The 85,578-nt window shown below is 71.9% G+C and carries 73 protein-coding genes, 3 tRNA genes and 1 riboswitch (1 of these 77 only partly in view); of the genes, 45 read left to right on the top strand and 31 right to left on the bottom strand.

All coding sequences use genetic code 11. The features are described 5' to 3' along the window. Positions 1-2,221 (bottom strand): DEAD/DEAH box helicase (locus ACZ62B_RS05220; protein ID WP_469689308.1); only part of this gene is annotated, 2,221 nt, incomplete at its 3' end. A 480-nt stretch (positions 2,222-2,701) separates the two neighbouring features. Between ACZ62B_RS05220 and ACZ62B_RS05215 the strand changes: the two genes are divergently transcribed. Then, positions 2,702-3,460 (top strand): ferritin-like domain-containing protein, encoded by a 759-nt coding sequence (locus ACZ62B_RS05215; RefSeq protein ID WP_073932340.1) that lies wholly within the window; start codon positions 2,702-2,704, stop codon positions 3,458-3,460. 312 nt (positions 3,461-3,772) lie between these two features. Here ACZ62B_RS05215 and ACZ62B_RS05210 read toward each other — a convergent pair whose 3' ends face one another. From ACZ62B_RS05210 to ACZ62B_RS05195, 4 genes are all read right to left on the bottom strand, one after another. Next, entirely contained in the window at positions 3,773-4,039 is a 267-nt protein-coding gene (locus tag ACZ62B_RS05210; protein WP_344562999.1) for a hypothetical protein, read from the bottom strand. A gap of 178 nt (positions 4,040-4,217) precedes the next feature. Further along, a complete protein-coding gene (locus tag ACZ62B_RS05205) occupies positions 4,218-4,445 on the bottom strand; it encodes a DUF3107 domain-containing protein (RefSeq protein ID WP_019522837.1) in 228 nt (75 codons plus the stop codon). A gap of 153 nt (positions 4,446-4,598) precedes the next feature. Continuing rightward, positions 4,599-5,243 carry a TetR/AcrR family transcriptional regulator gene (locus ACZ62B_RS05200; RefSeq protein ID WP_085574399.1) on the bottom strand — a complete coding sequence of 215 codons (645 nt, stop codon included), beginning with the start codon at positions 5,241-5,243 and terminating at the stop codon, positions 4,599-4,601. A gap of 199 nt (positions 5,244-5,442) precedes the next feature. Continuing rightward, the gene (locus ACZ62B_RS05195) at positions 5,443-5,670 is read right to left on the bottom strand and encodes a hypothetical protein (protein WP_344562994.1); all 228 of its coding nucleotides are present in this window, start codon (positions 5,668-5,670) and stop codon (positions 5,443-5,445) included. A gap of 254 nt (positions 5,671-5,924) precedes the next feature. Between ACZ62B_RS05195 and ACZ62B_RS05190 the strand changes: the two genes are divergently transcribed. The 7 genes from ACZ62B_RS05190 (at position 5,925) to moeZ (ending at position 15,079) form a co-directional block, all read left to right on the top strand. Next, positions 5,925-6,980 carry an alpha/beta fold hydrolase gene (locus ACZ62B_RS05190; protein ID WP_344562992.1) on the top strand — a complete coding sequence of 352 codons (1,056 nt, stop codon included), beginning with the start codon at positions 5,925-5,927 and terminating at the stop codon, positions 6,978-6,980. Positions 6,981-6,988: 8 nt separating this feature from the next. Then, complete coding sequence (locus ACZ62B_RS05185; RefSeq protein ID WP_469689307.1) at positions 6,989-8,737, top strand: DUF3152 domain-containing protein; 1,749 nt, start codon at positions 6,989-6,991, stop codon at positions 8,735-8,737. A 172-nt stretch (positions 8,738-8,909) separates the two neighbouring features. Then, a complete protein-coding gene (locus ACZ62B_RS05180) occupies positions 8,910-10,607 on the top strand; it encodes a DUF3492 domain-containing protein (protein ID WP_344562988.1) in 1,698 nt (565 codons plus the stop codon). Continuing rightward, complete coding sequence (locus ACZ62B_RS05175) at positions 10,604-11,728, top strand: hypothetical protein (RefSeq protein ID WP_469689306.1); 1,125 nt, start codon at positions 10,604-10,606, stop codon at positions 11,726-11,728. The genes ACZ62B_RS05180 and ACZ62B_RS05175 overlap by 4 nt, the downstream gene beginning before the upstream one ends. 337 nt (positions 11,729-12,065) lie before the next feature. After that, the gene (locus ACZ62B_RS05170; RefSeq protein WP_344562984.1) at positions 12,066-13,094 is read left to right on the top strand and encodes an NAD-dependent epimerase/dehydratase family protein; all 1,029 of its coding nucleotides are present in this window, start codon (positions 12,066-12,068) and stop codon (positions 13,092-13,094) included. Beyond that, positions 13,082-13,837 (top strand): spherulation-specific family 4 protein, encoded by a 756-nt coding sequence (locus tag ACZ62B_RS05165; RefSeq protein WP_469689305.1) that lies wholly within the window; start codon positions 13,082-13,084, stop codon positions 13,835-13,837. The genes ACZ62B_RS05170 and ACZ62B_RS05165 overlap by 13 nt, the downstream gene beginning before the upstream one ends. A gap of 63 nt (positions 13,838-13,900) precedes the next feature. After that, positions 13,901-15,079 (top strand): adenylyltransferase/sulfurtransferase MoeZ, encoded by a 1,179-nt coding sequence (moeZ, locus tag ACZ62B_RS05160; protein WP_030835051.1) that lies wholly within the window; start codon positions 13,901-13,903, stop codon positions 15,077-15,079. Between the two features lie 71 nt (positions 15,080-15,150). Here the strand turns inward: moeZ and ACZ62B_RS05155 are convergent, their stop codons facing one another. The 3 genes from ACZ62B_RS05155 to ACZ62B_RS05145 form a co-directional block, all read right to left on the bottom strand. Beyond that, positions 15,151-16,659, bottom strand: coding sequence for an alpha/beta hydrolase (locus tag ACZ62B_RS05155; RefSeq protein WP_469689304.1), 1,509 nt, complete (start codon positions 16,657-16,659; stop codon positions 15,151-15,153). A gap of 138 nt (positions 16,660-16,797) precedes the next feature. Further along, the gene (locus tag ACZ62B_RS05150) at positions 16,798-18,348 is read right to left on the bottom strand and encodes an alpha/beta hydrolase (protein WP_468886877.1); all 1,551 of its coding nucleotides are present in this window, start codon (positions 18,346-18,348) and stop codon (positions 16,798-16,800) included. A 69-nt stretch (positions 18,349-18,417) separates the two neighbouring features. Then, positions 18,418-21,093: a lysylphosphatidylglycerol synthase transmembrane domain-containing protein gene (locus ACZ62B_RS05145; RefSeq protein ID WP_468719341.1), complete on the bottom strand. Its 2,676-nt coding sequence runs from the start codon at positions 21,091-21,093 to the stop codon at positions 18,418-18,420. Positions 21,094-21,278: 185 nt separating this feature from the next. Between ACZ62B_RS05145 and ACZ62B_RS05140 the strand changes: the two genes are divergently transcribed. The 6 genes from ACZ62B_RS05140 (at position 21,279) to ACZ62B_RS05115 (ending at position 31,481) form a co-directional block, all read left to right on the top strand. After that, a complete protein-coding gene (locus ACZ62B_RS05140; RefSeq protein WP_451834970.1) occupies positions 21,279-21,665 on the top strand; it encodes an MGMT family protein in 387 nt (128 codons plus the stop codon). A 257-nt stretch (positions 21,666-21,922) separates the two neighbouring features. Beyond that, positions 21,923-25,231, top strand: coding sequence for an ATP-dependent helicase (locus ACZ62B_RS05135; RefSeq protein WP_469689303.1), 3,309 nt, complete (start codon positions 21,923-21,925; stop codon positions 25,229-25,231). A gap of 100 nt (positions 25,232-25,331) precedes the next feature. Continuing rightward, positions 25,332-28,805 carry an ATP-dependent DNA helicase gene (locus tag ACZ62B_RS05130; RefSeq protein ID WP_344569082.1) on the top strand — a complete coding sequence of 1,158 codons (3,474 nt, stop codon included), beginning with the start codon at positions 25,332-25,334 and terminating at the stop codon, positions 28,803-28,805. A 10-nt stretch (positions 28,806-28,815) separates the two neighbouring features. After that, positions 28,816-30,228 (top strand): dipeptidase, encoded by a 1,413-nt coding sequence (locus ACZ62B_RS05125; RefSeq protein WP_344569080.1) that lies wholly within the window; start codon positions 28,816-28,818, stop codon positions 30,226-30,228. Positions 30,229-30,377: 149 nt separating this feature from the next. Continuing rightward, positions 30,378-31,322, top strand: a complete 945-nt coding sequence (gene nudC, locus ACZ62B_RS05120) for an NAD(+) diphosphatase (protein WP_344569078.1) — start codon at positions 30,378-30,380, stop codon at positions 31,320-31,322. Between the two features lie 84 nt (positions 31,323-31,406). Continuing rightward, positions 31,407-31,481: transfer RNA gene (locus tag ACZ62B_RS05115), tRNA-Gly, on the top strand. Positions 31,482-31,556: 75 nt separating this feature from the next. On the opposite strand, the gene ACZ62B_RS05110 is transcribed toward ACZ62B_RS05115, so the two are convergent. Then, the gene (locus ACZ62B_RS05110) at positions 31,557-31,814 is read right to left on the bottom strand and encodes a mycoredoxin (protein WP_073932358.1); all 258 of its coding nucleotides are present in this window, start codon (positions 31,812-31,814) and stop codon (positions 31,557-31,559) included. Between the two features lie 103 nt (positions 31,815-31,917). Here ACZ62B_RS05110 and ACZ62B_RS05105 point away from each other — a divergent pair, with 103 nt between their 5' ends. The 5 genes from ACZ62B_RS05105 to ACZ62B_RS05085 all read left to right on the top strand — a co-directional run bounded on the left by ACZ62B_RS05105 (position 31,918) and on the right by ACZ62B_RS05085 (position 35,889). Next, entirely contained in the window at positions 31,918-34,209 is a 2,292-nt protein-coding gene (locus ACZ62B_RS05105; RefSeq protein ID WP_468719338.1) for an ATP-dependent DNA helicase UvrD2, read from the top strand. A 163-nt stretch (positions 34,210-34,372) separates the two neighbouring features. Then, the gene (locus tag ACZ62B_RS05100; protein ID WP_085574754.1) at positions 34,373-34,687 is read left to right on the top strand and encodes a hypothetical protein; all 315 of its coding nucleotides are present in this window, start codon (positions 34,373-34,375) and stop codon (positions 34,685-34,687) included. 167 nt (positions 34,688-34,854) lie between these two features. Then, positions 34,855-35,223 carry a WhiB family transcriptional regulator gene (locus tag ACZ62B_RS05095; protein ID WP_311709085.1) on the top strand — a complete coding sequence of 123 codons (369 nt, stop codon included), beginning with the start codon at positions 34,855-34,857 and terminating at the stop codon, positions 35,221-35,223. Continuing rightward, a complete protein-coding gene (locus tag ACZ62B_RS05090; RefSeq protein ID WP_344569070.1) occupies positions 35,220-35,543 on the top strand; it encodes a hypothetical protein in 324 nt (107 codons plus the stop codon). Before ACZ62B_RS05095 ends, ACZ62B_RS05090 begins: the two co-directional genes overlap by 4 nt. A 136-nt stretch (positions 35,544-35,679) precedes the next feature. Next, positions 35,680-35,889 (top strand): hypothetical protein, encoded by a 210-nt coding sequence (locus ACZ62B_RS05085; protein ID WP_344569068.1) that lies wholly within the window; start codon positions 35,680-35,682, stop codon positions 35,887-35,889. A 31-nt stretch (positions 35,890-35,920) separates the two neighbouring features. Here the strand turns inward: ACZ62B_RS05085 and ACZ62B_RS05080 are convergent, their stop codons facing one another. Both ACZ62B_RS05080 and ACZ62B_RS05075 read right to left on the bottom strand, forming a co-directional pair. Then, positions 35,921-37,288: an ABC1 kinase family protein gene (locus tag ACZ62B_RS05080; protein ID WP_344569066.1), complete on the bottom strand. Its 1,368-nt coding sequence runs from the start codon at positions 37,286-37,288 to the stop codon at positions 35,921-35,923. Continuing rightward, positions 37,281-38,507, bottom strand: a complete 1,227-nt coding sequence (locus ACZ62B_RS05075; RefSeq protein ID WP_469689302.1) for a TOMM precursor leader peptide-binding protein — start codon at positions 38,505-38,507, stop codon at positions 37,281-37,283. The genes ACZ62B_RS05080 and ACZ62B_RS05075 overlap by 8 nt, the downstream gene beginning before the upstream one ends. 215 nt (positions 38,508-38,722) lie before the next feature. Between ACZ62B_RS05075 and ACZ62B_RS05070 the strand changes: the two genes are divergently transcribed. From ACZ62B_RS05070 to ACZ62B_RS05055, 4 genes are all read left to right on the top strand, one after another. Further along, a complete protein-coding gene (locus ACZ62B_RS05070) occupies positions 38,723-39,319 on the top strand; it encodes a M48 metallopeptidase family protein (RefSeq protein WP_344569060.1) in 597 nt (198 codons plus the stop codon). 137 nt (positions 39,320-39,456) lie between these two features. Continuing rightward, the gene (locus ACZ62B_RS05065) at positions 39,457-41,181 is read left to right on the top strand and encodes a TerD family protein (RefSeq protein WP_469689301.1); all 1,725 of its coding nucleotides are present in this window, start codon (positions 39,457-39,459) and stop codon (positions 41,179-41,181) included. Between the two features lie 12 nt (positions 41,182-41,193). Continuing rightward, complete coding sequence (locus ACZ62B_RS05060) at positions 41,194-41,874, top strand: AIM24 family protein (RefSeq protein WP_073932368.1); 681 nt, start codon at positions 41,194-41,196, stop codon at positions 41,872-41,874. Positions 41,875-41,891: 17 nt separating this feature from the next. Next, a complete protein-coding gene (locus ACZ62B_RS05055) occupies positions 41,892-42,647 on the top strand; it encodes an AIM24 family protein (RefSeq protein ID WP_344569056.1) in 756 nt (251 codons plus the stop codon). A 49-nt stretch (positions 42,648-42,696) separates the two neighbouring features. Here ACZ62B_RS05055 and ACZ62B_RS05050 read toward each other — a convergent pair whose 3' ends face one another. Both ACZ62B_RS05050 and ACZ62B_RS05045 read right to left on the bottom strand, forming a co-directional pair. Next, entirely contained in the window at positions 42,697-43,218 is a 522-nt protein-coding gene (locus ACZ62B_RS05050) for an NUDIX hydrolase (RefSeq protein WP_344569054.1), read from the bottom strand. Next, the gene (locus ACZ62B_RS05045) at positions 43,215-44,645 is read right to left on the bottom strand and encodes a zinc-dependent metalloprotease (RefSeq protein ID WP_344569053.1); all 1,431 of its coding nucleotides are present in this window, start codon (positions 44,643-44,645) and stop codon (positions 43,215-43,217) included. Before ACZ62B_RS05045 ends, ACZ62B_RS05050 begins: the two co-directional genes overlap by 4 nt. Before the next feature lie 192 nt (positions 44,646-44,837). Between ACZ62B_RS05045 and ACZ62B_RS05040 the strand changes: the two genes are divergently transcribed. The 4 genes from ACZ62B_RS05040 (at position 44,838) to ACZ62B_RS05025 (ending at position 48,075) form a co-directional block, all read left to right on the top strand. Continuing rightward, entirely contained in the window at positions 44,838-46,001 is a 1,164-nt protein-coding gene (locus tag ACZ62B_RS05040; protein ID WP_344569052.1) for an SDR family oxidoreductase, read from the top strand. A 126-nt stretch (positions 46,002-46,127) separates the two neighbouring features. Further along, a complete protein-coding gene (locus ACZ62B_RS05035; protein WP_344569051.1) occupies positions 46,128-46,589 on the top strand; it encodes a molybdenum cofactor biosynthesis protein MoaE in 462 nt (153 codons plus the stop codon). A gap of 126 nt (positions 46,590-46,715) precedes the next feature. Continuing rightward, the gene (locus ACZ62B_RS05030; protein WP_344569050.1) at positions 46,716-46,880 is read left to right on the top strand and encodes a hypothetical protein; all 165 of its coding nucleotides are present in this window, start codon (positions 46,716-46,718) and stop codon (positions 46,878-46,880) included. A gap of 100 nt (positions 46,881-46,980) precedes the next feature. Then, a complete protein-coding gene (locus tag ACZ62B_RS05025; RefSeq protein ID WP_469689300.1) occupies positions 46,981-48,075 on the top strand; it encodes a YlbL family protein in 1,095 nt (364 codons plus the stop codon). Positions 48,076-48,084: 9 nt separating this feature from the next. Here ACZ62B_RS05025 and ACZ62B_RS05020 read toward each other — a convergent pair whose 3' ends face one another. Beyond that, positions 48,085-48,627: a PPA1309 family protein gene (locus ACZ62B_RS05020; RefSeq protein ID WP_073932594.1), complete on the bottom strand. Its 543-nt coding sequence runs from the start codon at positions 48,625-48,627 to the stop codon at positions 48,085-48,087. Between the two features lie 164 nt (positions 48,628-48,791). Here ACZ62B_RS05020 and ACZ62B_RS05015 point away from each other — a divergent pair, with 164 nt between their 5' ends. The 4 genes from ACZ62B_RS05015 (at position 48,792) to ACZ62B_RS05000 (ending at position 54,295) form a co-directional block, all read left to right on the top strand. Next, positions 48,792-51,731, top strand: coding sequence for a UPF0182 family membrane protein (locus ACZ62B_RS05015; protein ID WP_344569158.1), 2,940 nt, complete (start codon positions 48,792-48,794; stop codon positions 51,729-51,731). A gap of 55 nt (positions 51,732-51,786) precedes the next feature. Further along, positions 51,787-51,860: transfer RNA gene (locus ACZ62B_RS05010), tRNA-Met, on the top strand. A 223-nt stretch (positions 51,861-52,083) separates the two neighbouring features. Next, positions 52,084-53,901 (top strand): tetratricopeptide repeat protein, encoded by a 1,818-nt coding sequence (locus ACZ62B_RS05005; RefSeq protein ID WP_344569044.1) that lies wholly within the window; start codon positions 52,084-52,086, stop codon positions 53,899-53,901. A gap of 320 nt (positions 53,902-54,221) precedes the next feature. After that, positions 54,222-54,295 (top strand) — tRNA-Met (locus tag ACZ62B_RS05000). 101 nt (positions 54,296-54,396) lie between these two features. Here the strand turns inward: ACZ62B_RS05000 and ACZ62B_RS04995 are convergent. Beyond that, positions 54,397-54,813 (bottom strand): Fur family transcriptional regulator, encoded by a 417-nt coding sequence (locus ACZ62B_RS04995; RefSeq protein ID WP_344569042.1) that lies wholly within the window; start codon positions 54,811-54,813, stop codon positions 54,397-54,399. A 145-nt stretch (positions 54,814-54,958) separates the two neighbouring features. Here ACZ62B_RS04995 and ACZ62B_RS04990 point away from each other — a divergent pair, with 145 nt between their 5' ends. Next, on the top strand, positions 54,959-56,410 hold the full coding sequence (locus ACZ62B_RS04990) for a catalase (RefSeq protein WP_344569040.1): 1,452 nt from the start codon (positions 54,959-54,961) through the stop codon (positions 56,408-56,410). Positions 56,411-56,481: 71 nt separating this feature from the next. Here the strand turns inward: ACZ62B_RS04990 and ACZ62B_RS04985 are convergent, their stop codons facing one another. Together ACZ62B_RS04985 and hisN are read right to left on the bottom strand one after the other, a co-directional pair. After that, positions 56,482-56,883, bottom strand: coding sequence for a CBS domain-containing protein (locus ACZ62B_RS04985; protein ID WP_344569039.1), 402 nt, complete (start codon positions 56,881-56,883; stop codon positions 56,482-56,484). 170 nt (positions 56,884-57,053) lie between these two features. After that, positions 57,054-57,854, bottom strand: a complete 801-nt coding sequence (gene hisN / locus ACZ62B_RS04980) for a histidinol-phosphatase (protein ID WP_468719335.1) — start codon at positions 57,852-57,854, stop codon at positions 57,054-57,056. Between the two features lie 128 nt (positions 57,855-57,982). Between hisN and ACZ62B_RS04975 the strand changes: the two genes are divergently transcribed. Continuing rightward, on the top strand, positions 57,983-58,594 hold the full coding sequence (locus tag ACZ62B_RS04975) for a TetR/AcrR family transcriptional regulator (protein WP_344569036.1): 612 nt from the start codon (positions 57,983-57,985) through the stop codon (positions 58,592-58,594). Between the two features lie 7 nt (positions 58,595-58,601). Here ACZ62B_RS04975 and ACZ62B_RS04970 read toward each other — a convergent pair whose 3' ends face one another. The 4 genes from ACZ62B_RS04970 to ACZ62B_RS04955 form a co-directional block, all read right to left on the bottom strand. Further along, complete coding sequence (locus ACZ62B_RS04970; protein WP_048455705.1) at positions 58,602-58,925, bottom strand: DMT family transporter; 324 nt, start codon at positions 58,923-58,925, stop codon at positions 58,602-58,604. A 119-nt stretch (positions 58,926-59,044) separates the two neighbouring features. Next, positions 59,045-60,055, bottom strand: coding sequence for a ribosome small subunit-dependent GTPase A (rsgA, locus tag ACZ62B_RS04965; protein WP_344569034.1), 1,011 nt, complete (start codon positions 60,053-60,055; stop codon positions 59,045-59,047). Positions 60,056-60,064: 9 nt separating this feature from the next. After that, entirely contained in the window at positions 60,065-61,381 is a 1,317-nt protein-coding gene (aroA, locus tag ACZ62B_RS04960) for a 3-phosphoshikimate 1-carboxyvinyltransferase (protein ID WP_468719334.1), read from the bottom strand. Between the two features lie 185 nt (positions 61,382-61,566). Beyond that, the gene (locus ACZ62B_RS04955) at positions 61,567-62,289 is read right to left on the bottom strand and encodes a M50 family metallopeptidase (RefSeq protein ID WP_344569031.1); all 723 of its coding nucleotides are present in this window, start codon (positions 62,287-62,289) and stop codon (positions 61,567-61,569) included. Between the two features lie 60 nt (positions 62,290-62,349). On the opposite strand from ACZ62B_RS04955, the gene ACZ62B_RS04950 reads away from it, so the two are divergent. From ACZ62B_RS04950 to ACZ62B_RS04905, 10 genes are all read left to right on the top strand, one after another. Further along, positions 62,350-63,165, top strand: a complete 816-nt coding sequence (locus tag ACZ62B_RS04950; RefSeq protein WP_344569029.1) for an SOS response-associated peptidase — start codon at positions 62,350-62,352, stop codon at positions 63,163-63,165. A gap of 1 nt (position 63,166) precedes the next feature. After that, positions 63,167-63,844: an alpha/beta hydrolase family protein gene (locus ACZ62B_RS04945; protein WP_468880086.1), complete on the top strand. Its 678-nt coding sequence runs from the start codon at positions 63,167-63,169 to the stop codon at positions 63,842-63,844. Between the two features lie 312 nt (positions 63,845-64,156). Then, entirely contained in the window at positions 64,157-64,843 is a 687-nt protein-coding gene (sigR, locus tag ACZ62B_RS04940) for an RNA polymerase sigma factor SigR (protein ID WP_037937802.1), read from the top strand. Beyond that, complete coding sequence (gene rsrA / locus ACZ62B_RS04935) at positions 64,840-65,151, top strand: mycothiol system anti-sigma-R factor (protein ID WP_344569025.1); 312 nt, start codon at positions 64,840-64,842, stop codon at positions 65,149-65,151. Before sigR ends, rsrA begins: the two co-directional genes overlap by 4 nt. Before the next feature lie 156 nt (positions 65,152-65,307). After that, positions 65,308-66,786, top strand: a complete 1,479-nt coding sequence (locus ACZ62B_RS04930) for an HD-GYP domain-containing protein (RefSeq protein WP_468880081.1) — start codon at positions 65,308-65,310, stop codon at positions 66,784-66,786. Further along, positions 66,783-68,084 carry an HD-GYP domain-containing protein gene (locus tag ACZ62B_RS04925; RefSeq protein WP_468719331.1) on the top strand — a complete coding sequence of 434 codons (1,302 nt, stop codon included), beginning with the start codon at positions 66,783-66,785 and terminating at the stop codon, positions 68,082-68,084. Before ACZ62B_RS04930 ends, ACZ62B_RS04925 begins: the two co-directional genes overlap by 4 nt. A gap of 102 nt (positions 68,085-68,186) precedes the next feature. After that, positions 68,187-69,167, top strand: coding sequence for a tetratricopeptide repeat protein (locus ACZ62B_RS04920; RefSeq protein ID WP_344569019.1), 981 nt, complete (start codon positions 68,187-68,189; stop codon positions 69,165-69,167). Between the two features lie 151 nt (positions 69,168-69,318). Then, the gene (gene def / locus ACZ62B_RS04915; protein WP_344569017.1) at positions 69,319-69,969 is read left to right on the top strand and encodes a peptide deformylase; all 651 of its coding nucleotides are present in this window, start codon (positions 69,319-69,321) and stop codon (positions 69,967-69,969) included. Positions 69,970-70,188: 219 nt separating this feature from the next. Next, on the top strand, positions 70,189-71,274 hold the full coding sequence (cyc1, locus tag ACZ62B_RS04910; protein ID WP_344569015.1) for an epi-isozizaene synthase: 1,086 nt from the start codon (positions 70,189-70,191) through the stop codon (positions 71,272-71,274). Further along, on the top strand, positions 71,271-72,641 hold the full coding sequence (locus ACZ62B_RS04905) for a bifunctional albaflavenone monooxygenase/terpene synthase (RefSeq protein ID WP_344569014.1): 1,371 nt from the start codon (positions 71,271-71,273) through the stop codon (positions 72,639-72,641). The genes cyc1 and ACZ62B_RS04905 overlap by 4 nt, the downstream gene beginning before the upstream one ends. Positions 72,642-72,666: 25 nt before the next feature. Here ACZ62B_RS04905 and ACZ62B_RS04900 read toward each other — a convergent pair whose 3' ends face one another. Then, the gene (locus ACZ62B_RS04900; protein ID WP_469689299.1) at positions 72,667-73,629 is read right to left on the bottom strand and encodes a GlxA family transcriptional regulator; all 963 of its coding nucleotides are present in this window, start codon (positions 73,627-73,629) and stop codon (positions 72,667-72,669) included. Between the two features lie 93 nt (positions 73,630-73,722). Here ACZ62B_RS04900 and ACZ62B_RS04895 point away from each other — a divergent pair, with 93 nt between their 5' ends. Next, complete coding sequence (locus ACZ62B_RS04895) at positions 73,723-73,962, top strand: hypothetical protein (protein ID WP_344569011.1); 240 nt, start codon at positions 73,723-73,725, stop codon at positions 73,960-73,962. Between the two features lie 30 nt (positions 73,963-73,992). Here ACZ62B_RS04895 and ACZ62B_RS04890 read toward each other — a convergent pair whose 3' ends face one another. The 7 genes from ACZ62B_RS04890 to nagB form a co-directional block, all read right to left on the bottom strand. Next, positions 73,993-75,006, bottom strand: coding sequence for a ribonucleotide-diphosphate reductase subunit beta (locus ACZ62B_RS04890; protein WP_344569009.1), 1,014 nt, complete (start codon positions 75,004-75,006; stop codon positions 73,993-73,995). Beyond that, positions 75,006-77,366, bottom strand: a complete 2,361-nt coding sequence (locus ACZ62B_RS04885) for a ribonucleoside-diphosphate reductase subunit alpha (RefSeq protein WP_344569005.1) — start codon at positions 77,364-77,366, stop codon at positions 75,006-75,008. Before ACZ62B_RS04885 ends, ACZ62B_RS04890 begins: the two co-directional genes overlap by 1 nt. A gap of 123 nt (positions 77,367-77,489) precedes the next feature. After that, positions 77,490-77,660: riboswitch (cobalamin riboswitch) on the bottom strand. Positions 77,661-77,672: 12 nt separating this feature from the next. Further along, on the bottom strand, positions 77,673-78,179 hold the full coding sequence (locus tag ACZ62B_RS04880) for a GNAT family N-acetyltransferase (protein ID WP_468719329.1): 507 nt from the start codon (positions 78,177-78,179) through the stop codon (positions 77,673-77,675). A 76-nt stretch (positions 78,180-78,255) separates the two neighbouring features. Beyond that, positions 78,256-79,866 carry a monocarboxylate uptake permease MctP gene (gene mctP / locus ACZ62B_RS04875; RefSeq protein ID WP_344569001.1) on the bottom strand — a complete coding sequence of 537 codons (1,611 nt, stop codon included), beginning with the start codon at positions 79,864-79,866 and terminating at the stop codon, positions 78,256-78,258. After that, positions 79,863-80,129: a DUF3311 domain-containing protein gene (locus tag ACZ62B_RS04870; RefSeq protein ID WP_344568999.1), complete on the bottom strand. Its 267-nt coding sequence runs from the start codon at positions 80,127-80,129 to the stop codon at positions 79,863-79,865. The genes mctP and ACZ62B_RS04870 overlap by 4 nt, the downstream gene beginning before the upstream one ends. 224 nt (positions 80,130-80,353) lie before the next feature. After that, the gene (locus ACZ62B_RS04865) at positions 80,354-81,118 is read right to left on the bottom strand and encodes a GntR family transcriptional regulator (RefSeq protein ID WP_073932397.1); all 765 of its coding nucleotides are present in this window, start codon (positions 81,116-81,118) and stop codon (positions 80,354-80,356) included. A 157-nt stretch (positions 81,119-81,275) separates the two neighbouring features. Then, on the bottom strand, positions 81,276-82,061 hold the full coding sequence (gene nagB / locus ACZ62B_RS04860) for a glucosamine-6-phosphate deaminase (protein WP_344568995.1): 786 nt from the start codon (positions 82,059-82,061) through the stop codon (positions 81,276-81,278). A 508-nt stretch (positions 82,062-82,569) separates the two neighbouring features. On the opposite strand from nagB, the gene ACZ62B_RS04855 reads away from it, so the two are divergent. Continuing rightward, positions 82,570-84,036: a sensor histidine kinase gene (locus ACZ62B_RS04855; protein ID WP_468719374.1), complete on the top strand. Its 1,467-nt coding sequence runs from the start codon at positions 82,570-82,572 to the stop codon at positions 84,034-84,036. A 175-nt stretch (positions 84,037-84,211) separates the two neighbouring features. Here ACZ62B_RS04855 and ACZ62B_RS04850 read toward each other — a convergent pair whose 3' ends face one another. Continuing rightward, positions 84,212-84,469, bottom strand: a complete 258-nt coding sequence (locus ACZ62B_RS04850; RefSeq protein WP_030219886.1) for a WhiB family transcriptional regulator — start codon at positions 84,467-84,469, stop codon at positions 84,212-84,214. Between the two features lie 320 nt (positions 84,470-84,789). Continuing rightward, positions 84,790-85,578: the 3' portion of a diacylglycerol/lipid kinase family protein gene (locus ACZ62B_RS04845; protein WP_469689298.1), read on the bottom strand. Its footprint extends 180 nt past the window's final position; the window shows 789 of its 969 coding nt (coding positions 181-969); its start codon lies beyond the right edge, outside the window; it ends in the stop codon at positions 84,790-84,792.

The raw sequence follows: 85,578 nt of genomic DNA, 5'->3' as shown, positions 1-85,578 counted from the left end.
GTTCGACCGCGGGCTCGGCCTTCTTGGCCGTGGCCTTGCGGGTGCGGCGCGGCTTGGCCTCTTCGGCCGTCTCGGTGCCACTCTCGACCGTGTCGACGGCGGTTTCGGCCTTCTTGGCGGCGGTCTTGCGGGTGCGGCGGGGCTTGGCCTCTTCGACTGCCTCGGTGGTGGCTTCGGCGGTGTCGACCGCGGGCTCGGCCTTCTTGGCCGTGGCCTTGCGGGTGCGGCGCGGCTTGGCCTCTTCGGCCGTCTCGGTGCCACTCTCGACCGTGTCGACCGCGGTTTCGGCCTTCTTGGCGGCCGTCTTGCGGGTGCGGCGCGGCTTGGTCTCCGCCGCCTCGGCCGGCTCGGTGCCGCCCTCGACGGTGTCGACCACGGTCTCGGCCTTGGCCGCGACCTTGCGGGCGCGGCGCGGCTTGCTCTCCGTCGCCTCGGCCGGCTCGGTGGTCGCCTCCGCCGTGTCCACCGCTGCGGTGTCCGCGGTCTTGCGGGTGCGGCGGCGGCGCGGTTCGGTAGCCGGAGCCTCGGGCTCCGTGACGACCGGCGCCTCCGTGACGACCGGCGCCTCCGTGACGACCGGGGCCTCCGTGACGACCGGGGCCGCCACGGCTGCCGTGGTCTCCTCGGCCACCGGGGTGACGGCGGCCGTCGCCGTGTCCGCCGCGCCTCGGCGCGTCCGGCGGCGGCGCGGCTTCGCGGGAGCCGTGGCGGCCTCCGCCGCCGTGCTCTCCGCCGTGTCGACGGCGGACTCCACCGCCTCCACCGCCTCCACCGCGGTCGCCGCCCCGGCCGTGACCCCGCCGCGCGTGCGGCGACGGCGGCGCGGGGTACGGGCGGCCGTGTCGGCCTCCGCCGCCTCGCCGGTGCCTTCGGCGGCCGGGTCCACGGGCCGCTGCGCCGCCTCGTCCAGCGCCGCACCGCCCCGCGTACGGCGGCGGCGTCGCGGCGTACGGGGCGAGGTCTCGCGCTCGGCGGAACGGGAGCCGTCGCGCCCGCCCCGGCCACCGCGCCCGCGCGGTGCGCGCCCGCCCGGCTCGCCCAGGTCCTCCAGCTCCTCCGCGTCCAGCCCGGCGCGCGTACGCTCCGAGCGCGGCAGGATGCCCTTGGTGCCCTCGGGGATGCCGAGGTCCGTGAACAGGTGCGGGGAGGTGGAGTACGTCTCCGCCGGGTCGCCGAAGCCCAGGTCCAGCGCCTTGTTGATCAGCTGCCAGCGCGGGATGTCGTCCCAGTCGACCAGCGTGATCGCCGTACCCTTCGCCCCCGCGCGGCCGGTGCGGCCGATGCGGTGCAGGTACGTCTTCTCGTCCTCGGGGGACTGGTAGTTGATGACGTGCGTCACGCCCTCGACGTCGATGCCGCGGGCGGCGACGTCGGTGCAGACCAGTACGTCCACCTTGCCGTTGCGGAACGCGCGCAGCGCCTGCTCGCGGGCGCCCTGGCCGAGGTCGCCGTGGACCGCGCCGGAGGCGAAGCCGCGCTGCTTGAGCTGGTCGGCGAGGTCGGCGGCGGTGCGCTTGGTGCGGCAGAAGACCATGGCCAGGCCGCGGCCCTCGGCCTGCAGCATCCGCGCGACCATCTCGGGCTTGTCCATGTTGTGCGCGCGGTAGACGAACTGCGTGGTGTTCGCGACCGTCGCGCCCTCGTCGTCCGGCGCGGTGGCGCGGATGTGCGTCGGCTGCGACATGTAGCGCCGGGCCAGACCGATCACCGCGCCCGGCATGGTGGCCGAGAACAGCATGGTCTGGCGCTTGACCGGAAGGAAGTTGATGATCTTCTCGACGTCGGGCAGGAAGCCGAGGTCGAGCATCTCGTCGGCCTCGTCGAGGACGAGGGCCTTCACGTGCTTGAGGTCGAGCTTCTTCTGCCCGGCGAGGTCGAGCAGCCGGCCCGGGGTGCCGACGACCACGTCGACGCCCTTCTTCAGCGCCTCGACCTGCGGCTCGTAGGCCCGGCCGCCGTAGATCGCGGTGACGCGCACATTGCGCACCTTGCCGGCGGTGAGCAGGTCGTTGGTGACCTGCGTGCACAGCTCGCGCGTGGGGACGACGACCAGCGCCTGCGGCGCGTCGGTGAGGTCCTCGGGCTTCGCGCGGCGGGCCTCGACATCCGCGGGGACGGTGACGCGCTCGAGGAGCGGAAGGCCGAAGCCGAGCGTCTTTCCGGTGCCGGTCTTGGCCTGGCCGATGACGTCCGTGCCCGACAGGGCCACGGGGAGCGTCATCTCCTGGATGGGGAAGGGGGTGATGATGCCGACGGCCTCCAGGGCCTCGGCGGTCTCGGGGAGGATTCCGAGCTCTCGGAACGTCGTAGTCAGGGTGCTGCCTCTTCTGTGTGCGCGGTGCGAGGCGAGCGCGGGGGTCGTGTCGGGACCGTGCCGGGGACGTCGGCTGCCTTACGGGCGATGCCGTAGGGCACGGGACCACTGCCGACGCTCGAGCGCTCGTACCGCTGAGGGTCCCCCTCCGGAATCCGCACGCAGTGTGGCGTACGGCAAGGAGGGCTGTCGGGTCGGAGCCGATCGGGCCTCCGACCGGGCATCCTCATACATGCGGCCTGTCGAGTACGTCAGAGTGCTCAGCAGGCGCATTACCACCATACCCCGGATTCGCGCACACGCCATGGCCGATTTGGTCACGTAGTCGTCGTCACACTGATTGAGCGGGGCCTTCCGGGGCGCGGCAGGCGGGCTATTGTGCGCTTCATGACGAGCTCTGACAAGCCTGACAACGCCGCGGACACCCCCGACACCTCCGCCGCCGGACCCACCGGCGTCGCCGCCATGGACTGGGCGGCCGCCTCCGCCGACCCCCAGTACCGGGCCGCCGTCGTGGATCTGCTCGGCGCGCTCGCGTACGGCGAGCTGGCGGCGTTCGAGCGGCTCGCGGAGGACGCCAAGCTGGCGCCCACGCTGGCGGACAAGGCGGAGCTGGCGAAGATGGCGTCGGCCGAGTTCCACCATTTCGAGCGGCTGCGCGACCGGCTCGCCGGGATCGGCGAGGAGCCAACGCTCGCGATGGAGCCGTTCGTCGCCGCGTACGACGGTTTCCACAAGCAGACGGCGCCCTCCGACTGGCTGGAGGGGCTGGTCAAGGCGTACGTCGGCGACTCCATCGCCAGCGACTTCTACCGCGAGGTCGCGGCCCGCCTGGACTCCGACACCCGCGCCCTGGTGCTGGCCGTGCTCGACGACACCGGCCACGGCGGCTTCGCCGTCGAGAAGGTGCGCGCCGCGATCGACGCGGACCCGCGCGTGGGCGGACGGCTCGCGCTGTGGGCGCGGCGGCTGATGGGCGAGGCGCTGTCGCAGTCCCAGCGGGTCGTCGCCGACCGGGACGCGCTGTCGACCATGCTCGTGGGCGGCGTCGCGGACGGGTTCGACCTCGCCGAGGTCGGCAAGATGTTCTCCCGCATCACCGAGGCGCACACCAAGCGCATGGCGGCACTGGGTCTGGCGGCGTAGGCCCGCCCGACGGCGTGGGCGCGAAGGGGCTCTGGGCATATAGGGGCGCGGGGCTGTGCCGATATGCGGCTCCGTCGCGCGGGCGCGAAGGGGGTCCGGGGGCGAAGCCCCCAGGGACGGGACGGGAAGGGGCGGCGGGGGCGAGAGAACGTTCAGCCGCCCGGGCAACGCGCGGCGCCACGGTCAAGCCGGGCGGATTCCGGTGCCGCCGTGCACCGAAGTGCCGGGGCCGCGCACCAGGCAGGGGCCGAACGACGCCTCCGGGCACCGCACCCGGCCGGTTTCACCCCCGCCGCCACCGACGGCGACCGGTCAGGCGGTCGCCGACCGGCGCAGTCTTCCCGCCGGGCGCAGCAGCAGCGACAGGGACGCCACGGCCACGATCACCGCGCCGAGCAGGACCGTCAGCATGTTCCCGGCGTCCAGCGCGGTGTGCATGAGGAAGGCGCCGAACAGCGCCCCGGCCACACCGGTCGGCAGGACCAGGGCGCGGGCGGGAAGACGATGCGGCAGACGGCGGACGGCCACCCACGCCAGAGCCAGGCCGAGGATCGCGGAGCTGAGCGCTTCCAAGAGCATGTCGGGGTCCCTCCCACATGGCCGGCCTGCTCACATCGGTCGTAGCCCGGTTTACCCCTGACCTGCGGAATCCAATCCTCCCCTGTGGAGGACCCGTGAGCCGTCCGTGAACACGCGAGGGGCCCGGCGGTCTCGCACCGCCGGGCCCCTCACACGACCACTCGACTGCCGGTCGCGCCTACAGCGCGCCGAAGCCCACCTTGCGCGGGGCCGGCTCGCCGATCTCGACGTAGGCGAGACGGTCGGCCGGGACCAGGATCTTGCGGCCGTGCTCGTCCACGAGGCTCAGCAGCTGCGACTTCCCGGCCAGCGCCTCGGCCACCACGCGCTCGACCTCCTCGGCGCTCTGACCGCTCTCCAGAACGATCTCGCGGGGCGCGTGCTGCACGCCGATCTTGACCTCCACGGCTATGTCCCTCCGACGGTCAGTGAAGTGCGCGACCTTCCGCGCCGTACCAGCACACATTAGCCCGGTGAGGGGACGTACACGCTGCGCCCGGCAACGCCAGGAGCGAACAGCCGGCGGGAACAAACGGCCGCCGGCGTCCGCCCGCCTTCCTCAGTGGTGCTGTTCGTTGCCGTGCAGCGGGAATCCCGCGATGCCCCGCCAGGCCAGCGAGGCCAGCAGCTGCACCGCCTGGTCGCGCGGCACGCTGCGGTCGCTGTGCAGCCAGGAGCGCGCCACCACCTGGGCGAGACCGCCGAGCCCCGAGGCGAGCAGCATCGACTCCGCCCGCGACAGCCCGGTGTCCTCGGCGATCACGTCGCAGATCGCCTCCGCGCACTCGTTGGTCACCTTGTCGACGCGCTCGCGCACGGCGGGCTCGTTCGTCAGGTCCGACTCGAAGACCAGGCGGAACGCGCCGCCGTCGTCCTCGACGTACGTGAAGTAGGCGTCCATGGTCGCCCGTACGCGCTGCTTGTTGTCCGACGTCGACGCCAGCGCGTGGCGCACCGACTGGATCAGGGCCTCGCAGTGCTGGTCCAGCAGGGCGAGGTACAGATCGAGCTTGCCCGGGAAGTGCTGGTAGAGCACCGGCTTGCTGACGCCCGCGCGCTCGGCGATGTCGTCCATCGCGGCCGCGTGGTAGCCCTGCGCGACGAAGACTTCCTGGGCGGCGCCCAGCAGCTGGTTCCGCCGGGCACGGCGTGGCAGGCGTGTACCCCTCGGGCGTACCGCGTCTGTCTGCTCGATGGCTGTCACGCCGCCTCCCATTGTCGTCCACGTGCGGTGTGAGCCGCGCCGCCATCGTACTTTTCGGTAACCGTGGTGTGCGCGGTGAGAGCGCAGAATTTCACGGACCGGACGGCGGTGAAAGCCATACGGACGGTTTCAAAAGCTGTCAGAGCGGGCAAGAAGTTTCCTCCTCACTGCTCGGCGACGGTCCTTGCCGGTGCGCTCGTCACCGGTAGTCGTCCTCGTCGAGGGAGACGATCCTGGCCTGTTCCACCAGGTCCGCCTCGTTGGCGCGGTCGGGGTCGACGTCGGTCATCGGGTCGTCGCGGTCCGGCTTCACCTCCGCGTGCTGCTCGGCCGCGTCGACCTCGGGCGCCTCGACGTCGAACTCCTCGCCCTCACGGGCGTCCTCGTCCTCCGCGAACGTCTCGGGGTCGGTCGGATCTACGGCCATGCCGGGCTCCCTTCCTGCGAACGTCTGCTGCGAACGCCCCCGAGGACTGCGGGGGCGATATGCGGGTGCCCTCCCTACGAGCCTAGGAGACACCCGATCCGGACGCTATGCGATCCGCGACCGGGACGTGACGGGGAGCACACGGCGGGGCCCGCTCCTCGTGGTGGTGCGGAACCCGTCCCTCGCGACGGCTCGTGACTGCTTGTGACGGCGAACACATGAGCCAGTGCGTGATCGTCTCGTAACATTGCCGCATGTCTTCGACCGAGCTGCCGTCCGTGCCGCCCGCAAACGTGCTTCCCGAGGTGGCGGCGGTCAGGGTCGCGGAGGGCGAGCGGCTCAGGTCGGTGGAGCTGCCCGGGGTCACCCTGTCGGTACGGTCCCGGCCGCCCGCGCGGGAGGGGCTGCCCCCCGCCCTCCACGTCCACGGACTCGGCGGTTCCTCGCTGAACTGGTCGGCGCTCATGCCGCTGCTGGAGGACGTCGTCGACAGTGAGGCCGTCGACCTGCCGGGCTTCGGCGACTCCCCGCCCCCGGACGACGGCGACTACTCCATCACCGCGCACGCACGCGCGGTGATCCGTTATCTCGACGCGACCGGCCGCGGCCCGGTGCACCTCTTCGGCAACTCGCTCGGCGGCGCGGTCGCGACCCGTGTCGCCGCCGTACGCCCGGATCTCGTCCGCACCCTCACGCTCGTGTCACCGGCCCTGCCGGAACTGAGGGTGCAGCGCACCGCCGTCCCCACGGGACTGCTGGCGGTGCCCGGCATCGCACCGCTGTTCACCCGGCTCACCCGCGAGTGGACGGCGGAACAGCGCGTCCGGGGCGTGCTGCGGCTCTGCTACGGCGACCCCGCGCGGGTGTCGCCGGAAGGGTTCCGCAACGCCGTACAGGAGATGGAGCGGCGGCTGCGGCTGCCGTACTTCTGGGACGCGATGGCCCGTTCCGCGCGGGGGCTCGTCAACGCGTACACGTTGGGCGGCCAGCACGGACTGTGGCGCCAGGCCGAGCGGGTGCTCGCGCCGACCCTGCTCGTCTACGGCGGCCGGGACCAGCTCGTCGGCTTCCGCATGGCCCAGCGGTCGGCGCGCGCCTTCCGGGACTGCCGGCTGGTGACGATCCCGGACGCGGGGCACGTCGCGATGATGGAGTATCCCGAGACGGTGGCCCTCGCCTTCCGTGAACTCCTCGCGGGTACAAAGGATTCGGCGGATCAGGTGGATACTGGTGAGCCGGACGCGCAGGGCGCTCCGGGTCCACCCGCCGACACCGGTGGGGGAACCACCGCCGAGAACATGAGGGGCTGAGGCGCGACGTGGGACGCCACAGCCGCCGTGGACCCGCCCCGAAGGGCGACGCCGCGGACAAGAGCGCCGTACGGGGAGGCCGTTCGGCGCCGGACGGTTCGACAGGGCCCGGACAGGCGGGCGGACCGCGGCAGCCGAACGGCCCGACCCCGCGCCGGACGCCCTCGCCCCCACCCCAGCAGGGCCCGACCCAGGGGTACGGGACTCCTCCGGCGTACGGAACGGCGGGATACGGAACACCGGCCGGCGGAGCACCGCGCTTCCCGGACGGGACACCCGCACATGGCGTCCCGCGTTTCCCTGACGGGACACCCGCACATGGCGCCTCGCGTTTCCCGGACGGGACACCCGCACATGGCGCCTCGCGTTTCCCTGACGGGACACCCGCACATGGCGTCCCGCGTTTCCCGGACGGGACACCCGCGCACGGCGTCCCGCGCTTCCCGGGCGGCACGTCCGCGCACGGCGCCCCGCGCCTGCCGGACGGATGGCTCCCGGACGGTGCGCCCGCGCAGGGCGGCGTCCCGCGTCTGCCGGACGGAACCCCGGCGCACGGCTTTCCCCGGCTTCCCGACGGGACTCCCGCGCACGGCGTCCCCCAGGCCCGTGGCGGGCATCCGGAGCAGCGGGAACCCGGGGGCGGCTGGGGGACGCCGGACGGTCGTACGGCGGCCGGGGCCGGAGCCGGGTACGGCATGCCGGCGGGACCGGGCGCGCCCCTCCCGCGGCAGCGGCAGGCACCTCCCGGAGGACCGCGCCAGGACTACCTCGACGCCTTCGGCGAGGCCACCGACCGCTTCTCACCGGGCCCGTCCGTCTCCGCGCCGGGCCCCGCGGACCCCTACGCCGCCGTCACCGACTGGAGCGCCGCCCCGGCCACCGGCATCCCCGCCGACCTCGACGATGACGACGACGCGCCGCCGACCGGGCGGCCCGCGCCGGCCAAGGGCGGCAAGGGGCGGACGTTCACCGGGATCGCGGCCGCCGCCGTCACGACCGTGCTGGCCGTCGTCGTGGCCGGACAGGTCGCCGACGAACGCGACGGCACCGACGGCGGCGTACGGACGCAGGCCACCGGCGAACAGGCGCGCGACGTCCGGGACTCCGCCTCGCGCGGGGACGACCGGGAGACACCCTCCGCACCCAGCGCCGAACCGCTGACGTACGAGCAGAGGATGGACAAGAAGTACCCGCTGAGCGCCGCGCGCGGAGGCACGGGGAAGTTCGACGCGATCCCCGGCATCGACAAGGCTCCGGGCGAGGGGGAGAAGATCACCTACCGCGTCGACGTGGAACAGGGACTCGGCCTCGACGGCGAACTCTTCGCCGAAGCGGTCCAGAGGACGCTCAACGACAACCGCAGCTGGGCGCACAACGGCGCGCGCACCTTCGAGCGCGTCCACTCGGGCGAGGTCCGGTTCGTGATCACCCTCGCCAGTCCCGACACGACCGCGGACTGGTGTGCCAAGTCCGGCCTGGACACCACCGTGGACAACGTCTCCTGCGACTCGGCGGCCACCCAGCGTGTGATGATCAACGCGGACCGCTGGGCGCAGGGAGCGGACACCTACGGCGACGAGATCCACGCCTATCGCCAGATGCTGATCAACCACGAGATCGGCCACCGCCTGGGCTTCAACCACGTCACCTGTGACAAGGACGGCGACCTGGCCCCGGTCATGCAGCAGCAGACCAAGTTCCTCGACCACGACGGAATCAGCTGCCGCCCGAACGCGTGGGCGTACCCGAAGAGCTGATCGCCCAGCACGGCGAAACGCGCCCCGCGCGGGAAAGTTACGCCCGTTCACCCCTTTTGATGGCGTGATGGACAACCGTCCATCACGCCACCTCCTTGTCCGCATACGTTCGTCCCGCTGCGAGCCGCCGGACCAACGACGGCTCCTCATACGGGAGATCGGGGGTGCACACGTGCGCATCGGACTGCTTACGGAGGGTGGGTATCCGTATGTGGGCGGTGAGGGCGGGCTCTGGTGCGACCGCCTGGTACGCGGACTCGACCGACACGAGTTCGACGTCTACGCGTTCAGCAGCGGCGAAGCACAGGAGGACGCGGGCTGGGTCCCGCTGCCGCCCCAGGTCGGCCGGGTCCGCACCGCACCGCTGTGGACGGCCGAGGACGACGGGGTGGTGTACGGCCGCCGCGCGCGCCGGCGCTTCTCGGAGCACTACGGCGAACTGGCCGCCGCCCTCTGCGCCGCGACGGACCCCACCGCCCCCGGCCCGGGTCCCACCACCCCCGACCCGGAGCCCGCGACACCCGAGGCGGACCGTTTCGCCACCGCTCTCCGGGGCCTCGCCGAACTCGCCCGCGACGAAGGCGGTCTGGTGGCCGCACTCCGCTCCGAGACGGCCGTACGCGCCCTGGAGCGCGCCTGTCGCGCGCCCGGCGCCCTGCGCACGGCGCGAGAGGCCCGCGTACCCGATCTGCTGGCCGTCGCCGCACACCTGGAGCGCGCCCTGCGCCCCCTCTCGCTCGACTGGTACGAGGAGGACGGGCTGGGCGCGGTGGACCTGTGCCACGCCGCCGCCGGCGGGGTGACGGCCCTTCCCGGCCTGCTCGCCCACCACTTCTTCGGCGTCCCCCTCCTCGTCACCGAGTACGGCGTACGCCTGCGCACGCACTACCTCACCCGCCCGGACGCCTCACCCGCGGTCCGCTCCCTGCTCGCCGCCTTCCACGGCAGGCTCGCCGCCGAGACCTACCGCCGGGCCGCGTTCATCACACCGGGCAACACACACGCCCGCCGCTGGCAGGAGCGCTGCGGCGCCGACCGGGCGAAGATCCGCACGGTGTACCCCGGCATGGACGCCGCGCCCTTCGCGGAGGCGGGGGAGTCCCCGGAGAGCGCGGACCCGCACACCCTCGTCTGGGTCGGCCGGGTGGAACCCGCCAAGGACCTGGTCTCGCTGCTGCACGCCTTCGCGGAGATCCGCAAGAAGGAGCCGAAGACCCGGCTGCGGATCATCGGCGGTCCGGCGGACCCGGAGGGCGCCGCCTACCTCGGCCACTGCGAGGCACTGGCCGCGCAGCTCTTCCCGGACGAGGCCGATGGCCCGCACTCCGTGGGCGCCAACCCGGTGTCCTTCGAGCGGATCGGCGGCCCGGAGCTGCCCACCCCCGCCGACGCGTACGCCTCGGGCGCCGTGACCGTCCTCTCCAGCGTCGTCGAGGGCTTCCCGGCCGGCCTCGTCGAAGCGATGCTCTGCGGACGCGCGACGGTCTCCACGGACGTCGGCGCGGTCGTGGAGGCCGTCGGCGGCACCGGCCTCGTCGTACCACCGCGCAATCCGCGGGCGCTCGCCGAGGCGTGCGTCTCCCTGCTGCGCGACCCCGAGCGCCGCGTACGCCTCGGCGCCGCCGCGCGCGCCCGCGCACTCGAACTGTTCACCGTCGACCAGAACATCTCCGCCTTCCACGGCATCTACTTGGAGATCGTCGCGCGCACACCGGTCCGCCGTCCCCTCCTCGACGGCACCGGCGATCCCCTGCCCTTCGCCACCCCCGCCGAGGCCCACGTCCCCGGCCACTGGACCGACCCCGCCCCCCGCGCCGTCCCCACCTGGGCCATGGACACCCCGGTACCCGCGACGGAGACGGCCCGATGACCGACCTCGGCGAACTGAACCGCAGCACTCCGCCCGGCGCGGCCGACCCGGTCAAGGCGTTGCTGCACCGCCACCACGACCTGTGCGAGCAGGCGGTGGACCCCCTGGAGATCGCGGCGGGCCTGGAGGCCCACGGCATCACCGACCGGACCGCCGCCCGCTTCCGTCACCGCGACGTCTTCTCCCTCGCCGAGGAGCTCTACGCCAGGGTCCCCCGCGACGACGCACCACCCCGGCCCGCCCCGGCCACCACGGGGCCGGGGCCACGCGCCGGCTGGACCGTCCTCACCCTGCTCCCCGGCGCCCTGTGCGTGGCGACGGTGATCGCCCTGCGCCTCACCCACGGCCAGACCCGCCTCTACGCGGCGGCCGCCGGCATCCTGGCCGTCACCCTCGCCCTGCGCGCGGCACTGCGCCGGGGCCCGCTGAGCGCCCGGTCCGACATCCCGCCCCGCTCCGCCGCGGCGTCCTGGACCTGCTGGCTCCTCGGCTACGCCCTCCTGGGCGACGGTCTGCTCGGCACGGCGGTCACCGGCGGCCCCGACGGTCTGCCCGACGGCACGGCGGAGGGGGACTGGCCGCTCACCGTCGCCCCGGTCGTGGCGCTCGCCCTGTCCTGCGCGCCCGCCGCCTGGACGGCCCACCTCTTCGCCGCCCGGGTCCGCCGCAGGCTGGCGTCGAGCCGTGGCCTGGAGGACTTCTCGGCTTCCGTGCGGCCCGCACTCATCGGCGTGTTCGCCCTGTTCCTGGGCGCGGTGGCGGTTCTGCTCACGGTGACGTCCGAGCTCCTCGACGAGCCCCTCGCCCTGCCCCCGACGCTCGCCCTGGGCGGCCTCCTCTTCCTGGCCCGCCTCCTCACGGTCCACGGCTTCACCCACGCGCCGAGGGTGATCCTCACGGTCACGGCGACCGCTCAGGCGACGGCCCTGGCCACGCTCTTCGCGGCCCGCCTCCCCGGCTGCGACGCCCTGGCCACCCCGCTCCAGACCCTGACCGAGGCATGGAACCCCACCGCCCTTCCCACCCTCACCTGTGGGGCAGCGGCACTGATCCTGCTGATCCACGCCTCCCGCAAGCTCCCCCGAGCCTCGGCGCACATCAGCCCGGAGCAACCACGGTGACAACGCGAGACCAGCCCCCGCATGCCGCCGTGCCGCCGTTCCCGCGGGCAGTCGTGCCGCTGGGGCGATGGGGGTCCCCCCGCTCGAGCGAAGCCGAGAGTGGGGGAGGGCGGACGCGACGGCACCCCGCAAACGCCGGGCCGCGCGGCACCCCCCGGCCCACACCCACGCCGGGCACCCCACAAGCGCCGGCGCCCCCGAACCGCGCCGACACCGGGCTGCGGTCACCGACGACCCAGCCCCACCCCACTCCACCGGCACCAGGCGCTAGTGCCACAGGACCCGCACCAGAAGGAGAGCCCCACATGACCACCCCGGACGCCGAAGGAGTCGCCCGATGAGAGTCCTCCTGATCGGAGCCAACGGCTACATCGGCCGCTTCGTGGCCGACCGCCTCCTCGCCGACCCCGCCGTTCAGCTCACCGCCCTCGGCCGCGGCGACGACGCCGACGTCCGCTTCGACCTCGCCACCGGCAGCCCCGGCGCCCTCACCCGCTTCCTCGACGCCGTCCACCCCGGCGTGGTCGTCAACTGCGCCGGCACCACGAGAGGCGGCGCCCGCGAACTCACCCGGCACAACACCGTCGCCGTGGCCACCGTCTGCGAGGCCCTCCGCCGCAGCGGCTGCGGCGCACGGCTCGTACAGGTCGGCTGCGGTTCGGAGTACGGCCCCAGCCAGCCCGGTTCGTCCACGGCGGAGGACGCCGTCCCCCGCCCCGGCGGCCCCTACGGCGTCAGCAAACTCGCCGCCACCGAGCTGGTCCTCGGCTCCGGCCTGGACGCCGTGGTCCTCCGGGTCTTCTCACCCGTCGGCCCCGGCACCCCCGCCGGCTCCCCCCTCGGCCGCCTCGCCGAGGCGATGCGCCGCGCCATGCAGTCCGGCGACAGCGAGCTGAAGCTCGGCGGTCTCGGCGCGCAACGGGACTTCATCGACGTCCGCGACGTGGCCCGTGCCGTCCACGCCGCCTCCCTCTCCGCCGCGCAGGGCGTCATCAACATCGGCTCGGGCCGCGCCGTCCGCCTCCGCGACGCCGCCGGAATCCTCGCCAGGGTGGCCGGCTACGGCGGCGCCCTCAACGAACTGGACACCCCCCCGGGCCTGCACCTACCGCACGTACCCCACCCCACCCACGCATCCCACGCAGCCCACGCCACCACCCCCATCCGCACCACGATCGGCCACCCCCGCCCCGACATCGACCACCACTCCGCCACCACCCCCGTCGCCTTCCCGTACCCCGACGGCTGCGGAAGCTGGCAGCAGGCCGACGTCCGCACCGCCCGCGACCGCCTCGGCTGGCGCCCCCGGATCAACCTCGAGGAGTCCCTCGCCGACATCTGGATGGAGGCGGCATGCCGTATCTGACCAGCGTCAAAACCGGTACGGCGAGCACCGGCGTCCGTACGGGCTTCGGCGTCCCCGGCCTCGCGCACCCCCTCGTCGCCCCGACCGAGTGGAGCGAACTCACCCGCCCGGGCATCCCTCTGCACTGGGTCGTCCTCGACGTGGCCGACGGCCCCGGCACCCAACCCGACCCGCGGTGCCTGGAGGCGGCCGGCCGCCTCCGCAACGCCGGTGTCCGCGTCCTCGGCCACCTCGACACGGCGTACGGCCTCCGTACGTTCGGCGAGGTGCTCTCGGACGCCCACCGCTTCATGGACTGGTACCAGGTCGACGGTTTCCTGTTGGACCGCTGTCCCGCCGACCGAGCCGCACTCCCCGAGGTCCGGCGCACGATCACCACACTCCGGGCGCTCCATGACGCCCACATCGTCCTCGGCCACGGCACCCACCCGTACCCGGGATACGCCGAACACGCCGACCAGCTGGTTACCTTCTCCGGTCCGTGGAACGACTACCGCTGGTCGCAGGTGGCGGAGTGGACCGCCGACCACCCGCCCGAACGCTTCTGCCACTTCGTGCACGGAGTGCCCCGCCCGCACCTGGACGAGGCCCTGCGCATCGCCCGCTGGCAGGGCGCCGCGACGATCTACTTCACGGACCACACCCACCACGCGGACCACCGTGCCCGCACTGCTCCCTGGGAACCCCTGCCCGGCTACTGGGACGACATCGTCTCGCTTATCGGAACGGGTGTCTCGGAATGAAAAAGGCCATGGCACTGTTGGGCGAAGAACAACCGTAGTGATTGACCGACCAACGGAGTCCCCGTGTCGCTGCCACCCCTGGTCGAGCCGGCCCCCGAGCTCACCGTAGACGAGGTCCGCAGGTACTCCCGCCACCTGATCATCCCCGATGTGGGGATGGACGGGCAGAAGCGGCTGAAGAACGCCAAGGTGCTCTTTGTGGGCGCCGGTGGCCTGGGCTCGCCGGGTCTGATGTACATGGCCGCGGCGGGCGTGGGCACGCTCGGCATCGTGGAGTTCGACGAGGTCGACGAGTCGAACCTGCAGCGCCAGATCATCCACAGCCAGTCCGACATCGGCCGCCCCAAGGCCGAGTCCGCGCGTGACACGATCAAGGGCATCAACCCGTACGTGAACGTGGTCCTCCACGAGGAGCGGCTCGAGGCCGACAACGTGATGGACCTGTTCAGCCAGTACGACCTGATCGTCGACGGCACGGACAACTTCGCGACCCGCTACCTGGTCAACGACGCCTGCGTGCTGCTGAACAAGCCGTACGTGTGGGGCTCGATCTACCGCTTCGACGGCCAGGCGTCGGTCTTCTGGTCCGAGCACGGTCCCTGCTACCGCTGCCTCTACCCGGAGCCCCCGCCCCCCGGCATGGTCCCCTCCTGCGCCGAGGGCGGCGTCCTGGGCGTGCTGTGCGCGTCCATCGGCTCCATCCAGGCCAACGAGGCGATCAAGCTGCTCGCCGGCATCGGTGAGCCGCTGGTCGGCCGGCTCATGATCTACGACGCCCTGGAGATGCAGTACCGCCAGGTCAAGGTCCGCAAGGACCCCGACTGCGCGATCTGCGGCGACAACCCGACCGTCACCGAGCTCATCGACTACGAGGCCTTCTGCGGCGTCGTCTCCGAGGAGGCCCAGGCGGCGGCGGCCGACTCCACGATCACTCCCAAGCAGCTCAAGGAGTGGATCGACGACGGCGAGAGCATCGAGCTCATCGACGTCCGCGAGCCGAACGAGTTCGAGATCGTGTCCATCCCGGGCGCCCGCCTGATCCCCAAGAACGAGTTCCTCATGGGCAACGCCCTGGAGAGCCTCCCGCAGGACAAGAAGATCGTCTTGAACTGCAAGACGGGTGTCCGCAGTGCGGAAGTCCTCGCCGTCCTGAAGTCCGCGGGCTTCGCCGACGCCGTCCACGTGGGCGGCGGCGTGATCGGCTGGGTCAACCAGATCGAGCCGGAGAAGCCGGTCTACTGACCGGCCCCGGTACGAACACGGGCCGACGCGGGGGCTCCGGGCACCACGAGTGCGCGGAGCCCCCGTCGTCGTCATGAGCAGATCTTGCCGTCCTCGGGCACCGTGCCGTCCAGCAGGTACGCGTCCACCGTGGAGTCGACGCAGTCGCTCCCGCTGCCGTACGCGCCATGGCCCTCGCCCTTCCAGGTGAGCACCACACCGACGTCCTCGCCCAGCTCGTCCGCCATCTTGCGGGCGCCCTCGTACGGTGTGGCCGGGTCGCCGGTGTTGCCCACGACCAGGACCGGTGCCGCGCCCGGCGCGCTCACCTCCGGGGTGTCGAACTGGCCGGGAACCGGCCAGTCGTGGCACCAGCCGGCCGTGTCCCAGCCGAGGAAGGGCCCGAACACGGGCGAGAGCTCCTCGAACTCGGGCAGCAGCTCCTTCGCCTCCTCCAGGGTCGGCCGCTGCTTGTCGTCCAGGCACGATATGACCCGCTGGGAGTGGGTCGTCGTGCCGTAGTTCCCCGAGACGTCGCGTTCGTTGTAGCCGTCGGCCAGTGCCAGCAGCTCCGTGCCGTCGCCCTCCTCGGCCGCCTCCAGCGCGCCGGTCAGCACCGGCCAGCTGGTCTTGCTGTACAGCGGCAGGATGATGCCGGTCAGTGCCAGGGTCTGCGTCAGCTCGCGCCCGGACGACGACGTCGGCAGCGGGTCGGAGTCGATCCGCTCCAGCAGCTCCGCGATCTCCCGCGAACCCTCCTCGGGGTCCCGCCCGGTGGACTTCAGGTAGTTGTCGAGGGCCGTCTGGAAGCCCCGGGTCTGGTTCTTGGCGTGGCCCACGGTGTCGGCGCTCGGGTCGACCACCGCGTCGAGCGTCATCCGTCCCACCTTCTTCGGGAAGAGATGGGCGTAGACACCGCCCAGCTCGGTGCCGTAGGAGATGCCGAAGTAGTTCAGCCGCTCGTCGCCGAGGGCCTGCCGGATGCGGTCCATGTCGCGAGCGGTGTCGGTGGTCGAGACGTGGGCCATCAGCTCCCCGGCGGCGTCCTGGCAGCCCTTGCCGAAGTCGGTGGCGTCCTGGAGGAACGTCCGCTCCTCGGCCGGTGTGTCCGGGGTGCCGTCCACCGACGACTCGGCGGCCTGGATGTCCTTGTCGTCGCGGCAGCGGATGCCCTCGCTGGCGGCGACCCCGCGGGGATCGAAGCTCACCAGGTCGTACCGCTCGCGCAGCTCGGAGGCCGTGGCGGCGTAGGACGGCATCATCGACACGCCGGAGCCGCCCGGTCCGCCGAAGTTGAACAGCAGTGAGCCCAGGCGGTCGTCGCCCGTGGCCTCGGCCCGGATCAGCGCGAGCCCGATCGTGGAGCCGTCCGGCTTCGACCAGTCCAGCGGTACTTGGAGGGTGGCGCACTGCCACTCCTCGTCCGGCGCGGGGGCGTCCTCGGTGGCCTGGCAGCGCCCCCAGTCGAGCGCCGTCCCGCCGCTCTTGCCGTCGTCTCCCTCATTGCCGGAGTCGTCGCCCGACGAGCCGCTGCCGCTGCAGCCGGCCGTCAGCAGCGCGGCGGCGACCGTCAGGGCCGTCCACCGTGTGAAACGGGTCATGTGCCACTTCCCCCCTCGCTGGCCGTCCGCACCGTGCCGCGGATGGCGGTCAGGCCATGGTAAGCAGATCCGCCGCTCGCCGGGGCGGCCTGTGGATAACGCTCTGACCTGCGGTTATACGGTGGACCGTGGATCCGCTCACGAGCAGACGGTCCCGGATGCCGGCACCTTCCCGTCCAGGAGATAGCCGTGCACCACGTCCTGTACGCACGCGTTCTCGCTGTTGTAGGCCCCGTGCCCCTGCCCCTCGTACGTCAGCTCCACACCCACGCCCTCACCGAGCGCCCGCACCATCCTGCGCGCCCCCTCGTACGGGGTGGCCGGGTCGCCGGTGTTGCCGATCACCAGGATCGGAGCGGCGCCGGGGGCGCGGACATCCGGATGCTCGGCGGCCCCGGGCACGGCCCAGTCGGTGCAGCCGACCATTCCCCACGCCAGGTACTCCCCGAACAGCGGGGACGCGGCCCGGAACTCGGGCAGCCGGCGCTCCACGTCCTCAGGGGTGTAGCGGGGTTTGTCGTCGGCGCAGTTGATGGCCACGTTGGCCGGGACGAGGTTGCTGTACTCGCCGTTCTCACCGCGTCCGTTCATCGAGTCGGAGAGCACCATCAGAATCGTCCCGTCACCGTCGTACGCCTGCTCGAGGCCGTCGGTGAGGAACTCCCAGAAGTCCTGGGAGTACAGGGCCTGCACGATCCCGTTGGTCGCGGCGGTCTGGGTCAGTTCGCGCGGGAAGACGCCCGGGACGGGCGTGCGGTCGAGGTCCTCCAGCAGTTCGGCGATACGGTCCTTCACGTCCTGCGCGCTGTCGCCGACGGGGCACTCCTCGGTCCTGGAGACGCAGTCCTCGGCGTAGTTGTCGAGCGCGAGCTGGAACCCCCGCGCCTGTGCGAGCGAGCCCTGTTCCGCGGTCTCCATGGGGTCGACGACCGCGTCGAACACCGCGCGGCCCACCTTCTCCGGGAACAGGTGGGCGTAGACGCCGCCGAGTTCGGTGCCGTAGGAGATGCCGAAGTAGTGCAGTTTCTCGTCGCCGAGGACCTGGCGCATCAGGTCCAGGTCACGGGCGGCGTCCGTGGTGCGCACGTGCGGCAGCATCCGCTCGGAGTTCTTCTCGCAGGCCGCGTTGAACTCCTCGGTGCCGTTCAGGAGTTCCGTGCGCTCGGCGGCGTCGTCGGGGGTGGCGTCCTGCTGGAAGTACGCGTCGAGCCGCTGGTCGTCCAGGCAGGTCACGGGTGCGCTGCGGCCGACCCCGCGCGGATCGAAGCTCACCAGGTCGTAGCGGGTGCGCAGGGCCGCGTAGTCGTCGCCGAACGCGGGCAGGGTGGTGACGCCGGAGCCGCCCGGACCGCCGAAGTTGAAGATCAGCGAGCCGATCCGTTCGCTCGCCGCGCCGCTCGACCTGGCCCGGATCAGCGCGATGCCGATGGTGTCGCCCTCGGGGTCGTCCCAGTCCAGCGGAGCCTTCATGGTGGCGCAGCTCCACTCGCCCCGGTCGCCGGGCAGGGGCGACGGGGAGGAGCCCCCGCCCTGCGCCTCGGACGGAGCCGGGCAGTCCTTCCAGTCGAGCTGCTGCTCCGTCAGGTCCTCGGCCTTGTCGCCGTCCTCACCGCAGCCCGCCAGCAGCGCGGGCAGCAGTGCGGCGCAGACGGTCAGGGCGGCGGCACGCAGACGGAAGGGGCGGGGCATGGTCCCATCCTGCGGTCGCCAGGAGCGGGGCGCGCGGGACACGGGCCGTACGAGGTAAGGGGCCCTCGCTCACAAGGCCGCCTTACGGGTGAGGTGGTTGAAGGCCAGCCAACCCGGCAGCACCGGCAGCCAGAGCGTCAGGAGCCGGAAGAGCAGCACCGCCGGCGCGGCGACCTCCTTGGGGAGCCCGACCGCGATGAGACCGACCGTGAGGGTCGCCTCGACCGCGCCGACACCGCCCGGCGTCGGGGCCGCCGACCCCAGTGCGTTGCCGGCGAGGAAGACGACGGCGACACTGGCGATGCTGACCGAGGTCGTCTCGTCGCCGAACGCCCGGATCGAGGCGTCCAGGCACATCACGAAGCAGGCCGTCAGCAGCAGCATGCCGCCGATGCCGGTGATCAGCTTCTGCGGCCGCTGCAGCACGTCGAGCATGCGCGGCACGACGCCCGCGAAGAGCGACCGCACGCGCGTGACGACGAATTTCCGCAGGAACGGCACCGAGGTCACCACGAGCACCAGCACCGCCACCGTCAGCAGGCCCCCGATCACCGCGCGGGACGGCGAGAGGGAGGGCGTCTTCTCGGTTCCGGTGAGATAGCCGAAGGCCAGCAGCATCAGGATGTGGCAGCCGAGCCCGAAGAGCTGCGACGCGCCGACGCTCGCCACCGCGAGCCCCGGTCGCACCCCCGCGCGCTGGAGGAACCGCGTGTTCAGGGCGACCCCGCCCACCGCGGCCGGGGCGACGATCTTCACGAACGACCCGGCGACCTGTGCCACCACGGTCCGCACGAACGGCACCCGCTCGGGCACGAACCCGAGGAGGGCCATGGCCGCCGCGACGTAACTGGCCGCCGAGAACAGCACCGCCGCGGCCACCCAGCCCCACTCCGCGTTCTCGATCAGCGGGCCGAACTCGATGTGGGTGAGCTGCGTCAGCAGGAAGTACGCGCCGATCGCACCGGCGATGAAACTGATCAGGGTCCGCGGCCGGACCCGCTCCAGGCGGGCCGGTTCCACCGGGGCCTGCGGCCTGATCCGCAGCACCTCGTGCCGGATCTGGGTGAGCAGGTCCTCCTCGCGCGCCTCCTCCATGGCTTCGTCGACGGCCCGCTTCTCGGCCCGCTGCTCCGCGCGTACGGCCTTCTTGTCGGGCTTGTCGAGCACGACCTGGTGGGCGCCGTGCTCCGCGCGGGCCGGCTTGGACTGCCGGTAGGCCTCCAGGACCGCCTCGCGTTCGCGTTCCGCCCGCTCCCGGGCCAGCTGCCGCAGCGTCCCGCGCGTGGAGCGGCTCAGCGCGATGGGCTGGAGCATCGGCAGGCAGTCCGCCACGGTGTCGGGGCCGAGGACGCTCAGCGCGGAGGCCACCGCGCGTTCGGCGCCCACCCTGAGGCCCAGGGTCACCAGCAGCTGGGAGGTGTCCATGCGCAGCAGCAGGTCGCCGGCCGCGATCTCGCCACCGCGCAGATCGGTGAGGATCACCGTGCCGGAACCATCCACCAGGATGGCGTCGCCCACCAGCCGGCGGTGCGCGATACGGCGGGACTGCAGGGCCCGTACCTGGTGCCAGGTGTCGCGCAGCAGTTCGTCGGTGATCTCCTCGTCCGGCAGCGAGTCGAGGGTGCGCCCGCCGCTGTGCTCGTAGACGAGCATCACCGCGTCGGGGCCGAGTTCGGAGGTCGCGATCAGCTTGGGGGCGTTGGCGCCGGCCGCGATGGCCGCGTAGGCCAGCAGCGCCTCCTGCTCCAGCGCCTGGCGCAGCGACTGCAGACTGCTGCGGGTGGCGAAGCCGCGCAGGGCCAGATTGCGCCACGCGCGGTAGAAGAATCCCTGCGCCTGCTGCTCACGGTCGACCACCGTGACGTCCAGCGGCGGACCGTCCTCCAGGGTGACGAAGTACCGGCGCCCCCGGTCCCCGGCCTCGGAGGCGTCGCCGGACTCCACCCGGGACGCGGTCACGGGGCGGAAGCCGACGGTGCGCAGGCCCGCCATCAGGGTGCGGCCGGTGGGGCGCACATTGGGCGAGCCGACCGCGTAGAGGGTGCCGTAGGCGACGGTCCAGCCGATCAGGACCGTCAGGATGATCGAGAACGGTGTGGTGTACCCGGTGACGAGCATCGAGAAGGCGTCGAGGAGCAGCACCACCCACAGCACCGCGCGCCACCGGGGTCTGCGGGACATTCCGACGGCCGTCATGTACGCGATCACCGGGGCCAGATAGCCGTGCACCGGGTCGGTCAGGGCGTGGATGTCGCCGGGGGAGGGCTGGGTGAGCGCCTCCTGGATCGAGTCCGGAGCGGCACGCGCGACCCACAGGTCGGTGGCGAGTGTCACACCGTGCGCGAGGACGGCGGCGAGCACGCCGTCGGCGATCCGCAGCCCGTCCCGTTTGATCAGCCGCTCGATGGCGAAGGCCACCGGCACCAGGAGGATCGCGATGCTGGAGGCCAGGCCCGCGATCTTGATGAGCAGGTCGGGCGCCTGCCCGGTGCCCTTGTTGATGTCCTGTTCCAGACCCGAGGTGGTGCCGTGGGCGAACGCGGCGATCGCCAGCAGCACCACGACGGCGAGCACGCCCGCCAGGAGCCGCATGAGGTCGGACGGGCGGTGCACCCGCGCGGGGAGCAGCGGTTCGTCGCCCTCCACCTCGTCGATGTGCGCCGTCTCGGGGGCCGCGGCGCCTGGGCGCGACGAGGCGTCAGGGGTGCCCTCCGTGTCCTCGGGGTGCGCGCCCTGCTGCTTCATCGTCTCTTCTCGATCTTGTATCACCAGTCACCGCCCGCACGATGGTGGCATGCCGTACCGGCACAAGGGGGCATCAGGGTCAGAACGCGGGCCGCACAGTCTGCCCGAAGCGCCGCTCCGGAGCGAGCCGTGCGCACGCGCGCGAGCGCGTCACGTTGTCGGTGGGGTGGGGCAGGATGGGCCGGATGAGCCAGGAGAGCCTTCCGTCCGACGGCGGCCCGGAGCACCCGGACGCCCTGCCCGAGTACGCCGAGCGGGTCCTCGAGGTGACCGAGCTGATCCCGCCGGGACGTGTCATGACGTACGGGGACGTGGCCGAGTGGCTGGGGGAGGGCGGTCCCCGGCAGGTCGGGCGTGTGATGGCCCTGTACGGGGGAGCGGTGCCCTGGTGGCGTGTCGTCCGCGCGGACGGCGTGCTGCTGCCGGGTCACGAGCTGAGAGCCCTCGGCCACTACCGCGCGGAGGGCACGCCCCTGAAGGAGGCGGGCCGGGCCGCGGAGGGCCATGTGCCGCGCCTCGACATGAGGCGCGCGCGGTGGGACGGCGGCGGGTACACCGAAGGTCACACCTGACAGCTTCCGCCCTCGCGCACGCCGCCGTGCGGCCTCTGATCCCTCGAGGTGACACAGGGCACATTCGTGGCATGACGTACGTTCGTGAGGCAAGGGACATGTGCGGCCGGAGTGCCCGGAGGGAAGAAGCGGAAAGCCTGCTTCCGCGCTTTTCACCGGCGTAGCGTCGGCTGCGCGTGCCCCCTTCACCCCGCGCCCACCGCCCCGCACGCGCGGCGAACGGCCCCACAGCACACCCACCAGGACCGGCGAACCACGTGAGCTCCTCTTCCTCCACCAGCGGCCTGTCGCACCCCCAGGTGCGGCGGGGGAACCGTGGCGCTTATCGACTGGTGCGTACCCCGCCCGCTCGGGTGAATCCCCCTCGCATGGACGCCGCACAGCGCTCCGTGGTTGAGCACACGACCGGCCCGCTGCTGGTCCTCGCAGGTCCGGGCACCGGCAAGACCACCACCCTGGTCGAGTCCGTGGCCGCGCGGATCGCCCGTGGCGGGGACCCCGAGCGGATCCTGGTGCTGACGTTCAGCCGCAGGGCGGCCGTCGAGCTGCGCGACCGCATGGCCCTGCGCATCGGGGCCGCGCGCGCCCCGCAGGCGACCACCTTCCACTCGTTCTGCTACGCCCTGATCCGCGCCCACCAGGACAGTGACCTCTTCGTGGAGCCGCTGCGGCTGCTGTCGGGCCCCGAGCAGGACGTCACCGTCCGCGAGCTGCTCGCCGGCCAGGTGGACCTGGAGCGGCTCGGGCTCGCCCATGTGCGCTGGCCGGACGAGCTGCGCGCCTGCCTGACCACCCGCGGCTTCGCCGACGAGGTCCGCGCGGTACTCGCCCGCAGCCGCGAGCTGGGTCTCGGCCCCGGGGCCCTGGACGCCTTCGCCCGCCGCATCGGGCGCCCCGACTGGCGTGCCGCCTCCGCCTTCCTCGCCGAGTACCTCGACGTCCTCGACCTGCAGGGCGTCCTCGACTACGCCGAACTGGTCCACCGCGCGGTGCTCCTCGCCGGCCGCCCGGAGATCGCCGGACAACTGGCCGCGCGGTACGACGCCGTCTACGTCGACGAGTACCAGGACACCGACCCCTCCCAGGTACGGCTGCTGCGCGCCCTGGCCGGCGGCCGCACCCTCGTCGCCTTCGGCGACCCCGACCAGTCGATCTACGCCTTCCGGGGCGCGGACGTGGGCGGCATCCTGGAGTTCCCGCACGCCTTCCCCCGCGCGGACGGCCGCCCGGCCCCGGTCGAGGTGCTGCGCACCTCCCGGCGCTCCGGCGCCGCCCTGCTGGAGGCCACCCGGCGGGTGACCCGGCGCATGCCGCTGCCCCGCCTGCCCGCCGAGAAGGTCCGCGCCCACCGGGAGCTGACCCCGGACCGGGACGGCGGCCGGGTCGAGGTGTACACCTACCCGACGTCCGGCACGGAGCTGGACAACATCGCCGACATCCTGCGCCGGGCGCACCTGGAGGACGGCGTTCCCTGGAAGGACATGGCCGTCCTGGTCCGGGCCGGCGCCCGCACCCTCCCCGCCGTCCGCCGCGCGCTCACCTCGGCGGGCGTCCCCGTGGACGTCGACGGCAACGACCTGCCCCTGCGCCACGAACCCGCGGTGGCCCCGTTGCTGACGGCCCTGCGCGCGGTGGCGACGGCGGAGGCGGACGACCGGGAGGACGCGGAGCCCGGCCCCGAAGCGGAACCGTGCTGGCTCGACACCGAAACCGCCCTCACCCTGCTCACCTCCCCCCTCGCCGGCATGGACGCCGCCGATCTGCGCCGCCTCGGACGGGCCCTGCGCGAGGAGGAGCGGGCCGGGGGCAACCCGCTGCCGCCGCCCTCGGACGAACTGCTCGCGCGTGCGCTGGCCGAACCGGAACGGCTCGCCGTGCACGACCCCGCCTACGCGCGGGGCGCCCAGCGCCTCGGCGGCCTGCTGCGCCGCGCCCGCGAGCGCCTGGCGGGCGGCGGTACGGCCGAGGAGGCCCTGTGGGACCTGTGGGACGGCACACCGTGGCCCGGGCGCCTGGAGCGCGCCGTCCGGCGCGGCGGCGCGGCCGGCCGCAACGCCGACCGGGACCTCGACGCCGTGTGCGCGCTGTTCGCGACCGCCGCCCGCGCGGAGGAACGCACCGGCGGCCGGGGCACCCTGAACTTCCTGGAGGAGATCGAGGCCCAGGACATCGCCGCCGACACCCTCACCCGGCGCGCCGCCCGCCCCGACGCCGTGCGCCTGATGACCGCGCACCGCTCCAAGGGCCTGGAGTGGCGCCTGGTCGTCGTGGCCGGCGTCCAGGAGGGCCTGTGGCCGGACCTGCGCCGCCGCGGCTCCCTGCTGGAGGCCGACCGCATCGGCCGCGACGGACTCGCCGAACCGCTCACTCCCGGCGCGCTGCTCGCCGAGGAGCGCCGCCTGTTCTACGTCGCGGCCACGCGCGCGCGTGAACGGCTCGTCGTGACGGCCGTGAAGGCGCCCGCCGACGACGGCGACCAGCCCTCCCGCTTCCTGACCGAACTCGGCGTCGAGCCCAAGGACGTCACCGGCCGCCCGCGCCGCCCCCTGGCCGTCGCCGCGCTCGTCGCCGAACTGCGCGCCACGACGGTCGACCCCCGGGTCTCCGAGCCCCTGCGGGAGGCCGCCGCCCAGCGGCTGGCCCGGCTCGCCGCGCTCGCCGACGAGGACGGCCGCCCCCTGGTGCCGTCCGCGCACCCCTACCGCTGGTGGGGCATGTTCGAACCCACGGCGAGCAAGGTGCCGCTGCGCAACCGCGACCAGCCCGTCGTGCTCTCCGGCAGTGCCCTCGACCAGCTCGCCAACACCTGCGCCCTGCAGTGGTTCCTGGGCCGTGAGGTGAAGGCCGACGCGCCCGCGACCGCCGCCCAGGGCTTCGGCAACGTGGTGCACGTCCTCGCCGACGAGGTGGCCTCCGGGCACACCCCCGCCGACCTCGCCGTCCTCATGGAGCGCCTCGACTCCGTGTGGAACGCGCTCGCCTTCGACGCGCCGTGGAAGTCGGCGCAGGAGAAGGAGCACGCGCGCGTGGCGCTCGAACGCTTCCTCGAGTGGCACGTCATGGACCGCGCCGGACGCACCCCGGTGGCCAGCGAGCACGACTTCGACGTCACCCTCGAAGCGGGCGACTACGAGGTCCGCATCCGCGGCCAGATGGACCGCGTCGAGACCGACGGCGAGGGACGCGCGTACGTCGTCGACTTCAAGACCGGCAAGCAGGCGCCCAGCGCCAAGGAGGTGGAGCGCCACCCCCAGCTCGCCGTCTACCAGCTCGCCGTCGGGGAGGGCGCCGTCGACGACGTCTTCGACGGCGCGCGCCCCGAACCGGGCGGTGCCGAACTCGTCCAGCTGCGTCAGGGAGCCGCCAAGCGGGACGGCGGCGAGACCCTGCCCAAGGTCCAGGCCCAGGAGCCGCTGGAGGGGGAGTGGATCGGCGATCTGCTGGCCACGGCCGCCGGGAAGGTCCTCGACGAACGCTTCACCCCGACCGCGGGCCAGCACTGCGCCCACTGCGCGTTCCGGGCCTCGTGCAGCGCCCGGCCCGAGGGCCGGCACGTGGTCGAGTGACCGGAGTGACGCATCACACCACCCGCGCCGACCTGCGGTTCTCCGCTCCCGGACCGTTCTGACGGCCCCCGCTGTCAGCGCCCGCCGCTAGATTCTGCGTGTGCCCGCTCGTATCACCGATGCCGATCAGCTCAAGGAGCTCCTCGGCATTCCGTTCACCCCGGAGCAGACGGCCTGCATCATCGCGCCGCCCGCCCCGCAGGTGATCGTGGCCGGAGCCGGGTCGGGCAAGACGACGGTGATGGCGGCCCGCGTGGTGTGGCTGGTCGGCACCGGCCAGGTCGCCCCCGAACAGGTACTCGGCCTCACCTTCACCAACAAGGCCGCCGGCGAACTCGCCGAACGCGTCCGCAAGGCACTGATCAAGGCCGGCGTCACCGACCCCGACGCCATCGACCCGGACAACCCCCCGGGAGAGCCCGTGATCTCCACGTACCACGCCTTCGCGGGCCGCCTCCTGACCGATCACGGACTGCGCGTCGGCCTCGAACCGACCTCCCGCCTCCTCGCCGACGCCACCCGCTACCAGCTCGCCGCGCGGGTCCTGCGCGAGGCCCCCGGCCTCTACCCGGCGCTCACCCGCTCCTTCCCCGACCTGGTCGGCGACCTCCTCACCCTCGACGGCGAGCTGGCCGAACACCTCGTACGGCCCGAGGACCTGCGCGCCCACGACGCCGAGCTGCTGCGCACCCTGGAGAACACCAGGCTCACCAACGCCGACCTGCGCAAGGTCCCCGAGGCGGCCGCCGCGCGGCGCGAGCTCGCCGACCTCGTGCTGCGCTACCGGGCCGCCAAACGCGAACGCGACCTGCTCGACTTCGGCGACCAGATCGCCCTGTCCGCCCGGCTCGCCGCCCTCCCCGAGGTGGGCCGCGTCCTGCGCGACGAGTTCCGCGTGGTCCTCCTCGACGAGTACCAGGACACCTCCGTCGCCCAGCGCGTCCTGCTGGCCGGCCTGTTCGGCGGCGGCACCGGCCACCCCGTGACCGCAGTCGGCGACCCCTGCCAGGCGATCTACGGCTGGCGCGGCGCCTCCGTCGCCAACCTCGACGACTTCCCCGAGCACTTCGCCCACGCCGACGGCCGCCCCGCCACCCGCCAGTCGCTCAGCGAGAACCGCCGCAGCGGCGGACGCCTCCTCGACCTCGCCAACGGCCTCGCCGAGCCGCTGCGCGCCATGCACGCGGGCGTGGAGGCCCTCCGTCCGGCCCCCGGCGCCGAACGCGACGGCACCGTCCGCTGCGCCCTGCTGCCCACCCACGCGGAGGAGATCGACTGGATCGCCGACTCCGTCGCCCACCTCGTGAACACCGGCAAGGCACCCGGCGAGATCGCCGTGCTGTGCCGCACGGCCGGCGACTTCGCCGAGATCCAGGGCGCCCTGGTCGCCAGGGACGTCCCCGTCGAGGTGGTCGGCCTGTCCGGGCTGCTGCACCTGCCCGAGATCGCCGACCTCGTCGCCGTCTGCGAGGTCCTCCAGGACCCCGGCGCCAACGCCTCCCTCGTACGGCTGCTGACCGGCCCGCGCTGGCGCATCGGCCCCCGCGACCTCGCCCTGCTGGGGCGGCGCGCACGACGGCTCGTCTCCCACGCGCGCGTGGACGGCGACGACGACCCCGACCGGCGGCTCGCCGAAGCCGTCGAGGGCGTCGACCCGGCCGAGGTGATCTCGCTCGCCGACGCCCTCGACACCTTCCTGGAGACACCGCTGGACGGCCGCGGGGACGACGACGGCCTGCCCTTCTCACCGGACGCCCGCGTACGCTTCGCCCGCCTGGCCACCGAACTGCGCGACCTGCGCCGCTCCCTCGCCGACCCCCTCATGGACGTCCTGCACCGCGTCCTCGCCGTCACCGGCCTGGAGGTCGAACTCTCCGCGTCCCCGCACGCCCTGGCCGCCCGCCGACGCGAGACCCTCTCCAACTTCCTCGACATCGCCGCGTCCTTCGCCGCCGGCGACAACGAGGCCACCCTGCTCGCCTTCCTCGCCTTCCTGCGCACCGCCGCCCAGTACGAGAAGGGCCTCGACAACGCGCTGCCCGGCGGCGAGAACACCGTCAAGGTCCTCACCGCGCACAAGTCCAAGGGCCTCGAATGGGACGTCGTCGCCGTCCCCGGACTGGTCACCGGCACCTTCCCCAGCAGCCAGGGCCGCGAGAAGTGGACCGCGCAGGGCAAGGTGCTGCCGCACGGACTGCGCGGCGACGCCGACACCCTGCCCGACGTCGAGTCCTGGGACTCCCGCGGCCTGAAGGCCTTCCACGAGGCCATGAAGGACCACCAGCACACCGAGGAACTCCGCCTCGGCTACGTCACCTTCACCCGCCCCCGCTCCCTGCTCCTCGGCTCCGGCCACTGGTGGGGGCCCAGCCAGAAGAAACCGCGCGGCCCCTCCGAATTCCTCCACGCCCTCTACCAGCACTGCGCCGCCGGACACGGCGAGATCGAGGCGTGGGCCGACGAGCCCGCCGAGGGCGAGGAGAACCCCGCCCTGCACCGGACCGGCGACGACCAGGTGTGGCCCCTGCCCCTCGACGACGCAGCCCTCGCCCGCCGCCGCGCGGCCGCCGACACCGTCCTCGCCCACCTCCACCGCCTCGCCGCCCACCCGGACGGCCCCGCCACGGCCGTACACGACCCCGACACCCACGACGACCCGGACTGGCCGCCACCGCCCGACGACGAGGACCCCCTCCCCGAGGAGGACCCCTTCGCGGACGCCGGCCCGGACGACTGGGACTCCTGGAGCACCGACCGCCCCACCGTCCCGCACCAGGCGACGGCCCCGGAACCCGCCGCACACCCCGGTCCGGCGGAGCCGTCCCACCCGCCGAGACCCCGTCTCACCCCCGAAGAGGCCCGCACCGTCGCCTCCTGGGACCGCGACCTCGACGCCCTCACCGGAGAGCTCCTGCACCTCCGCGAGAGCGTCACCGAGGTGCGGCTGCCCGCCTCGCTGACCGCCTCCGAGCTGCTGCGCCTGGCCGCCGACCCGGACGGCCTCGCCCAGGAACTGGCCCGCCCCATGCCCCGCCCGCCGCAGCCCGCCGCGCGCCGCGGCACCCGCTTCCACGCCTGGGTCGAGGCACGCTTCGAGGAACTGACCCTGCCCATGCTCGACCCGGACGAACTGCCCGGCAGCGACGCCGAGATCTCCGACGAACGCGACCTGGAGGCCCTCAAGGAGGCCTTCGAGCGCACCGAGTACGCCCACCGCACCCCCCACCGCGTGGAGGCCCCCTTCCAGCTGTCGATCGCCGGCCGCGTCGTCCGCGGCCGCATCGACGCCGTCTACCGGAAGGACGACGGGGACGGGACGACGTACGAGATCGTCGACTGGAAGACCGGCCGCGACCGCACCGCCGACCCGCTCCAGCTCGCCGTCTACCGGCTCGCCTGGGCCGAACAGCAGGGCGTCCCCCTGGAGACCGTCACGACCGCGTTCCTGTACGTACGCACCGGTGAGATCGTCCGCCCCGGCCCCCTGCCCGGCCGCGCGGAGCTGGAGCGGCTGCTGCTCGGGGAGCCGCCCGGTGAGATACCGCACTCCGAGGACACCGGCGCGGGCCGATAGGCTCGAGGACATGAGCCAGCCCGTTGACACTGCCGTCAGCGCCGTCCGTACGTACATCGCACAGCACCGCGTCGCCTTCCTCGACGACCTCACCGAGTGGCTGCGCATCCCGTCCGTCTCGGCCCAGCCCGACCACGCGCCCGACGTGCGCCACAGCGCCGACTGGCTCGCCGCCAAACTCAAGGAGACCGGCTTCCCGACCGCCGAGGTCTGGCCCACCCCCGGCGCCCCGGCCGTCTACGCAGAATGGCCCTCCGCCGACCCCGGGGCACCCACCGTGCTGGTCTACGGCCACCACGACGTGCAGCCCGCGGCCCGCGAGGACGGCTGGGACAGCGAGCCCTTCGAACCCGTCGTCCGGAACGGCCGCCTCTACGCGCGCGGCGCGGCCGACGACAAGGGCCAGGTGTTCTTCCACACCCTCGGCGTCCGGGCCCACCTCGCCGCCACCGGCCGCACCACCCCGGCCGTCCACCTGAAACTGCTGATCGAGGGCGAGGAGGAATCCGGCTCCCCGCACTTCCGCGCGCTCGTCGAAGAGCACGCGGACCGGCTCACCGCCGACGCCGTGATCGTCTCCGACACCGGCATGTGGTCCGAGGACACCCCCACCGTCTGCACCGGCATGCGCGGCCTCGCCGAGTGCGAGATCCGGCTGTACGGCCCCGACCAGGACATCCACTCCGGTTCCTTCGGCGGCGCGGTGCCCAACCCGGCCACCGCCGCCGCCCGCCTGGTGGCCGCCCTGCACGACGAGCACGCGCGCGTGGCGATCCCCGGCTTCTACGACGGTGTCGTCGAGCTCACCGACCGCGAACGCGAACTCTTCGCCGAACTGCCCTTCGACGAGGAGCGGTGGCTGCGCACCGCCAAGTCCCACGGCACCCGGGGCGAGGAGGGATACAGCACCCTGGAGCGCATCTGGGCCCGCCCCACCGCCGAGGTCAACGGCATCGGCGGCGGCTACCAGGGCCCCGGCAGCAAGACGATCATCCCGTCCTCCGCCATGGTGAAGCTGTCCTTCCGCCTGGTCGCCGGCCAGGACCCCGAGCACGTGCGCGAGGCCGTCACCGCCTGGGTGCCCGGACAGCTGCCCGACGGCATCCGCCACGAGATCACCTTCAGCCCCGCCACCCGCCCCTGCCTGACACCACTGGACCACCCGGCCCTGCAGTCCGTGGTCCGCGCGATGGGCCGCGCCTTCGGCACACCCGTCCGCTTCACCCGCGAGGGCGGCTCCGGACCGGCCGCCGACCTCCAGGACGTCCTCGGCGCACCGGTGCTGTTCCTCGGGATCTCCGTCCCGTCCGACGGCTGGCACGCCCCCGACGAGAAGGTCGACCTGGACCTGCTCCTCAAAGGCGTCGAGACCAGCGCGTACCTGTGGGGCGACCTCGCCGAGCACTGGCGGCACGCCCCCTGACCTCGCACACCGTCCGAACCGGACGCCCGCGCGGGGCACACTGGAAGGGACCCGCCGCCGCGCCCCGCAGGACCCGGTCCCTCCCGCCGCACGTCCCGCCGAACCGCCCGCCGACCCGATCCGTTCCCCCGGGGGAGTTGGAAGCACCCGTGACCACCTGGACCGACCACACCGCCGACCGACCCATCTCTCTCACCGCCCCGAGCGGCATCGACCGCGCCGCCCACCACCGGCTCGACGAGGCATGGCTCGCGGCGGCGTGGAGTCACCCCTCGACCCGCTGCTTCGTGGTCTCCGGCGGCCAGGTCCTCATCGACGAGACGGCGGACGGGCGTACCGAACTCGTCATGACCCCGTCCTTCGAGGCCCCGCTCACCGAGGCCCACCGCTACTTCCTGGGCATCGACGACGAGGGCGTCAGCTACTTCGCCCTCCAGAAGGACTCCCTGCCCGGCCGCATGGACGACTCCGCCCGCCCGGCGGGCCTGCGCGAGGCGGGACTGCTCCTGTCACAGCGCGAGGCCGGCCTGATGGTGCACGCGGTCGCCCTGGAGAACTGGCAGCGGCTGCACCGCTTCTGCTCCCGCTGCGGCGAGCGCACCGTCATCGCCGCCGCCGGCCACATCCGCCGCTGCCCCGCCTGCGGCGCCGAGCACTACCCGCGCACCGACCCCGCGGTGATCATGGCCGTGGTCGACGACCAGGACCGCATCCTGCTCGGCCGCCAGGTCCACTGGCCCGAGGGCCGCTTCTCCACGCTCGCCGGATTCGTCGAGCCGGGGGAGTCCATCGAGCAGTCGGTGCGCCGCGAGGTCCACGAGGAGGTCGGCATCGGCGTCGGCGAGGTCGAGTACGTCGCCAGCCAGCCCTGGCCCTTCCCGTCCAGCCTCATGCTGGGCTTCACCGCCCGCGCCATCACGACCGAGATCGACGTCGACGGCGACGAGATCCACGAGGCCCGCTGGTTCTCCCGCGACGAACTCGGCGCCGCCTTCGAGTCCGGCGAGGTGCTCCCGCCCTACGGCATCTCGATCGCGGCCCGTCTGATCGAGCGCTGGTACGGCAAGGACCTGCCGACCCGCAGCGCCTTCTGACCGGACGCCCAGCGCTCCGACGGGGCCCCGACGCCGAGCCGTCGGGGCCCCGTCCCGTGCACCGGCTACGCTGTCGGGCCGGGCGGAGCCGTAGCGCAGAGGTCGTCGCGCGCGGTCTCCCACACCGCGAGGACGCCGGTTCGAATCCGGCCGGTTCCGCCCTCCCCGCACCCCCGAAGACACGTCGGCCCCCTCCGGTGACCTCGACCGGAGGGGGCGCGGCGCCGGGGAACGTCAGACCGCGAGGGCCTGCTTCACCTGGGCGAGACTCGGGTTCGTCATCACGACCTCGTCGCCACCGGCGGAGGGGACCACCCGTACCGTGGGCACCGTCTGGTTTCCGCCGTTCGCCTTCTCCACGAAGGCCGCGGAGTCCGGGTCCTGCTCGATGTTGATCTCGGTGTACGCGATGCCCTCACGGTCCAGCTGGCTCTTCAGCCGACGGCAGTAGCCGCACCACGTGGTGCTGTACATCGTCACAGTGCCCTGCATGCCTCTCGCGCTCCTTCGGCGGCTCGGGGGAAGTCCTCGTCGTGGGAGGAACGTACCCGAGAGCGCCGGCATTCCCGCCGGGCGGCCGCACGGGCCCCAGGTGATGCCCGCCGCATTAGTACGACTACGGGGGCCTCCCTGTGGACAACCGGCTCGCCTGTCTCCGGCGACCTGGCAGCATGGCTGTGTGACAGCAGCAACGCACTCCACTCTCTTCCCGCGGGTACCGGACTCGGCCGACGCGGTGCTCGAAGGGCTCGACCCCGAGCAGCGCGCCGTGGCCACCGCCCTGCAGGGTCCGGTGTGCGTGCTGGCGGGCGCCGGCACCGGCAAGACCCGGGCGATCACCCACCGGATCGCCTACGGGGTGCGCGCGGGCATCCTCCAGCCCTCCAGCGTGCTCGCCGTCACCTTCACCAACCGCGCCGCCGGGGAGATGCGCGGCCGGCTGCGCCAGCTCGGTGCCGTCGGCGTCCAGGCCCGCACCTTCCACTCCGCGGCGCTGCGCCAGTTGCAGTACTTCTGGCCGAAAGCGATCGGCGGTTCCCTGCCCCGGCTCGTCGACCGCAAGATCCAGCTGGTCGCCGACGCGGCCGCCGCCTGCCGCATCCGGCTGGACCGGGGTGAGCTGCGGGACGTCACCGCGGAGATCGAATGGTCCAAGGTCACCCAGACGGTCCCGGCCGACTACGCGGCCGCCGCCGCCAAGGCCGGCCGGGAGTCGCCCCGTGACCCCGCCGAGATCGCCCAGCTCTACTCCGCCTACGAGGACCTCAAGCGCGAGCGCGCCGTCATCGACTTCGAGGACGTGCTGCTGCTGACCGTCGCCGTCCTGCAGGACCGGCACGACATCGCCGATCAGGTCCGCGCCCAGTACCAGCACTTCGTCGTCGACGAGTACCAGGACGTCAGCCCGCTCCAGCAGCGGCTGCTGGAGCTGTGGCTCGGCGAGCGGGAGAACCTGTGCGTGGTCGGCGACGCGAGCCAGACGATCTATTCGTTCACGGGCGCAACCCCCGACCACCTGCTCGACTTCCGCACCCGTCATCCCGGGGCCACCGTCGTCAAGCTGGTCCGCGACTACCGCTCGACCCCCCAGGTCGTCCGCCTGGCGAACGGCCTGCTCGCCCAGGCCCGTGGCCGGGCCGCCGACCACCGGCTGGAACTGGTCTCCCAGCGCGCCGCGGGAACCGAACCGGTCTTCACCGAGTACCCCGACGAGCCCGCCGAGGCGGAAGGTGCCGCCCGCCGCATCCGTGAACTGATCGACGCCGGGGTCCCGGCGAGCGAGATCGCCGTCCTGTTCCGGACGAACGCCCAGTCCGAGACCTACGAGCAGGCCCTCGCCGATGTCGGCGTGCCCTACCAGTTGCGGGGCGCCGAGCGGTTCTTCGACCGCCCCGAGGTGCGCAAGGCCGGCATCGCCCTGCGCGGCGCGGCCCGCTTCGGCGGCAACGACGCCCTCCTCGACGACGCCCCCGACCTGCCCTCCCAGGTGCGCGCCGTGCTCTCGGGCGAGGGCTGGACGACCCAGCCGCCGGCCGGCTCCGGAGCGGTCCGGGAACGCTGGGAGTCACTGGCCGCGCTGGTGCATCTCGCCCAGGACTTCGCCGCCGCCAGACCCGGCGCCACCCTCGCCGACCTCGTCGCCGAACTCGACGAGCGGGCCGGCGCCCAGCACGCCCCGACCGTGCAGGGCGTCACCCTCGCCTCGCTGCACTCGGCCAAGGGCCTGGAGTGGGACGTCGTCTTCCTGGTCGGCGTCGCCGAGGGCATGATGCCGATCACCTACGCAAAGACCGACGAGCAGATCGAGGAGGAGCGCCGCCTCCTCTACGTCGGTGTCACCCGCGCCCGTGAGCGCCTCCAGCTCTCCTGGGCGCTCTCCCGTTCGCCCGGCAGCCGGCCGAACCGCCGCCCCAGCCGCTTCCTCCACGGACTGCGCCCCGGCTCGAACGCCGCCGCGGGCCGGGGCGGCGCGGCCGGCGCGGGAGGTGTGGAGCGCGGCTCGTCCGGGACGGCGTCCGCCTCGGTCGTCCCGGGGCCGAGACGCGGACAGCGCAGCCCCGCCCGCTGCCGGGTGTGCGGCCGCACGCTGACCGACGCGGGCGAGATGAAGCTGATGCGCTGCGAGGACTGCCCCACGGACATGGACGAGGGCCTGTACGAGCGGCTCCGTGAGTGGCGCGCCGGTCAGGCGGGGCGCAGCGGGCAGCCGGCCTTCTGCGTCTTCACCGACAAGACGCTGATGGCCATCGCCGAGACGGTCCCCGACGACGAGCACGCACTGGCCAGGATCCCCGGGGTGGGGATGCGCAAGCTGGGGCGCTACGGAGCCGATGTTCTGGCCATCTGCGCAGGTCGTGACATCGACGAGGAACGGGATCAGGACTGATCCGAACTCGTCGGAAAAATAGTTTGCGCATGCCCCGGCAATCCCCATAGGTTCTTAGGCACGGGGACGGCGGCCTTCTCCAAGGCCCCGATTCCGTGTTGTACTTGCATATCCGCGGACCGGTTCACCCCGGTCCCCTAGACGCCGAGAGGAGGCGAGTCCAGTGATCAGCATCAACACCAGCTCCATCGTCAAACTGACCGATCGCTCGGCCGTCTCCCTGTGCATGCTCGGCGCCTCGAACCAGGGCACCGGTCTGTCCGGCATCCATGCCGCACGTCTGGTGTCCTCCCTCGCTCCCGCGGCTCCTGCCGTCCGTGAGCGCGATGAGCGACCGACCAAGGCACTGGAAGCGGTAGTGGCACAGGCCAAGGCCTATGCCTTTGCGGCGGCCGGTGCCGGATTCCGGAAGCAGACGACGCAGCACCACCTGATGTGGGCCTTCCGTGGGCCAGAACCCTGGAGTGATCCAGCCTGATGCGATCAGGCCGGCGCCTTCAGGGCCGCGGAACCCCATCCGGGATCCGCGGCCCTTCTGTTTTCCCTCAAGCGGGGAGAGCGAAGCGCCTCGGGACAAGAAAAGAACCCGGTACCAGCCGCCACCCGGCCAACAGGCCGGAAACGACCAGACGAGGAAGACGAACCGTGCAACTCGAAGCGCACGTCCCGTCCGTACCGCCTTCCGACACGATCCCCAAGCCCTGCTCCACGGAGGACCCGACCTTGACTCCGCTCACCGCGCTCACCGCGCTCGACGACGCCATCGAGAACCTCGGCGTGCCCGTCCCGTGCCGCTCCTACGACCCGGAGGTCTTCTTCGCCGAGTCGCCGGCGGACGTCGAGTACGCCAAGTCCCTCTGCCGCACCTGCCCGCTGATCGAGGCCTGCCTCGCCGGCGCCAAGGAGCGGCGTGAGCCCTGGGGCGTCTGGGGCGGCGAGCTGTTCGTCCAGGGAGTTGTCGTCGCCCGCAAGCGGCCGCGTGGCCGCCCGCGCAAGAACCCGGTCACGGCATGAACACCCCAGGAACGATCGACCGCCCCCTCACGCACGACCCCCAGAAGCAGGCCCCGATGATGCCGTCCGCTCAGGAGCCCGCAGGCTCCGCGACCGAAGACTTCACCACCAGCGGTGCGAACGACTCGCACCAGAACAGGACCCGAGAGATGCAACTCATCCCAGAAGCCCTGGCCCGTGCGCATATGCACGAGCGACTGCAGGAGGCGCAGCGGGAGCGCCAGGCCACCGGCCTGGTGACCGCTCGCCGGATGCAGCGCCGGGCCGAGCGCGCCTCCCGGCGCGCCCGCCGCGCGCTCGCCATGGCGGTCATGCAGTAACCGATCCCACCTGAAGCGGTGGCCTCCCCAGCCGGAGGCACAGCTCTCCCCGCGGGGGCCGGTCCGTGCGAACGGACCGGCCCCCGCGGTGTGTTCGTACCGGGCGGGCCGTCGGGAACGGCGTTATCGTCGCCGGGTGACGAGTCATCCCGGTGGCGGCGACGACGACGGCTCCGCGGCGGAGCCGGAGCCGCTGGTGTGCGCCCGCTGCGGCACCCGCGCCGAGGGGCCGCGGCCGACCTGGACCTTCTCCGTGGAGGACGGCGCCCGCCGTCACTACTGCGAGGCGTGCTCCCGCGACAACCTGCGGGCGATCGAGGGCCGTCTGGACTCGCAGTGGTGGTAGCGGCCGGCAGGCGAAGCGCCCGCCGCGTCCGTCATGCCCGGGCGGCCGGTTCCTCCGCCGCCGGTTCCTCCGGGACGAAACCCGGCAGCCACTCCTCCAGCTCCTCCCGCAGCCGCACCGTCGCACCGAGCTGGCAGAGCACGCCGATCGTGCTCAGGGTCACCCGGTGGATCAACAGGTAGGCCGGGGGAAGGTTGAGCTGCTTGGCCAGCTGGGAGGCGGGGGATCGGGGGTCGGCTATCCGGGCTGCCTGGCTCCGCATCCAGCCGCGGGTGAAGGTGAACTCGTCGGCCGCGGCCGGCTCGATGATCGGCAGGAGGTAGTCGAGGACGGCGTCGGGGTCCAGCTCGATCGACTCCTTGACGAAGCCTTCGGCGCAGAGCATCTCGTAGACGGCCTCCGCCTCTCCGTCCAGCGTCATCCGCAGGGCCTCGCCGATGGGCTCGGGCAGCCCGCCCGGGAGCCGGTCGACGGTGCCGAAGTCCAGCACGCCCAGACGCCAGTCGTCCTCGCCCTGCGGCCCGCCGGGCAGCAGACGGAAGTTGCCGGGGTGCGGGTCGGCGTGCAGCAGACCGGTGCGGGCGGGACCGGAGAACAGGAAGCGGGCCAGGAGCTGGCCGGCCCGGTCGCGCTGTGCCTCCGTGCCGTCCGAGATGATCTCCGACAGCGGTATGCCGTCCATCCACTCGGTGATCAGCACCTGCTCGCACTGGTGGACCACATCCGGCACGACGACGTCGGGGTCGTCCGTGAACTCCTCGGCGTGGGTCCGCTGGGCCTGGGCCTCCAGGCCGTAGTCCAGCTCTTCGGAGACCCGGTCCTTGAGCTCCGTGATCAGCGGCTTGACGTCCATGCCGGGGATGAGCGGACCCAGCAGACGGGCGAAGCGGCTCAGCTGGTTCAGGTCGGACAGCAGGGCCTCGCCGGCGCCCGGGTACTGCACCTTGACCGCCACCTCGCGGCCGTCGTGCCACACCGCCCGGTGCACCTGGCCGATCGAGGCCGCGGCGGACGGCTTGTCCTCGAACTCCAGGAACAGCTCCTGCCAGCCTTCGCCCAGCCGCTCCGCCAGCACCGCGTGGACGGTACGGGTGGGCATCGGCGGGGCTGCCTCCTGCAGCTTGGTCAGCGCCGCCCGGTAGGGACCGGCGACCTCCTCCGGCAGGGCCGACTCGAAGACCGACAGGGCCTGGCCGAACTTCATCGCGCCGCCCTTGAGTTCGCCGAGCACCTTGAAGAGCTGCTCGGCGGTGCGCTGCTGGAGCTCGCGGCCGACAAGTTCCGCGGACTCGCCCACGATCCGCTTGCCGAGTCCCCAGGTAGCCCGCCCGGCGAAGCCGAGCGGGAGCGCGGCCAGTTTGGCGGTCCGGGTGACCGCCTTCCGGGGAAGATCAGACATGCGCCCTCCAAGTCCCTGCCGGCCGCTTCGCGTCCGCCTTGCGGCGCCACTCCTCCGACGGCCCGTGCACGGCCATTGTCTCGTGCGACCCCCCGTCCCCGGGGGTGTGTTCTCCCTTACCTTTTTCCGGACCTTTGCGTGCGGCGCCGCACGGACAGGCCGGGTGCGGCCGGACCGGACGCGCATGCCAGCGCAGAGCGGGAAGGGAGACCTCCCAGCGTGCGCCGGCGCTGGACGGAATCCGGCCGTCCAGGAAGGCGAGCGCGTGGGCGGCCGCCAGCCCGGCCACCGTCGTGGCCAGCGTCAGATCGCAGGCGCCCACCCGGCGCTGCCGCCCGGAGCGCCACTGGGCGGCCAGGCGCGGCCAGGCCGGGTCCCGGTCGGTGCGGTCCTGCTGGAGACAGCCCGCACAGCTCGTCTCGCCGGGCAGGACCAGCGGGCCGACCACACCGGTCCCCTCCACGACACCGGCGTAGAGATGGGGTGTGCCCGAGGACACGAGGGTTTCGGCGGCCGCCGGGTCGGGCGCGTGCACGGCGACGTCGTCCCGCGGGGCGAGGACGACCAGACCGAGTCCGGGGTCGCCCCCTTCGAGGGGAGACCGGGCGGTCCGGCGCGGCGGGCGGTCCGGGGCGGCCCGGCGTACCGCGCGGCGGGCCGCCTCGTCCCTGCGGTCGCCGACGGCCTCGGCGGGCAGCCCGCCCGGCACGACGTCCCACGGCTCGACCTGCCCGACGTCACGCACGTCGACCTCGCCCACTCCGGCCCCCGACAGCAGCGCCGCGAGGGTGGCGCCCACCCGGCCCGCGCCTCTCACCCGCACCCGCGCACTGCGGCGCGCCGCCAGCCGGCGCAGCGGATCGCCCGGTCCTGAGGTGGTCAGGGCGAGGGACGCCAGGTCCGGACGGAGCCGGTCGAGGACCTCCGGTTTCTCCCGCAGGGCCTCGGCGGCCGGTCCGCCGCCGCGCGAGTCGTCCAGCAGCCCGGCCCGCGACAGCCGGCGTACCAGCCGGTCGACATGGCCATCGGGCAGGTCCATGCGCCGTGCCTCCTCCCGCAGGAGCTCCAGCCCGCGGGTGCCGTTGAGCAGGTCGAGGAAGCTGCCCGTGGCCGTGTCCACCGGGCCCAGCGTCAACGCGTGCGCCGGCGTCATCCCGAACTGCACGGTGTTGAGATCGCGCCATCCGCGCCGCAGCGCGGGCTTGACCATCGGATGCATGACAGGCCCCCGTATGTCCCGGATCGTCCCCGTTGGGCGGTCGAGCCCTTCGTGGCTCGTCCGACGCATGCCAGCATGCCGGGACGGGCCGGAGGCCGCCGAAAGTTGTCCACAGGCGGCGGGATTCATCGTACAAATCCGGCGCCCGGTGGGGGATCACCGTGGAACCGTCCCGGAGCCAAGACTTCCCCGTGTGCAGCGGGTACCGTCGGGGCGTGCCCGCCGACCCACTGCACCGCGCCGGAAAGTCACAGCGCAGCACGACGAGCCAGCCGACGAACGGCTCACGGGCGAGCGCGATCGAGGTCCGCAGGAGCGCCCGCCGCCGCAGAACGGTCTCCGCGTACCGCGAGGGCGATCGCACCGTCGTGCTCATCCCCGCCCGGATGTCCGAGGCGGAGGAGCAGCGCTGGGTGACCGTCATGCTCGACAAACTGGCCGCACAGGAGAGCAGGCGGACCCTCGGGGACACGGAGCTGGCCGAGCGCGCCCGGCGGCTGTCCGAGCAGTACTTCGGCGGGCGGGCCCGGCCCGCCTCGGTGCGCTGGGTCACCAACCAGAACACGCGCTGGGGCTCGTGCACCCCGTCCGACGGAAGCATCCGGCTGTCGCACCGGCTGCAGGGCATGCCCGAGTACGTCGTCGACTACGTCCTCTGCCATGAGCTGGCGCACCTGCTGGTGCCCGGGCACGGCCCGCGTTTCTGGCGGCTGCTGGAGGCGTATCCGAAGACCGAGCGGGCCCGTGGCTATCTCGAAGGGGTGGTCGCGGCCGAGCGGCTGCCGCATGTGCCGGGTGCGCGCAATGCGTGAGCGCCTGCCCGAGGTGAGCGCAGGGTAGGCCCGCGCGTGCGTTGTGTACCGGGTCTGTACCGACTTCACCGGGTGTCCGAATTTGCCGTTAGCCTGGCGCGACGCACTCACACTCGGGATGGGGGACGGTCGTACGTATGGCCAGGGAATTCCAACGCGGCCACAAGGCCAGGATCAGTGACCTCACGGCGGGGACGGATCTGTACGTAGGTGTGCAGATCTCCGGCCCGGGGCTGACCTTCGACATCAGCTGCTTCGGTCTCGACGCCGACGAACGGCTCTCCGACGACCGTTACTTCATCTTCTACAACCAGCCGAAGTCCCCCGAGGAGTCCGTTCAGCTCCTGGGTGCCCAGGCGGGCGACACCGAGTCGTTCCGCGTGACGCTGGACCGGATCCCGCAGCAGATCAGGAAGCTGTCCTTCACGGCGACCCTCGACGGCGCCGGACAGATGTCACAGGTCGGTCCCGGGTACATCCGTATCGTCGCGGGCGGCGAGGAAGTGGCCCGGTACCCGTTCAGCGGTTCGGAGTTCTCCACCGAGCGGGCCGTGATGCTGGGTGACTTCTACTTCAAGGACGTCTGGCGGTTCGCCGCCGTCGGACAGGGCTTCGACGGCGGGCTCGACGCGCTGCTGCGGAACTTCGGCGGCGAGGTGGCCGAGGACGAGCCGGCCGCCCCCCAGCAGCAGCCGGGGGCCGACGGAGCCGCGCCCGGTTTCGCCCCGCCCGCCCAGGCCACCGCGCCGCCCGCGTTCGGCGTACCAGGCGGAGCCGCGCCGGCCCCGGCTCCCGCCCCGGCCCCGGCTCCCGCGCCTGCTCCGGCCCCCGCGCCCCAGCCCGCCGCACAGGGCTTCGCGCCGCCGCCGGCCCCCGCGCCTTCCGCGCCGCCGGTGCACACCGCGCCGACCATCGTCGCCCCCATGCACACCCCGCCCGGTGGCTCCCCGGTGCCGCCCCCGGCGCCGGCGCCCGCGCCCTACGGCCAGCCGGGCCAGCAGCCGCCGCCGTACGGTCAGCCCGTCCCGCCGCCCCAGGGCTACGGACAGCCCCAGGCACCCCAGGCACCCGCCCCGCCGCCCGGCTACGGACAGCCCACGCCCCCTCCGGGCTACGGTCAGCAGCCCCCGCCCGGACAACCGCCGGGTCAGCAGGCCCCGTACGGGGCGCCCCAGGGCGCTCCCCAGGGCGCACCGCAGAGCCCCGGCGTGCTCGGCGCGCTCCAGCAGTTCAGGGAGACGCCCACCGGGCAGCGCTGGACCCAGCAGAACAAGAAGCTGGTCCGCGTCGACCTGGGCATCGGCGGACAGCCCGTGCTGGCCCGGCAGGGCAGCATGGTGCTCTACCAGGGCAAGGTCGACTTCAGCTACAAGGGCGCCGGCTTCTCCGGCCGCATCGTCGGCAACGCCACCGGCCAGGAGATGCAGCTGATGCGCTGCACCGGCCAGGGCCAGGTGTTCTTCGCCGAGAACTCCACGATGCTGCACCCGATCGAGCTCCAGGGCGACGCCGTCTGCGTCTCCGCCGAGAACGTCCTCGCCTTCGACGAGAGCCTGCAGTACGAGGTCCGCCGCATCGAGGGGCACGGCATCCCCGGCGGCGCGCTGTTCACGATGCAGTTCCAGGGGACCGGCACCATCGTCGTCAAGACGCACGGCATCCCCGTGGTGCTGCCGGTCACGCCCACCACGTTCGCCGACTGCAACGCCGTGGTCGCCTGGTCGGCCGCCTCCCAGGTGGTCGTCTCCAGCCAGGTGCGGATGCGTCGCAACTCCTACCCGGGCGACACGGGGGAGAGCGTGAACCTCCAGTTCAGGGGCGCACCCGGCAACTTCATCGTCGTCCAGCCGTACGAGATCTAAAGGGAGCCCGTCATGAACCAGCCACTCGCGGGCTACGCCCCCGCCCCCGTCACCGCCCGCATGGAGAACCACGGCAACCACATGGCGAAGATCGCCATGCAGACCGGGAACGACCTCCTCGCGCGCGTGGGATCGATGGTCGCCTACGAAGGGTTCGTCCAGTACGAGCCCAACCCGCCCGCCGTGCGCCAGATCGCCAAGGACTGGCTCACCGGTGAGGGCGCGCCGCTGATGAAGTGCTCCGGCGACGGCCTGCTCTACCTCGCCGACTACGGCGCCAACGTCGTCGTGATCAACCTCAACGGCGACGGCATCTCCGTCAACGCCACCAACCTGCTCGCCTTCGACGCCCACCTCACCTGGGGCGTGGAGCGGGTCAAGGGCCTGGCGAAGTTCGCCGGACAGGGCCTGTGGAACACCAAGATCTCCGGGCAGGGCTGGGTCGCGCTGACCTCGCGCGGCAAGCCGATCGTCGTGGACTGCGGTGGTGGCGACGACGAGACGTACGTCGACCCGGACGCCCTCGTCGCCTGGTCCCCGAACCTCAAGGTGAAGGGCAAGCGCAGCTTCCGGGCGCAGTCGCTGATCGGCCGCGGCAGCGGAGAGGCCTACCAGATGGCCTTCTCCGGTCAGGGCATCGTCGTCGTCCAGCCCAGTGAGGACAGCACCGACCGTCTCCGGGTCCGGGGCTGAGGGGGAGCAACCACACCATGCAGAGCCCGCTTTTCGCCCACAACGACCAGCAGACCCAGGAACGCTGGAGCCTGCAGAACAAGCAGATGCTCCGCGTCGCCCTGGAGGGCCACGACGACATCCTGGCCCGCAAGGGCACGATGGTCGCCTATCAGGGACTCGTCGAGTTCGACGCCGAGTACCAGAGCAACGAGCAGTCACGCGCGCGTGCGCACACCGGTGAGGGCCTGGACCTGATGCGCTGCCACGGGCAGGGCACGGTCTACCTCGCCAACCTCGCCCAGCGCATCCACGTCATGGAGGTGGAGCAGGACGGGCTGACGGTCGACAGCAGCTATGTGCTCGCGATGGACTCCTCGCTGCACCACGAGGTGATCGCCGTCGACAGCCTGTACGGCATCTCCGGCTCCGGGAAGTACCAGCTCAACATCACCGGCAACGGCAGGGTCGCCCTGATGACCTCGGGCATGCCGCTGCTGATGCGGGTGACGCCGGACAAGTACGTCAACTGCGACGCCGACGCGATCGTCGCCTGGTCCACGTCCCTGCGCGTGCAGATGCAGGCCCAGACCCACTCCTCCGGGGTGTGGCGGCGCCGCGGCAACACCGGTGAGGGCTGGGAGCTCAGCTTCATGGGCAGCGGCTTCGCGCTCGTCCAGCCCAGCGAGCTGCTGCCGCCGCAGAACGCCCAGATCGGCTCGGGCGCCGCCGCCCAGTACGGCATGGGACAGCAGGGGGCCCGCGGCCAGAACCAGGGCAACGTCTGGAGCTGAACGCACAGGTGAGGGGCGGCCGCATGGACGGCCGCCCCTCACCCCTGTGTCAGACGCCCAGTCTCGTCCGGGTCGCTTCCACCAAACGGGTGACCGAGGTGTCGGCCATGTCCGGCACCTCGTCGTACGGGAACCAGCGCAGGTCGAGGGACTCGTCGCTGATCGCCTCGACGGCTCCGGACGGCGCCAGCGCCGCGTACTGGACGTCCAGGTGCCAGGCACACGGCGTGTGATGACGGTCCAGACGCACGGGGCCACCGGGGACCAGGGTCAGTCCCGCGATGCCGGACTCCTCCGTCGCCTCCCGCAGGGCCGCCGCCGAGAGCGAGACGTCGTCCGGCTCGCAGTGCCCGCCCATCTGGAGCCACATCCGCAGCTTCCGGTGCAGGGTCAGCAGCACCCGGCCCCGCTCGGGATCGATCACCAGGCCGCTCGCCGTGATGTGCCCGTCCGCACAGGCCTTCCACATGCCGTCCGGATGCGCCGCGAGATGGTCCAGATAGGTCTGGCGCAGTTCGGGCTGGTCCTCGTACCCCTTGAGCACGAGGACCGCGTCGTCGTGAAGGCTCACTCGGCGTCGTCGCCCTTGTTCTCGTCCTCGTCCTTCTTCTTGAGGTCGGGCTTGCCGGCGGCCTCGCCGAGCATCTTGTCCAGCTCGGAGAAGTCGATCTGCTCGCGGTGCACGAACCCGTCCGGGTCGTCCAGGTCGGTCGCCGTCGGCAGCATGTCCGGGTGCGCCCACAGGGCGTCCCGGCCGTCGACCCCGCGCGCGTCGGTGAGCGAGGCCCACAGGCGCGAGGCGTCGCGCAGCCGGCGCGGGCGCAGCTCCAGACCGATCAGCGTGGCGAACGTCTGCTCCGCCGGGCCACCCGAGGCGCGGCGGCGGCGCAGCGTCTCGCGCAGCGCGTCGGCCGACGACAGCCGCGGCTTGGCCGCGGCGTGCACCACGGCGTCCACCCAGCCCTCGACGAGCGCCAGCGCCGTCTCCAGACGGGCCAGGGCCGCCTTCTGCTCCGGCGTGTCCTCCGGCTGGAACATGCCCTGCTGGAGGGCCTCCTGCAGCTGCTCGGGGTTCTGCGGGTCGAACTGGCCGACGACGTCCTCGAGCTTGCCGGTGTCGACCTTGATCCCGCGCGCGTAGCCGTCCACGGCACCGAACAGGTGCGAGCGCAGCCACGGGACGTGCGCGAACAGGCGCTGGTGGGCGGCCTCGCGCAGGGCGAGATACAGCCGCACCTCCTCCCGGGGGACGCCCAGGTCCTTGCCGAACGTCTCGATGTTCAGCGGCAGCAGCGCGGCCCGGCCGGCCGGACCCAGCGGCAGGCCGATGTCGGACGAGCCGACGACCTCACCGGCGAGCACGCCGACGGCCTGCCCGATCTGCGTGCCGAACATGGCGCCGCCCATGGAGCGCATCATGCCGATCAGCGGGCCGGCCATGGCCTGCATCTCCTCCGGCAGCACATCGCCCATCGCGTTCCCGACGCGCTCGGCCACCGGGTCGACCAGCTCCCGCCACGCCGGAAGGGTGGCCTCCACCCACTCCGCGCGGCTCCAGGCCACGGCGGAGCTGGCGCCCGACGGCAGGGAGGTCGCGTCGTCCAGCCACAGGTCGGCCAGACGGACCGCTTCCTCCACGGCCCTGCGGTCGGCGGGCCCGACGCTCGCGTCCTTCGAGCCCTCCGCGGTGCCCTGCGAGACGGTCTGCCGGGCGATCTGCTTGGCCATGTCCCAGTTCACCGGCCCGCCCTCGTAGGAGAGCATCTGGCCGAGCTGCTGGAACGCCGCGCCCAGGTCGTTGGGGTTCAGCGACCCGAACATCGCGGCGAACGGATTGTCCGCGCCAGGGCCGCCAAAGCCTCCGGCTCCGGGCATGCCGAAGCCGAACGGGTTGGCCGGGCCCTGACCACCACCGCTCTGCGGGTCCTTCTTCTTGCCCTCGTCGCCGTCGTCCGGCTCCTCCGGCGGAAGGCCGAATCCGAATGGGGTGTCACTCACGGGTTTCCTCGGCTGGTAGGGCCACCGGTTCTTTCCGGCGGCACGGCTGCCCGACAACACCACCCAGCGTAGACACCTGAAGCGGTTCGGGCCTCGGTGCTTCGCCGACAGAAGGCCTGCGGCAGGATGGATGCCACCTGGTACGTACGCGTCGCTCGCGCCCGTACTGAAGACAACCGCTGGAGACGCCCGGTGAGTTCCCCAGATCCACAGGTTCGCGCAGCGCGAAACAAGTCAGCCCACCCGTCGCCCGACCACAGCCCCTCGACGACGACGCTTCGCGCCGGCAGAACGACTGCGGCGCGCGGGCCCGTCGTCGCGGTCACCGGTGCCGCGTCCGGCATCGGCGCGCTGCTCACCGCGCGGCTCGCCGCCTCGGAGGAGATCAAGCAGGTCATCGCCATCGACGAGCGGCGCGGCGAGTGCGCCGAGGCGCGCTGGCACATCCTGGACGTACGGGACCCGGCCATCGCGGACAAGCTGCGCGGGGCCGACGCGGTGGTCCATCTCGCGCTCGACCTCGATCTGGAGACCGATGCCGCCGCCCGGACGGCCTACAACGTGCGGGGCACGCAGACGGTGCTGACGGCCGCCGCGGCCGCCGGGGTGCACCGCGTGGTGCTGTGCACGTCGACGATGGTCTACGGGGCGCTGCCGGACAACGAGCTGCCGCTGTCCGAGGACGCGGAGCTGCGGGCCACGGCGGAGGCCACGGGGGTCGGCGACCTCCTGGAGATCGAGCGGCTCGCGCGCCGGGCGCCCAGGGCGCACCCGGGGCTCAACGTCACCGTCGTGCGCCCCGCCGTACTGGTGGGAGGCACCGACACCGCGCTGACCAGGTACTTCGAGTCGCCCAGGCTGCTCGTGGTGGCCGGGTCGCGGCCCGCGTGGCAGTTCTGTCACGTCCAGGATCTGTGCAGCGCCCTGGAGTACGCCGTCCTGGAGAAGGTCGACGGTGAGCTGGCCGTCGGCTGTGACGGATGGCTGGAGCAGGAGGAGGTCGAGGAGCTCAGCGGGATCCGGCGGATGGAGCTGCCGTCGGCGGTCGCGCTCGGCGCGGCGGCCCGGCTGCACCGGATCGGGCTCACCCCCTCCCCGGCCGGGGACCTGGCCTACACGATGTACCCCTGGGTGGTGAGCGGGAGCCGGCTGCACGACGCCGGGTGGCGGCCCGCGCACACCAACGAGGAGGTGCTCGCGGAGCTGCTGGAGGAGGTGTCCGGCAGGCACACGGTCGCCGGCCGGCGACTGGGGCGCAAGGACGCGACGGCGGCGGGCGCCGCGGGAGCGACGGTGGCCCTGCTGGGCGCGGCCGCGGTGGTACGACGGGCGCGCAAGGCCCGGCGCCGGATCTGACGTGCCTCCTGCGGGGGCCGCCTCCGGCAGGAAACCCTCTCCTGTAGGAAGCTCCGAACGGGCACGCGCGCGTGCCGGGCGATGACGCTGTTCCGCGTTGTCGCCGGGGTGGGGCACGATGGAGACATGGCATCCATGCACGATCACCCGGGTGAGCAGGCCGCACAGGACCCGGTCAAGCTGATCTCGATCCGCGACACGCCGCTGTCCGTGGACGAGGTCCTCCACGCGGTCGGGGACGACGCGGCCGGCGGGACGGCGCTGTTCGTCGGGACCGTGCGCAACCACGACGGGGGCGCCGACGTCGACGAACTCGGCTATTCGTGCCACCCCAGCGCCGAGGACGAGATGCGGCGGATCGCCGAGAAGGTCGCCGCCGAGTACCCCGTCCGGGCGCTGGCCGCCGTGCACCGGGTGGGAGACCTCCGGATCGGTGACCTCGCCGTGGTCGTCGGCGTGTCGTGCCCGCACCGGGGGGAGGCCTTCGAGGCCTGCCGGAAGCTGATCGACGACCTCAAGCACGAGGTGCCCATCTGGAAGCACCAGCGGTTCTCCGACGGGACCGAGGAATGGGTCGGCGCCTGCTGAGGCGGTCATGACAGTGCCCGGACCTCCGGTTGCGTAACCCCACCCCTGGCGTGAGCGTTGTCACTGCGGATGGTTAATCTGCTGATCAGTCAGTGTTGCGGACGCTCATGGGGTTGGGAGGTCGGCATGGCGGCGCTCGCCTGGTTGCTGATTCCGCTGATGGCCGCGATCGGAGCGGGACTGTGGGGCGGTTGGGCCAACCGCACCCGCAAGGTGCGGAGCGACGGCCCCGAACTCATCGGTTACGCCCGGTTCCGCGAGGCCATGGAAAAGCCGCGCTCGGGTAGCTGAGGACCAAAGAACAGCAGGTCACTGCGTACGAAGCGAGCAGGGCCGCCCGTCCGGGCGGCCCTGACGGTGCGCTGACAGGCCTGTCCCGTACTGTCGAGGCATGCCACGCCGCACCGCGACGATGCTCGCCTCCACCCTGATGCTGATCGCGCTCCTGTGCGCGGGGGTGTTCATCCCCGTGCCCTACTCGGAGATGTCCCCGGGGCCGACGGTGAACACGCTGGGCGATCACGACGGCGAGCCGGTGCTGCAGATCTCCGGGCGCAAGACCTATCCGACGGACGGTCACCTCAACATGACCACGGTGCGGGTCACCAGCGCCGACTACCGGATGAACCTCGTCGAGGCCGTCTACGGATGGCTCGCGCACGACAACAAGGTCGTCCCGCACGAGACCCTCTACCCCGACGGCAAGACGGAGGAGGAGTCCACCCAGGAGAACGCCGAGGAGTTCAGCCAGTCCCAGGAGAGCGCCAAGGTCGCGGCCCTGAAGGAACTCGACGTCCCGGTGAAGTCCTGGGTGATCGTCTCCACGGTGGTCAAGGGGTCCCCGTCCGAGGGCAAGCTGCACGCGGGCGACGTGATCAGGACCGTCGACGGCGAGGCGGTGAAGGAACCGGCCGACGTCGCCGAGCGGGTGACCGAGCACAAGCCGGGCGAGGACGTCGTCTTCACCATCGTGCCCGCCGAGGAGCAGGCCGCCGCCGAGAAGGAGAACCGGACGCCGACGAAGACCGAGAAGGTGACGATCACCACCACGACCTCCGAGGACGGCGGCGAGGAGCGCGCCATCGTCGGGATCTCCGCCGGGACCGACCACACCTTCCCGTTCAGCATCGACATCAAGCTCGCCGACGTCGGCGGGCCGAGCGCGGGCCTGATGTTCGCGCTCGGCATCTACGACAAGCTCACCCCGGGCAGCCTGACCGGCGGCGAGTTCGTCGCCGGCACCGGCACCATCGACGACGACGGCAAGGTGGGGCCGATCGGCGGGATCCAGATGAAGACGGTCGGCGCGCGGGACAAGGGCGCCGAGTACTTCCTCACGCCCGCCGACAACTGCGCGTCCGCCGCCGAGGACACCCCCGAGGGCCTCACCCTGGTGAAGGTCGGCACCATCGACGACGCCCTGGGCGCCCTGGAGGACATCCGCTCCGGCGACACCGCGGACCTGCCGAAGTGCACGGCCTCCTGACCGGCCCCGCTACTCCTCGAACGTCGCCGTCAGCGCCTGGGCCAGGCCCGGCACCAGCTCGGAGCCGGTGAGGACCTCCGTGGCGGAGTCCTTCTCACGCAGCCGCAGGGCCGACTCGCGGGCCCCGTCGCGCAGCACCGCGACCGTCATCCGGACCTCCTGGCGCTCCGGGTGCCGCGCCACCCACTTCGTCAGCGCGGCCTCGTCCAGGTCCTTGGGGACCTGGGCCTCGGCCGACGGCGGCAGCATCAGCCGCTCCACGGTCAGGGCACAGCCGGTCACCGCGTCGGGCCAGGCGATGGTGCCCAGGAACTCGTCGAGCGGCTTGCCCGTTGGAATCTCGTCCTGCTCGATCGGAGTGAGAGCGGTCGTCTCCTGTTCGTCGCCCAGACCGAGCCGGTCCGCGAGCGAGGGCTGTTCGGCCCGCAGCCGGGCGGTGTCGACGAGGGCGAACAGGCGGGCGGGCTGGTCCCAGCCGAGGCCGGAGACGTACTCGTCGATCTCGAGCACGGCCCGGGTGAGCGGGTTGGCCGCCATGGGTGTGTTGGACATGGTCACAATCTTCTCTCGTTGTCGGCTGGAATCGGGAACCGAGTAAAGCGTGAGTAAGTTGCATAGGTGTGGGCCTGCGATCACGGGGGACCACACACGGTCCGTGAAGACGCGGGCCTGACGAATCAACAGCGAACTTCGAGGTGCCTACCTTGGCTTTCCAGATGCCGGACCGCGGCGGAGGCCCGACGGGGCCACGGATCAGAGTGGGCCGCCCGTCCCGGCGGGTCCGGACCCTGCTCATGACACTGGGCGTCCTGGCCGTCCTCGGCATGGTGTTCACCATGTTCGCGGGCTTCTGGACCGACTGGCTGTGGTATCGCTCGGTCAACTACTCGTCGGTGTTCACGACGACCCTGTGGACCAAGATCGGGCTGTTCTTCGTCTTCGGTCTGCTGATGGCCCTCGCGGTCGGCTTCAACATCTGGCTGGCGCACCGCATGCGGCCGCCGCTGAGCGCCATGTCGATGGAGCAGCAGAACCTCGACCGGTACCGGATGGGCATCGCCCCGTACAAGAAGTGGCTGCTGCTCGGCATCACCGCCCTGGTGGGCCTGATCGCCGGTGCCTCGGCGTCGAGCCAGTGGCGGACCTGGCTGATGTGGGTCAACGGCGTGTCCTTCGGCCAGAAGGACCCGCAGTTCAAGCTCGACGTCTCCTTCTACGCCTTCGACCTGCCCTGGTACCGGTTCCTGCTCGGCTTCGGCTTCGCCGCCACGATCCTGGCGCTGATCGCCGCCGCGCTCACCCACTACCTGTACGGCGGACTGCGCATCACCAGCCCGGGCGCGCGCGCCACGGCCGCGGCCACCGGACACCTGTCGGTGCTCCTCGGCGTCTTCGTCGCCCTGAAGGCGGTCGCCTACTGGCTCGACCGGTACGGACTGGCGGTGAAGTCCAGCGACTTCAAGGCCACCGACAGCTGGACGGGCCTCAGGTACGTCGACGCCAACGCCTATCTGCCGGCCAAGACGATCCTGTTCTGCATCGCCGTGATCTGCGCGCTGTTGTTCTTCGCCACCCTGTGGCGGCGCACCTGGCAGCTGCCCGTGATCGGCTTCGGCCTGATGGTGCTGTCGGCGATCCTCATCGGCGGCCTGTACCCGGCGATCGTGCAGAAGTTCCAGGTCCAGCCGAACGAGCAGGCCAAGGAAGCGCCGTACGTCGAGAAGAACCTCAAGGCCACGCGTGAGGCCTACGGCATCGACGACTCCAAGGTCACCGACTACCCGGGCACGAGCCAGACCGAGGACAAGACCCAGCTGCGGGACGACGTCACCGACACGGCGAGCATCCGGATCATGGACCCGAACATCGTCTCGCCGACGTTCCAGCAGCTCCAGCAGATCAAGAACTACTACGCGTTCCCGACCAACCTGGACGTCGACCGGTACGCCGTCGACGGCCAGGAGCAGGACACGGTCATCGGTCTGCGCGAGCTGAACCTGGACGGCATCCCCAAGCGGAACTGGATCAACGACCACTTCCGCTACACCCACGGATACGGTGTCGTCGCGGCCGAGGGCACCAGCGTGGACTCCGGCGGCCGTCCGAACTTCATCGAGTCCGACCTGCCCTCCAAGGGCGAGCTCCCGGAGTACGAGCAGCGCGTCTACTACGGCGAGCGCACCACCACGTACTCGATCGTCGGCGGTCCCCAGAAGGAGATCGACTACTCCGACGACAGCGGCGAGAAGACGTACAGCTACAAGGGCGACAGCGGGGTCGACCTGGAGAACCCGGTCAACCGGGCCGCCTACGCGGTCGCGTTCGGCGAGCCGCAGATCCTGTACTCCGGGGCGATCGGCGAGGGATCGCGGATCCTGTACAACCGCACGCCCAAGGAGCGCGTCGAGGCGATCGCCCCGTGGCTGACCATCGACGGCGACGCCTACCCGGCGGTCGTGGACGGCCGCATCCAGTGGATCGTCGACGCCTACACCACCACCAACGGCTATCCGTACGCGTCGCGGACGACCCTCGGCGACACCACGGCCGACTCGCTGACCGCCACCAACGACCAGCGCGCGGTGGTGGCCCAGCAGAACCAGGTCAACTACATCCGCAACTCGGTGAAGGCGACCGTCGACGCGTACAGCGGCGAGGTCAAGCTCTACCAGTGGGACACCCAGGACCCCGTCCTGAAGACCTGGATGAAGGCCTTCCCGGACACGGTGCAGCCGAAGACCGAGATCTCCAGCGCGCTGATGGCCCATCTGCGGTATCCGCAGGACCTGTTCAAGGTGCAGCGCGAACTGCTGACCCGCTACCACGTGAAGGACGCCACCACGTTCCTCTCGGGCAGCGAGGTGTGGGAAGTACCGGACGACCCGACCAACAAGACGGGCGACGCGGTGCCTCCGTACTACCTGAGCATGAAGATGCCCGACCAGCAGGAGCAGACCTTCTCGCTCACCACGACGTTCACGCCGAACGGCCGTGACAACCTCAGTGCCTTCATGGCGGTGAACGCCGATCCGGGCACCGAGGACTACGGCAAGATCAGAGTGCTGAAACTGCCGACCAGCACCACGGCCGCCGGACCCAAACAGGTCCAGAGCCAGTTCAACTCCGAACAGAACATCGCCGAGTCCATCAGGCTGCTGAGAGGCGGCGACTCCGAGGTCGAGTACGGCAACCTGCTGGCCGTCCCCCTCGACGGCGGACTGCTCTACGTGGAGCCGGTCTACGTACGCGGTGGTGGGCTGAAGTACCCGCTGCTGCGGAAGGTGCTGGTGACCTACGGAGGCCAGACCGCCTTCGAGGACACCCTCGACCAGGCCCTCAACAAGATCTTCGGGGGTGAGGGCACGACCACCGAGCCACCACCGGGCGAGGACGAGGGAACCGGTGAGGAGGAAGGCACGACGCCGCCGCCGACGTCCGACGACCCCACGGTCCAGGAGGCGCTGAACGACGCCCAGGAGGCCTTCGAGGCCGGCCAGGAAGCCCTGAAGAAGAACGACTGGGAGGCCTACGGCAAGGCGCAGAAGGATCTGGAGGACGCGCTGCGCAAGGCCGAGGAGGCCCAGTCGGCCGAAGGGGGTGGCGGCGCCGGCGGCGGGGAGAGCAGTCCCAGTCCCGACGCGAGCCCGAGCAGTTAGCGAGCAGCCTGGTCAAACGCCCGTCCCGCGCCGTGCTACGGTTGCAACGCAACGGCGCGGGGTGGAGCAGCTCGGTAGCTCGCTGGGCTCATAACCCAGAGGTCGCAGGTTCAAATCCTGTCCCCGCTACTCACGTCGCGAAGCAGGCGACATCAAAGGCCCGGATTCCTCAAGGAATCCGGGCCTTTGTGATGGGCGAACGCATGTGCCTGGGCGGGTGACGGCCGTGCCGCCGACGGGAGTTGGCCGATCTGTGTTTGACTTGTCTCTCTGTGGGCATGTCGACAAAACGCTGTAGTGACCTCACTGACTGCGGTATACCAGGTGTACCCAGGTTGCAGGTGGTGCGACGATGGATGTTATGGGGGACAAGGCAACTCTGTTCGGGACAGGGCGTTTTGTGAAGTCCTCCGCTCAGGAGGAACCCCGCGACGAGACGGGGGAGGCCGCCGACGAAGCGGCCGAGGAGCTGCGCCGGCGGCTCGCCGCCGAGGCCGGCGACGTCGAGGCGATGAGTGTCCTCGGCGCCATGCTGCTGCGCCGCGGTGATCTCGACGGAGCCGAACCCCATCTGCGTGCCGCCACCGCCGCGGGCGACCGCGCCGCCGCCAACAACCTGGGTGTCCTGCTGCACCAGCGGGGCTACGCCGACGAGGCCGCCGGCTGGTGGCGGATCGCCGCCGTGGCCGGCTCCACCGCGGCGGCCCACGCGCTCGGCCGCTACCACCGGGAGCGCGGGGACGAACCCGCCGCCGAGTACTGGCTGCGCCAGTCCGCCGAGCAGGGACACACCCTCGGCGCGTACGCCCTCGCCGACCTGCTGGAACACCGCGGGGACACGGCCCGGGCCGAGCGCTGGATGCGGGCCGCCGCCGAGCGCGGGCACCGGGAAGGGGCGTACCGGCTGGCCCGCGCGCTGGACCGCGAGGCCGCGCGGGAGAGCGACGACGCCGCCGCCGCGCTGGTACGGGAGGCCGAGCAGTGGTACCGGCAGGCCGCCGCGCGGGGGCACCGCCGGGCCGCGCTGCACCTCGGGACGATCCTGGAACGGCGCGGCGAGCTCAAGGAGGCCGGCCGCTGGTACCTGACCTCCGCCAAGGACGGCGAGACCCGGGCCGCCTGTGCGCTCGGCTTCCTGCTGCGCGACGCGGGGGACACCGAGAACGCCGCCGTGTGGTGGCTGCGGGCCGCGCAGGACGGCGACGGCAACGCCGCGAACGCGCTGGGCGCGCTGCACGCCGAGCGGGGCGAGACCCAGACCGCCGAGCGCTGGTACCGGGCCGCGATGGACGCCGGTGACATCAACGGCGCGTACAACCTCGGGCTGCTCTGCGCCGACCAGGGCCGGACCGGCCCGGCCGAGCAGTGGTACCGCCGGGCCGCGTACGCCGGTCACCGCGAGGCGGCGAACGCGCTGGCGATCCTGCTGCTGCGGGCCGGGGACGAGACCGGCGCGGAGCCGTGGTTCTCCAAGGCCGCGGAGACCGGCAGCGTGGACGCCGCCTTCAACCTCGGAATCCTGCACGCGGGCCGGGGGGAGGAGCGGTCCGCGCTGCGCTGGTACGAGCGGGCGGCGGCCGCCGGACACATGGAGGCGGCGCTCCAGGTCGGGATGGCGCGGCTGCGGGAGGGCGAGGAGGGCGAGGCGGAGCGGTTCCTGCGGTGTGCGGCGGGCGGGGGGAGCGCCGAGGCGGCGTACCGGCTGGCGACGGTGCTGGATGCCCGCAGGCCGCCGGAGCCGGCGCACGAGCTGGGGGAGCCGGTGAACCGGCGCAGCGAGTGCGAGGAGTGGTACGAGCGGGCGGCCTCGCAGGGGCACCGGCGCGCGCAGGTGCGGGTCGGGATGCTCGCGGCGGCGCGGGGGGATGTCGTCGAGGCGGCGCGGTGGTACCGGGAGGCGGCGGAGGCCGGGTCGCGGAACGGGGCGTTCAATCTGGGGTTGCTGCTGGCTCGTGAGGGGAGTGAGCCGGAGGCGGTCGTGTGGTGGACCCGGGCGGCCGATGCGGGGCACGGGCGGGCGGCGCTGAGACTCGCGCTGGTCTGTGCGCGGCGGGGGGAGCTCGCGGAGGGGCAGCGGTGGGCGGAGCGGGCGGCCGCGCTGGGGCCTCCGGCGGTCACGGAGCGGGCGGCGCGGCTGCGGGACGCGTTGCGGGAGGAGCTGTCCGCGTGAGGCGGTGCCGGGCGCTGGGCTGGGCGGGGGGTGTCGCGCGGCCCGGCGTCTGCGGGGTGCCGCCGCGCCCACCCGTGCCGCCCCAGCGGCGCGACTGCCCGCAGTGATGGGCGGCGGGCGGACCGCCGCCGGGACGGGGAGCTGCCTCAGCGGCGCGACTGCCCGCAGTTACGTGCGGCGGGCGGGCCGCTGCGGGGGCGGGGGCCGCCCCAGCGGCGCGACTGCCCGCAGTGGAGGGGGCCCGGCGTGACTGCCCGCAGTTACGGGCGGGAACGGATTTGCTTCTGTTGGATGTCTTGACGTAGTGTTTCATTCATCGACGCGGGGTGGAGCAGCTCGGTAGCTCGCTGGGCTCATAACCCAGAGGTCGCAGGTTCAAATCCTGTCCCCGCTACTGAAGGCCGAGGGCCGGAATCCAACAGGGTTCCGGCCCTCAGCTTTTTGCCCCGGCGTCCATCGGACGCCGGGGCTTTCGTTCGAGCGTGCGTGTGGCGCCTACGCCGCCGCGCAGTTCGGGCAGACTCCGCGGTACGTCACCTCGACGTCGGAGACCGTGAAGCCGAAGCGCTCCGTGTCGGGGAGGTCGGCCAGCGGATTGCCGGTCGGGTGGACGTCGCGGATCGCGCCGCACCGCGCGCACACCAGGTGGTGGTGCGGACGGTGCGCGTTGGGGTCGTACCGCTTGGCCCGCTTGTCCGTGGCGACCTCCAGCACCTCACCGAGCGAGACCAGCTCGCCCAGGGTGTTGTAGACGGTCGCCCGGGAGATCTCGGGCAGCTTGGCGACAGCCCTGGAGTGCACCTCGTCGGCCGTCAGGTGGACGTGTTCGCCGTCGAGGACCTCGGCCACGACACGGCGCTGCGCGGTCATCCGCCATCCACGTCCACGGAGCCGTTCCAAAAGGTCACTCATAGGCACCAGCCTAACAGCAGGGGGACAGGGATCCCGAACGGGTGTGACTTTGGAGCCTTACTTGACTTAGACATTGTCCATTGTAGGATCGAGATCGGCTTTGGCCAAGGCACAGGTTTGGTCAGTGATGACGCAGGAGGCGTACGTGACGCAGGGACCGCTTACTACGGAGGCCGGTGCTCCGGTTGCCGACAACCAGAACAGCGAGACCGCGGGCGTCGGTGGCCCGGTCCTCGTTCAGGACCAGCTCCTCCTGGAGAAGCTGGCCCACTTCAACCGTGAGCGCATCCCGGAGCGTGTGGTGCACGCCCGCGGCGCCGGCGCCTACGGCACCTTCACGGTGACCGCCGATGTCACGCAGTACACGCGGGCCGCGTTCCTCTCCGAGGTCGGCAAGGAGACGGAGACCTTCCTCCGCTTCTCGACGGTGGCCGGCAACCTGGGCGCCGCGGACGCCGTGCGCGACCCGCGCGGTTTCGCGCTGAAGTTCTACACCGAGGAGGGCAACTACGACCTCGTCGGCAACAACACCCCGGTGTTCTTCATCCGGGACGCGATCAAGTTCCCGGACTTCATCCACACCCAGAAGCGCGACCCGTACACGGGCTCGACGGAGGCGGACAACGTCTTCGACTTCTGGGGCCTGTCGCCCGAGTCCACGCACCAGGTGACCTGGCTGTTCGGTGACCGCGGCATCCCGGCGTCGTACCGCCACATGGACGGCTTCGGTTCGCACACCTACCAGTGGAACAACGAGGCCGGAGAGGTCTTCTGGGTCAAGTACCACTTCAAGACGGACCAGGGGATCAAGAACCTGACCGCCGAGGAGGCCGAGATCCTCGCGGGCAAGGACCCCGACTCCCACCAGCGGGACCTGCGCGAGGCCATCGAGCGCGGCGAGTTCCCGTCCTGGACCGTCTACGTCCAGGTGATGCCGGCGGCCGAGGCGGCCACCTACCGCTTCAACCCGTTCGACCTGACCAAGGTCTGGCCGCACGCGGACTACCCGCTGATCGAGTTCGGCAAGCTGGAGCTCAACCGCAACCCGCAGAACATCTTCGCCGAGGTCGAGCAGTCCATCTTCAGCCCCGCCCACTTCGTGCCGGGCATCGGTCCCTCCCCGGACAAGATGCTCCAGGGCCGCCTCTTCGGGTACGGCGACGCCCACCGCTACCGCGTCGGCATCAACGCCGACCACCTGCCGGTGAACCGCCCGCACGCCACCGTGGCGCGCACCAACTCCCGTGACGGCTACCTGTACGACGGCCGCCACGGGGGCGCGAAGAACTACGAGCCGAACAGCTTCGGCGGCCCGACCCAGACGGGCCGTTCGCCGTGGCAGCCCATCGCGGTCACCGGTGTCACCGGTGAGACGGTCACGCCCGTCCACGCCGAGGACAACGACTTCGTCCAGGCGGGCAACCTGTACCGGCTGATGACGGAGGAGGAGAAGGAGCGCCTGGTGAACAACCTGGCGAACGCCATCTCCGGGGTCACGCGCGACGACATCGCCGAGCGCGCGATCAACAACTTCCGGCAGGCGGACGAGGACTTCGGCAAGCGGCTGGAGGCCGCGGTCCAGGCCCTGCGCGGCTGATTCCAGCGCTGGACCGCTTGTCGAAACACGGGCCGGACTCCCTCGCGGGGGCCGGCCCGTTCCGCACGTCACTACGCCGGTACCCGCTGGACCGGCTGCCGCTGGGGTGCCCAGCAGCGGATGATGTCGCGGACCGAGACGATGCCGGCCGGCTCGCCCCGGTCGAGGACGATCAGATGGCGGAAACCGCCGTGGGCCATGGTGCCGGCGGCCTCCTCCAGGGTCCAGGACGGGGCGGCGAACACGACGTCGGTGGTGGTGTGGGCGTGGGCGTGCTCGGTGTCGGGGTCCTGGCCGAGCCCGACGGAGTTGAGGACGTCCCGCTCGGTGAGGATGCCGATGCCGGTGCCGTCGGGATCGAGGACCACGGCCGCGCCCACCCGGCGGGCGGACATCAGGGCGGCGGCCTGGCGCAGGGTGTGGGCGGGGCCGATGGTGAGGACCAAGGTGCTCATGGCGTCACGGACGAGCATGGATGGAGCCACCTCCTACCGGAAAACGCGAAGTCACGGGCGTAGGAGCCCGTTCGTTCGCGATTTCACAAGTTCACAAGTGGGGGAACTCTCAGAGTGGCAGGCAAAGCGGGGGTCAACAAGAGGGCGCGTGCGGCCGACCGGGGGCGCGCACGCTCGCCCCGTGCCGCTCAGTAACGCTGGTTGAGGTACCCCAGCAACTCGTCGTGCAGCAGCCCGTTCGACGCGGCCGCGTTGCCGCTGTGCGGTCCGGGGCGGCCGTCGAGCCCGGTGAAACTGCCGCCCGCCTCCGTGACCACGATCGCGGTGGCCGCCATGTCCCACAGCGACAGCTCCGGCTCGGCGCACAGGTCCACCGACCCCTCGGCGACCATCATGTACGGCCAGAAGTCGCCGTACGCGCGCGTGCGCCACACCTCACGGGTCAGGTCGAGGAAGCCGTCCAGACGCCCCTGCTCCTCCCAGCCGCTGAGCGAGGAGTACGCGAAGGAGGCGTCGGAGAGCCGGGAGACGCGGGAGACGTGCAGCCGGGAGGCCGACGACAGACTGCGGCCGGAGAAGGCGCCGTGCCCCTGCGCGGCCCACCAGCGGCGGCCGAGGGCGGGGGCGGAGACGACCCCCACGACCGGCTGGAAGCCCCCCTCGCCGGCCTCCATCAGGGAGATCAGCGTGGCCCACACGGGCACCCCGCGCACGTAGTTCTTGGTGCCGTCGATCGGGTCGATCACCCAGCGCCGGGGCCCCGTGCCCTCCACCCCGTACTCCTCGCCCAGGACCGCGTCCCTCGGGCGGGCGCGCTTGAGGTGACCGCGGATGAGTTCCTCGGCGGCCTTGTCCGCCTCACTCACCGGCGTCATGTCCGGTTTGGTCTCCACCTTGAGGTCGAGAGCCTTGAACCGTTCCATCGTCGCGGCGTCGGCGGCGTCCGCCAGGACATGGGCGAGACGCAGGTCGTCGAGGTAGTCGGGCATGCAACGAACGGTATCTGCCGAGATCGGTGCGGGGCCACCGGGGGCGGCTCCCGCGAACCCTTGACAGTGCCCGACGGCGCGTCAAATCTAACCGCAGGGTCGGCCCGCTCGCCCCGAGGGAGGCGAAGATGCCTGCAGCGCGGGAATCTCTGCTGGACGCCGCTTACACGGCACTGGCGCGTCGCCCGTGGTCCGCGGTGCGGATGGTGGACGTGGCCGCCGCGGCCGGGGTCTCCCGGCAGACGCTGTACAACGAGTTCGGCAGCAAGGACGGCCTCGCCCGGGCCCTCGTCCGCAGGGAGGCCGACGGCTACCTCGCCGGCGTCGACCGCGCCCTCACCGGCCCCGCGGACCCGCGCGACCGGCTGACCGCGACCGCCGAGTGGACCACCGCGAGCGCCCGTGAGAACACCCTGGTCCGCGCCATGCTCACCGGCTGCTGGGGCGAACGCCTGCCCGCCCCGGGCCTCGCGGCCGTGACGTCCGGATCCGCCGTGCCCGCGCAGCGCCGCGCCGACGGCCCGCTGCCCTCACCCGCCGACCTCGTCGCCCTCGTCCGCGACCGTGCCGTCGCCGTCCTGGCCGGCCCCGGCGTCCCCCGGTCCGACACCGCAGACCTGGCCCGCTCCTGCGAACTGGTGGTCCGCCTCGCCCTGTCCTGCGTCACCGCGCCCCCGGCCGACACCGGCGTCGCCGATCTGGTGCGCGGTGCCCTGCACCGTCAGCCGGTGGTGCCGTAGCGGGCGGTCAGTGCGCGGACCCCGACAACTGCAGCCCGATCACGCCGACGATCACGAACGTGATCGACACGATCTTCAGCGTCGACACCAGGTCCCCGAGGAACACCATCCCGTAGATGGCCGTCCCCGCCGCGCCGATGCCCGTCCACACCGCGTACGCGGGCCCCACGTCCAGTTTCTTCAGCGCCAGGGTCAGCAGCCCGAAGCTGCCCAGCGCGAACGCGCAGAACGCGATGGTCGGCCACAGCCGGGTGAAGCCGTGCGACAGCTTCAGGCACACGGCGAAGCCGGTCTCGAGCAACCCGGCCACTATGACCAGCAGCCACGCCATGTGTCGTCCTCCCGCATTCCCCACGTACAGTGACCGCTTCGTCAGGTTCGACGGGTTCGGGTCCGGCTCGGTGCGATTATGCACTTACCGTCCGGCGGCCACGACAAACAACGCGGAGGTCAGTCGCCCTCCGTGCGCTCCCGCGTCGCCAGCAGCCGCCGCAGCGAGTACAGCCGCGCCGGGTCCGCGTGCCCCTCGGCCACCCACGCGTCCAGCGCGCAGTCCGGCTCGTCGTGACTGCACGCGCGCGGACAGCCCTCCGTGCCCGGCTCCAGATCGGGGAAGGCGTGGATCACCCGGGACGGGTCGACGTGGGCGAGCCCGAAGGACCGCACCCCCGGCGTGTCGATCACCCAGCCCTCGGCACCCGACAGCGGCAGCGCCAGCGCGGACGTCGTCGTGTGCCGTCCCCGCCCGGTCACCGCGTTGACGTGTCCGGTCGTACGCCGTCGTTCCTCCGGCACCAGCGCGTTGACCAGTGTCGTCTTGCCGACGCCGGAGTGCCCCACGAACGCGGTGATCCGGCCGTCCAGCTGCTCCCGCACCCGGTCCGCCGCCTCGCCGCTCTCCAGCTCCGCGCGGCTGGTCACGACGTACGGGATGTCGAGGTCGCCGTACAGCTCCAGCAGCTTGTCCGGCGGCGCGAGGTCCGACTTGGTCAGCACCAGCAGCGGCTCCAGGCCGCCGTCGTACGCCGCGACCAGGCAGCGGTCGATCAGCCGCGGACGGGGTTCGGGGTCGGCGAGGGCGGTGACGACGGCGAGCTGGTCGGCGTTGGCGACGACGACCCGCTCGTAGGGGTCGTCGTCGTCCGCGGTACGGCGCAGTACCGACGCGCGCTCCTCGATCCGCACGATCCGCGCGAGCGTGTCCTTCTTCCCGGACAGGTCGCCGACGAGCGCCACCCGGTCACCGACCACCGCCGCCTTGCGGCCCAGCTCACGGGCCTTCATCGCCAGGACGACCCGGTCCTCGACGAGGCAGGTCAGCCGGCCCCGGTCGACGGTGAGGACCAGGCCCGGGGCCGCGTCCTCGTGCTTGGGCCGGATGTGGGTGCGCGGCCGGTTGCCCTTGCGGTTGGGGCGGGAGCGGATGTCGTCCTCGTCGGTGTGCTTGCCGTAGCGGCGCATGGTGAACCCCTACGCCCCGAGCATCCCGGTCCACAGCTCGGGGAAGTCCGGCAGGGTCTTCGCCGTGGTGGCCACGTTCTCGATCTGCACGCCCTCGACCGCGAGGCCGATGATCGCGCCGGCGGTGGCCATGCGGTGGTCCTCGTAGGTGTGGAAGACGCCGCCGTGCAGCCGGCGCGGGCGGATGTGCAGGCCGTCGGCGGTCTCGGTGACGTCGCCGCCGAGTTCGTTGATCTCCTTGGTCAGCGCGGCCAGCCGGTCCGTCTCGTGCAGCCGGAGGTGGGCCACGCCCCGCAGGGTCGACGGGGAGTCCGCGAGCGCCGCCACGGCCGCGATGCCGGGCGTCAGCTCGCCGACCTCGCCGAGGTCCACGTCGATGCCGTGGACCGACCCGGAGCCGGTGAACACCAGCCCGAACTCGGTCAGCTCGCAGGAACCGCCCATCTCGGTGAAGATCTCCCGCAGTCGGTCACCGGGCTGGGTCGTACGGGCCGGCCAGTCCGGGATCACGACCTTGCCGCCGGTCACCAGCGCCGCCGCCAGGAACGGCTGGGCGTTGGACAGGTCCGGCTCGACGGTCAGGTCCCGGCCCAGCAGGGCGCCCGGCGTGACCCGCCAGACGTTCGGCTCGCCGCCCGACTCGGGGGTGTCCACCTGGGCACCCACCGCGCGGAGCATGTCGACGGTCATCCGGATGTGCGGCAGGGACGGCAGCGTCGAGCCGGTGTGACGGACCTCGACGCCCTGGTTGAAGCGCGGCGCGGACAGCAGCAGGGCGCTGACGAACTGGGAGGACGAGGACGCGTCGACCTCCACGGTGCCGCCCTCCAGGGCGCCGCCGCCGTGCACGGTCATCGGCAGCGCGCCGCGGTCCTCGTCGTCGATCCGGGCGCCCAGGTGGCGCAGCGCGTCGATGACGCCGTTCAGGGGACGCTCGTACGAGCGCGGGTCGCCGTCGAAACGGACGGGGCCGTCGGCGAGGGTGGCGACCGGGGGCAGGAACCGCATCACCGTGCCGGCGTTGCCGACGTCGACGGTGGCCGGGCCGCGCAGGCCCGTGGGGAGCACCCGCCAGGCCTCGCCGGTGCCGTCCGGGCCGACGCCCTCCTCGATCTCCACGCCCATCGCGCGCAGGGCGCCCGCCATCAGCAGGGTGTCGCGGGAACGCAGCGGGCGGCGCAGCCAGCCCGGCTCGGAGGCGAGGGCGGCGAGGAGGAGGGCACGGTTGGTGACCGACTTGGACCCGGGCACGTGGACCGTCGCGTCGACGGCTCCGCTCGCGTGCGGGGCGGGCCAGAGGGCGGTGGGTGCGGGGGTTCGGGCCATGGGGCCCACTCTATAAGGAGGGGGCGTGCAGGCCGTTGTCCAGTGCGGCCGCGTGGGGCTGGTCGCGCCCACGTGGCGGAGCCGCATATCGATACAGCCCCGCGCCCCTGAGGGGTAGCTGCTCGCAGCCCCGTGCCCGGCCGAGGTCGGCTGCTCGCGCCCGATCCCACAGCCGCCGTGGGCCCTTACAGCCCCAGGAGCCACCTGCCGCCGCCCAGCAGGGAACACAGCGACACCGCGTGGAACAGGAACAGCCACAGGCCCGCCGGGACGTGGGTCAGGCGGGAGAGCTGGTCCGCGTCCGAGTCGGGTGCGCCGCCGTGGGAGCGCTTGGCCTGGAGTTCGAAGGCCGGGCGTACTCCGCCGAGGAGCAGGAACCAGACCACGGCGTACGCGAACGCCGCCTGCACCTGGGGTCCGGTGAGCCAGGACACCAGGACGAAGGTGCCGCCGGTGACGACCACGGTCAGCGCGCCGTACGCGTTGCGGATCATCACCAGCATCGCCACCAGCAGCACCGTGGCCAGCCACAGCAGCAGCGTGACGCGGCCCGCGCCGAGCAGCGCGGCGCCGCCCAGGCCCAGCAGCGGGGGAGCGGTGTAGCCGGCGGCGGCCGTGAGGATCATGCCGATGCCGTGCGGCTTCCCGCGGCTGACGGTCAGGCCGCTGGTGTCCGAGTGCAGACGTATCCCCGTCAGCGTGCGGCCGGTGAGCAGCGCCACCAGGCCGTGCCCGCCCTCGTGGGCGATCGTGACGGCGTTCCGGGACAGCCGCCACAGCCCCTGCGGTACGACGACGGCGGCCGCGGCGACCAGCGCGGCGACGACCACCCACACATCCGGATCGGGCTGGGTGCCGGAGACCTCGTCCCAGAGGGAGGCGAGTGAGGCGGACGCGGTACTGACCATGCTTTCCATCTGCTTCCGATTGTTCCCTCTGCGCGTACGGAGTCTGGCAGTGTTGCATGTATGTGCGGACGGTATGCAGCGAGTCGCAGGCCCGAGGATCTCGCGGGAATCTTTGAAATCGACAAGTGGGAGCCGGAGGAGGCTCTGGAGCCCGACTACAACGTGGCGCCGACCAAGGAGGTCTACGCCGTCCTCGACCGTGCTCTGAAGGACGCGGCGGATCCGCGCCCGGTTCGGCAGCTCCGGAAACTGAAGTGGGGCCTGGTGCCCTCCTGGTCCAAGACGCCCGAGGGCGCCGCCCGGATGATCAACGCCCGCGCGGAGACCGTCCACGAGAAGCCGTCCTACCGCCGGGCCTTCTCCTCCCGGCGCTGCATCCTGCCCGCCGACGGCTACTACGAGTGGGTCACCGGCAAGCAGGAGCGGGACCTGGAGGTCGAGGGGAAGAAGAAGCGGCCCCGCAAACAGCCCTACTTCGTGACGCCGGCCGACGGCTCGGTGTTCGCCATGGCCGGGCTGTACGAGTTCTGGCGGGACAAGACGCTGCCGGACGACCACCCCCGGGCCTGGTGGGTGACGTGCTCCGTCATCACCACGGAGGCGGAGAGCAGCCCGCTCGCCGTGTCACCGGCGGACGGTCCGCACACCCTCGCCGAGATCCACCCGCGGATGCCGCTGATGCTCACACCGGACCGCTGGGACGCCTGGCTCGACCCCGCCCGCACCGACGCCGGCGAACTGCGCGAGCTGCTCGCCCCGCCGCCCTCCGGCCTGATGCGCGCCTACCCGGTCCCCACGGCCGTCAGCAACGTCCGCAACAACGGACCGGAGCTGCTGGAGGAGCTGGCCGCGCCGGAAGAGGGCACACTCTTCTGACGTGACCCCCGACACGGCAGACACGACCGACGCGGCAGACACGACCGGCACGACCGAGACCGTCGAGACGGACGCCGGCACCGCCCGCATCACCTGGCACCCCGCCCGGCGCCGGGCCCGCCTCGTCCTCGCGGTGAGCCACGGCGCCGGCGGCGGCATCGAGGCCCGGGACCTGAAGGCGCTCGCCGCCGGGCTGCCCGCGCACGGCGTGACCGTCGCCCTGGTCGAGCAGCCCTGGCGGGTGGCCGGCAAGAAGGTGGCCCCCGCGCCGAAGACCCTCGACACCGGCTGGCGCGGCATCTGGCCCGCGCTGGCGAAGCCGGGCCTGCCGGTGGTCTCGGGCGGGCGCAGCGCCGGCGCCCGCGTCGCCTGCCGGACCGCCACGGAGCTCGGCGCCCACGCCGTACTCGCCCTGAGCTTCCCCCTGCATCCGCCGGGCAGGCCCGAGAAGTCCCGCGCCGGCGAACTGCTCGGCGCGGGGGTGCCCACCCTCGTCGTCCAGGGCGGCAACGACCCGTTCGGCAGGCCCGGGGAGTTCCCCGAGGGGACGTTCGAACTGGTCGAGGTACCCCACGGCGATCACGGCTTCGCCGTGCCCAAGCGGGCGGACCTCACGCAGGAGGAGGCCGTGGCGATGGTCACGGACGCGGTCGTGCGGTGGACCGGCACACTCGGGTGAGGCCCGGGAATGCCCGAACGGCTCCCGCTGTTGGGACGGACGTACATGCCGGTCAACGGCATCACCGTCGTAGGAGAGGAAGTCCGCCGCATGGGTTCGACCTTCTGCCCGCCCGTCTCCCGCCACCGCCCCGTGGACGGGCTGCGCCCGGCAGAGTCTGATTCGAGCCGCAGCAGCAGCCGCCCCGACCTGGACTGGACGGTGCTGCACGCGGCCAAGACCGCCCCTATTCGGGCGGCGGGTGGACCGGATCGTCGTCTATCCTCCGATTCGGGTGAGACCGCCTTCGGTCTCACGACAACTCTGGAGGAGGTGGGTCCGGTTCCCGGTACCGACGCAGGGACCGAACACGGCCAGGCGGAGCAGCCCGAGGGCCAGGGCAGTACGGGCGCGGAGTCGACCGCGGAGCGCAGCGCGCGCTTCGAGAGGGACGCGCTCGAGTTCCTCGACCAGATGTACTCGGCCGCCCTGCGCATGACGCGCAACCCGGCCGACGCGGAGGACCTGGTGCAGGAGACGTACGCCAAGGCGTACGCGTCCTTCCACCAGTTCCGTGAGGGCACCAACCTCAAGGCGTGGCTGTACCGGATCCTCACCAACACCTTCATCAACTCGTACCGCAAGAAGCAGCGCGAACCCCAGCGCAGCGCGGCCGAGGAGATCGAGGACTGGCAGCTCGCGCGCGCCGAGTCGCACATGTCCACGGGTCTGCGCTCCGCGGAGTCGCAGGCGCTGGACCACCTGCCCGACTCGGACGTCAAGGAAGCGCTCCAGGCGATCCCGGAGGAGTTCCGCATCGCGGTGTACCTCGCCGATGTAGAGGGCTTTGCCTACAAGGAGATCGCGGACATCATGGGGACACCCATCGGTACGGTGATGTCCCGGCTGCACCGTGGCCGCCGCCAGCTGCGCGGCATGCTGGAGGACTACGCGCGTGAGCGCGGACTGGTCCCGGCCGGCGCCGGAGAGTCGAACGAAGCGAAAGGCTCGGGGTCATGAGCTGCGGAGAGCCGCACGAGACGGATTGCAGCGAAATCCTCGATCATCTCTACGAGTTCCTCGACCGTGAGATGCCGGATTCCGACTGTGTGAAGTTCGAGCACCACTTCGAGGAATGCTCGCCGTGCCTGGAGAAGTACGGGCTCGAGCAGGCGGTGAAGAAGCTGGTCAAGCGCTGCTGCGGACAGGACGACGTGCCGGGCGACCTGCGCTCCAAGGTCATGGGCCGGCTCGACCTGATCCGCTCCGGCCAGGCCGTCCCCGACCAGGACATCACGGCCGCGCCGGCCGCGCCGCAGGAGTCCTGAAGGAGTCCTGACACTCCGCGGTCCCCCGGCCCCTGTGTCACTCGAACGTGCTAATCCGCGGGTTATCGGCCCGTGGAGGCACCCCCCGCCGTCCTAGGCTCCAGAGCCTGGCAGGTGACAGGTCGGGTGTCGGCGGGCACGGTCGGGGAGGGGCACATGGAGGCGTTACCGGCACGGGTCCGCGCGTATGTCGCCTGTGTCACCGTGCTGGGCCTGCTCTGCCCGCTGTCGCTGGTTCCCTCCGTCCCGGTGTTCCCGCCGGGCGGTGCCCGCTTCTCCTGGTGGGCGGTGGCCCTGCTCGCCGCGCTGTACGCGGGCTGCGAGCGCCTCGCCCGATCGCGTCCGGTCGCCGCCCCGCACCCGGGCGGAACCTTTCACCCCGTTCTGCTCGCCGGGGCCTTCCTGCTGCCACCGCCCGCCGCGGCGCTGGTCGCGCTCCTCGGGGCGCTGCCGCTCCCCGTGGAACAACGCCCGTACCTGGCGCGCAGGCTCTGGCGGGCCGGCAGGCTGGTGCTCGCCGTGTGGGCCGCGAGCCGGGTCCATCTGGCGGTCGGCGGCCGGGACGCGGTGGCGGACTGCGACGTCCCGGCCGCGCTCGGCACGGCCGGGGTCGCGGTGCTGGTGTTCTGCCTGGTGCTCACCCTGCTGGACGGCGGCATCCCGGCGTCGGCGCCCGGTGTGCTCCCGCGCGGGAGGCGGCTGTTCCTCGGGTCGCTGGTCCCGATCACCGTGCACGGCCTCGCCGGACTCATGATGGCGCTGCTGTGGCGCAGCCCCTACGGTCCCGTGGCCGCGCTGCTGGTGCTGCTGCCGATGGGCGTCTCCTGGTGGGCGTTCGCCCAGTACCACCGGGAGCGGGCCGCCCACCAGGCGACGATCCGCGCCCTCGTCCAGGCCGTCGACATCAAGGACGGCTACACGCGCGGGCACAGCGAACGCGTCGGACGGGCGTCCATGATGATCGCGCGGGAACTCGGCATGGACGACGAGCGCGTCGAGGTGCTCCGCTTCGCGGGCATCCTGCACGACGTCGGCAAGCTCGGCGTGCCCACCCGGCTGCTCACCAAGAACGGCCCGCTGACCCCCGAGGAGCGCCGGGTGATCGAACTGCACCCCGAGTACGGGCACGAGATGGTGCGGGGGATCTCCTTCCTCGGCGAGGCCCGCGCGGCGGTGCTGCACCACCACGAACGGCTGGACGGCACCGGCTACCCCTACGGGCTGGCGGGCGGTCAGATCCCGGAGTCCGCGCGGGTGGTCGCCGTCGCCGACGCCTTCGACGCGATGACCTCCACCCGCTCCTACAGCAGGGCACGGCCCGTGCCCGTGGCGCTGGAGGAACTCCGGCGGTGCGCCGGCGCCCACTTCGACCCGCGGATGGTGACCGCGCTGGTCCGGGCGATCGGCCGAGCCGGCTGGCACCCGGCGGTGACCGCCGACGACACACGACCCACCCCCGGCGACACGCGGCCCGCCCCCGACGCCCCCCGGCCCATCGCCGGTGCCCCCGGGCCCGCCGCGGGCGACATCCGGCCGGCCGCCGACGGCACGCGGTCCGCCACCGGTGGCATGCGGCCCGCGGCCGTGCCCGGACCCACCGCACCGGCCGCCGGCCGGCCCGGGACGCGTCGATGAGGCCCCGGCTCCACACCGTCGTGCACCTGTGCGCCGCCGTCCTCGCCGCCGGTTCCCTGGGCGGCACGCTCTACAACGGCGTCGAGGACCGCGGTACGGCCCTCGCCTTCGGGGTGCTCATCGCCTTCGGTGAACTCACCCGGCGCAACGGGACACGGATCAGGGAGGCCGCGCCGCTCGCCGCCGCGGGTTCACTGTCGTACGCGCTGCTCGGTGAGACCGCGGGCCGGTCCACCCACCACGGCGCCGCCCAGGTCGTCACCGTGGTGCTCGCCGCGTCCCTGCTCGGCAGCGTGCCGCACGTCGGGCGCGGTGAAGGACCCGCCCTCGACCCGCCGGCCCGCAGGGTGCTGACCGTCGGGTTCGTCGCCGTGTGCTTCCAGCCGCTGTACAACCGGGGCACCTTCGACGACTGGGGCGGCCCCGCCCACGCGCTGCTCCTGCTCGCCCTGCTCTCCCTCACCGCGCTGTGCGACGCCGTGCTCGCCGCCGCGCTGGCCCATTCCCGCACCGGATGGCCCTTCCTGCCGACGCTGCGCGACGAACTGCGGGCCGTGCCCGGCATCGGGGCCGCCGTCATCGCCACGGGCGCGGTGATGGCGCTCGGGGTCGCGGTCGTGGGGCTGTGGGCGCTGCCCGTCTTCTCCGTACCCCTGCTGCTCGCACAGCTCTCCTACCGGCGGTACGCCGCCGTGCGCGCCACCTACCGGCAGACCATCGCCTCCCTCGCGCGGGCCACCGAGATCGCCGGATACACCCCGGCCGGGCACGCCCGCCGGGTCGCCGCGCTCAGCCGGGCGGTGGGCCGGGACCTCGGGCTGACCGAACCCGAACTGACCGTGCTGGAGTACGCCGCCCTGATGCACGACATCGGTCAGCTCAGCCTCGTCGACCCGGTCCCCGACGGCGCCACCGCCGTCCTGCCGGTCACCGAACAGCGGCGGATCGCGCTGCTCGGCGGCGCCGTGGTGCGCCAGACCGGGGTGGACCCGCGCGTGGCCGCGATCGTCGAACGCCAGGCCGACCCGCACCGGGAACAGCCGCTCGCCGCACGTATCGTCCGGGTGGTCAACGCGTACGAGGAGAAGTCCAGGGAAGGAGGGCCCGGCGGGCCGCTGACCGCACTGGAGGAACTGCGCCTGGGAACCGCCGGGGAGTACGCGCCGGAGGTGGTCGAAGCACTGGCCCGGGTGCTGTCACGGAACACGGAGGGGACGCGTGAACACCAGGGCCGGGCGTGGCGAGGACCACGAACGGGACTGTCTGACCCCGGCCGAGGCTGGGTAACCCATGGGTAATGAGCGCCCTCGCGGCCGTACGTGGTTGGATGCGAAGGAGAGGGTGTCCGGGGGCGAGGACAGGTACGGCCAGCCCACCGACGGAACTGGCAGGCGGGAATCGTGAGGATCTTCGGCAAGGGACGGCACCGGCCCTCCGCCTCCTGGCGGCAGGCCACGGACCGTGCGTTCACGCTCATCGGCGACGGCCGGTACGAGGACGCGGGCGCGCTGCTGACCCGCGCCGCCGATCTGGAGCCCTGGTTGTCGGAGTCCTGGTTCAACCTCGCGCTGCTGCACAAGTTCCGGCACGACTGGGAGCAGGCGCGGTCGGCCGGTCTGCGGGCCGTGGCGCTGCTCGACCGCGCCACGGGAGCTCCCGACTGGTGGAACGTCGGCATCGCCGCCACCGCCCTGCAGGACTGGCCGCTGGCCCGGCGGGCCTGGCAGGCCTACGGGCTCAAGGTGCCCGGCCCGGCCACCGACTCCGGCGAGCCCCTCGGCATGGAGCTGGGCAGCGCTGCCGTACGGCTGTCCCCGGAGGGGGAGGCGGAGGTGGTGTGGGGCCGGCGCCTGGACCCCGCCCGGATCGAGGTGCTGTCCATTCCGCTGCCGTCCTCCGGGCGCCGCTGGGGCGAGGTCGTCCTGCACGACGGCGTGCCGCACGGGGAGCGGAGCACCGCCGCCGGGCACACCTACCCGGTGTTCGACGAGATCGAGTTGTGGGCGCCCTCGCCGGTGCCGACCTGGGTGGTGCTGCTGGAGGCCGCGACCGAGGCCGACCGGGACGCGCTGGAGCAGCTGGCCTCCGACGCCGGGTTCGCGGCCGAGGACTGGTCGTCCTCCGTACGGCTGCTGTGCCGGATGTGCTCGGAGTCGCGGATGCCGTCGGACGAGGGGGAGGGCGAGCATCTGGATCCGCACGATCACAGCGAGCCGGGGCATCCGGGGCCGCTGGGGCACCGTACGGACGGGCAGTTGTGGGTGCCGGAGCGGGAGTGCGGCGTTGCAGCGCCGGCTTCCTTGGTTCGGGGGTTGCTGGACGGGTGGGTCGCGGACAGTCCGGACTCTCGTGACTGGCGGGATCTCGAAGAGGTGTGCTGAGGCTGTTCGCCGACCGCGGGTTCGTGGGGGTTGATCGCGTCCACGCGGCGGAGCCGCACATCGATACAGCCCCGCCCCTTTCGGGGCGCGTTTCCCCGTACCCTGTATCGAGCATCAACCTGGGTTTCACTGAGGAAGGCGTACGTCGGTCATGGCTCAGCAGGACACCGATCAGCAGCACGCGGGCGTGCTCCCCGTCGACGGCGAGGGGTACGTCATCGACACGGAGGACTGCGAGGAGCGCGAGACGGCGTGGCGGGAGCGCGGTACCTCGCGCCCGATCACCGTGGTCGGCAACCCGGTGCTGCACCAGGAGTGCGAGGACGTCACGGACTTCGGCGACGAGTTCCAGCAGCTGGTCGCCGACATGTTCGCCAGCCAGCGCACCGCCGAGGGCGTGGGCCTGGCCGCCAACCAGATCGGCGTGGACAAGAAGGTCTTCGTCTACGACTGCCCGGACGACGAGGGCGTGCGGCACGTCGGCGTGATCTGCAACCCCGAGCTGGTCGAACTGCCCGCCGAGCGGCGCCGGCTGGACGACAGCAACGAGGGCTGCCTGTCGGTGCCCACGGCGTACATGCCGCTGGCCCGCCCCGACTACGCCGAAGTGACCGGCCAGGACGAGAAGGGCAACCCCGTCCGGGTACGTGGCACCGGCTACTTCGCACGGTGTTTGCAGCACGAGACCGACCACCTCTACGGCTACCTCTACATCGACCGGCTGTCCAAGCGTGAACGCAAGGACGCGCTGCGGCAGATGGCCGAGAACGAGCCGCGTTACCCCGTGGTGGCCAACGACTGACCGGCCCTCGGGCCTCTCCCTCTCCTCACGAACGGCGTCCGATCGAGCACCTTTTCGATCGGACGCCGTTCGTCTGCGCGGTCTTCGTAGCAGTGAAATAAGCAAATCCGTTCCCAGAACGGTCAGTTGTGGTGCTGAATGGAGGTGCGGGGATACGCACGGCGTGCGCCCGGCTCGGGGGCGGGCGCACGCCGACTGGCGGCAGAGAGGGGATTGTTCGTGCATGCTTTGTCACACGGCACCACATCGACACCGACCACCATCGCAGTTCCACCGGCGCTGTCTCTTCCGGTGATCGAGGCGGCGTTTCCCCGGCAACTCCACCCGTATTGGCCCCGACTTCAACAGGCGACCAGGGCGTGGCTGCTCGAAAAGCGGCTCATGCCGGCGGACAAGGTGGCGGAATATGCCGATGGCCTGTGCTACACCGATCTCATGGCGGGCTACTACACAGGCGCCCCCGACGACGTCCTGCAGGCGATAGCGGACTACAGCGCGTGGTTCTTCGTCTGGGACGACCGGCACGACCGCGACATCGTGCACGGCCGCCCCGCCGCCTGGCTGAGGCTGAAGGACCGGCTGCACAGGGCCCTCGACAGCCCCGGCGACCACCTGGACCACGAGGACCCCGTGGTGGCGGGGCTCGCGGACAGCGTGGAGCGGCTGTACGCGTTCCTGTCGGGCGGCTGGAACGACCGGTTCGCCCGGCACTTCCACGAGGTGATCGAGGCGTACGACCGGGAGTTCCACAACCGCACGGAGGGGATCGTCCCCACCGTCGAGGAATACCTGGAACTGCGTCGGCTCACCTTCGCGCACTGGATCTGGACGGATCTCCTGGAGCCGAGCGCGGGCAGTGAACTGCCGGACGGGATACGGAAACACCCCGCCTACCGGAAGGCGGCACTGCTCAGTCAGGAATTCGCCGCCTGGTACAACGACCTCTGTTCCCTGCCGAAGGAAATAGCGGGCAACGAGGTGCACAATCTCGGCATCAGCCTCATCGCCCACGAGGGACTCACCCTCGAAGAGGCGATCACGGAAGTGAGGCGCCGCGTCGAGGAATGCATCAGCGAATTCCAGGACGCCGAACGGGACGCCCTGCATTTCGCGGACACCCTCGACGACGGCACGGTGGGAGGAAAGGAAACGAGTGCCGCCGTACGCGCCTGCGTCGGCAATATGCGGAACTGGTTCAGCTCCGTCTACTGGTTCCACCACGAGTCCGGCCGGTACCGGGTCGAGAGCTGGGACGACCGGTCCACACCCCCGTACGTCGACAACGAAACGGCAGGTGAGTCATGACCGTCGAGTCGGTGAACCCCCGAACGGACGGGGAGACCGGACTGCGCGAGCCTCCCGTGGCCGGCGGAGGCGTCCCCGTCCTGGGCCACGGCTGGAAACTGGCGCGCGATCCGCTGTCCTTCATGTCCCGGCTGCGCGACCACGGCGACGTCGTGCGCCTCAAGCTCGGACCGAAGACGGTGTACGCCGTCACCACCCCCGCCCTCACCGGGGCGGTGGCGCTGAGCCCCGACTACATCATCGCCGGACCGCTCTGGGAGTCCCTGGAGGACCTGCTGGGCAAGGAGGGCGTCGCCACCTCCAACGGCCCGCTGCACCGGCGTCAGCGCCGCACCATCCAGCCCGCGTTCAGGCTCGACGCCATCCCCGCCTACGGGCCGGTCATGGCGGAGGAGGCGTACGCGCTCGTGGAGCGCTGGAGCCGCGGCGAGACGCTGGACGTCACGACGGAGTCCTTCCGCGTGGCCGTCCGGGTCGCCGCGCGCTGCCTGATGCGCGGCAGTTACATGGACGCCCGGGCGGAGCGCATCTGCGCCGACCTCACCACGCTGTTCGGCGGGATGTACCAGCGCATGGTGGTACCGCTCGGACCGCTCTACAAGGTGCCGCTTCCGGCCAACCGGGAATTCAACCGCGCGCTGGCCGATTTGCATGTCCTGGTCGACGAGATCGTCGCCGACCGACGGGCAGGCGGTCAAAAACCGAACGATTTGCTGACGGCTTTGCTGGAGGCGGAGGACGAGAATGGCGAGCCCATAGGAGAGCAGGAGATCCACGACCAGGTCCTCGCCATAATCACCGCCGGCAGCGAAACCGTCGGATCCACGATCATGTCGCTCCTCCTGGTTCTCACCGAGCACCCGGAACTCGGCGACAAGATCCGCGACGAGGTGAAATCCGTCGTGGGTGACCGCCCGGTCGCATTCGAGGACGTCCGGAAGCTGACGTACACCGCGAATGTCGTCACCGAGACCCTGCGGCTGTATCCGGCCGTATGGATATTGACACGCCGCGCGGTGACCGACACGGAACTCGGCGGATACCGCATTCCCGAGGGCGCGGACCTCATCTACAGCCCGTACGCGATCCAGCGCGACCGGCGGTCGTACGAGCGGCACGAGGAGTTCGACCCCGACCGCTGGCTCCCCGGGCGGGCGGGGGACGTGCCCAAGTACGCGATGAGTCCGTTCAGCGTGGGCAACCGCAAGTGCCCCAGCGACCACTTCTCGATGGCCGAGCTCACGCTCATCACCGCGGTGGTCGCCTCCGCCTACCGCTTCGACCACGCGCCCGGCTCCGACGGCAGGCCCCGGATCGGCATCACGCTCCGGCCGCGCCGCCTGATGCTGCGGGCGGTGTCCCGCTGACCCCCGCCGGCCGCGCGGCGCGCGTTCAGGCGGCCTGAGGGCCCCTGAACGCGCGCCGGTAGGCCTGGGGCGTCGTACCGACGGCGCGGACGAAGTGGTGGCGCAGCGCCGCCGCGTTGCCGAAGCCGGTACGGCCCGCGACGGCGTCCACCGTCTCGTCCGTCGCCTCCAGCAGATGCTGCGCCAGCAGCACCCGCTGGCGCAGGATCCAGCGGTAGGGCGTGGTGCCGGTCTCCTGCTGGAAGCGGCGGGCGAAGGTGCGCGGCGACATGTGGGCGCGGGCGGCGAGCTGCTCGACGGTGGTCTCCTCGTCGAGATGCCGCTCCATCCACACCAGGACTTCGGAGACGGTGTCGCCCCCGGACCGCGGCAGCGGGCGCTCGATGTACTGGGCCTGCCCGCCGTCGCGGTGCGGGGGCACCACCATGCGCCGGGCGATCTTGTTGGCGACCTCCGGCCCCTGCTCCTTGCGCACCAGGTGCAGACAGGCGTCGATGCCGGCGGCGGTGCCCGCGGAGGTGATCACCGGGTCCTCGTCCACGTAGAGCACATCCGGCTCGACCGTCAGATGGGGATACTTCCCGGTCAGCGCCTCCGCGTGCTTCCAGTGGGCGGCGGCACGCCGGCCGTCGAGGAGTCCGGCGGCGGCGAGCACGAACACCCCGGAGCAGACGCTGAGCACCCGCGCGCCCCGGTCCACCCCTCTGCGCAGGGCGTCCAGCAGCTCGGGCGGGAACTCCCGGGACACATAGGAGGAACCGGCGGGCACGGCGATGAGGTCCGCCGTCTCCAGACGCTCCAGACCGTGCTCGACCTGGAGGGAGAAGCCCGTGTTGGTGCGCACCGCCGGACCGTCGGCCGAGGCGACGGCGAAGTCGTAGACCGGCAGGCCGTCGTCGCTGCGGTCGACGCCGAAGATCTCGCAGACGACACCGAGTTCGAAGGGGTTCACGCCGTCGAGGAGGACGGCGGCCACGTTCTGGAGCATGGCTCCAGTGTGCCGCGCCCTTGGCAGTAAATCGAGGGTGTACGGCAGTCCTGCCACTGCCGGTAAGGAGCATCGGGCGCGACAGTGGTGTCCATGGATACGACGTGGATACAAGCACTGACCTCGATGGTGGCCGTCCTCGGCCTGTTCGTCTTCATGACCCTGCCCGCGCTGATCGGCATCGCGCGCGAGCGGCGGACCGACCGGCAGATCGAGCGGGCCGAGGCCGCCCGCGCCGCCGCCGGGAGCCGCGAGGAGCCGGCTGCCTCACGCCCGGCTGCCTCACGCCCGGCGACGGGCGCCGCCCCGCACCGCACCGCACGAGCGGCGTGACGGCGAGGCGGCACCCGGGCGCACGGCTGTCTAGAAGTCCTCGTCCAGGTCGACCGTGCCCTCCACGGCGACCTGGTACGCGGACGGCCGCCGCTCGAAGAAGTTCGTCAGCTCCTGGACGCCCTGGAGCTCCATGAAGGAGAACGGGTTCTCCGAGCCGTACACCGGCGCGAAGCCCAGCCGGACCAGCCGCTGGTCGGCGACGCACTCCAGGTACTGCCGCATCGACTCGGTGTTCATGCCCGGCAGCCCGTCCCCGCACAGGTCCCGCGCGAACTGCAGCTCCGCCTCGACCGCCTCGCGCAGCATGTCGGTGACCTGCTGCCCGAGCCGCTCGTCGAACAGCTCCGGCTCCTCCTTGCGTACGGTGTCGACCACGTCGAAGGCGAAGGACATGTGCATCGTCTCGTCCCGGAACACCCAGTTGGTGCCGGTCGCCAGCCCGTGCAGCAGACCCCGGCCGCGGAACCAGTAGACGTAGGCGAAGGCCCCGTAGAAGAACAGGCCCTCGATGCACGCGGCGAAGCAGATGAGGTTCAGCAGGAAGCGGCGGCGGTCGGCCCGCGTCTCCAGCCGGTCGATCTGCTCCACCGAGTCCATCCACTTGAAGCAGAACTCCGCCTTCTCCCGGATGGACGGGATGTTCTCCACGGCCGCGAAGGCCGCCGCCCGGTCGTCCGGGTCGGGCAGGTAGGTGTCCAGGAGCGTCAGATAGAACTGGACGTGCACCGCCTCCTCGAAGAGCTGCCGCGACAGGTACAGCCGCGCCTCCGGGGAGTTGATGTGCTTGTAGAGCGTCAGCACCAGGTTGTTCGCCACGATCGAGTCGCCCGTCGCGAAGAACGCGACCAGCCGGCCGATCAGGTGCTGTTCCTCCGGGCTGAGCTTCGCCAGGTCGGCGACGTCCGAGTGGAGGTCGACCTCCTCCACGTGCCAGGTGTTCTTGATGGCGTCCCGGTAGCGCTCGTAGAAGTCCGGGTAGCGCATGGGGCGGAGAGTCAGCTCGAAGCCCGGGTCGAGCAGGTTCTTCGTTGTGCTGGTCATTACTGGCAGGCCTCGCAGGACTCGGGGTTTTCCAGGGAGCAGGCGACGGCCTCGGGGTCGGCCGCCTGCGGGACGGGGGCGGTGGTGCGGGCTGCCGCGCGGGCGATCCGGGTCGCCGGGCGGGAGCGCAGGTAGTACGTGGTCTTCAGGCCCTGCTTCCAGGCGTAGGCGTACATCGAGGAGAGCTTGCCGATGGTCGGTGTCTCCAGGAACAGGTTGAGCGACTGCGCCTGGTCCAGGAACGGGGTGCGGGCGGCGGCCATGTCGATCAGACCGCGCTGCGGGATCTCCCAGGCCGTGCGGTACAGCCGCCGCACGTCCTCGGGGATCCACGCGAAGTCCTGCACCGAGCCGTTGGCTTCGCGCAGCGCCTCACGGGTCCGCGCGTCCCACACGCCCATCCGCTTCAGGTCGTCCACCAGGTACGAGTTGACCTGGAGGAACTCCCCGGACAGCGTCTCGCGCTTGAACAGGTTGGACACCTGCGGCTCGATGCACTCGTACACGCCCGCGATCGACGCGATGGTGGCGGTGGGCGCGATCGCCAGGAGCAGCGAGTTGCGCATCCCGGTGGCCGCGATCCGCGTCCGCAGCGCCGCCCACCGCTCCGGCCAGGAGAGCTCGGCGTCGTAGTGGTCGGGGTGCAGCACGCCCCGGGCGGTACGGGTCTTCTCCCACGCCGGGAACGGGCCGCCGCGCTCGGCGAGGCCGGCGGAGGTCTCGTAGGCGGCGAGCATGATCCGCTCGGCGATCCTCGTGGACAGTGCCTTCGCCTCCGGGGAGTCGAAGGGCAGCCGCAGCTTGAAGAAGACGTCCTGGAGGCCCATCGCGCCGAGACCGACGGGGCGCCACTTGGCGTTGGAGCGGCCCGCCTGCTCGGTCGGATAGAAGTTGATGTCGACGACCCGGTCGAGGAACGTCACGGCGGTGCGCACCGTCTCGTCGAGGCGCTCCCAGTCGATCTCCCCCCGGTCCACGAAGGCGCCGAGGTTGACCGATCCCAGGTTGCAGACCGCCGTCTCCCCGTCGTCGGTGACCTCCAGGATCTCCGTGCAGAGGTTCGAGGAGTGGATGACGTGGCCCGGTTCGGCGGTCTGGTTCGCCGTGCGGTTGGCGGCGTCCTTGAAGGTCATCCAGCCGTTGCCGGTCTGCGCGAGGGTGCGCATCATGCGGCCGTACAGCTCGCGGGCCGGGAGGGTCTTCCTCGCCAGGCCCTTCGCCTCGGCGGCCCGGTACGCCGCGTCGAACTCCTCGCCCCACAGGTCGACCAGTCCGGGCACGTCCGCCGGGGAGAACAGCGACCAGGGCGCGTCGGCGTCCACCCGGCGCATGAACTCGTCCGGCACCCAGTGCGCGAGGTTCAGGTTGTGCGTGCGGCGGGCGTCCTCGCCGGTGTTGTCGCGCAGCTCCAGGAACTCCTCGATGTCGGAGTGCCAGGTCTCCAGGTAGACCGCCGCCGCGCCCTTGCGCCGGCCGCCCTGGTTCACGGCGGCGACGGAGGCGTCCAGTGTCTTCAGGAACGGGACGATGCCGTTGGAGTGCCCGTTGGTGCCGCGGATCAGCGAACCCCGGGCGCGGATGCGGGAGTAGGACAGACCGATGCCGCCGGCGTGCTTCGAGAGGCGGGCGACCTGGTGGTAGCGGTCGTAGATGGAGTCCAGCTCGTCCTTGGGGGAGTCGAGGAGGTAGCAGGACGACATCTGCGGGTGGCGCGTGCCGGAGTTGAACAGCGTGGGGGAGGAGGGCAGGTAGTCCAGCCGGCTCATCAGCCCGTACAGCGCGGCGACCTCGTCCACGGAACGGGCGCTGTCGTCCTCGGCGAGACCGGCGGCGACCCGCAGCAGGAAGTGCTGGGGCGTCTCGACGACCTTCCGGGTGACCGGGTGCCGCAGCAGGTAGCGGCTGTGCAGGGTGCGCAGGCCGAAGTAGCCGAAGCGGTCGTCGGCCCCGGTGTCGATCAGCGCGTCCAGGCGGGCGGCGTGCAGCCGGACGAACGCGGCGGTCCGGTCGGCGATCAGACCTTCGCGGTGCCCGGTCGCGACGGACCCGGTGAACGAGGTGACGCCCTGCGAGGCGGCCTCGGCGCGGATGGAGACGGTCAGCAGCCGGGCGGCGAGCCGGGAGTAGGCGGGGTCCTCGGAGATGAGCCCGGCCGCCGCCTCGGTGGCCAGTTCCCGCAACTCCGCCTCGTCGGCGGAGGCGGACCGGCCGCGCAGCGCGGCGGCGGCGACCCGGCCGGGGTCGGCGTCGGGCAGGTCGGCGGTCAGCTCGGTCAGCGTCCGCAGCAGCGCGGCACCGGGGCCGCCGCTCTCCTCGGGTACGTCGATCGCTGAGGCCGGATCGGCTGGCGCGATGGTCACGTGGGGCTCTCCCTCGCTCGGCACGGGGCCTCGAAGAGCGCAGGGGGCAGTACACGAGCGCACGCGGCGTCGCGTCCACCGGCCTATTCCGCGAGGCCCGGACGTCCACGCACCCGGACCGGACGGCCGGGCGCACTGTCGGCAGGTCCTCGGACTGACGCCCACGCACACGCGCACGCGGGCATGGGTACACCGTTGCGGGACAGTTCCGGATTCACACCGGATTCCCCTGCGGCGACAGCGAGCATGAGCATACATCTTGTGCCAGGTGCCGCCGACAACCCCATATGTTGTGCCGCGGAGGTGTCAGAGCGTCAACTCATAGGTGAGCAGAGTGATGTCGTCCAGCTCCGGCAGGGGATTCCAGTCGCGCTCCGGACTGCGGGTGAAACCCAGCCGCTCGTAGATGCGGTGGGCGGAGTGCATGGTGCGCTGGGTCGACAGCAGGATCCGTACGCAGCCCTCGGTGGCCCGCGCCCGGTCGACGCAGGCGCGCACCAGGGCCTCCCCGGCGCCCCGGCCCCGGCCCGCGCGGGCGACCGCGAGCATCCGGATCTCCGCCTCGCCCGGCCCCGCCATGTCGGCCATCGGCCCGGGGCCCGGTACGAAGGTCACCCCGCCCAGCACCGTCCCGTTCTCCACGGCGACCAGCACCTCGGCGGCGGCTGCCCGCTTCCCCACGTTCCGCAGCTCGCCGAGGTACGCGTCGCCCTCCCCGAAGTCGAGCAGCCCGTCCAGCAGATAGGCCTGCGCGGTGATCTCGCCGAGTTCCTCGTGCTCGCCGGGTTCCACCGGCCGGATGACGATGTCCATGAGGGGAGTGTGCCGGACGGGTACGACGACGGGCCGCCGGATTTCTCCGACGGCCCGTCGCCCCACGTCACAGGCGTCAGTGCGCGCTGCCCGCCGTGGCCGGCGGAAGCTCCACCTGGACACCGGGGTCGCCCGCGTCCGCCGTGTAGTCCTGCGGCTTGGTCTCGTCGACGCCCTCGGGCGCCTTGACGGCCCTCATGACGAAGGTCAGGACGACCGTGACCAGGACGTTGAGCACGAACGCGGTGAGGCCGATGTAGCCGATCTCGCCGATGCCCGGGATCTCCTTCGACGACCCGCCGAAGTGCTTCTGCGTCGGCGAGGCCACCCCGTACGCGGCGGCCGTGCCGTAGATCATGCCGACCGCCCAGCCGCCGATCAGCGCCCAGCGGTGGAACCAGCGGGTGAACAGGCCGCCCACCAGCGCCGGGAAGGTCTGCAGGATCCAGATGCCGCCGAGGAGCTGGAAGTTGATCGCGACCGTCTTGTCCATGGTCAGGACGAAGGCCAGCGCGCCCACCTTCACCAGCAGGGACACCAGCTTGGAGACCTTGGTCTCCTGCGCCGGGGTGGCGTCCGGCTTGATGAAGTCCTTGTAGATGTTGCGGGTGAAGAGGTTCGCCGCCGCGATCGACATGATCGCCGCCGGCACCAGCGCGCCGATGCCGATCGCCGCGAAGGCCACGCCCGCGAACCAGTCCGGGAACATGTTCTCGAACAGCTGCGGGATCGCCAGCTGGCCGTTGCTGACCTTGACCCCGGCCGCGATCGCCATGAAGCCGAGCAGCGCCAGCAGGCCCAGCATCAGGGAGTACAGCGGCAGGATCGTGGTGTTGCGGCGGATCACCTCACGGCTGCGCGAGGACAGCGTCGCGGTGATCGAGTGCGGGTACATGAACAGCGCGAGCGCCGAGCCCAGTGCCAGCGTGGCGTAGGTCCACTGGCTCGTCCCGCCCGGTACCAGGCCGCCCGCGCCCGCTTCGGTGAACTTGTCGTTCGCCGAGGCGAAGATCTCGTCGAAGCCGCCCAGCTTGATCGGGATGTAGATGATCGCCACCGCGATCACGATGTAGATCAGCGTGTCCTTGACGAACGCGATCAGCGCGGGGGCCCGCAGACCCGACGAGTACGTGTACGCCGCCAGCACACCGAAGGCGATCAGCAGCGGCAGGTCCTTGATGAACCAGTTGGTGTCCTCGCCGCCGCCGACGCCCATCACGTCCAGCACGGCCTGGATGCCGACCAGCTGGAGCGCGATGTACGGCATCGTCGCCAGGATGCCGGTGACCGCGACGGCCAGCGACAGCCCCTTCGAGCCGAACCGGCCGCGCACGAAGTCGGACGTCGTGACGTAGCCGTGCTTGTGCGACACCGACCACAGCCGGGGCAGGAAGGTGAAGATCAGCGGGTACACCAGGATCGTGTACGGCACCGCGAAGAAGCCGGCCGCGCCCGCCGCGTAGATCGCCGCCGGTACGGCCACGAACGTGTACGCGGTGTACAGGTCGCCGCCGAGCAGGAACCAGGTGACCCAGGTCCCGAAGGACCGGCCGCCCAGACCCCACTCGTCGAGGCTGTGCTCGTTCTCGGCCTTGCGCCAGCGCGCGGCCATGAAGCCCATCGCCGTGACCAGCAGGAAGAAGAAGATGAAGACGGCGAGTGCCACGCCGTTCACGCCGTCGTTCACCGCGACGCACCGCCCTTCGCGGCCGAGCGGGCGCGCTGGTCACGCTGCCAGAGCTTGTACGCGATCATCGTCAGGGCGGTGGAGACCAGCACCCACAGCATCTGGTACCAGTAGAAGAACGGGATGCCGATGAACAGCGGGTCGGTCTTCGCGTAGGACCCGACCCACAGCATGGCCACGAACGGTGCGACGAGACAGAGGGCGATGACGACGCGCATGGGCGTCACCACCGGCCCTCCGCTGGTTTCTGGGGCTTGTGACATCAGACGGTTCCCGTCCCCTCACTGATCACCGGCGTCAATGCGCGGAAATGTAGGTCAGGGCGCGGCGCGGTCGTAACCCCTCGTCCGCATAGCGGTACCCAGGCGCCGCTCAACCGAGAGGCAACAGCAACGAAAACCTTGTCAACCGCCCGCTTCGTCGGGTTTTGCGGGCCCGCTCAGGGCCTGGTCCGAGTCCGCCGCGGGTCTGCGGGCCCGCTGCGGGTTCAGTCCTGGGGGCGCTTCAGGCGTGCGACGAACTTGTACCGGTCGCCCCGGTACACCGACCGCACCCACTCCACCGGCTGTCCGTCCCGGTCCCGCGAGTGCCGGGACAGCATCAGCATCGGCAGACCGACGTCGGTGCCGAGCAGGCCGGCCTCGCGCGGGGTGGCCAGGGACGTCTCGATGGTCTCCTCGGCCTCCGCGAGATGGACGTCGTACACCTCGGCGAGGGCGGTGTAGAGGGAGGTGTACTTCGTCAGGCTGCGGCGCAGCGCGGGGAAGCGCTTGGCGCTCAGGTGGGTGGTCTCGATGGCCATCGGCTCGCCGTTGGCCATGCGCAGCCGCTCGATGCGCAGCACCCGCCCGCCGGCCGTGATGTCGAGCAGCTCGGCGAGCCGGTCGTCGGCGGTGATGTAGCCGAGGTCCAGCAGTTGCGAGGTGGGCTCCAGGCCCTGGGCGCGCATGTCCTCGGTGTACGACGTGAGCTGGAGCGCCTGGGAGACCTTGGGCTTGGCGACGAAGGTCCCCTTGCCCTGGATGCGTTCGAGGCGCCCCTCGACGACCAGCTCCGAGAGCGCCTGGCGCACGGTGGTGCGAGAGGTGTCGAACTCCGCCGCCAGGGTGCGCTCGGGCGGGACCGGAGTGCCGGGCGGCGCCGTCTCGGTCATGTCGAGCAGGTGCTTCTTCAGCCGGTAGTACTTGGGCACACGCGCGGTACGGACCGTGGTCCCACCCTCGTTCTCCGCACTGCTGACGTCGGTGCTCATGCTCTGCCTTCCCGGCTCCGGGTGCCGAAACGACCGACATCCCCATCGGCCGCGGCTGACATCGTGGCACGGCTCGGGGCGGGGGTGTGCCCCGCACGCTCCGTGATCCCCTTTGTATACCCCTGGGGCGGGGGCTGGTCCAGACCACGGAGGGCGGTCAGATCCCCTGCCACTCCGGCTTGTTGGCGTAGGTGTGCCGGAAGTAGTCGGCGAGCTTCAGCTTGGCGGCGGCGGCCTCGTCGACGACCACCGTGGCGTGCGGGTGCAGCTGGAGCGCGGACGCCGGGCACACCGCCGCCACCGGCCCCTCCACGGTCGCGGCGACCGCGTCCGCCTTGCCCTCGCCGGTGGCGAGCAGGACCAGGTGGCGGGCCTCCAGGATGGTGCCGATGCCCTGGGTGATGACGTGGTGCGGGACCTGGTCGATGTCGCCGTCGAAGAAGCGGGCGTTGTCCACCCGGGTCTGCTCGGTCAGCGTCTTGATCCGGGTGCGGGAGGCGAGCGAGGAGCACGGCTCGTTGAACCCGATGTGCCCGTCCGTGCCGATCCCGAGGAGCTGGAGGTCCACGCCGCCGGCCTCGGCCAGCCCTCTGTCGTACGCCTCGCACGCGCCCTGCACGTCCTCGGCGGTGCCGTCGGGGCCCATGAAGGCGTCCATCCCGATCCCGAGCGGCTCCAGCACCTCGCGCCGCAGCACCGAGCGGTAGGACTCGGGGTGGTCGGCGGGCAGTCCCACGTACTCGTCGAGCTGGGCGATCCGTGCCCGGGAGGTGTCCACCGCGCCGGAGTCGACCCGGGCCGCCAGCGCCTGGTAGACGGGCAGCGGCGTCGAACCGGTCGCCACGCCCAGCAGGGCGTCGGGCTTGCGTCGCAGGAGCTGTGCCATGGCCCCGGCGATGAGCTCGCCGCCCGCCTTGGCGTCCGCAACGATGACAACTTCCACGGTGGGCCTGCCGATCTTGAGGAGGACTCGACTGGGACCGGATCCGCGAGCACGGATCCGCAGGGTGGTGCAATGTGGTTTAGACCAATCTCAATCTAACAGAGCGGACGCGGTGACCGCGCGCCGAAATTGCCATGTCCGACCGGCCCCGTGCGGGAACCCCACGGGTTAGGCTGCTTGACGGACGCCCGCGCGGCCCCGATGGGGCGAACGGCGTCCGACGCGATTGGTCCGACGCATTTACAGGGACAGTGGTCTAGTCCACAATGCGTAGCAGGGCACACCAAACCTGCCTTCCCCGCACAGGAAGGCGGAACCGAGGAACCGGAGCTCTCTGCCCTGACTGCCCCGGCTCCTCATCCCTCGGCCGACCGGGACCGCACACCCCACGGCCGATGTTGCTCCGGGCTGCGGTGCCGGGAGGGTTGAGGGTCCCTCTCAGGCGCCGCGGCCCGCGGGTGTTTCAGGGCCCCGCGGACCGCCGGGTACGCTCGCTGACGTGCCCTCCATGAACGAACTCGTACGCCAGCACACCGCCCTCGACGACACCGATCTCGAGTGGCTCCACCTGCTGGTCTCGGAGTGGCAGCTGCTCTCCGACCTCTCCTTCGCCGACCTGGTCCTGTGGGTCCCCACCCGCGACGGCACCCGCTACGTCTCCGTCGCCCAGATGCGGCCCAACACCGGCCCGACCTCCTACCAGGACGACATGGTCGGCCACCTCGTCCCGCGCGGACGCCGCCCCATGCTGGACGCGGCCCTGGACGAGGGCCGGATCGTGCGCGAGGGGGACCCGGAGTGGCGCGAGGAGGTTCCCGTACGGGTCGAGTCCATCCCCGTACGGCGTGAGGGGCGCGTCCTCGGGGTCATCGCGCGCAACACCAACCTGCTCACCGTGCGCACCCCGAGCCGGCTGGAGCTCACCTACCTCCAGAGCGCCTCGGACCTCGCGCAGATGATCGCGGCCGGCTCCTTCCCGTTCGCGAACCAGCAGCTCGAGATGGACGCCTCGCCGCGCGTCGGCGACGGGCTGATCCGGCTCGACGCCGACGGCATCGTCCAGTACGCCTCCCCGAACGCCCTGTCCGCGTACCACCGCATGGGCCTCGCCGCCGACCTGGTGGGTCATCACCTCGGCCGGACCACCGCCGAACTGGCCCCCTCCCGGGGGCCTGTGGACGAGGCGCTGGCCAAGGTCGCCAGCGGCTGGGCGCCGCGCGAGTTCGAGATCGAGGCGCACGACGGGGTGATCCAGTTCCGGGCGATCCCGCTCAAACCGAAGGGGACGCGCATCGGTTCGCTGGTGCTGCTCCGTGACGTCACGGAACTTCGCCGCCGCGAACGCGAGTTGATCACCAAGGACGCGACCATCCGGGAGATCCACCACCGGGTGAAGAACAACCTCCAGACGGTGGCGGCGCTGCTGCGCCTCCAGGCACGGCGCATCGGGTCCGAGCGCGGCCGTGCGGCCCTGGAGGAGGCGGTGCGCCGGGTGGGGTCCATCGCGATCGTGCACGAGACGCTGTCCCAGAACCTGGACGAGCGGGTGGAGTTCGACGAGATCGCCGACCGCGTCCTCGCGATGGTCGCCGAGATCTCCCCGGGCAAGGTCACCGGCCGGCGCGCGGGCCGCTTCGGCATACTCGACGCCGAGGTCGCCACCCCGCTGTCGATGGTGCTGACCGAGGTGCTGCAGAACGCCCTGGAGCACGGCTTCCGCGAGGGCGAGACCGGCACTGTCGAGGTGTCGGCGGTCCGCGGCGGCACCACGAAGGAGACCCGTCTGCTGGTCACCGTGCAGGACGACGGCGTGGGCCTGCCCGAGGGCTTCGACCCGCACACCGCGGGCAACCTCGGCCTGCAGATCGTACGCACCCTGGTGGAGGGCGAGTTGGGCGGCACCTTCGACATGGTGCCGGCGCCGGAGCGGGGGACCAGGGTGATCCTGGACATCCCGGTGCAGTCGGACAAGTAGCGGGCGCGGGCGGCGCGGACCCGCACGGACGCGCGGACGCGCGCGGACGGCGAAGAGCCCCGGACCGCTGAAAGCGGCCGGGGCTCTTGCTCAACTGCGCGCTGCGGCTCGGGGGCGGGAGATGCGTACGCGCCGTACGCGCCGCCAAGCTCAGGCTGTCAGCAGGGGTGGGTTGTCAGGCGGATGCCTGACGGGCCCGGTTGCGGGCGGCACGGCGCTTCATCGCGCGACGCTCGTCCTCGCTGAGACCACCCCAGACGCCGCTGTCCTGACCGGACTCGAGCGCCCACTGCAGGCAGCTCTCGATCACCGGGCAGCGACGGCAGACGGCCTTGGCTTCCTCGATCTGCAGCAGCGCAGGACCGGTGTTGCCGATGGGGAAGAAGAGCTCGGGGTCTTCCTCGCGGCAAACGGCGTTGTGACGCCAGTCCATGGCTGCTACCTCTCCTGGGTATGTAATGCGATTGCTTGTGAATGTGAACGCTTTCACGAATCCCCCGACAAGGGAAGGGCCGACCGCCAGGTTCCCCGGCGTTGGGTCCTTGGATTTGAAGAGGGGTTCCGGTGATCTGTGGAGGCCGGTGTTGCGGGCCGTCCCGATCGCCAAGAAGAGACTCGCAAACCTCGGCGGCGGATACAACCCCTTCCGGAAAGTTTTTTTTGATTCTTCGGTGTCGACTAGGTCACAGCCGTACTTCCATGGGGTGGATCCTGGCCTAAACGTTCGACTGAAAGGACTTTGGCCCTTTCTGCTCACACAATCACACGCAGTGCACGGCGTACGCCTGTGAACGTCACGCTGGTTCGCAGCCCCAGGTGGTCACCGTCCATCTGGAGGGGCAGCGGCACCTTCGAATGCAAGGTGAAGCGCGTCAGATCGTGCCGGGAGACCACATGCCTGCCGCGGGGTCCGCGCTCCGGGGACGAAGTGAGCAACTGGGTGCCATACCGGGCAACCGCGGCGGTGGAGAGCCGGTGCAGACCGAAGAGATCGAGCGCCGTATCGAACGAGGCCTTAGGCGACGCGTAGATCGGGCGATTGCCGAGAAACGTCCACGGCGAGGTGTTCGAGACTATGGAGAGCGCCAGATCGGTGACCGGCTCCTCGTCCGGGTGCTCGAACGCGATCACCCCGTTCCGGCGGTGCGGATCGCCGAGGAGCTGACGCACCACCTGGCGCATGTACAGCGCGTGGGTCGACTTCCTGCCGCGCTCCCGCTGCTGCTCCACCCGGCCGACCACGCCGGCGTCGAAGCCCAGCCCCGCGTTGAAGGTGAACCAGCGGGCCGGTACGGCCTCGTCGTCCGAGCCCGGCGTGCCCGAGGTCAGACCCAGGCCGACGGTGCGCTCGCGGCCCTCGCGCAGCGCGTCCAGCAGGACGCCGGTGGCCTCCACGGGCTGGTTGGGCAGGCCCAGCGCGCGGGCGAAGACATTGGTGGAGCCGCCGGGAACCACGGCGAGACCGGGCAGGTGCTCCGGGTCGGGCCCCGCGTGCAGCAGACCGTTGACGACCTCGTTGACCGTGCCGTCCCCGCCGAGGGC

This window comes from Streptomyces sp. NPDC053426 (genome assembly GCF_055585405.1).
The sequence above is the reverse complement of the archived record's forward strand: the minus strand, read 5'-3'. Positions and strand labels throughout refer to the sequence as shown.

What these genes read in the sequence shown, in the direction of transcription:
- aroA (WP_468719334.1), bottom strand. Translation starts at nt 61,381, where the DNA reads ATGGCCCGAACCCCCGCACCCACCGCCCTCTGGCCCGCCCCGCACGCG.
- ACZ62B_RS05060 (WP_073932368.1), top strand. Translation starts at nt 41,194, where the DNA reads ATGAACCAGCCACTCGCGGGCTACGCCCCCGCCCCCGTCACCGCCCGC.
- rsgA (WP_344569034.1), bottom strand. Translation starts at nt 60,055, where the DNA reads ATGCGCCGCTACGGCAAGCACACCGACGAGGACGACATCCGCTCCCGC.
- ACZ62B_RS05150 (WP_468886877.1), bottom strand. Translation starts at nt 18,348, where the DNA reads ATGCCCCGCCCCTTCCGTCTGCGTGCCGCCGCCCTGACCGTCTGCGCC.
- ACZ62B_RS04985 (WP_344569039.1), bottom strand. Translation starts at nt 56,883, where the DNA reads ATGCTCGTCCGTGACGCCATGAGCACCTTGGTCCTCACCATCGGCCCC.
- ACZ62B_RS05165 (WP_469689305.1), top strand. Translation starts at nt 13,082, where the DNA reads ATGCCGTATCTGACCAGCGTCAAAACCGGTACGGCGAGCACCGGCGTC.
- ACZ62B_RS04890 (WP_344569009.1), bottom strand. Translation starts at nt 75,006, where the DNA reads ATGACCAGCACAACGAAGAACCTGCTCGACCCGGGCTTCGAGCTGACT.
- ACZ62B_RS05175 (WP_469689306.1), top strand. Translation starts at nt 10,604, where the DNA reads ATGACCGACCTCGGCGAACTGAACCGCAGCACTCCGCCCGGCGCGGCC.
- ACZ62B_RS05110 (WP_073932358.1), bottom strand. Translation starts at nt 31,814, where the DNA reads ATGCAGGGCACTGTGACGATGTACAGCACCACGTGGTGCGGCTACTGC.
- ACZ62B_RS04870 (WP_344568999.1), bottom strand. Translation starts at nt 80,129, where the DNA reads ATGTCACAAGCCCCAGAAACCAGCGGAGGGCCGGTGGTGACGCCCATG.
- ACZ62B_RS05005 (WP_344569044.1), top strand. Translation starts at nt 52,084, where the DNA reads ATGGATGTTATGGGGGACAAGGCAACTCTGTTCGGGACAGGGCGTTTT.
- ACZ62B_RS05090 (WP_344569070.1), top strand. Translation starts at nt 35,220, where the DNA reads ATGAACACCCCAGGAACGATCGACCGCCCCCTCACGCACGACCCCCAG.
- ACZ62B_RS04970 (WP_048455705.1), bottom strand. Translation starts at nt 58,925, where the DNA reads ATGGCGTGGCTGCTGGTCATAGTGGCCGGGTTGCTCGAGACCGGCTTC.
- ACZ62B_RS04955 (WP_344569031.1), bottom strand. Translation starts at nt 62,289, where the DNA reads ATGGTCAGTACCGCGTCCGCCTCACTCGCCTCCCTCTGGGACGAGGTC.
- rsrA (WP_344569025.1), top strand. Translation starts at nt 64,840, where the DNA reads ATGAGCTGCGGAGAGCCGCACGAGACGGATTGCAGCGAAATCCTCGAT.
- ACZ62B_RS05215 (WP_073932340.1), top strand. Translation starts at nt 2,702, where the DNA reads ATGACGAGCTCTGACAAGCCTGACAACGCCGCGGACACCCCCGACACC.
- ACZ62B_RS04995 (WP_344569042.1), bottom strand. Translation starts at nt 54,813, where the DNA reads ATGAGTGACCTTTTGGAACGGCTCCGTGGACGTGGATGGCGGATGACC.
- ACZ62B_RS05210 (WP_344562999.1), bottom strand. Translation starts at nt 4,039, where the DNA reads ATGCTCTTGGAAGCGCTCAGCTCCGCGATCCTCGGCCTGGCTCTGGCG.
- hisN (WP_468719335.1), bottom strand. Translation starts at nt 57,854, where the DNA reads ATGCCCGACTACCTCGACGACCTGCGTCTCGCCCATGTCCTGGCGGAC.
- ACZ62B_RS04950 (WP_344569029.1), top strand. Translation starts at nt 62,350, where the DNA reads ATGTGCGGACGGTATGCAGCGAGTCGCAGGCCCGAGGATCTCGCGGGA.
- ACZ62B_RS05195 (WP_344562994.1), bottom strand. Translation starts at nt 5,670, where the DNA reads ATGGCCGTAGATCCGACCGACCCCGAGACGTTCGCGGAGGACGAGGAC.
- def (WP_344569017.1), top strand. Translation starts at nt 69,319, where the DNA reads ATGGCTCAGCAGGACACCGATCAGCAGCACGCGGGCGTGCTCCCCGTC.
- ACZ62B_RS05035 (WP_344569051.1), top strand. Translation starts at nt 46,128, where the DNA reads ATGGCATCCATGCACGATCACCCGGGTGAGCAGGCCGCACAGGACCCG.
- ACZ62B_RS04930 (WP_468880081.1), top strand. Translation starts at nt 65,308, where the DNA reads ATGGAGGCGTTACCGGCACGGGTCCGCGCGTATGTCGCCTGTGTCACC.
- ACZ62B_RS05030 (WP_344569050.1), top strand. Translation starts at nt 46,716, where the DNA reads ATGGCGGCGCTCGCCTGGTTGCTGATTCCGCTGATGGCCGCGATCGGA.
- ACZ62B_RS05025 (WP_469689300.1), top strand. Translation starts at nt 46,981, where the DNA reads ATGCCACGCCGCACCGCGACGATGCTCGCCTCCACCCTGATGCTGATC.
- ACZ62B_RS05140 (WP_451834970.1), top strand. Translation starts at nt 21,279, where the DNA reads ATGAGCCAGGAGAGCCTTCCGTCCGACGGCGGCCCGGAGCACCCGGAC.
- ACZ62B_RS05065 (WP_469689301.1), top strand. Translation starts at nt 39,457, where the DNA reads ATGGCCAGGGAATTCCAACGCGGCCACAAGGCCAGGATCAGTGACCTC.
- ACZ62B_RS04865 (WP_073932397.1), bottom strand. Translation starts at nt 81,118, where the DNA reads ATGAGCACCGACGTCAGCAGTGCGGAGAACGAGGGTGGGACCACGGTC.
- ACZ62B_RS04925 (WP_468719331.1), top strand. Translation starts at nt 66,783, where the DNA reads ATGAGGCCCCGGCTCCACACCGTCGTGCACCTGTGCGCCGCCGTCCTC.
- ACZ62B_RS05155 (WP_469689304.1), bottom strand. Translation starts at nt 16,659, where the DNA reads ATGACCCGTTTCACACGGTGGACGGCCCTGACGGTCGCCGCCGCGCTG.
- ACZ62B_RS04905 (WP_344569014.1), top strand. Translation starts at nt 71,271, where the DNA reads ATGACCGTCGAGTCGGTGAACCCCCGAACGGACGGGGAGACCGGACTG.
- ACZ62B_RS05020 (WP_073932594.1), bottom strand. Translation starts at nt 48,627, where the DNA reads ATGTCCAACACACCCATGGCGGCCAACCCGCTCACCCGGGCCGTGCTC.
- ACZ62B_RS05075 (WP_469689302.1), bottom strand. Translation starts at nt 38,507, where the DNA reads ATGCATCCGATGGTCAAGCCCGCGCTGCGGCGCGGATGGCGCGATCTC.
- ACZ62B_RS05145 (WP_468719341.1), bottom strand. Translation starts at nt 21,093, where the DNA reads ATGAAGCAGCAGGGCGCGCACCCCGAGGACACGGAGGGCACCCCTGAC.
- ACZ62B_RS05190 (WP_344562992.1), top strand. Translation starts at nt 5,925, where the DNA reads ATGTCTTCGACCGAGCTGCCGTCCGTGCCGCCCGCAAACGTGCTTCCC.
- ACZ62B_RS05170 (WP_344562984.1), top strand. Translation starts at nt 12,066, where the DNA reads ATGAGAGTCCTCCTGATCGGAGCCAACGGCTACATCGGCCGCTTCGTG.
- ACZ62B_RS04880 (WP_468719329.1), bottom strand. Translation starts at nt 78,179, where the DNA reads ATGGACATCGTCATCCGGCCGGTGGAACCCGGCGAGCACGAGGAACTC.
- ACZ62B_RS05125 (WP_344569080.1), top strand. Translation starts at nt 28,816, where the DNA reads ATGAGCCAGCCCGTTGACACTGCCGTCAGCGCCGTCCGTACGTACATC.
- ACZ62B_RS05080 (WP_344569066.1), bottom strand. Translation starts at nt 37,288, where the DNA reads ATGTCTGATCTTCCCCGGAAGGCGGTCACCCGGACCGCCAAACTGGCC.
- ACZ62B_RS04895 (WP_344569011.1), top strand. Translation starts at nt 73,723, where the DNA reads ATGGATACGACGTGGATACAAGCACTGACCTCGATGGTGGCCGTCCTC.
- ACZ62B_RS04900 (WP_469689299.1), bottom strand. Translation starts at nt 73,629, where the DNA reads ATGCTCCAGAACGTGGCCGCCGTCCTCCTCGACGGCGTGAACCCCTTC.
- ACZ62B_RS05015 (WP_344569158.1), top strand. Translation starts at nt 48,792, where the DNA reads ATGCCGGACCGCGGCGGAGGCCCGACGGGGCCACGGATCAGAGTGGGC.
- ACZ62B_RS04855 (WP_468719374.1), top strand. Translation starts at nt 82,570, where the DNA reads ATGAACGAACTCGTACGCCAGCACACCGCCCTCGACGACACCGATCTC.
- ACZ62B_RS04975 (WP_344569036.1), top strand. Translation starts at nt 57,983, where the DNA reads ATGCCTGCAGCGCGGGAATCTCTGCTGGACGCCGCTTACACGGCACTG.
- ACZ62B_RS05055 (WP_344569056.1), top strand. Translation starts at nt 41,892, where the DNA reads ATGCAGAGCCCGCTTTTCGCCCACAACGACCAGCAGACCCAGGAACGC.
- ACZ62B_RS04850 (WP_030219886.1), bottom strand. Translation starts at nt 84,469, where the DNA reads ATGGACTGGCGTCACAACGCCGTTTGCCGCGAGGAAGACCCCGAGCTC.
- ACZ62B_RS05105 (WP_468719338.1), top strand. Translation starts at nt 31,918, where the DNA reads ATGCCCGCCGCATTAGTACGACTACGGGGGCCTCCCTGTGGACAACCG.